This window comes from Streptococcus oralis, from assembly GCF_016028255.1.
GTDB lineage: Bacteria > Bacillota > Bacilli > Lactobacillales > Streptococcaceae > Streptococcus > Streptococcus oralis_AC.
Genome location: NZ_CP065707.1, coordinates 1,844,364 through 1,959,706, shown reverse-complemented (window position 1 = coordinate 1,959,706; position 115,343 = coordinate 1,844,364). Strand labels below are relative to the sequence as shown.

At 42.3% G+C, this 115,343-nt stretch carries 101 protein-coding genes, 2 pseudogenes and 2 riboswitches (2 of these 105 cut by a window edge); of the genes and pseudogenes, 81 read left to right on the top strand and 22 right to left on the bottom strand.

Going from position 1 to position 115,343, the window contains the following annotated elements:
* The 10 genes and pseudogenes from I6G42_RS09585 to pyrE all read left to right on the top strand — a co-directional run.
* A protein-coding gene (locus tag I6G42_RS09585; protein WP_038804444.1) for a galactokinase crosses the window boundary here: on the top strand, nt 1–985 show its 3' portion. It extends 194 nt beyond the left edge of the window; the window shows 985 of its 1,179 coding nt (coding positions 195–1,179); its start codon lies off the left edge, out of view; it ends in the stop codon at nt 983–985.
* Nucleotides 986–996: 11 nt separating this feature from the next.
* Nucleotides 997–1,656 (top strand): HAD family hydrolase, encoded by a 660-nt coding sequence (locus I6G42_RS09580; protein ID WP_038804443.1) that lies wholly within the window; start codon nt 997–999, stop codon nt 1,654–1,656.
* Nucleotides 1,653–3,140, top strand: a complete 1,488-nt coding sequence (locus tag I6G42_RS09575) for a UDP-glucose--hexose-1-phosphate uridylyltransferase (RefSeq protein WP_038804442.1) — start codon at nt 1,653–1,655, stop codon at nt 3,138–3,140. Before I6G42_RS09580 ends, I6G42_RS09575 begins: the two co-directional genes overlap by 4 nt.
* A gap of 69 nt (nt 3,141–3,209) precedes the next feature.
* On the top strand, nt 3,210–3,614 hold the full coding sequence (locus tag I6G42_RS09570; RefSeq protein ID WP_038804441.1) for a PaaI family thioesterase: 405 nt from the start codon (nt 3,210–3,212) through the stop codon (nt 3,612–3,614).
* 70 nt (nt 3,615–3,684) lie between these two features.
* A pseudogene (locus I6G42_RS09565) lies at nt 3,685–3,861 on the top strand (AAA family ATPase); the annotation flags it as partial.
* 103 nt (nt 3,862–3,964) lie between these two features.
* Nucleotides 3,965–5,317: a UDP-N-acetylmuramoyl-L-alanine--D-glutamate ligase gene (murD, locus tag I6G42_RS09560; RefSeq protein ID WP_038804439.1), complete on the top strand. Its 1,353-nt coding sequence runs from the start codon at nt 3,965–3,967 to the stop codon at nt 5,315–5,317.
* A gap of 1 nt (nt 5,318) precedes the next feature.
* Nucleotides 5,319–6,377 carry a UDP-N-acetylglucosamine--N-acetylmuramyl-(pentapeptide) pyrophosphoryl-undecaprenol N-acetylglucosamine transferase gene (locus tag I6G42_RS09555; RefSeq protein WP_038804438.1) on the top strand — a complete coding sequence of 353 codons (1,059 nt, stop codon included), beginning with the start codon at nt 5,319–5,321 and terminating at the stop codon, nt 6,375–6,377.
* Nucleotides 6,378–6,386: 9 nt separating this feature from the next.
* Nucleotides 6,387–7,505, top strand: coding sequence for a cell division protein FtsQ/DivIB (locus tag I6G42_RS09550; protein ID WP_038804437.1), 1,119 nt, complete (start codon nt 6,387–6,389; stop codon nt 7,503–7,505).
* 189 nt (nt 7,506–7,694) lie between these two features.
* The gene (pyrF, locus tag I6G42_RS09545; protein ID WP_038804435.1) at nt 7,695–8,396 is read left to right on the top strand and encodes an orotidine-5'-phosphate decarboxylase; all 702 of its coding nucleotides are present in this window, start codon (nt 7,695–7,697) and stop codon (nt 8,394–8,396) included.
* 42 nt (nt 8,397–8,438) lie between these two features.
* Nucleotides 8,439–9,071 (top strand): orotate phosphoribosyltransferase, encoded by a 633-nt coding sequence (gene pyrE, locus I6G42_RS09540; protein WP_000170978.1) that lies wholly within the window; start codon nt 8,439–8,441, stop codon nt 9,069–9,071.
* Between the two features lie 59 nt (nt 9,072–9,130).
* On the opposite strand, the gene I6G42_RS09535 is transcribed toward pyrE, so the two are convergent.
* From I6G42_RS09535 to I6G42_RS09520, 4 genes are read right to left on the bottom strand one after another with little or no spacing between them, the layout of a single operon-like run.
* A complete protein-coding gene (locus tag I6G42_RS09535; protein ID WP_038804434.1) occupies nt 9,131–9,997 on the bottom strand; it encodes a cysteine ABC transporter substrate-binding protein in 867 nt (288 codons plus the stop codon).
* Between the two features lie 11 nt (nt 9,998–10,008).
* Nucleotides 10,009–10,767, bottom strand: a complete 759-nt coding sequence (locus I6G42_RS09530) for an amino acid ABC transporter ATP-binding protein (RefSeq protein ID WP_038804433.1) — start codon at nt 10,765–10,767, stop codon at nt 10,009–10,011.
* Nucleotides 10,768–11,445 (bottom strand): amino acid ABC transporter permease, encoded by a 678-nt coding sequence (locus tag I6G42_RS09525; RefSeq protein ID WP_038804431.1) that lies wholly within the window; start codon nt 11,443–11,445, stop codon nt 10,768–10,770.
* Complete coding sequence (locus tag I6G42_RS09520) at nt 11,405–12,085, bottom strand: amino acid ABC transporter permease (protein ID WP_038804428.1); 681 nt, start codon at nt 12,083–12,085, stop codon at nt 11,405–11,407. The genes I6G42_RS09525 and I6G42_RS09520 overlap by 41 nt, the downstream gene beginning before the upstream one ends.
* 209 nt (nt 12,086–12,294) lie before the next feature.
* On the opposite strand from I6G42_RS09520, the gene lctO reads away from it, so the two are divergent.
* The 8 genes from lctO (at nt 12,295) to thiE (ending at nt 19,084) form a co-directional block, all read left to right on the top strand.
* On the top strand, nt 12,295–13,431 hold the full coding sequence (gene lctO, locus I6G42_RS09515; protein ID WP_038804426.1) for an L-lactate oxidase: 1,137 nt from the start codon (nt 12,295–12,297) through the stop codon (nt 13,429–13,431).
* A 148-nt stretch (nt 13,432–13,579) separates the two neighbouring features.
* Nucleotides 13,580–13,668: riboswitch (TPP riboswitch) on the top strand.
* A 158-nt stretch (nt 13,669–13,826) separates the two neighbouring features.
* Nucleotides 13,827–14,387 (top strand): ECF transporter S component, encoded by a 561-nt coding sequence (locus I6G42_RS09510; protein ID WP_038804425.1) that lies wholly within the window; start codon nt 13,827–13,829, stop codon nt 14,385–14,387.
* Nucleotides 14,388–15,773: an ATP-binding cassette domain-containing protein gene (locus I6G42_RS09505; protein ID WP_038804424.1), complete on the top strand. Its 1,386-nt coding sequence runs from the start codon at nt 14,388–14,390 to the stop codon at nt 15,771–15,773.
* Nucleotide 15,774: 1 nt separating this feature from the next.
* A complete protein-coding gene (locus I6G42_RS09500; protein WP_038804423.1) occupies nt 15,775–16,425 on the top strand; it encodes an energy-coupling factor transporter transmembrane component T in 651 nt (216 codons plus the stop codon).
* Nucleotides 16,426–16,435: 10 nt separating this feature from the next.
* A complete protein-coding gene (gene tenA, locus I6G42_RS09495; RefSeq protein WP_038804421.1) occupies nt 16,436–17,128 on the top strand; it encodes a thiaminase II in 693 nt (230 codons plus the stop codon).
* A gap of 3 nt (nt 17,129–17,131) precedes the next feature.
* Nucleotides 17,132–17,656: an energy coupling factor transporter S component ThiW gene (thiW, locus tag I6G42_RS09490; RefSeq protein WP_038804420.1), complete on the top strand. Its 525-nt coding sequence runs from the start codon at nt 17,132–17,134 to the stop codon at nt 17,654–17,656.
* Nucleotides 17,656–18,459 carry a hydroxyethylthiazole kinase gene (locus tag I6G42_RS09485; protein WP_038804419.1) on the top strand — a complete coding sequence of 268 codons (804 nt, stop codon included), beginning with the start codon at nt 17,656–17,658 and terminating at the stop codon, nt 18,457–18,459. Before thiW ends, I6G42_RS09485 begins: the two co-directional genes overlap by 1 nt.
* Complete coding sequence (gene thiE, locus I6G42_RS09480; protein WP_038804417.1) at nt 18,452–19,084, top strand: thiamine phosphate synthase; 633 nt, start codon at nt 18,452–18,454, stop codon at nt 19,082–19,084. The genes I6G42_RS09485 and thiE overlap by 8 nt, the downstream gene beginning before the upstream one ends.
* A 46-nt stretch (nt 19,085–19,130) precedes the next feature.
* On the opposite strand, the gene thiD is transcribed toward thiE, so the two are convergent.
* A complete protein-coding gene (thiD, locus tag I6G42_RS09475) occupies nt 19,131–19,922 on the bottom strand; it encodes a bifunctional hydroxymethylpyrimidine kinase/phosphomethylpyrimidine kinase (protein ID WP_000221727.1) in 792 nt (263 codons plus the stop codon).
* An 84-nt stretch (nt 19,923–20,006) separates the two neighbouring features.
* Nucleotides 20,007–20,105, bottom strand: a riboswitch (TPP riboswitch).
* Nucleotides 20,106–20,288: 183 nt separating this feature from the next.
* Here thiD and I6G42_RS09470 point away from each other — a divergent pair.
* The 9 genes from I6G42_RS09470 to manA all read left to right on the top strand — a co-directional run bounded on the left by I6G42_RS09470 (nt 20,289) and on the right by manA (nt 29,606).
* The gene (locus I6G42_RS09470) at nt 20,289–20,684 is read left to right on the top strand and encodes a CopY/TcrY family copper transport repressor (RefSeq protein WP_038804416.1); all 396 of its coding nucleotides are present in this window, start codon (nt 20,289–20,291) and stop codon (nt 20,682–20,684) included.
* 10 nt (nt 20,685–20,694) lie between these two features.
* Nucleotides 20,695–21,066, top strand: coding sequence for a cupredoxin domain-containing protein (locus I6G42_RS09465; RefSeq protein ID WP_038804415.1), 372 nt, complete (start codon nt 20,695–20,697; stop codon nt 21,064–21,066).
* Nucleotides 21,067–21,075: 9 nt separating this feature from the next.
* A complete protein-coding gene (locus tag I6G42_RS09460; protein WP_038804414.1) occupies nt 21,076–23,319 on the top strand; it encodes a heavy metal translocating P-type ATPase in 2,244 nt (747 codons plus the stop codon).
* Nucleotides 23,320–23,532: 213 nt separating this feature from the next.
* On the top strand, nt 23,533–25,308 hold the full coding sequence (gene spxB / locus I6G42_RS09455; protein ID WP_038804413.1) for a pyruvate oxidase: 1,776 nt from the start codon (nt 23,533–23,535) through the stop codon (nt 25,306–25,308).
* Nucleotides 25,309–25,366: 58 nt separating this feature from the next.
* A complete protein-coding gene (locus I6G42_RS09450) occupies nt 25,367–25,714 on the top strand; it encodes a VOC family protein (RefSeq protein WP_038804411.1) in 348 nt (115 codons plus the stop codon).
* A 217-nt stretch (nt 25,715–25,931) separates the two neighbouring features.
* Nucleotides 25,932–26,192, top strand: coding sequence for a SemiSWEET family transporter (locus I6G42_RS09445; protein WP_001291474.1), 261 nt, complete (start codon nt 25,932–25,934; stop codon nt 26,190–26,192).
* Nucleotides 26,193–26,277: 85 nt separating this feature from the next.
* Nucleotides 26,278–26,856, top strand: a complete 579-nt coding sequence (locus I6G42_RS09440) for a DUF3592 domain-containing protein (RefSeq protein ID WP_038804409.1) — start codon at nt 26,278–26,280, stop codon at nt 26,854–26,856.
* A gap of 246 nt (nt 26,857–27,102) precedes the next feature.
* A complete protein-coding gene (locus tag I6G42_RS09435; RefSeq protein ID WP_038804408.1) occupies nt 27,103–28,542 on the top strand; it encodes a 6-phospho-beta-glucosidase in 1,440 nt (479 codons plus the stop codon).
* 119 nt (nt 28,543–28,661) lie between these two features.
* Entirely contained in the window at nt 28,662–29,606 is a 945-nt protein-coding gene (gene manA / locus I6G42_RS09430) for a mannose-6-phosphate isomerase, class I (protein ID WP_038804406.1), read from the top strand.
* A gap of 39 nt (nt 29,607–29,645) precedes the next feature.
* On the opposite strand, the gene I6G42_RS09425 is transcribed toward manA, so the two are convergent.
* The gene (locus I6G42_RS09425; RefSeq protein ID WP_038804467.1) at nt 29,646–30,986 is read right to left on the bottom strand and encodes a sodium-dependent transporter; all 1,341 of its coding nucleotides are present in this window, start codon (nt 30,984–30,986) and stop codon (nt 29,646–29,648) included.
* A gap of 252 nt (nt 30,987–31,238) precedes the next feature.
* Between I6G42_RS09425 and I6G42_RS09420 the strand changes: the two genes are divergently transcribed.
* The 8 genes from I6G42_RS09420 (at nt 31,239) to I6G42_RS09385 (ending at nt 45,293) form a co-directional block, all read left to right on the top strand.
* Nucleotides 31,239–31,979, top strand: coding sequence for a MerR family transcriptional regulator (locus I6G42_RS09420; RefSeq protein ID WP_038804404.1), 741 nt, complete (start codon nt 31,239–31,241; stop codon nt 31,977–31,979).
* A 242-nt stretch (nt 31,980–32,221) separates the two neighbouring features.
* Nucleotides 32,222–32,785, top strand: a complete 564-nt coding sequence (locus I6G42_RS09415; RefSeq protein ID WP_038804403.1) for a TIGR01440 family protein — start codon at nt 32,222–32,224, stop codon at nt 32,783–32,785.
* Between the two features lie 2 nt (nt 32,786–32,787).
* Nucleotides 32,788–38,952, top strand: a complete 6,165-nt coding sequence (locus I6G42_RS09410) for a ZmpA/ZmpB/ZmpC family metallo-endopeptidase (RefSeq protein ID WP_197906200.1) — start codon at nt 32,788–32,790, stop codon at nt 38,950–38,952.
* 66 nt (nt 38,953–39,018) lie between these two features.
* The gene (gene pabB, locus I6G42_RS09405; protein ID WP_038804400.1) at nt 39,019–40,734 is read left to right on the top strand and encodes an aminodeoxychorismate synthase component I; all 1,716 of its coding nucleotides are present in this window, start codon (nt 39,019–39,021) and stop codon (nt 40,732–40,734) included.
* A 118-nt stretch (nt 40,735–40,852) separates the two neighbouring features.
* Nucleotides 40,853–42,787, top strand: coding sequence for an Ltp family lipoprotein (locus I6G42_RS09400; RefSeq protein ID WP_232234400.1), 1,935 nt, complete (start codon nt 40,853–40,855; stop codon nt 42,785–42,787).
* A gap of 127 nt (nt 42,788–42,914) precedes the next feature.
* Entirely contained in the window at nt 42,915–43,874 is a 960-nt protein-coding gene (locus I6G42_RS09395; RefSeq protein ID WP_038804398.1) for an ROK family glucokinase, read from the top strand.
* Nucleotides 43,875–43,967: 93 nt separating this feature from the next.
* A complete protein-coding gene (locus tag I6G42_RS09390) occupies nt 43,968–44,402 on the top strand; it encodes an HD domain-containing protein (RefSeq protein ID WP_080641277.1) in 435 nt (144 codons plus the stop codon).
* Nucleotides 44,403–44,453: 51 nt separating this feature from the next.
* Nucleotides 44,454–45,293: a thymidylate synthase gene (locus I6G42_RS09385; protein WP_038804397.1), complete on the top strand. Its 840-nt coding sequence runs from the start codon at nt 44,454–44,456 to the stop codon at nt 45,291–45,293.
* Between the two features lie 196 nt (nt 45,294–45,489).
* On the opposite strand, the gene I6G42_RS09380 is transcribed toward I6G42_RS09385, so the two are convergent.
* Nucleotides 45,490–45,660 carry a DUF3042 family protein gene (locus tag I6G42_RS09380; RefSeq protein ID WP_001051782.1) on the bottom strand — a complete coding sequence of 57 codons (171 nt, stop codon included), beginning with the start codon at nt 45,658–45,660 and terminating at the stop codon, nt 45,490–45,492.
* 120 nt (nt 45,661–45,780) lie between these two features.
* Here I6G42_RS09380 and miaA point away from each other — a divergent pair, with 120 nt between their 5' ends.
* From miaA to I6G42_RS10350, 20 genes and pseudogenes are all read left to right on the top strand, one after another.
* Nucleotides 45,781–46,665: a tRNA (adenosine(37)-N6)-dimethylallyltransferase MiaA gene (miaA, locus tag I6G42_RS09375; protein WP_038804396.1), complete on the top strand. Its 885-nt coding sequence runs from the start codon at nt 45,781–45,783 to the stop codon at nt 46,663–46,665.
* Entirely contained in the window at nt 46,658–47,896 is a 1,239-nt protein-coding gene (hflX, locus tag I6G42_RS09370) for a GTPase HflX (protein ID WP_038804395.1), read from the top strand. Before miaA ends, hflX begins: the two co-directional genes overlap by 8 nt.
* Entirely contained in the window at nt 47,889–48,512 is a 624-nt protein-coding gene (locus tag I6G42_RS09365) for a cystathionine beta-lyase (protein WP_038804394.1), read from the top strand. The genes hflX and I6G42_RS09365 overlap by 8 nt, the downstream gene beginning before the upstream one ends.
* 14 nt (nt 48,513–48,526) lie before the next feature.
* Complete coding sequence (gene rnz / locus I6G42_RS09360; protein WP_038804393.1) at nt 48,527–49,456, top strand: ribonuclease Z; 930 nt, start codon at nt 48,527–48,529, stop codon at nt 49,454–49,456.
* Between the two features lie 21 nt (nt 49,457–49,477).
* On the top strand, nt 49,478–50,233 hold the full coding sequence (locus tag I6G42_RS09355; protein ID WP_038804392.1) for an SDR family NAD(P)-dependent oxidoreductase: 756 nt from the start codon (nt 49,478–49,480) through the stop codon (nt 50,231–50,233).
* A 249-nt stretch (nt 50,234–50,482) separates the two neighbouring features.
* The gene (gene bgaA / locus I6G42_RS09350; RefSeq protein WP_038804391.1) at nt 50,483–57,724 is read left to right on the top strand and encodes an LPXTG-anchored adhesin/beta-galactosidase BgaA; all 7,242 of its coding nucleotides are present in this window, start codon (nt 50,483–50,485) and stop codon (nt 57,722–57,724) included.
* Between the two features lie 677 nt (nt 57,725–58,401).
* Nucleotides 58,402–59,661: a preprotein translocase subunit SecY gene (locus I6G42_RS09345; RefSeq protein WP_038804390.1), complete on the top strand. Its 1,260-nt coding sequence runs from the start codon at nt 58,402–58,404 to the stop codon at nt 59,659–59,661.
* A 6-nt stretch (nt 59,662–59,667) separates the two neighbouring features.
* Nucleotides 59,668–61,266, top strand: coding sequence for an accessory Sec system protein Asp1 (gene asp1, locus I6G42_RS09340; protein WP_038804389.1), 1,599 nt, complete (start codon nt 59,668–59,670; stop codon nt 61,264–61,266).
* Complete coding sequence (gene asp2 / locus I6G42_RS09335) at nt 61,253–62,833, top strand: accessory Sec system protein Asp2 (protein WP_038804388.1); 1,581 nt, start codon at nt 61,253–61,255, stop codon at nt 62,831–62,833. The genes asp1 and asp2 overlap by 14 nt, the downstream gene beginning before the upstream one ends.
* Nucleotides 62,830–63,864: an accessory Sec system protein Asp3 gene (gene asp3, locus I6G42_RS09330; protein ID WP_038804387.1), complete on the top strand. Its 1,035-nt coding sequence runs from the start codon at nt 62,830–62,832 to the stop codon at nt 63,862–63,864. The genes asp2 and asp3 overlap by 4 nt, the downstream gene beginning before the upstream one ends.
* On the top strand, nt 63,854–66,241 hold the full coding sequence (gene secA2, locus I6G42_RS09325) for an accessory Sec system translocase SecA2 (RefSeq protein ID WP_038804386.1): 2,388 nt from the start codon (nt 63,854–63,856) through the stop codon (nt 66,239–66,241). Before asp3 ends, secA2 begins: the two co-directional genes overlap by 11 nt.
* A 68-nt stretch (nt 66,242–66,309) precedes the next feature.
* Nucleotides 66,310–68,595 (top strand): hypothetical protein, encoded by a 2,286-nt coding sequence (locus I6G42_RS09320; protein WP_197906198.1) that lies wholly within the window; start codon nt 66,310–66,312, stop codon nt 68,593–68,595.
* Between the two features lie 51 nt (nt 68,596–68,646).
* Nucleotides 68,647–69,822 (top strand): family 1 glycosylhydrolase, encoded by a 1,176-nt coding sequence (locus I6G42_RS09315; RefSeq protein ID WP_038804383.1) that lies wholly within the window; start codon nt 68,647–68,649, stop codon nt 69,820–69,822.
* A 256-nt stretch (nt 69,823–70,078) separates the two neighbouring features.
* On the top strand, nt 70,079–70,765 hold the full coding sequence (locus I6G42_RS09310) for a hypothetical protein (protein WP_038804382.1): 687 nt from the start codon (nt 70,079–70,081) through the stop codon (nt 70,763–70,765).
* Nucleotides 70,766–70,779: 14 nt separating this feature from the next.
* The gene (gtfA, locus tag I6G42_RS09305) at nt 70,780–72,309 is read left to right on the top strand and encodes an accessory Sec system glycosyltransferase GtfA (protein ID WP_038804381.1); all 1,530 of its coding nucleotides are present in this window, start codon (nt 70,780–70,782) and stop codon (nt 72,307–72,309) included.
* A 27-nt stretch (nt 72,310–72,336) separates the two neighbouring features.
* The gene (gtfB, locus tag I6G42_RS09300; RefSeq protein ID WP_000562905.1) at nt 72,337–73,665 is read left to right on the top strand and encodes an accessory Sec system glycosylation chaperone GtfB; all 1,329 of its coding nucleotides are present in this window, start codon (nt 72,337–72,339) and stop codon (nt 73,663–73,665) included.
* 68 nt (nt 73,666–73,733) lie between these two features.
* Complete coding sequence (locus I6G42_RS09295; protein WP_000066117.1) at nt 73,734–73,910, top strand: hypothetical protein; 177 nt, start codon at nt 73,734–73,736, stop codon at nt 73,908–73,910.
* Nucleotides 73,911–74,348: 438 nt separating this feature from the next.
* Entirely contained in the window at nt 74,349–75,383 is a 1,035-nt protein-coding gene (locus I6G42_RS09290) for a KxYKxGKxW signal peptide domain-containing protein (protein ID WP_038804380.1), read from the top strand.
* A 1,113-nt stretch (nt 75,384–76,496) separates the two neighbouring features.
* A complete protein-coding gene (locus I6G42_RS10275; protein ID WP_197906197.1) occupies nt 76,497–76,640 on the top strand; it encodes a hypothetical protein in 144 nt (47 codons plus the stop codon).
* Nucleotides 76,637–80,047: pseudogene (locus tag I6G42_RS10350) on the top strand (hypothetical protein); the annotation flags it as partial. The gene I6G42_RS10275 and the pseudogene I6G42_RS10350, both read left to right, overlap by 4 nt.
* 146 nt (nt 80,048–80,193) lie before the next feature.
* Here the strand turns inward: I6G42_RS10350 and I6G42_RS10230 are convergent.
* The 11 genes from I6G42_RS10230 to I6G42_RS10180 form a co-directional block, all read right to left on the bottom strand.
* On the bottom strand, nt 80,194–80,343 hold the full coding sequence (locus I6G42_RS10230) for a hypothetical protein (protein WP_197906194.1): 150 nt from the start codon (nt 80,341–80,343) through the stop codon (nt 80,194–80,196).
* A gap of 117 nt (nt 80,344–80,460) precedes the next feature.
* Nucleotides 80,461–80,610: a hypothetical protein gene (locus tag I6G42_RS10225; RefSeq protein ID WP_197906194.1), complete on the bottom strand. Its 150-nt coding sequence runs from the start codon at nt 80,608–80,610 to the stop codon at nt 80,461–80,463.
* Nucleotides 80,611–80,727: 117 nt separating this feature from the next.
* Complete coding sequence (locus tag I6G42_RS10220; protein ID WP_197906193.1) at nt 80,728–81,426, bottom strand: hypothetical protein; 699 nt, start codon at nt 81,424–81,426, stop codon at nt 80,728–80,730.
* Complete coding sequence (locus I6G42_RS10215; RefSeq protein ID WP_197906192.1) at nt 81,366–81,506, bottom strand: hypothetical protein; 141 nt, start codon at nt 81,504–81,506, stop codon at nt 81,366–81,368. Before I6G42_RS10215 ends, I6G42_RS10220 begins: the two co-directional genes overlap by 61 nt.
* Before the next feature lie 27 nt (nt 81,507–81,533).
* Nucleotides 81,534–82,136 (bottom strand): hypothetical protein, encoded by a 603-nt coding sequence (locus I6G42_RS10210; RefSeq protein ID WP_197906191.1) that lies wholly within the window; start codon nt 82,134–82,136, stop codon nt 81,534–81,536.
* 27 nt (nt 82,137–82,163) lie between these two features.
* Nucleotides 82,164–82,856 (bottom strand): hypothetical protein, encoded by a 693-nt coding sequence (locus tag I6G42_RS10205; protein WP_197906190.1) that lies wholly within the window; start codon nt 82,854–82,856, stop codon nt 82,164–82,166.
* Nucleotides 82,857–82,883: 27 nt separating this feature from the next.
* Nucleotides 82,884–83,114, bottom strand: a complete 231-nt coding sequence (locus I6G42_RS10200; RefSeq protein ID WP_197906189.1) for a hypothetical protein — start codon at nt 83,112–83,114, stop codon at nt 82,884–82,886.
* A gap of 9 nt (nt 83,115–83,123) precedes the next feature.
* Nucleotides 83,124–83,354 (bottom strand): hypothetical protein, encoded by a 231-nt coding sequence (locus I6G42_RS10195; protein ID WP_197906188.1) that lies wholly within the window; start codon nt 83,352–83,354, stop codon nt 83,124–83,126.
* 133 nt (nt 83,355–83,487) lie between these two features.
* On the bottom strand, nt 83,488–83,838 hold the full coding sequence (locus I6G42_RS10190) for a hypothetical protein (RefSeq protein WP_269642810.1): 351 nt from the start codon (nt 83,836–83,838) through the stop codon (nt 83,488–83,490).
* Between the two features lie 795 nt (nt 83,839–84,633).
* Entirely contained in the window at nt 84,634–86,577 is a 1,944-nt protein-coding gene (locus I6G42_RS10185) for a chordopoxvirus G3 family protein (protein WP_197906187.1), read from the bottom strand.
* A gap of 108 nt (nt 86,578–86,685) precedes the next feature.
* Nucleotides 86,686–86,877 carry a hypothetical protein gene (locus tag I6G42_RS10180; protein WP_197906206.1) on the bottom strand — a complete coding sequence of 64 codons (192 nt, stop codon included), beginning with the start codon at nt 86,875–86,877 and terminating at the stop codon, nt 86,686–86,688.
* Nucleotides 86,878–87,202: 325 nt separating this feature from the next.
* On the opposite strand from I6G42_RS10180, the gene I6G42_RS10175 reads away from it, so the two are divergent.
* The 20 genes from I6G42_RS10175 to I6G42_RS09090 all read left to right on the top strand — a co-directional run bounded on the left by I6G42_RS10175 (nt 87,203) and on the right by I6G42_RS09090 (nt 107,991).
* Nucleotides 87,203–87,508 (top strand): LPXTG cell wall anchor domain-containing protein, encoded by a 306-nt coding sequence (locus I6G42_RS10175; RefSeq protein WP_269643438.1) that lies wholly within the window; start codon nt 87,203–87,205, stop codon nt 87,506–87,508.
* 639 nt (nt 87,509–88,147) lie between these two features.
* A complete protein-coding gene (locus tag I6G42_RS09180) occupies nt 88,148–90,106 on the top strand; it encodes a peptide ABC transporter substrate-binding protein (RefSeq protein ID WP_038805609.1) in 1,959 nt (652 codons plus the stop codon).
* A gap of 145 nt (nt 90,107–90,251) precedes the next feature.
* Nucleotides 90,252–91,346, top strand: a complete 1,095-nt coding sequence (locus I6G42_RS09175) for a cystathionine gamma-synthase (protein WP_038805608.1) — start codon at nt 90,252–90,254, stop codon at nt 91,344–91,346.
* A gap of 7 nt (nt 91,347–91,353) precedes the next feature.
* Nucleotides 91,354–92,520, top strand: coding sequence for a MalY/PatB family protein (locus I6G42_RS09170; RefSeq protein WP_038805607.1), 1,167 nt, complete (start codon nt 91,354–91,356; stop codon nt 92,518–92,520).
* 92 nt (nt 92,521–92,612) lie between these two features.
* Nucleotides 92,613–95,708, top strand: coding sequence for a DEAD/DEAH box helicase (locus tag I6G42_RS09165; protein ID WP_038805606.1), 3,096 nt, complete (start codon nt 92,613–92,615; stop codon nt 95,706–95,708).
* Between the two features lie 47 nt (nt 95,709–95,755).
* Nucleotides 95,756–96,367, top strand: a complete 612-nt coding sequence (locus I6G42_RS09160; RefSeq protein WP_038805605.1) for a hypothetical protein — start codon at nt 95,756–95,758, stop codon at nt 96,365–96,367.
* Nucleotides 96,368–96,378: 11 nt separating this feature from the next.
* On the top strand, nt 96,379–97,713 hold the full coding sequence (gene murC, locus I6G42_RS09155) for a UDP-N-acetylmuramate--L-alanine ligase (protein WP_038805604.1): 1,335 nt from the start codon (nt 96,379–96,381) through the stop codon (nt 97,711–97,713).
* A gap of 10 nt (nt 97,714–97,723) precedes the next feature.
* Nucleotides 97,724–98,191 (top strand): GNAT family N-acetyltransferase, encoded by a 468-nt coding sequence (locus I6G42_RS09150; protein ID WP_038805603.1) that lies wholly within the window; start codon nt 97,724–97,726, stop codon nt 98,189–98,191.
* Nucleotides 98,188–98,676 carry a GNAT family N-acetyltransferase gene (locus I6G42_RS09145; protein ID WP_038805602.1) on the top strand — a complete coding sequence of 163 codons (489 nt, stop codon included), beginning with the start codon at nt 98,188–98,190 and terminating at the stop codon, nt 98,674–98,676. Before I6G42_RS09150 ends, I6G42_RS09145 begins: the two co-directional genes overlap by 4 nt.
* Nucleotides 98,677–98,738: 62 nt before the next feature.
* Nucleotides 98,739–100,442 carry an endolytic transglycosylase MltG gene (gene mltG / locus I6G42_RS09140; protein ID WP_068981924.1) on the top strand — a complete coding sequence of 568 codons (1,704 nt, stop codon included), beginning with the start codon at nt 98,739–98,741 and terminating at the stop codon, nt 100,440–100,442.
* Between the two features lie 63 nt (nt 100,443–100,505).
* Nucleotides 100,506–100,988, top strand: coding sequence for a transcription elongation factor GreA (greA, locus tag I6G42_RS09135; protein WP_038805600.1), 483 nt, complete (start codon nt 100,506–100,508; stop codon nt 100,986–100,988).
* A gap of 77 nt (nt 100,989–101,065) precedes the next feature.
* Entirely contained in the window at nt 101,066–102,430 is a 1,365-nt protein-coding gene (locus I6G42_RS09130; RefSeq protein ID WP_038805599.1) for an amino acid permease, read from the top strand.
* A gap of 99 nt (nt 102,431–102,529) precedes the next feature.
* Complete coding sequence (locus tag I6G42_RS09125; RefSeq protein ID WP_068981923.1) at nt 102,530–102,940, top strand: GNAT family N-acetyltransferase; 411 nt, start codon at nt 102,530–102,532, stop codon at nt 102,938–102,940.
* Nucleotides 102,941–102,998: 58 nt separating this feature from the next.
* The gene (locus I6G42_RS09120) at nt 102,999–103,595 is read left to right on the top strand and encodes an HAD family hydrolase (protein WP_038805598.1); all 597 of its coding nucleotides are present in this window, start codon (nt 102,999–103,001) and stop codon (nt 103,593–103,595) included.
* A 147-nt stretch (nt 103,596–103,742) separates the two neighbouring features.
* Nucleotides 103,743–103,952, top strand: a complete 210-nt coding sequence (locus tag I6G42_RS09115) for a helix-turn-helix transcriptional regulator (protein WP_001107495.1) — start codon at nt 103,743–103,745, stop codon at nt 103,950–103,952.
* On the top strand, nt 103,942–104,415 hold the full coding sequence (locus I6G42_RS09110; RefSeq protein ID WP_038805597.1) for a DUF6773 family protein: 474 nt from the start codon (nt 103,942–103,944) through the stop codon (nt 104,413–104,415). The genes I6G42_RS09115 and I6G42_RS09110 overlap by 11 nt, the downstream gene beginning before the upstream one ends.
* Complete coding sequence (locus I6G42_RS09105) at nt 104,405–104,893, top strand: DUF6773 family protein (protein WP_038805596.1); 489 nt, start codon at nt 104,405–104,407, stop codon at nt 104,891–104,893. The genes I6G42_RS09110 and I6G42_RS09105 overlap by 11 nt, the downstream gene beginning before the upstream one ends.
* A 116-nt stretch (nt 104,894–105,009) precedes the next feature.
* A complete protein-coding gene (locus tag I6G42_RS09100; protein WP_038805595.1) occupies nt 105,010–106,470 on the top strand; it encodes a nicotinate phosphoribosyltransferase in 1,461 nt (486 codons plus the stop codon).
* A complete protein-coding gene (gene nadE / locus I6G42_RS09095) occupies nt 106,467–107,291 on the top strand; it encodes an ammonia-dependent NAD(+) synthetase (protein ID WP_038805593.1) in 825 nt (274 codons plus the stop codon). The genes I6G42_RS09100 and nadE overlap by 4 nt, the downstream gene beginning before the upstream one ends.
* A 154-nt stretch (nt 107,292–107,445) precedes the next feature.
* On the top strand, nt 107,446–107,991 hold the full coding sequence (locus I6G42_RS09090; protein ID WP_038805592.1) for a GNAT family N-acetyltransferase: 546 nt from the start codon (nt 107,446–107,448) through the stop codon (nt 107,989–107,991).
* 95 nt (nt 107,992–108,086) lie between these two features.
* Here I6G42_RS09090 and I6G42_RS09085 read toward each other — a convergent pair whose 3' ends face one another.
* The 4 genes from I6G42_RS09085 to I6G42_RS09070 form a co-directional block, all read right to left on the bottom strand.
* Nucleotides 108,087–108,407 (bottom strand): 8-oxo-dGTP diphosphatase, encoded by a 321-nt coding sequence (locus I6G42_RS09085; RefSeq protein WP_227698191.1) that lies wholly within the window; start codon nt 108,405–108,407, stop codon nt 108,087–108,089.
* A gap of 109 nt (nt 108,408–108,516) precedes the next feature.
* Nucleotides 108,517–109,038, bottom strand: coding sequence for a DUF1697 domain-containing protein (locus I6G42_RS09080; RefSeq protein WP_038805591.1), 522 nt, complete (start codon nt 109,036–109,038; stop codon nt 108,517–108,519).
* 13 nt (nt 109,039–109,051) lie between these two features.
* Nucleotides 109,052–110,233 (bottom strand): NAD(P)/FAD-dependent oxidoreductase, encoded by a 1,182-nt coding sequence (locus I6G42_RS09075; protein ID WP_038805672.1) that lies wholly within the window; start codon nt 110,231–110,233, stop codon nt 109,052–109,054.
* 57 nt (nt 110,234–110,290) lie between these two features.
* A complete protein-coding gene (locus tag I6G42_RS09070) occupies nt 110,291–111,136 on the bottom strand; it encodes a DegV family protein (protein WP_038805590.1) in 846 nt (281 codons plus the stop codon).
* Nucleotides 111,137–111,260: 124 nt separating this feature from the next.
* On the opposite strand from I6G42_RS09070, the gene I6G42_RS09065 reads away from it, so the two are divergent.
* The 6 genes from I6G42_RS09065 to I6G42_RS09040 form a co-directional block, all read left to right on the top strand.
* Nucleotides 111,261–111,818: a TetR/AcrR family transcriptional regulator gene (locus I6G42_RS09065; RefSeq protein ID WP_038805589.1), complete on the top strand. Its 558-nt coding sequence runs from the start codon at nt 111,261–111,263 to the stop codon at nt 111,816–111,818.
* An 18-nt stretch (nt 111,819–111,836) separates the two neighbouring features.
* Nucleotides 111,837–112,304: a deoxycytidylate deaminase gene (locus I6G42_RS09060; protein WP_038805588.1), complete on the top strand. Its 468-nt coding sequence runs from the start codon at nt 111,837–111,839 to the stop codon at nt 112,302–112,304.
* Between the two features lie 88 nt (nt 112,305–112,392).
* A complete protein-coding gene (gene upp / locus I6G42_RS09055; RefSeq protein WP_025169005.1) occupies nt 112,393–113,022 on the top strand; it encodes a uracil phosphoribosyltransferase in 630 nt (209 codons plus the stop codon).
* Between the two features lie 180 nt (nt 113,023–113,202).
* Nucleotides 113,203–113,793 (top strand): ATP-dependent Clp protease proteolytic subunit ClpP, encoded by a 591-nt coding sequence (gene clpP / locus I6G42_RS09050; protein WP_000613470.1) that lies wholly within the window; start codon nt 113,203–113,205, stop codon nt 113,791–113,793.
* Nucleotides 113,794–113,871: 78 nt separating this feature from the next.
* Nucleotides 113,872–114,141 (top strand): YlbG family protein, encoded by a 270-nt coding sequence (locus I6G42_RS09045; protein WP_000462107.1) that lies wholly within the window; start codon nt 113,872–113,874, stop codon nt 114,139–114,141.
* Nucleotides 114,142–114,229: 88 nt separating this feature from the next.
* Nucleotides 114,230–115,343, top strand: the 5' portion of a protein-coding gene (locus I6G42_RS09040) for an ABC transporter substrate-binding protein (protein WP_000726138.1). It continues 47 nt past the right edge of the window; 1,114 of the gene's 1,161 nt are visible here — the first part of the coding sequence; the start codon lies at nt 114,230–114,232; its stop codon lies off the right edge, out of view.

Here is a 115,343-nt window from a genome sequence, read left to right as displayed (position 1 = left end):
AGTCTTGCGTTTCTACTCAGCCAATTTTGAAGACAAGGGTATCATCGAAGTGCCTCTTGCTGATCTCAAGTTTGAAAAAGAGCACAGCTGGACCAACTATTCAAAAGGGGTTCTTCATTTCTTGCAAGAAGCTGGGCACGTGATTGACAAAGGGTTTGATTTTTATGTTTATGGGAATATCCCAAATGGAGCTGGCTTGTCATCATCAGCATCTTTGGAACTCTTGACAGGTGTTGTGGCAGAGCATCTCTTTGATTTAAAACTAGACCGTTTAGATTTGGTAAAAATTGGAAAACAAACAGAAAACAGCTTTATCGGAGTCAACTCTGGTATCATGGACCAGTTTGCTATCGGTATGGGTGCTGACCGACGCGCTATTTACCTAGATACCAATACCTTGGAGTATGACTTGGTGCCCCTTGATTTGAAGGACAATGTTGTTGTTATCATGAACACCAACAAACGCCGTGAACTAGCGGACTCTAAATACAATGAACGTCGTGCTGAGTGTGAAAAAGCAGTAGAAGAATTGCAAGCTGCCTTGGATATTCAGACCTTGGGTGAGTTGGACGAATGGACCTTTGACCAATATAGCTATCTAATTAAAGACGAAAATCGTTTGAAACGTGCTCGCCATGCTGTGCTTGAAAACCAACGTACCCTCAAAGCACAAGCAGCCCTTCAAGCAGGAGATTTGGAAACTTTTGGTCGCTTGATGAATGCATCTCACGTTTCTCTAGAACATGACTATGAAGTAACTGGCTTGGAGTTGGATACCCTCGTTCACACAGCTTGGGCTCAAGCAGGTGTTCTCGGTGCTCGTATGACAGGGGCAGGATTTGGCGGCTGTGCCATTGCCTTAGTTCAAAAAGATGCTGTTGAGGCCTTTAAAGCAGCTGTTGGCAAGCGCTATGAAGAAGTCGTTGGATATGCTCCAAGCTTCTATATCGCTGAAGTTGCAGGTGGCAGTCGAGTTTTAGACTAGGAGAGAAGTAAATGGAAGCTGTAATATTTGATTTAGATGGCTTATTAGCTGATACTGAGATCATTTCTCTAAAAGTTTATCAAGAATTGCTTAAAGATTTTGGAATTCCTTTCACAGAAGAAACCTATTCTAGAGAATACAGTGGACATAGGGAAGAGGAGAATGTTCAACGATTTTTGGATACCTATGATTTACCTTGGAACTTTGACCAAACCTTGGAAAAAGTTTATGAACTGGAAGCTCGAATATTAGCCAAAGGTGTAAATTTAAAAAAAGGTGCTAAAAATTTGCTTGCTTTTTTGCAAAGAGAAGGTATTCCAATCGCTTTAGCAACTTCAAGTGTTGAATATAGAGCTAGAATGATTTTGGATAGTAATGGGATACTGTCCTTATTTGACCATCTAGTTTTTGCAAAAGATGTAAAGCGAAGCAAACCTTACTCTGATATTTTTTTAAAAGCCTGTAGTGATTTGAATGTTTTACCAGAGAATTGCTTAGTATTAGAGGATAGTGAAGCAGGGATTGAAGCAGCGTATAGAGCTGGGATACCAGTTATTTGTATTCCAGACTTAAAAATGCCAGCACAGTCTTTCTTAAATAAAACAGAACAAGTTTTTCAGGATTTAGATGCTGTCAGAGACTATTTAGAAAGTAAGAAGGAGAATCAATGAGTCAGGGAGTTCTAGATGCATTTATCACGGAAGTCATTGTTGGAAGTTCATTTGAGGAAATGGATCGAATCTACCTAACCAATCGTGTCTTGGCACGAGTAGGAGATGGTGTTTTGGAAGTTGAGACTGATCTGGATAAATTGATTGACCTCAAGGACCAGTTGGTTGAGGAGGCCGTTCGATTAGAGACGATTGAGGATAGTCAGACTGCGCGTGAAATCCTTGGTGCTGAACTAATGGATTTGGTAACCCCTTGTCCAAGTCAGGTTAATCGTGACTTTTGGACAACCTATGCTCACTCTCCTGAGCAGGCGATAGGGGATTTTTACCAGCTCAGTCAGAAAAATGACTACATCAAACTCAAGGCCATTGCTAAAAATATTGCTTATCGTGTTCCATCTGACTACGGAGAACTTGAGATTACTATCAACCTCTCTAAACCTGAAAAGGATCCAAAGGAGATTGCAGCAGCCAAGTTGGCGCAAGCTAGCAATTATCCCCAGTGTCAACTCTGTCTAGAGAACGAAGGATATTATGGTCGGGTTAACCATCCAGCTCGTAGCAATCACCGCATTATCCGTTTTGAAATGGCGGGTCAGGAGTGGGGCTTCCAGTATTCGCCCTATGCTTATTTTAATGAGCACTGTATCTTCTTAGATGGTCTGCATCGCCCCATGGCTATCAGCCGTCAGAGTTTTGAGCGTCTGCTGGCTATCGTAGAACAGTTTCCAGGCTATTTTGCGGGTTCTAATGCTGATCTGCCGATTGTGGGAGGGTCTATTCTAACTCATGACCACTATCAGGGAGGCCGTCACGTATTTCCTATGGAATTGGCTCCTCTGCAAAAGGCCTTCCGATTTGCTGGTTTTGAGCAGGTCAAGGCTGGGATTGTCAAGTGGCCTATGTCAGTGTTGCGTTTGACTTCGGATTCCAAAGAGGATTTGATCAACTTGGCTGATAAGATTTTGCAGAAATGGCGCCAATATTCAGACCCTGCAGTGCAGATTTTGGCAGAAAGTAATGGGACACCACACCATACCATTACACCCATTGCCCGTAAACGCGATGGACAGTTTGAGTTGGACTTGGTCTTGCGGGACAACCAGACATCGCCAGAGCATCCTGATGGTATCTATCATCCCCACAAGGATGTTCAACATATCAAGAAGGAAAATATTGGTTTAATTGAGGTCATGGGCTTGGCTATCTTACCACCTCGTTTGAAAGCAGAAGTGGAGCAGGTTGCCAGCTATATTGTAGGAGATGATGAAGCAGTTGCATCTTATCATCAGGAATGGGCCGACCAACTCAAAACCCAACATCCAGACCTAGCGGATAAAGAAAAAGCCCTTGAAATCGTCAAGGACTCTGTGGGTGCTATCTTTGCGCGTGTTCTGGAGGATGCAGGAGTTTACAAGCAGACGGAACAAGGACAGGCAGCCTTTATGCGCTTTGTGGAGCAGGTCGGAATTTTGTCAGACTAGGAGCTTTCTCCTTGCACAGTCCTATAAAAAGTAGTATCATAGTGTCGTTTGAAATATCAGGAGGAAACGATGAAAGATTTTCATTTTGACGCTATATCTGCCTTTGAAAATTACGAAATAGAAAAAATGAGAGATGGTCAGGTTGTGGTGACGACAAAAGTAGTGGACTCGTCGCTCAACTACTATGGCAATGCCCATGGTGGCTATCTCTTTACTCTTTGTGACCAGATTAGTGGTTTGGTTGTCATTTCGCTAGGACTTGACGGAGTGACGCTCCAGTCCTCTATCAACTACCTCAAAGCAGGAAAACTCGACGATGTGCTGACCATTAAAGGAGAATGTGTCCACCAAGGACGTACCACTTGTGTAGTGGATGTCGATATCACCAATCAAGAAGGCAGAAATGTCTGTAAGGCAACCTTTACCATGTTTGTCACCGGCCAGCGGTCAGAAGAAAGACAGGTAAGGATATAAAGTACTGAGAGTTGACCTGCACTCTAAGGGTTAGATATTTTTTGTCGAACTTTTGGAGTGCAGGTTAGTTTTGATTCTCGCAGATGAACCAACCGCTTCACTAGACCCCAAAAACTCTGAGGAATTACTTTCTATCCTAGAATCATTAAAAAATCCGAATCGAACGATTATTATTGCGACCCACAATCCTCTTATCTGGGAGCAAGTGGATCAAGTCATTCGAGTTACCGATTTATCTCATCGATGATAAGAGAACATTAAGTTAGAAGAAAGAGTCACAAATACACTTTGTGGCTTTTTTATTTCCGTAAAAATGGTAAAATAGTAGGAGTAGAAATGGAGTTTGAGACATGAAAGTAATCGATCAATTTAAAAATAAGAAAGTACTTGTTTTAGGTTTGGCTAAGTCTGGTGAGTCTGCAGCCCGTTTGCTAGATAAGCTGGGAGCTATTGTGACAGTAAATGACGGCAAGCCTTTTGAGGAAAATCCTGCTGCTCAAAGTTTGCTAGAAGATGGGATCAAGGTTATCACTGGTGGGCATCCTTTGGAGCTCTTGGATGAAGAGTTTGCTCTGATGGTGAAAAATCCAGGGATTCCTTATAGCAATCCCATGATTGAGAAGGCATTGGCAAAGGGTATTCCAGTCTTGACTGAGGTAGAATTGGCTTACTTAATCTCAGATGCACCGATTATCGGTATTACTGGTTCAAATGGGAAAACAACCACAACGACGATGATTGGGGAGGTTTTGACTGCTGCTGGTCAACATGGTCTCTTATCAGGGAATATCGGCTATCCTGCAAGTCAAGTGGCTCAAACTGCAACAGCCAAGGACACGCTTGTCATGGAACTTTCTTCTTTCCAACTGATGGGCGTTCAAGAATTCCATCCAGAGATTGCGGTCATTACCAACCTCATGCCCACTCATATCGACTACCATGGTTCTTTTGAGGAATATGTGGCAGCTAAGTGGAATATCCAGAACAAGATGACAGCAGCTGATTTCCTTGTCTTGAACTTTAACCAAGACTTGGCAAAAGAATTGGCTACTAAAACACAAGCCACTGTTGTTCCATTTTCAACACTTGAAAAGGTTGATGGAGCTTATCTGGAAGAAGGTCAACTCTACTTCCATGGGGAAGTGGTCATGGCAGCGAGTGAAATCGGAGTTCCAGGTAGTCACAATGTGGAAAATGCCCTTGCGACCATTGCAGTAGCTAAGCTCCGAGGTATCGACAACCAAACCATCAAGGAAACTCTATCAGCCTTTGGTGGTGTCAAACACCGTCTCCAATTTGTGGATGAAATTCAGGGTGTCAAATTCTATAATGATAGCAAGTCAACCAATATCTTGGCTACTCAAAAAGCCTTGTCAGGATTTGACAATAGCAAGGTCATCTTGATTGCAGGTGGTTTGGACCGCGGCAATGAGTTTGACGAATTGGTGCCAGATATCACTGGGCTCAAGAAGATGGTTATCCTCGGTCAGTCTGCAGAACGTGTCAAACGGGCAGCAGATAAGGCTGGTGTGGCTTATGTAGATGCGATAGATATTGCAGATGCGACTCGCAAGGCTTATGAGCTAGCGACTCAAGGAGACGTGGTTCTCCTCAGTCCTGCCAATGCCAGCTGGGATATGTATGCTAACTTTGAAGTACGTGGCGACCTCTTTATCGACACAGTAGCGGAGTTAAAGGAATAATATGAAAAAAATTGTCTTTACAGGTGGGGGGACGGTTGGACATGTTACCCTCAACCTTTTGTTAATGCCTAAGTTCATCGAAGACGGCTGGGAAGTTCACTATATCGGGGATAAGCATGGAATCGAACACCAAGAAATCCTCAAGTCAGGCTTGAATGTGACCTTCCATTCCATTTCGACTGGGAAGTTGCGTCGCTATTTCTCTTGGCAAAATATGCTGGATGTCTTTAAGGTTGGTTGGGGAATTGTCCAATCGCTCTTTATCATGTTACGACTGCGTCCACAGGCCCTTTTTTCAAAGGGTGGCTTTGTCTCTGTACCGCCGGTTATCGCAGCGCGTGTGTCAGGAGTGCCTGTCTTTATTCACGAATCGGACCTGTCTATGGGCTTGGCCAATAAAATTGCCTATAAATTCGCAACCAAGATGTACTCGACCTTTGAGCAGGCTGCTAGTCTTGCAAAAGTCGAGCACGTGGGGGCAGTGACCAAGGTAACAGGCCAAGAGACGCCAGGACCAGACGAGTTGGTGGATATCCAAACCCACTTTAATCCAAAATTGCCAACGGTATTGTTTGTTGGTGGTTCTGCAGGAGCTCGTGTCTTTAACCAACTGGTAACAGACTATAAAAAAGAGCTGACAGAGCGCTACAATATCATTAATCTCACTGGAGATTCTAGCCTCAATGAATTGAGTCAAAATCTCTTCCGTATCGGCTATGTGACGAACCTCTATCAACCCTTGATGGAGATGGCAGATGTGGTGGTGACGCGTGGTGGTGCCAACACGATTTTTGAGCTCTTGGCTATGACTAAACTCCATCTCATCGTACCATTGGGTCGTGAAGCAAGTCGAGGAGACCAGATTGAAAATGCAGCCTACTTTGTTAAAAAGGGTTATGCAGCAGAACTCCAAGAGACAGAATTGAACTTGGAAAGTTTGGAGAAAAAACTCAGTCACTTGCTTAGTCACAAGGATCAATACCAAGCTAGTATGAGGGCTTCAACTGAATTGAAATCTCTTGATGATTTTTATGCCCTACTAAGAAAAGACTTATCATAAGGAAAACCAATGTCAAAGGATAAGAAAAAAGAATCAAACCAGAAACAAGAATTGTCTGAATGGCAGAAACGGAACCAAGAATATCTGAAAAAGAAGGCTGAGGAAGAAGCTGCCTTAGCTGCGGAGAAGGAAAAGGAAAAACAAGCTCGGAAGGAGGCCAACTCGAAACTATTGGAGGAGGCCAAAAAATCCTCGAGTGAGACAGACGAGGAAGCTACAAGTCCAAGTAAGGCACCATCCGAAAAAGAAGAAAAACCTCAAAAGGAAGACACCGAAGTTAAAAAAGAGAAAGAGAAGAAGAAAAAAGAAAAGCCAGAAAAACCTGCCAAGCCGAGAATTGCTCCCGTTCATATTTGGAGGGCAGTTAGTATCTTGGTGCCGAGTGTTTTGGTTCTCCTTCTCTCAGTCTATCTGTTGACTCCGCTGTCGACAATCAAAAATATCGAGGTTAAGGGAAATGTCCAGACCCAAGCGGATGATATTAAACAGGTATCTGGGATTCAGGATAGCGACTATACCTTAGCCCTGTTGTTGGATAAGGAAAAGTACGCTGAGCGAATCAAGTCCAACCACTGGATAGAGTCAGCAAAGATTGACTATAAATTTCCAACAAACTTTACGATTGAAGTCAAAGAGTTTGAGATTGTTGGCTACTATGTGACAGGTGAAGACCACTATCCAATCTTGTCTAGTGGAACAATTGATCCAAGCCCTGTCAACCTTTTGAACCTACCTGAGACCTACTTAACAGTTACCTTTAACGATGAGCAGCAGGTGAAGGACCTGATTGTGGGTCTTTCTAGCATCAGTGAGGACATAAAGAGTCAGATCCAGAAGATCGAACTAGCCCCAAGTAAGGCAACTGCCGATCTTCTAAAAATCACCATGCTGGATACAGATGAAATCTTGGTTCCCTTGTCAGAGTTAAGTAAAAAATTGCCTTATTACAGCAAAATCAAGCCACAGTTAGCAGAACCGAGCTTCATCGATATGGAGGCAGGAATTTATAGCACTAGCCTGGCTGATAAACGCTTAGAAGAAGCTGAGGAAAAGGCCAAACAAGAGGCTAAGGAAGCGGAGAAGAAAAAACAGGAAGAAAAAAAAGCTGAAGAAAAGAAACAAGAATAAGAATCTTCAGTTTTTACTTGACAAGTGTCGTTATAAATAATAGAATAGTAGAAAACTTTTAAAGCAGTCCAGAGAGGCAGCTAAGGTTAGACAGTGAAAGGGTGGAGACTACCCGTTTTTCGTGGAACCTAGCTGCTAGCAGGTTCCTTTTTTGAGCAATGGACTGTTAGCAAAGAATAGGAGAAAAGAATGCGAGAGAGTCGCCCGGTCATTGCTCTGGATTTTCCAAGTTTCGAGGAAGCCAAAGAATTTTTAGCCCTTTTTCCAGCAGAGGAAAAACTCTATGTCAAGGTAGGAATGGAAATCTATTATGCAGTAGGTCCAGAGGTTGTTCGTTATTTGAAATCATTGGGACATAGTGTTTTTTTGGATCTCAAGTTGCATGATATTCCAAATACGGTCAAGTCAACAATGAAAATCTTGTCAAGTCTGGGTGTCGATATGACCAATGTTCAGGCTGCAGGTGGGCTTGAAATGATGCAGGCTGCGCGTGAAGGCCTTGGTGATCAAGGGATTCTTATTGCGGTGACCCAATTGACCTCAACATCCGAAGAGCAGATGCAAGACTGTCAAAATATCCAAACTAGTCTGCAGGAATCAGTGATTCACTATGCTAAGAAAACAGCAGAAGCTGGATTGGATGGAGTGGTTTGCTCAGCCCAAGAGGCACAGCTCATCAAGGAGGCGACAAACGAAGACTTTATCTGCTTGACACCAGGTATTCGACCAGCAGGTGCTGAAGCAGGGGATCAAAAACGAGTGGTAACCCCTGGTCAAGCCTATCAAATCGGTAGTGACTACATTGTAATAGGCCGTCCTATCACACAGGCAGCAGACCCTGTAGCAGCCTACCATGCTATCAAGGAAGAATGGACACGCGATTGGGTCTAAAGCGTATTTGATTATAGATTTAAGGATAAGAAGGAGTATACCATGACACTTGCTAGAGACATTGCTAGCCATCTATTGAAAATTCAAGCGGTTTATCTCAAACCAGAAGAGCCTTTCACTTGGGCATCTGGTATCAAGTCACCTATCTATACGGATAATCGTGTGACCCTAGCTTACCCGGAAACTAGAACTTTGATTGAAAATGGTTTTGTGGATGCTATCAAAGCAGCCTTTCCAGAGGTTGAAGTCATCGCTGGTACAGCGACAGCAGGGATTCCTCACGGAGCTATCATCGCGGATAAGATGAATCTACCATTTGCCTATATCCGTAGTAAACCAAAAGACCATGGAGCCGGAAACCAAATCGAAGGCCGTGTAGCCCAGGGGCAAAAAATGGTAATTGTAGAAGACCTGATCTCAACTGGTGGTTCTGTTCTCGAAGCGGTAGCAGCTGCCAAGCGTGAAGGAGCAGATGTTCTCGGTGTAGTAGCCATTTTTAGCTATCAACTAGCAAAAGCAGATAAGAACTTTGCAAACGCAGGCGTGAAACTGGTGACTCTCTCAAACTACAGCGAGCTCATCCACCTAGCTCAGGAAGAAGGCTACATCACACCAGAGGGATTGGATCTCTTAAAACGATTCAAAGAAGACCAAGAAAATTGGCAAAATGCCTAAAATATTGAAAATCAGGTAGTCACTAGGATTACCTGATTTCTTTTTATTTTCGGAAAGTATTAGTCAACTTTTCCACCTTCAACCACTAGATCATCTGCCTTAGCAGCATCACCGTAAGTTGGGTGAAGTGTTTTTTCATAGGCCTTGTGGAAGAAGTTTTCTTTGCCTAATTTTTCAATATCTTTATTGATGAAGTCAAGCAATTCTTGGTTTCCTTTTTGAACTGCTGGCGCAATGGTGTCTGGATCACCGAGGGAAGTAATTCCTACTTCGTACCCTTTATTTTCAAGAGCCCAAGCTAGGACTTCAGTATTGTCAGTAGAGAAGGCATCTCCACGTCCGTCAAGAAGAGCCTGATAAGCATCACTGTATTGGTCGTATTTTTGAAGTTTGACTTCTGGGTGATTTTTCTCAAAGTAGGTTTCAGCAGTGGTTCCTTTTGTGACAATCAAGGTCTTACCTTCCAGCTCTTTAACATCTTTAATGATCTTATCTTTAGGTGAAACAACACCCAGTGAAACCTTCATGTATGGAAGCGCAAAGTCAACTTGTTTCTTACGTTCGTCGGTAACTGTGAAGTTGGCAAGTGTGATATCCACCTTGTTTGAAATCAAATATTCAGCACGGTTGGCAGCATCAACGGAAACGTATTTGACTTTAACACCTAAGTCTTGAGCTAATTGGTTACCCAATTCAATATCGTAGCCTTGGTAGGAACCGTCGTTGTCAACATAACCGAATGGTTTTTTGTCTCCAAATACGGCGATTCGTAACTCACCGCTTTTTTTGATTTCGTCAATAGTGCGGGCTTTGGCAGTTGCTTTTCCTGATGAAGTATCAGAGCTTCCACCTGAGCTACAAGCTGTGACAAAGATAAGCGCAAATGCTAGAGCAAAAACAGTTAGAAGTGGTTTGAGTAGTTTCATAAAAATCTCCTTTATAGATATGAGCCGAACTGGCTAAAGTCAAATACGTTTAAAAATTCCTGTGCTCGTTTGGTTTGTGGATTGGTGAAGAAGTCTTGAGCCGTTCCTTCTTCAGCAATCTTCCCTTGGTCGAGAAAGATAATGCGGTCCGCAATGGCTTGGGCAAACTGCATCTCATGGGTTACCAGTATCATGGTGCGCCCTTCTTGAGCCAAGTCATTGATGAGTTCCAGAACTTCACGCACCATTTCTGGATCCAGCGAAGCCGTCACTTCGTCAAAGAGGATAATTTCTGGATGCATGAGCAGAGCACGGACAATGGCAACCCGTTGCTTTTGTCCACCAGATAATTGGCGAGCGAAACTGTGTTTTTTATCAAGCAGTCCGACACGTTCGAGTAATTGCAGGGCTTCTTCAGTCACCTCTTTCTTGTCCCGTCCTTGTGCCTTGATAGGACCTAGGATGAGGTTTTGCAGGACGTCCAGATGGGGAAAGAGTTCATAACTTTGAAAGACCATGCCAATCTTTTGACGAACCAAGTGAAAGTTTTTCTGGTTTCCAATAATGGATTGGCCATCCAGAAGAATATCTCCACCCTGAATGGTTTCTAAGCCATTGAGACAGCGAAGTAGGGTACTTTTCCCGCAACCAGATGGTCCTAGAATGACGACAACTTCCCCCTTTTTGATATCCATGGAAAGTCCTTGGAGGATGGGATTATCTCCGAAGGATTTTTTTAGATCCTTGATTTCTAATATAGTATCAGACATTTAGTTCCTCCAGTGTTTTTCTAAGTGAGTAGATAGTTTGGAAATAGGAAAGCAAACTGCGAAATACAAGACCAGGATGGTCCCATAAATCCAAAAGGAAGAGGTTGGGATGGTCAAGCGATTGCTATCGATGATTTGTTGTCCAACCTTGGTAACTTCCACAACCCCAATCAAGACAACTAAGGAAGTCGTTTTGATCATCCGAGTGACGAGGTTGATAGCTTGTGGCAGCAGTCTTCTCAAGACCTGTGGAATGATAATGTGATAGTAAAGTTGCAAGTTAGTTAAGCCCAGTGCCTGTCCACTTTCAAACTGATGTTTAGGGAGGGAAGTGATGGCTCCACGTACCAAGTCCCCCATCTCAGCTGTTCCCCAGAGTGTAAAAACGATAACGGCAGAAGTCTCTCCAGAAATGTTGATATTAAAATTTCGAGCCAAACCAAAGTAAACAATGAAGAGCAGAACCAGTTGAGGCATGATACGGATAAATTCTAGATAAAAACGTGTTAAAAAACGAACGACTCTAGAATGGGAGGTCATGATGATTCCCATAACCGTACCGAAAATCATGGATAAGAGGACAGAGAGGATGGAAATCCCAATCGTGACTCCCAATCCTTGTAAAATCCGCAAGAGATTATTTCCCTGAAAGAGTACTTGTATTCCCGAATCCTGCATGGCGGAGCCTCCTTTCTATCCAGCTAAAGACTAGCGAGATGGGTAGCAGCATGATGAGATAAGCAACTACCAACATGGCCAGTGCAATGTCTGTCTCATAATAGAGTCCAATCAAGTCCTTGGCGACGTACATGAGATCGGCTAAGGCTACTGCAGAGAAAACTGAGGTTTCCTTAATCAAGAAAATCACGTTGGCACTGAAGGACGGCAGAGCCACTGCGGTAGCTTGTGGCAAGACTACGTAGCGAAAAACCTGAACGGGTGTCAGACCGATAGCTAAGCCAATCTCATGCTGGGTTTGACTAACTGCTTCTAGTCCGCTTCGGAAGGATTCCGCCATATAGGAGCCTCCTAAAAAGATGAGGCCAAGAGTTGCACAGACTTCTGAAGAAAGAACAATTCCTATTCGGGGAAGCCCGAAATAGAGAAAGAAGAGCTGAATCAAAAGGGGCGTGTTTCGTGACAATTCGATGTAGGCTGTTGCTAACTGTGAAAAGATAGGAACGCGATAATGCCGAATGACACTAACGATTAGACCAACAAGAAAAGAACCCAAAATTCCCCAAACTGCGATATGCAGGGTCAGAAAAAAAGCCTTTTGATATAGTGGTAGATATTGTTCAACAATGGACCAATCCAAAATAGAACCTCCCGTCTAGGAATGATATAGCTATTGTAGCACTAAAGGGCATGTTTGGATAATATGAATTTTTTATCACAATGATAGAAAATATTTATCATGTCTGTGATTTGAAATTTCCAGACAAAATTTTTGAAAGGATTCTGAAAAAGAGGTAAGATAGTTTATGCAAGAAAAAGTAAACGCTTACTTAATAAGGAGGACACTTTATGTCATATAAAACAAGCAATGCAGAAGGACCTGTAGATTTTATTAACACTTATGATTTAGAGCCAATGGCGCAACAAGTCATTCCTAAAGCTGCCTTTGGTTATATCGCTAGTGGAGCAGAGGATACTTTCACTTTACGCGAGAACATCCGTGCCTTTAACCACAAACTCATCGTTCCACATACGCTTTGCAATGTTGAAAATCCAAGTACAGAGATTGAATTTGCAGGTGAAAAATTATCTTCACCAATTATTATGGCGCCTGTTGCAGCTCATAAATTAGCAAATGAGCAGGGGGAAGTAGCTACTGCGCGTGGTGTGCATGAATTTGGTTCTCTCTATACAACTAGTTCCTACTCTACTGTTGACCTTCCAGAAATTACGGAAGCTCTTCAAGGGACACCTCATTGGTTCCAATTTTACTTTAGTAAGGATGACGGCATTAACCGTCATATCATGGACCGTGTGAAGGCTGAAGGCTACAAAGCGATTGTCTTGACGGCAGATGCAACTGTAGGGGGCAATCGTGAGGTCGATAAGCGCAATGGTTTTGTCTTCCCAGTTGGTATGCCGATTGTTGAGGAATACCTGCCAGAAGGTGCTGGAAAATCAATGGACTTTGTTTACAAATCAGCCAAACAACGCTTGTCTCCACGCGATGTCGAATTTATCGCTGAATACTCAGGTCTTCCTGTTTATGTCAAGGGGCCACAATGCCGTGAAGACGTTGAACGTTCGCTTGCCGCAGGTGCTTCTGGTATCTGGGTAACCAACCACGGTGGCCGCCAAATCGACGGTGGGCCAGCGGCCTTTGACTCGCTTCAAGAAGTCGCTGAAGCAGTTGATAAACGTGTACCAATTGTCTTTGACTCTGGTGTTCGTCGTGGTCAGCACGTCTTTAAAGCTTTGGCTTCAGGAGCAGACTTGGTAGCTATTGGCCGCCCTGTGATCTATGGTTTGGCTCTTGGTGGTAGTGTTGGTGTGCGTCAAGTCTTTGAGCACTTGAATGCAGAATTGAAGACAGTCATGCAATTATCTGGAACTCAGACTATTGAGGATGTCAAACACTTCAAACTCCGTCACAACCCATACAACCCAACCTTCCCAGTCGACCCTCGTGACTTAAAGTTGTATTGATAAAGAAGACGGCCTCCACCTGATGTGGAGGTTTTTCTTCGTGTATAGAAAGATTAAATCGTTTTCATAAGCTATATAAATATATTTTCCAGTCAAATATCTTGCTAGGGCTTTCAAATTCTGTTATACTGGTCCAGTAATTAAATAATAAAGACATTTGGGGTGCTTTAGGCTGAGATAATACCCATTGAACCTGATACAGTTAAGACTGGCGAAGGGAAATGTGAAAAGGTTTTTTTCGTATGTCGAAAAGAACTGTCTAATCTGGTAAGGTAAACTCTAATTCTCGTTTGTAATTGGAGTTTTTTTGTTTATCAAAAGAGGATAGGCTTGACGGAAAGCCTTTTGGTAGCTCTTCTTGAATGCCCCACTTTTCTTTAAAAAAGGAGTTTTTTATGTTGAAAAAATGGCAGTTAAAAGATGTTATCTTACTTGCTTTCTTGTCTATCTTTTTTGGTGGCGTTTTTGTGGGTTCAGGATATCTATTTGATATCCTCACCCTGATCTTGGCCCCTCTTGGTTTGCAGGCCTTTGCCAATGAAATCCTCTTTGGTCTCTGGTGTATGGCTGCGCCCATTGCGGCTATCTTTGTTCCAAGAGTCGGAAGCGCGACGATTGGAGAAGTGCTTGCTGCGCTTGCTGAAGTCCTTTATGGTAGCCAATTCGGTCTAGGTGCCCTTTTGTCTGGCTTGGTTCAAGGTTTGGGAAGTGAACTTGGTTTTCTTGTGACCAAGAATCGCTATGAAAGTTGGCTCTCTCTAACTGCCAATAGTATTGGGATTACGCTTGTTAGCTTTGTCTATGAATACATTAAGTTAGGTTACTATGCCTTTTCTCTTCCTTTTGTCCTTTCCTTGCTTGTGGTGCGTTTTATTTCCGTCTTTTTCTTCTGTACCATCTTGGTTCGTGCCATTGTCAAACTCTATCATCAGTTTGCAGCCGGAGGAAAGGCGTAGATGGGGCTGGAACTACGGGGGATTCAGTCCCCAATCTTTTCGGAGCCGATTAATTTTACTTTTCATGCGCAAGCTTTTACCTTGTTAGTTGGGAGCAGCGGTTCAGGAAAATCCAGTCTCTTTCAAATCATTGCTCAAGTCAGTTCTCTTCCCTATAGTGGTCAAGTCCTGATAGATGGAAGCCGAGTCAGTCAGCTTTCTACCGTTGAACGTGTTCAGACGGTTGGTATGCTCTTTCAAAATCCCAATCATCAATTTACCATGGAGAATTTGTTTGAGGAACTGATTTTTACCTTGGAGAATATCGGGCATCCCCTCCAAGAGATTGATGCTAAAATAGCAGAGGTGGTCTGGCAATGTCGCTGCAAGGCGATTTTACACCGTCCCATTCATCACTTATCAGGTGGGGAAAAGCAAAAAGCTGCTTTGGCTGTTCTCTTTGCCATGAATCCTAGGGTCTATCTCTTAGATGAACCCTTCGCTTCCATTGACCGAAAGAGTAGGATAGAGATCCTAGAGATTCTAAAGGAGTTGGTCTCTAATGGGAAGACAGTCATCCTGTGCGACCATGATTTAACGGATTATGGAGCCTACATTGACCATATGGTGGAGCTGAGAGAGGGACAACTAAGAGAAGTGTTTCAAATCCCTACCTCTGAGATGACACAGGTTGCTTCAAAGAAAGTTGCCTCTAGCCCAGAATTATTCCATATGGACCGTGTGACTTGTGAGCTGGGGAATCGCCCCCTCTTTTCGATTGCGGATTTCACATTTTACCAAGGGATTTCCTGTGTCCTGGGTGACAATGGTGTCGGGAAATCAACCCTCTTTCGCTCCATTCTCCAATTTCAAAAGTATAAGGGGCGCATTACTTGGAAGGGATTGGTTCTCAAAAAGAAAAAGAGTTTGTATCGTGACCTGACGGGTGTTGTTCAGGAGGCTGAGAAGCAGTTTATCCGAGTCAGTCTGCGAGAGGAACTGCAATTAGATGGTCCAGACTCCGAAAGAAATCAGCGGATTCTCCAAGCATTACAATTTTTTAATTTGGAGCAGGCACTCGATAAGAGTCCTTATCAATTAAGTGGCGGTCAGCAAAAGATTCTTCAGCTATTGACCATCTTGACTAGCAAGGCTTCTGTGATCTTGCTAGATGAACCTTTTGCAGGTTTGGATGATAGAGCTTGTCATTATTTTTGCCAGTGGATTTTGGAGGACAGAAATCAAGGGAGAAGTTTTTTGATCATTAGCCATCGTTTAGATCCCTTGATCTCTGTGGTTGATTATTGGATCGGGATGACTAGTGAGGGTCTCAGTCATGTGAAAGACATGACAATCAGCAAACCTCTCAGTTTTCTGAGTAGCAATGGTCAAGGGGAGGTGAGGTAGTATGATCAAAGTCGCAACCCAGACACCGATACTCAGTCTTTTCTTGCTAATTTTATCCTTGGAAACATCTTTCCTTCCTTCGATTGCTCTTAATCTTTCGGTAGTCGCATTTTGCATTCTCTTTATGCTCTACTACCGTCGATTTAAGATGTTGACTTGGATGCTTGTGCTCGCCATTTTACCATCTTTTGCCAATTACTGGGCAGTACAGTTACACGGGGATGCTTCGCAGGCAGTGATACTTGGGACGAGAGCTTTTGTGACGGTTTGTATCGGCCTTGTCTTTGTTTCCAGTATTTCCTTAAAAGAGCTTTTATTGTACTTGGCTCAAAAGGGGTTATCACGGTCTTGGGCCTATGCCTTGATTGTGGTATTCAATTCCTTTCCCCTCATTCAGCAAGAAATCAGGTCCCTCAAGGAAGCGTGCTTACTGCGTGGTCAAAAATTGCATTTTTGGTTTCCCTTGATTTACAGCAAGGTTCTGATGACGGTCTTTAGGTGGCGCCATCTCTACCTGAGAGCTCTATCTGCGCATGGATATGACGAGCATGCACAGTTGGAGAATAGTTATCGGACTTTTTATATTTCTCAGAGGACAAAATTGATCTACCTACTTTTCTTTTTATTGCTTCAAACCAGTCTATTTTTATAAAGGAGTTATTATGGAATTTACAGATATTGCGATGGAATTATCCAGGGAAGCTTGGCAGGCTTCCTTTAACCATCCCTTTGTTTTACAGTTACAAGAGGGAAATTTAGAACCTTCTATTTTCCGCTATTACCTGATTCAGGATGCCTACTATCTGAAGTCTTTTTCAGAAGCCTATCACCTCTTGGCTGATAAGACTTCAAACGAGGAGATGAAAAGACTCTTGAAACAAAATGCTCAGAGTCTAGTGGAGGGTGAGTTGTTTATCCGCCAACAATTTTTCAAGGAATTAGGAATCAGCGACCAGGAAATGGACGAACAACCAATTGCTCCAACCTGTTATCATTACATTTCTCATATTTATCGTCAATTTGCAGAGCCAAACTTGGGCATTGCTTTTGCTAGTTTGCTCCCATGTCCTTGGTTATACCATGATTTGGGCAAGGAACTTAATCGAAAACCATCCCCGAATCCTCTTTATCAACAGTGGATTGAAACCTATATCACCGATGAGTTAGAACAGCAGATTAAAGAGGAAGAAGCCCTAGTTAATCAGCTCTATCGCGAAAGTAACGAGACAGACAAACAAAAAATGCTAGAGGCCTTCCACCGAAGTGTCCACATGGAAGCTAAGTTTTGGGAGATGGCTTACCAACATCAAACCTGGACGAGTGATTTGCAGTCCTTAGAAAAAGAGAAGAAATAGAAAATGAGAAACCACCAACTACAAGTTCACAAATTAACCATTTTATCCATGATGATTGCCCTTGACGTAGTTCTTACACCCATTTTTCGAATTGAAGGAATGGCACCAATGTCTAGTGTAGTCAACATTCTTGCAGGGATCTTGATGGGACCTGTTTATGCTTTAGCTATGGCTACAGTCACAGCCTTTATCCGTATGACGACTCAAGGGATTCCACCTTTGGCTCTTACAGGAGCTACTTTTGGAGCCCTCCTTGCAGGTCTCTTTTATAAGTATGGTCGGAAATTTCACTATTCTGCCCTAGGAGAAATCTTGGGAACAGGGATTATCGGTTCTATTGTTTCCTATCCTGTCATGGTTCTCTTTACAGGATCTGCGGCCAAGCTCAGCTGGTTTATCTATACTCCGAGATTTTTCGGAGCGACCTTGATCGGTACAGCCATAGCTTTTCTTGCCTTTCGATTTTTAATCAAGCAGGAATTCTTTAAAAAAGTGCAGGGATATTTCTTTGGAGAAAGGATAGACTGATGCAGGCATTTACAAATCCTTTCCCTCTGGCAACCAGTTCCTTGATTCACTGTATCACCAATGAGATTTCTTGTGAGATGCTGGCAAATGGGATTTTAGCTCTGGGATGCAAACCTGTCATGGCAGATGATCCCCGTGAGGTTCTTGATTTTACCAAACAAAGCCAAGCTCTCTTCATCAATTTGGGGCATTTGTCAGCTGAGAAGGAGAAAGCAATCCGTATGGCAGCTTCTTATGCAAATCAAGCTTCTCTCTCAATGGTAGTAGATGCGGTTGGTGTATCAGCGTCATCCATTCGTAAGGGACTAGTCAGAGATCTTTTAGAATACAAGCCCACGGTCCTTAAAGGAAATATGTCGGAAATCCGAAGTCTTGTTGGTTTAAAGCACCATGGAGTTGGGGTTGATGCGAGTTCTAAAGATCAAGAAACTGAGGATTTGCTTCAAGTCTTGAAAGACTGGTGTCAGCTTTATCCTGGTATGTCATTCTTAGTCACGGGTCCCAAGGACCTCATCGTTTCAGAAAATCAAGTTGCTGTATTGAGGAATGGCTGTGCAGAATTAGACTGGATAACAGGGACGGGAGACTTGGTTGGAGCCTTGACAGCTGTTTTTCTCAGCCAAGGAAAGACTGCCTTTGAAGCTTCTTGCCTAGCGGTTTCTTATCTCAATATTTCTGCCGAGAGAATTCTTGTTCAAGGAATGGGATTGGAAGATTTTCGTTACCAAGTTCTCAATCAACTCTCTCTCCTAAAAAGAGATGAAAACTGGCTAAAAGCAATCAAAGGAGACTTTTATGAATAGAGAAGCACTTAGACTGTATCTGGTAACCAATCGCTACCAAGATTCCTTGGAAAGCTTTCTTGAAAAAGTTGAGACGGCCTGCCGTTCAGGTGTTACCATCATCCAACTACGAGAAAAAAACCTCACCACCAATCAATACTATCAACTGGCAAAACAAGTCAAGGAAATAACAGATGCCTACCAAGTCCCCTTAATTATCGATGATCGGTTGGATATCTGTCTTGCAGTCGATGCTGCAGGTTTGCATATTGGCGACGATGAACTACCAGTTTCGGTTGCCCGCCAAGTCTTGGGTCCTGAAAAAATCCTCGGTGTTACTGCTAAAACAGTAAAAAGGGCTCTTGAGGCGGAAACATCGGGTGCGGATTACTTGGGAACAGGAGCCATTTTCCCGACTACGACCAAAGAAAATGCACCCATCACCCTGATTTCAACCTTGAAAACCATTTGCCAAACGGTCTCCATTCCAGTAGTTGCTATTGGAGGCTTGACGTCAGAGAATATTGACCAGCTTGCTGCAACTGGTATAGCTGGTGTAGCTGTCGTCAGGGATCTGATGCAAGCAGAAGATATAGAGGCAAAAACGCAAGCCTTTTTAACAAAGCTGGATGACATTATTTCCTAATCAAAAACTCTCTAATTCCCTTAAAGCGGGAACTAGAGAGTTTTTCTTAATCTTTAAAACTTGTATGGTTGACTGGACCAGAACCATGACCGAGTTGAGGAGCGTCTTGGATGGCTTTTGTGATAAAGGCCTTGGCCTTATCCACTGCCTGATAAAGACTTCTGCCCTTGGCAAGTTCAGCCGTAATCACAGCAGCAAAGGTACATCCAGTACCATGGGTATGACAGGTTTGAATTCGAGGACTTTCCCAGACAAATTGCTCCTCCTTGGTAAAGAGGAAATCCTTGGCACCGCCTTCGAGATGACCACCTTTGATTACCACAGACTGAGGACCAAATTCTTTTAAAATCAGGCGACCGGCACGTTGCATGTCTTCTGGATTATGAATTGAGAAACCAACAATTTCTTCTGCCTCAGGAAGATTGGGTGTAATAATAGTCGCAAGGGGAAGCAGGTTTGTTTTTAGGTAGCTTCTCGCACTAGTATCTATCAGGGTATCACCGCTTGTTGCGACCATAACAGGGTCCAGCACGTAGGGGCAGTCCAGTTTTTTAAGATAGGGTTGGATAATCTCCATGATTTCAGTAGTTGCTAACATACCAGTTTTTACAGCCTGGGGCTTGATATCCGAAAAGACACTCTCCAATTGAGCTTCCAACATTTGGTTGGAGACGTGCTCGATTAATTGAACGCCTCTGGTATTTTGAGCGACAAGGCTGGTCACAACGGCCATTCCATAAACATCTCTCGCTTGGAATGACTTTAAGTCAGCCATAATGCCAGCACCGCCACTAGGGTCAGTTCCAGCAATGGTCAGAGCAACGGGTAAATAAGTCATCTAAAACCTCCCAACCAACTGAAGTTTGTATTCTTAAGAACAAGTAAGTCTGTTTGAGGAAAGCAATAGAAGACTGGGTAGTCGACATTATCATTTCCACTTCCATCAGCTAGCATTACCTAGATTGAGTCAAAGGGATCTAACAGTCGTTAATCTCAGCTTTACGCACCCCTAGTGGTTGTTTTCTTTTTTCTACAGTATAGCATATTTTTATAGTTTATATAGTAAAATTTGACTGCAAATCTCTCGTTACATGATTAGAATTCTATTTTTCGAAAAAATAATAAAAATTATAGTTGACAAATGTAGATTTTCGGAGTATACTAATAACTGTAATCGACAAATGTAGATTTAGGAGGTGTGATTATGCAGATTTCAGATGCAGAATGGCAGGTTATGAAGATCATTTGGATGCAGGGCGAGCAGACCAGTAGCGATTTGATCAGGGTTTTAGCGGAACGGTTCGACTGGTCCAAGTCGACCATTCAAACTCTTTTGGCTCGTTTGGTTGAGAAAGAGTGTCTGACAAGGAAAAAAGAAGGCAAGTTCTTTGTCTATTCAGCCCTTTTAACTTTGGACCAAAGTCGGGATTTACTTGTCCAAGATATCAAGGACAAGGTTTGTTCTCGTAGGATTAAGAACTTGTTGGCTGATTTGATTGCTGAATGTGATTTTACTCAGGCTGACTTGGAAGATTTGGAAGCTGTGATTTCTAAGAAAAAAGCTAGCGCAGTTGCGGAAGTAAAATGTAATTGTATGTAAAGGAGACGTCATGTTAAATAGTATTGTAACCATTATTTGTATTGCCCTTATCGCGTTTATCTTGTTTTGGTTTTTCAAAAAGCCTGAAAAATCTGAACAAAAGGCCCAGCAAAAAAAGGGCTACCAAGAGATTCGAGTGGAAGTCAAAGGGGGCTATACGCCTGAGTTGATTATTCTTAAGAAATCAGTGCCAGCCCGTATCGTCTTTGACCGCAAGGACCCTTCACCCTGCCTAGATCAGATTGTTTTCCCAGATTTTGGAGTGCATGCGGACTTGCCTATGGGTGAAGAGTATGTAGTGGAAATCACACCTGAACAGGCTGGAGAGTATGGTTTCTCTTGTGGCATGAATATGATGCACGGTAAGATGATTGTAGAATAGGAGAATGATATGACTGAAATCGTAAAAGCAAGTCTTGAAAATGGTGTTCAAAAAATCCGTATCACGGCAGACAAAGGCTACCATCCAGCCCACATTCAACTGCAAAAAGGAGTTCCTGCTGAGATCACCTTTCACCGTGTGACACCTTCAAACTGTTATAAGGAAATTCTGTTTGAAGAAGAAGGCATCTTGGAACCAATCAGCGTAGATGAAGAGAAGACAATTCGTTTTACACCTCAAGAGTTGGGTGAGCATGCATTCTCATGTGGTATGAAGATGCAAAAGGGAAGTTATACCGTAGTTGAGAAGACTCGAAAATCTTTGTCACTTTTGCAACGTTTTTGGATTACTAGTATCTTTACCCTGCCTCTTGTGATTATCATGATTGGGATGTCGACAGGAGGAATTAGTCACCAAGTCATGCGTTGGGGCACCTTTTTAGCCACAACACCCATCATGCTAGTAGCAGGTGGTCCTTATATCCAGAGTGCTTGGGCCAGCTTTAAAAAGCACAATGCCAACATGGATACCCTGGTTGCTCTGGGAACCCTAGTGGCCTATTTCTATAGCTTAGTTGCCCTCTTCGCTGGTCTCCCCGTTTACTTTGAAAGTGCTGCATTTATCTTCTTCTTCGTTCTTTTGGGAGCCGTTTTTGAGGAAAAAATGCGAAAAAATACTTCCCAAGCTGTGGAGAAATTACTTGACTTGCAGGCTAAAACTGCAGAAGTCTTGCGTGATGATAGCTATGTTCAAATCCCCTTGGACCAAGTCAAGGTAGGTGACCTGATTCGAGTGCGTCCCGGTGAAAAGATTGCGGTTGATGGGGTTGTAGTCGAAGGTGTGTCCAGTATTGATGAGTCTATGGTGACAGGTGAGAGCCTGCCGGTAGACAAAACAGTTGGAGATACCGTCATTGGCTCAACCATCAATAATAGCGGAACGCTTGTTTTTAAAGCAGAAAAAGTTGGTTCAGAGACTGTCTTGGCACAGATTGTGGACTTTGTGAAGAAAGCCCAGACCAGCCGAGCACCAATTCAGGATTTGACGGATAAGGTTTCAGGGATTTTTGTACCAGCGGTTGTCATTTTAGGGATTGTGACCTTTTGGGTTTGGTTCGTCTTGCTCAGGGATAGTGTAGTCGTGCTTGGAGCGAGTTTTGTCTCTTCTCTTCTCTATGGAGTGGCTGTTTTGATTATCGCCTGCCCTTGTGCCTTGGGTCTTGCAACACCGACAGCTCTTATGGTGGGGACAGGTCGCAGTGCCAAAATGGGGGTTCTCCTCAAGAATGGAACCGTCTTACAGGAAATCCAGAAAGTTCAAACTATTGTCTTTGATAAGACCGGGACTTTGACGGAAGGGAAACCTGTGGTAACAGATATCATCGGCAACGAAGTAGAAGTGCTTGGATTGGCAGCCTCCTTGGAAGAAGCTTCCCAACACCCACTGGCTGAGGCCATTGTCAAGCGAGCGAGTGAAGCTGGGCTTGAGATTCAAACTGTGGAAAATTTCCAAGCCTTGCACGGAAAAGGTGTTTCAGGGCAAATCAATGGAAAACAAGTTCTGCTTGGAAATGCTAAAATGCTGGATGGCATGAACATTTCTAGCACTTATCAAGAAAAACTAGAAGAATTGGAAAAAGAAGCTAAGACAGTTGTCTACTTGGCTGTTGACAATGAAATCAAAGGCTTGCTTGCCCTGCAAGATATCCCCAAGGAAAATGCCAAGCTAGCCATCAGTCAGCTGAAAAAACGTGGACTTAAAACAGTCATGCTGACAGGGGATAATGCTGGCGTGGCGCGTGCTATTGCCGATCAGATCGGAATCGAAGAGGTCATTGCAGGTGTCTTGCCAGAAGAAAAAGCCCATGAAATCCATAAACTACAATCAGCTGGAAAAGTAGCCTTTGTTGGTGATGGTATCAATGACGCTCCTGCCCTCAGTGTAGCAGATGTGGGGATTGCTATGGGAGCTGGAACAGATATTGCCATCGAGTCAGCAGATTTGGTGTTGACAACTAATAACCTCCTAGGAGTCGTTCGTGCCTTTGACATGAGCAAGAAAACCTTCAATCGAATTCTGCTCAATCTTTTCTGGGCCTTTATCTACAATGTCGCCGGAATTCCGATTGCAGCAGGAGTCTTTTCAGGAATTGGATTAGCCCTCAATCCAGAACTGGCTGGTCTAGCTATGGCCTTTAGTTCTGTATCTGTTTTGACCAGTTCACTCATGCTAAACTTTAGTAAAATAGACTAAAAGCGAGCTTGCTCGCTTTTTTATTATAAAACAGTTTTCTGAAGCGTTTTCAATCTGTGCTGTAATAGAGAATGCAAACTTCTGAGCACATTCTTAGGATACTCAAAGTAAATGTGGTAAATTAGGATTGTAAATTTACTGAATCGCTTTCAAACAACATATAAAAGCGCTTTTTGTAAATGTATGAAATTATTTTGAAGGAGAGTTATCATTATGACTCAAGGGAAAATTACTGCATCTGCAGCAATGCTTAATGTATTGAAAACATGGGGCGTAGACACAATCTACGGTATCCCATCAGGAACACTCAGCTCATTGATGGACGCTTTGGCTGAAGACAAAGATATCCGCTTCTTGCAAGTTCGCCACGAAGAAACAGGTGCTCTTGCAGCGGTTATGCAAGCTAAATTCGGCGGCTCAATTGGGGTTGCAGTTGGTTCAGGTGGTCCAGGTGCGACTCACTTGATTAACGGTGTTTACGATGCAGCTATGGATAACACTCCATTCCTTGCTATCCTTGGATCACGTCCTGTTAACGAACTCAATATGGATGCCTTCCAAGAATTGAACCAAAACCCAATGTACAACGGTATCGCTGTTTACAACAAACGTGTAGCTTACGCTGAGCAATTACCAAAAGTAATCGACGAAGCTTGCCGTGCCGCAGTTTCTAAAAAAGGTCCAGCTGTTGTTGAAATCCCAGTAAACTTCGGTTTCCAAGAAATCGACGAAAACTCATACTATGGATCAGGTTCATACGAGCGTTCATTTATCGCTCCTGCCTTGAACGAAGTTGAAATCGACAAAGCTGTTGAAATCTTGAACAATGCTGAGCGTCCAGTTATTTACGCTGGTTACGGTGGTGTCAAAGCTGGTGAAGTGATTACTGAATTGTCACGTAAAATTAAAGCACCAATCATCACAACTGGTAAAAACTTTGAAGCCTTTGAGTGGAACTATGAAGGTTTGACAGGTTCTGCTTACCGTGTTGGTTGGAAACCAGCCAACGAAGTGGTCTTCGAAGCAGACACAGTTCTTTTCCTTGGTTCAAACTTCCCATTTGCTGAAGTTTACGAAGCCTTCAAGAACACTGAAAAATTCATCCAAGTGGACATCGATCCTTACAAACTTGGTAAACGTCATGCCCTTGATGCTTCTATCCTTGGTGATGCAGGTCAAGCAGCGAAAGCAATCCTTGACAAGGTAAACCCAGTTGAGTCTACTCCATGGTGGCGTGCAAACGTGAAGAACAACCAAAACTGGCGTGATTACATGAACAAACTCGAAGGTAAAACTGAGGGTGAATTGCAATTGTATCAAGTTTACAATGCCATTAACAAACATGCTGACCAAGACGCTATCTACTCAATCGACGTAGGTGACACTACTCAAACATCTACTCGTCACCTTCACATGACACCTAAGAATATGTGGCGTACATCTCCACTCTTTGCGACAATGGGTATTGCCCTTCCTGGTGGTATCGCTGCTAAGAAAGACAATCCAGATCGCCAAGTATGGAACATCATGGGTGACGGTGCATTCAACATGTGTTACCCAGACGTTATCACAAACGTTCAATACGACCTTCCAGTTATCAACGTTGTCTTCTCAAATGGTAAATATGCCTTCATCAAGGACAAATACGAAGACACAAACAAACACTTGTTTGGTTGTGACTTCCCTAACGCGGACTACGCGAAAATCGCTGAAGCTCAAGGAGCTGTTGGATTTACAGTTGATCGTATCGAAGACATCGACGCAGTTGTTGCAGAAGCTGTGAAACTCAATAAAGAAGGTAAAACTGTTGTGATCGATGCTCGCATCACTCAACACCGTCCACTTCCAGTAGAAGTACTTGAATTGGATCCAAAACTTCACTCAGAAGAAGCAATCAAAGCCTTCAAGGAAAAATACGAAGCAGAAGAACTCGTACCATTCCGCCTCTTCTTGGAAGAAGAAGGTTTGCAATCACGCGTAATTAAATAATTCCTTCGTGGAACTTAAAAAGATCGGAGTAATCCGGTCTTTTTATGGAGGATAGTAAATGAATTTAAATCAAATAGATATTATCGTTTCAGATGTTCCCCAAGTCTGTGCTGACTTGGAGCGTATTTTGGATAAAAAAGCTGATTATGTTGATGATAATTTTGCGCAGTTCACGATTGGCAGTCACTGTCTCATGTTGTCCCAAAATCATTTGGTTCCTTTGGAAAACTTTCAGTCAGGAATCATTCTTCATATCGAGGTTGAGGATGTAGATCAGAACTACCAACGGTTGAAAGAGATTGGTGTCGAGATTTTACACGGTCCTTGTGAAACGGATTGGGGAACAGATTCCTTGCTTGTTAAAGGCCCTGCTGATCTAGTGCTTGATTTTTATCGTATGAAATAGGGCGCGTTGTCATTTGACGTTAACCTTAGCTATTTTTAAAACAGAAATTGAGAATGTGAATTATTAAAAGATCGGAGTAATCCGGTCTTTTTCTGTTTCCTCTTTCTTATCACAAGATTGTGATAGTTTACATCTTCATAACAAAAGCTTCAAAGTCTTGATTGTTTTGAAAAAAGATTATAAAATATGATTCATAAAAATGAAAGAGGTTTTGAAAATGTCTGAAAAACAAATGAAAATTTTGGGTTGGGTAGCGACTTTCATGTCCGTTATGATGTATGTCTCTTACTTCCCACAAATCATGAATAACTTGGCTGGTCAAAAAGGAAACTTCATCCAGCCCTTGGTCGCAGCCATCAACTGTAGTCTATGGGTTTACTACGGTCTTTTCAAAAAGGAAAGAGATATTCCACTTGCGGCTGCTAATGCGCCAGGTATCGTTTTTGGCCTAGTAACGGCTATCACAGCTTTGGTTTAAAAAGTTTAAAATAGTTAGTATTCTTGTATCCTTTTTTATATTCTGTTAAAATAGAAGCCTAACGAAAGTTTAGGAGTGAATCAAGATGTCGACGAGTTTCTTTTTATTATTTGGCTGTATGATATTAGCGTTTGCTGCCTTTACGTATTTTATGTTCAATGAGTTGATTTTTAGTAGTTATTTAGATGATAAAAAATGTACTGAAAAAACTGAAGGAAAAATCACAAGATATTCTGCATTTCTTTATAACGATGTTAGTCTCCCAGTTGTAGAATACACTGTTGACGGGAATCAGTATAAGGTAGTGGGACCAAAATTTCTTTCTAGCGTATCAAAAACAGTTGCAACACCACTTAATTCTATCGTTTCTGAAGTAAAGTTGGAAGGTTTCGATAATGGAGAAATTCCACAAGTGTTAAGGTATCAGGTACGGCGAAATAGTTTCATTTCTGTAACAAAATCACCACTTATGGAGCGCTTCCCAATCGGCGGAAAGGTTACTGTTTACTATGATCCGAACAAACCTAAACTTTCTTATGTGGAAAGACCGTTAAAGCTAGGTCGATTTTTATGGCTGACTAAATTATCAGTCTATCTTCTTATTCTAATGATGCTTGTTTCAGCTGTTTACATCATGTTTGTCCTTCCAAATCTTGTCAAATAGAAGTTGATTATTTTGTTCCAAAGCTCAACTTTCCATCATACGGTTCTATGTTTATACATAGAATCGTTTTTTGCTGAAGAAATCTTTGAAGAGGAATTCTTTAAAAAATCGAACCCTGAAAATTTGTCGGATTAAATGGAATCATATAATAGTATCATTATTCCGCAGTATTTCACAAGTAAAGGTCTGGATATTGGGGTATAATATAAGTAAATGAAGCAGTAAAATAAGAAAGTGGATAGAGATATGACTGAAAAACTAACTTTTCCAGAAGGGTTCCTCTGGGGTGGTGCAACGGCAGCTAATCAATGTGAGGGTGCATATAATCAGGACGGTCGAGGTCTTGCTAATGTGGATGTGGTACCGATTGGTCCAGATCGTGAAGCCATAATCATAGGTCAGAAAAAGATGTTTTCATTTGAGGAGGGCTATTTTTACCCAGCAAAAGAAGCCATTGATATGTACCATCATTATAAGGAAGATATTGCGCTTTTTGCAGAAATGGGCTTTAAAACTTATCGGTTTTCCATCGCTTGGACTCGGATTTTTCCTCAAGGTGACGAAGCGGAGCCAAATGAAGCTGGTCTAGCCTTTTATGAGGATCTGTTTAAGGAATGTCACAAGTATGGGATTGAACCTCTGGTGACTATTACGCATTTCGACTGTCCAATGCACCTGATTACTGAGTACGGTGGTTGGCGCGATCGTCGCATATTGGCCTTTTACGCAAATCTTTGTCGCACCCTCTTTACCCGTTACAAGGGCTTGGTCAAGTACTGGCTCACCTTCAACGAAATCAATATGATTCTGCATGCACCTTTTTTAGGAGCTGGGATTTGTTTTGAAGAAGGAGAAAATCAAGAACAGGTCAAATACCAAGCAGCCCACAATGAGCTGGTAGCCTCGGCTATGGCGACTAAAATTGCTCACGAAATTGATCCAGAAAACAAGGTGGGATGTATGTTGGCAGCAGGGCAATATTATCCTAACACTGCCCACCCGGGAGACTACTGGGCAGCCATGGAAGAAGACCGTAAGAGTTACTTTTTCATTGATGTTCAAGCACGCGGGGAATACCCAAACTATGCCAAGAAGCAGTGGGAGCGTGAGGGAATTAAGATTGAAATGACGACAGAAGATTTAGATTTGTTAAAGAATCACACTGTTGACTTTGTTTCCTTCTCTTACTATGCGAGTCGAGTGGCTTCAGGCGATCCAGAAGTGAGGGATCTGACTGCTGGAAATGTCTTTGCCTCTATCAAGAATCCTTATCTGGAATCCTCAGAATGGGGGTGGCAGATTGACCCACTGGGGCTTCGTATCACCCTCAATGCCATCTGGGATCGCTACCAAAAGCCTATGTTCATCGTAGAAAATGGGCTTGGCGCTATAGACACGCCAGATGAAAATGGTTATATAGCGGATGACTATCGGATTGCTTATCTAGAAGCCCACATCAAGACTATGCGGGATGCCATATACCAAGATGGAGTTGACCTGCTTGGTTATACGACTTGGGGTTGTATTGATCTGGTTTCGGCTGGAACAGGCGAAATGAACAAGCGATATGGCTTTATCTATGTGGATCGTGATAATGCAGGTCATGGAAGTCTCAAGCGGAGCAAGAAGAAATCCTTCTACTGGTACAAGGATGTCATTGCCAGCAATGGTGCAAGTATTAAGTAGAGCACATTTGTTCACTATTTTTATAAAATCTTCTCCCTACTTTATAAGATGTGAAAAAGAGTTCAATTAGATCAGGCTTTTTGCTATAATGAGGGAAGAAAAATAGACAGGAGAATAAGATGTCAGAACCATTATTTTTACAATCAGTCATGCATGAAAAAATCTGGGGCGGAACCAAGCTACGTGATGAGTTTGGCTACGACATCCCAAGTGAAAAAATCGGAGAATACTGGGCTATCTCAGCTCACCCAAATGGAGTTTCAAAGGTAGCCAATGGTTGCTACGAGGGAACAGACCTTGCTACTTTGTATGCGGAACACCGAGAATTGTTTGGCAATCGTCCAGAACCTGTATTTCCACTCTTGACCAAAATTCTCGATGCCAACGATTGGCTCAGTGTCCAAGTTCATCCAGACGATGCCTATGGTCTAGAACATGAAGGCGAACTCGGAAAAACAGAGTGCTGGTACATCATCGCTGCGGATGAAGGTTCAGAGATTATCTATGGTCACAATGCCAAATCAAAAGAAGAACTCCGCCAGCAAATCGAGGACAAAAACTGGGATGCACTACTGACAAAAGTGCCGGTTAAGGCTGGAGATTTCTTCTATGTACCAAGCGGTACCATGCACGCTATCGGAGCAGGTATCTTGATTCTTGAAACCCAGCAGTCTAGCGATACCACTTACCGTGTTTATGACTTTGACCGTAAGGACGACAAGGGCAACTTGCGTGAACTTCATCTTGAAAAATCTATCGATGTCTTGAATATTGGAGAGCCTGCCAATAGCCGTCCTGTAACTGTCAAAGCAGATGATTTACGTTCCACTCTCCTTGTATCCAATGATTTCTTCGCCGTTTACAAGTGGGAAATCACTGGAAAAGTTGACTTTGAAAAGACAGCTGACTACAGCTTGTTCAGCGTCTTAGCTGGTCAAGGTCAACTGTCTGTTGATGGGACAAACTATCCAATCCAAAAAGGCAGCCACTTTATCCTACCAAGTGATGTTGAAGCTTGGACTTTGGAAGGACAAGGTTTGGAATTGATTGTTAGCCATCCATAAAAAGAAAGGGCCTGAGTTTACTACTCAAGTCCTTTTTGATTACATAAATTGGGCGATGAAGACCACAATGATGATGATTGGAATGATTAAGCGAAGGAGGAAGAGCCAGACTTGGAAAAGTCCTTGTTTCCATGCTCTTTCATCAAGATGCAGTTCCTCAATGGCAAGGGTCTTCTTAAAGATATAGCCTGTAAAGAGAGAAAGGCAGAGGGCTCCAAATGGCATGAGGAGATTGGAAACCAAGAAGTCCATAGCATCAAAGAAAGTCTTCCCAAAGATGTGAACATCCGCCATAACACCGTAAGAAAGGGCTGAAGGAATTCCAAAGATAAAGGTCAAGATTCCTAAAATGGCACTCCATTTGCCACGCTTGCTGTTGTCCTGATTGGTGATATTGCCCACATTGATCTCCAGCATCACGACAGAAGAAGTAACCGTCGCAAAGAGGAAGAGCAAGAGGAAGAGGATGTAGAAAATAGTTCCAAAAGGCATCTTGTCAAAGAGTTGAGGCAAGACGATAAAGAGCAGGCTTGGTCCCCCTTCAGACTGGATATTGAAGGATGACATGGCTGGGAAAATGGCAAGTCCTGCCATGATGGATACCGAGATGTTCATAGCTACGATGGAAATCCCTGACTGGACTAGATTGGTTTTCTTGTCCAAGTAGGATGCATAGGTCAGCATGGCTGTAACCCCTAGTGAGAGGGCAAAGAAAGATTGTCCCAGAGCATAGAGGAGACCAGCACTGGTCAGTTTTGAAAAGTCTGGTTTGAGGAAGTAGAGAACGCCTTCCATAGCATTTGGCAAGCTGAGAGAGCGTCCAATAATCACAACAAAGATGATAAAGAGCAGGGGCATCATGACTTTTGAAGCTCTTTCAATCCCTTTTTGAACCCCACGTGATACAATAAAGATATTCAATAAGATAAAGGCTGCTTGAGCTCCAAGGACAATGGCTGGATTTGAAATGATTGAAGTAAATAACTGAGCATAATCACCCGTTCCACCAAGGTGGAACAATTTCCCAAACTCAATACCCAGATAGACTAAAATCCAACCTCCGATGACACTGTAAAAGGAGAGAAGGATAAAGAGGGCAAAGGCACCAATCCAACCGATAAAGTTGTACTTGTTATTCTTGCCCAGTTTTCCAAAGGTTTTGATAGCGGAAACGCCAGCACTGCGGCCAAGGGCAAACTCAGCTAGCAGGAGCGGGAAACCGATTAAAATAGTGGAGATGAGAAAGACTAGTAAAAAGCCTCCTCCACCGTTAGCGGCAGTCATATAAGGGAATTTCCAAACGGCTCCAAGTCCGATGGCTGAACCAGCAGATGCTAAGATAAAGCCTAGTTTCGAGCCCCATTGCGATTTTTCTGACATAGTTGAAACTCCAATCTCTTTTTTAAAATAAGAAAAGGCTACTTGAGTTGTCAAATAGCCCTCTCTCAATGGCTCTTTATGAGCCTTCTGTTTGATTGATAGACTTGACTATCCTATCATGTTTTCTAAGGTCTGTCAAGAAAACCATTTTCAAGTTTTCACACCTTTCTCAAAAAGTTAAAAATTTTTCTCAAAAACGCTTGACTCTGACCTAGGGGGAGGGGTTATACTATTTCTTGTAAGGAGGAAATCATGTACCATATAAAAGAAGCTGCGCAGCTTTCAGGTGTCTCTGTCAAGACCCTGCACCACTACGATAAGATAGGGCTCTTGGTTCCCTTAAAGTCGGAAAACGGCTATCGAACTTACAGTCAGGAGGATTTGGAACGCCTTCAGGTTATTCTGTATTACAAATATCTAGGTTTTTCTTTAGAAAAAATAGCAGAGCTATTAAAGGGAGAAACATCAGATTTATTGCCTCATTTGACTAGGCAGTTGGACTATTTGACCCAAGAAAGAGAACATCTGGATACCTTGATTTCCACCTTGCAAAAAACCATTCAAGAACAAAAAGGAGAAAGAAAAATGACGATTGAGGAAAAATTCACTGGATTTAGCTATCAAGACAATCAAAAATACCACCAAGAAGCGGTAGAGAAGTATGGACAGGAAGTCATGGACCAAGCGCTTGAACGCCAAAATGGTAGAGAAGATGAGGCTACTGCCGCTTTTAACCAAGTTTTTCAAGCTTTAGCTCAAAACCTTAAAAATGGACTAGCTGCAACAGCAGCCGAAAACCAAGAGCAAGCTGCCAAACTCTTGCAGGCCATCCGTACTTATGGATTTGACTGCTCTATTGAAGTATTCGGTCATATCGGCAAAGGCTACGTCTACAACCCAGAGTTTAAGGAAAATATTGACAAATTTGGACCTGGAACAGCTCAGTACACATCAGATGTCATTACCCACTATGTTCAAACTCAGATAAAATAAGCATCGCTGGAGATTTGTCCTGCTCCGCTAAAAAAGCTAAATCTTCTGTTTAACTTTTTAGGGAGCAGGTCATTTTAGTTGTTATCTTTTTGGAAAGCATTCTGGCCCCAGACTCTTTACTTTGTTGCTAAAGGGAAATTCATTTTTAAAGTTTTTGTAGTGACAACTCTGAGTGATTAGTTCGCCTTGATAAAATCAGTAAAAAAAGATATGATAGTAGGAGAAAAATGAGGTTAAGAGTGATGGACAAAAGTAGAATTAAAACAGAAACACAGCAGGTAATTGAAGATGTTTTGGAAAAGGCTGGATTGCGTGAAGGAAGCCTCTTTGTCCTAGGTTTATCCTCTAGTGAAGTTTTAGGCGGCCATATAGGCAAGGAATCAAGCCAAGAAATTGGCGAAATCATTGTGAAGACGATTTTAGATGTCCTCGAAGGGAAAGGAATTCATCTAGCTGTTCAAGGTTGTGAGCATGTCAATCGTGCTCTCGTTGTTGAACGTCAGGTGGCAGAGCAATTTGGTCTGGAAATCGTCAGCGTCCTTCCGACTCTTCATGCAGGCGGTTCGGGTCAGCTAGCTGCCTTTAAGTTTATGAAAGACCCTGTTGAGGTGGAGTTCATCAAGGCTCATGCTGGATTGGATATAGGAGATACCGCAATTGGCATGCATGTCAAGCATGTGCAGGTTCCGATTCGACCAGTTTTGCGTGAGATTGGCCATGCCCATGTAACCGCTCTAGCTAGTCGTCCCAAACTCATCGGGGGTGCGCGTGCGCAGTATCCAGAAGATTCTATTAGAAAGATATGAGAATGAAAAAGAAAAAAGAACAGTTTCAAAAAAACCTAAAGTATTCTATTCGTAAATTGACTGTTGGAGTTGGTCCTGTAGCAATCGGGGCCTTTCTTGTTGGTGCTAGTTTTTTATCAGCTGGTAGAGTCCAAGCAGATGAATTAGCTGAAGTGAATTCAGTCCATTATCGATATTTGACGGAGCAAGAATTAACCGAGTCTGAAAAAGCCTTGATTCATCATGAAGTTCCTACAGAATTTCAAGATGAAGATATTATTTATGTCGTTTATCGCAAGAAGGCAACTAACAGTCAACAACTTCCCTATACAGGAAGTAAAGAATTTGCTTTAGCAGGTCTTGGTCTTGCAACAGCATCTTTAGCTGTTTTTTTGGTGTCCAAAAAACAGCGTCGGAAAGTTCTTGGAGTGCTGTTGATTGGTTCTCTTGGTGTCAGCAACTTCATTCCTTTTGCTACTTTTGCCTTTGAGAATAAAGAATTACTTGCTTACAATCAAACGATTTCGGCCTCCTCAAATGAAGAACTAACGAAAGGTGTGATCGATATTGGAGGATATGAGTATATTGGTTATTTTAAAGGAACTGACATAAAAGTAGCTAGTTTTTCTAAAAAAGGGAAATCTCTAGTCCAAGACAATTCCCCAGATTATACTGGGAAACTTGAAAGTAAAGGTACCCAAGAAGAAGGCAAAGAGGGTCAATCGCTTGTCCAAGACAGTTTGCCAGCGTATACTGGAAAACTTGAAAGCAAGGGTACTCAGGAGTCTGGTAAAGAAGGCGAATCCCTCGTTCAAGATAGTTTGCCAGCGTATACTGAAAAACTTGAAAGCAAAGGCACTCAGGAACCCGGTCAAGAGGGTGATTCCCTTGTTCAAGAGCCTCGGGCAGAATATACTGGAAAGGTTGAGGCAAAAGGCACTCAAGAGTCTGGTAAAGAAGGTGACTCCCTTGTTCAAGACAATTCCCCAGCGTATACTGGAAAACTTGAAAGCAAAGGCACTCAGGAACCTGGTAAAGAAGGTCAATCACTTATTCAAGATAGTTTGCCAGCGTATACCGAGAAACTTGAAAGTAAGGGTACTCAGGAATCCGGCAAAGAGGGTGAATCCTTAGTTCAAGAGCCTCGGGCAGAATATACTGGAAAGGTTGAGGCAAAAGGCACTCAAGAGTCTGGTAAAGAAGGCGAATCCCTCGTTCAAGAGCCTCGGGCAGAATATACTGGAAAACTTGAAAGCAAAGGCACTCAGGAACCTGGTAAAGAAGGTCAATCACTTATTCAAGATAGTTTGCCAGCGTATACCGAGAAACTTGAAAGTAAGGGTACTCAGGAATCCGGCAAAGAGGGTGAATCCTTAGTTCAAGAGCCTCGGGCAGAATATACTGGAAAGGTTGAGGCAAAAGGCACTCAAGAGTCTGGTAAAGAAGGCGAATCTCTCGTTCAAGGCAATTCCCCAGCGTATACTGGAAAACTTGAAAGCAAAGGCACTCAGGAAACTGGTAAGGAAGGTCACTCCCTTGTTCAAGAGGACCTTCCAGAATATACAGTAACTGAAGGAACAATTACTAAAGACACAATCGCAGAGATTGACTACCAGACGGAAATCGATGATGATCCTACAAAATACACTGACGAAGAAACAGTGGTTCAAAACGGTGAAAAAGGGATCCAAGTTACCAAAACGACCTATAAAGCTGTCGAAGGTGTTGAGACTGACCAAGTTTTAAATACAACAACCACTGTCATCAAAAAACCAGTCACTAAAAAAATAAGTCGTGGTACGAAACCAATAGAAGGAACTCTTGCAGAAGAAAGTCTTGAAAAAATTCCGTTTAAAGAGATAGTCGAAGAAGACGCGCAATTGAAAAAGGGCGATAAAGTTACGATCCAAGAAGGAAAAGACGGTCAGAAAAAGGTTATCAAAACCTACAAGACCATCAAAGGAATCAAGACGCAGGAAGCGCCTGAAATTCTTGAACAGGTCATCGAGTTAGCCCAAGACCGTATTGTTAAACTAGGTACCAAAAACTTCGAAAAGCCAGTGTTGACTTTTTCAAAGGTTGATATTCAGGATTTGAAACGCTCATCTCAGATTCACTATAATCTGGAAAATCCAAGTAAGGCAGCGATTAAATCGATCACTTTAACCCTGAAAAAAGGCGACGAAGTCGTCAAAACTATGACGGTTTCACCGGATAACTTGACTGCAACTCTAACAGATTTGCAATATTACAAAGATTATAAACTCGAAACAAAAATGGTTTATGATCGTGGCGAAGGAAGCGAGGAAGAAATTCTCAAAGAAGAATCACTGAGAATTGATTTAAAAAAGGTCGAAGTTAAAAATATAAAAGAAACAAGCCTCATAAGTGTTGACGACAATGGCATGGAAACGGATAATAGTTTCTTAACTTCTGTTCCAAGTGATGTAAGGTCTTACTATCTAAAAATTGCTACACGTGATAATAAGATGACGCGTCTTGCGATTGACAAAATTAAAGAAGTGACAGTCGATGGAAAAACGCTTTATAAGGTCACTGCCAAAGCGCCTGACCTCGTTCAGCATACGGATGGTAACCAGCTCAGTGAGGAATACGTCCATTATTTTGCCAAACCAAAAACTCATGAGGAGAATGTATACTACGATTTCAATGAACTTGTAAAAGCTATGCAGGCCAATCCATCTGGTGAATTTAAAATTGGTGCGGACTTGAATGCGGTCAATGTTCCTGCAGCTGGTAAATCATATGTAACGACGAAGTTCCGAGGCAAGTTATCAAGTGTGGACGGTCAACGATATACGATTCATAACTTGGAACGTCCACTATTAGGCGATACTGAAGGCGCCCATATCCATGACCTTAACCTCGGTAAGGTAAACATTCATATGCCATGGGCAAATAGAGTTGCTCCCTTGGCTGCTGTTGTAAAAAACACAACGATCAATAATGTGAAAGTAACGGGTACAGTTGTTGGAAATAATGACGTATCAGGTTTGATCAATAAAATTGATAATAACGGCAGATTAACAAATGTGGCATTCATTGGTAAGCTTCATGCTGGTGGGAATCAAGGCGCCTTTCTTGCTGGAATTGTTGGAGAAAACTGGAAAGGTTCTGTTGAGAAGGCCTATGTTGATGCACAAATAACAGGTAATAAAGCGAAAGTTGCGGGCATTGCCTATTGGTCACAAAATGGTGGGGATAACCATGCAGTTTATCGGGACGGAGCCATAAAAGAATCTGTAGCTAAAGGTACTATCGATGTGAGAGAACCGATTAGCGCGGGTGGTGTTGTAGGCAGTACAAATGCCTTGGGCTCCGTTGAAGATACTGTTTCAATGATGAAAGTTAAGAACGGTGAGATTTTCTATGGCTCATCTGATATTGATGATGATCCTTATTGGACAGGTGACCGCTTAAATCGAAACTTTGTTGTTACTGGTGTGAGTGAAGGAAAATCTTCATATAGATATTCTAAACAACAGCATCGTATTAAGCCTATTTCGCAAGAAGAAGCAGACAAGAAAATTGCTGCTCTGGGAATCACAGCGCATGAGTATGAAATCAATGATCCTGTTGTAGATAAATTAAACCGTTTGACACACCGTGAAGACGAGTACAAGGCTATTCAAGACTACAGAGCTGACCGCGAACTTGCCTATCGCAATATTGAAAAATTACAACCATTCTATAATAGGGAGTGGATTGTCAATCAGGCTAATAAACTAGATGCAAGCTCAAACTTGGTGACCAAAGAAGTCCTTTCTGTTACTGGTTTGAAGAATGGACAGTTTGTAACAGACTTGTCAGCTATTGATCAGATCATGATTCACTATGCTGATGGTACCAAAGAAGAATTGGCCGTTACTGTCAAAGCTGACTCTGATGTAAAACAAGTCAAAGAGTACGAAGTGACCAACCAGAATATTGTTTATACGCCAAATATGCTAGTGAAAGATCGTGCTGGTTTGATTGCAAAGGCAAAAGAAACATTATCCAGTGTAGAATTGATTTCTCCTGAAGTGCGCGCTCTTATGGACAAGCGGAACAAACCGCAAGAAAACACGGATGAACGAAAAAATGGTTACATTCGCGATTTATTCTTAGAAGAAAGTTTTGATGAAGTAAAACAAAATCTTGGAAACTTGGTGAAACAAATTGTTGAAAATGAAGATCATCAACTAAATGATGATGAAGCAGCTCAACGTGCTTTCATTAAGAAAGTTGAAGACAATAAGGCCAACATTATGATGGGGCTTGCTTATTTGAACCAATACTATGGCATTAAATATGATGAATTGTCGATCAAAGATATTATGATGTTTAAACCAGATTTTTATGGTAAGAACGTGAATGTCTTAGATCGCTTGATCACTATCGGCTCAAAAGAGAACAATCTTAAGGGCGACCAATCCCAAGATGCGTATAGTCGAGTGATTGCAGGTGCTACAGGTAAAGGAAGCCTTCATGAGTTTCTAACATATAACATGAAATTGTTTACAAATGAAACCGATATGAATGTTTGGTTTAAAAAGGCAATTGAAAAGAATGCTTATGTGGTAGAACAGCCATCATTGAACCCCGATTTTGCTCATAAGAAGTATCGTCTGTATGAAGGGATTAATAATGGCGTGCATGGTCGGATGATTTTGCCTCTATTAAACTTGAAGAACTCGCATCTCTTCATGATTTCGACCTATAATACCATTTCTTTTAGTGCTTTTGAAAAATATGGTAAAAATACTGAGGAGGCTCGTGAAGCCTTCAAGAGTGAAATCAATAAGAGAGCAAAAGAGCAGGTGAACTACTTAGACTTTTGGTCAAAATTAGCTGCTGATAATGTACGTAATAAGCTCCTCAAGAGTGGAAATAGTGTTCCAACACCTGTTTGGGACAATCATGATGCGCCTGGTATCGGTTGGGCAAACCGATATGGTCACAAGGATGGGAAACCAGATTATGCTCCGATTCGAGAGTTCTTTGGACGGATTCATAAATATCATGGCTATCAGTATGGATATGGTGCTTACGCATATATCTTTGCAGCTCCAAATCAGCAAGATGCTGTCTACTTTGTTATGACAGAGTTGATAAGTGATTTTGGTACATCGGCCTTTACGCATGAAACGACTCATGTGAATGATCGTATGGCTTACTATGGCGGTTGGTATCATCGTGAAGGGACGGACTTAGAGTCCTTTGCGCAAGGTATGCTCCAGTCACCATCGTTGACAAATCCAAATGGTGAATACGGCGCCTTAGGTTTGAACATGGCTTATGAACGTCAGAATGATGGCAATCAAATCTACAATTATGATCCAAATAAGTTAAAGAACCGTGAAGAAATTGATCACTATATGAAGAACTATAACGAGGCTCTGATGATGCTGGACCATCTAGAAGCAGATGCAGTTATTGGAAAACACTTGGACGACAACAGTAAGTGGTTCAAGAAGATGGACCGAGAATGGCGTACGAACGCTGAGCGAAACAATCTGAAAGGCGAGCCACATCAATGGGATAAATTACGTGATTTAACGGATAATGAGAAGAAATTGACGATTACGAGCATTGATCAATTGGTTGATCATAACTTCGTTACAAAACATGGTATGCCAGGGAATGGACGTTATCGTTCGGAAGGTTTTGACAGTGCTTACCAAACCGTAAATATGATGTCGGGTATCTTTGGTGGTAATACTAGCAAGAGTACAGTTGGTTCGATTTCATTCAAACATAATGCTTTCCGTATGTGGGGATACTATGGTTATCTTAACGGATTTATTGGTTACGCTTCAAACAAATATAAGGCGGAAGCTAACAAGGAAAACAAAGGGTTGTTGGGTGATGACTTCATTATCAAGAAAATCTCTAATGGCCAATTTGATACTCTTGAAGCATGGAAGAAACATTGGTATAAAGAAGTCTATGACAAAGCTCAAAACGGCTTCACTACAATCGAAATCAATGACAGATCTATCTCTACTTATGCTGAGTTGAAGTCCTTATTTGATGAAGCTGTTCAAAAAGACCTAGATAGCATGGAAAATCCAAATATAAAGAATCATTATAAAAATACTGAAGATCTTAAATGGAAGGTTTACAAACAGCTCCTTCAAAAATCAGATGGATTCTCTGGAAATTTATTTGCCAAAGCATCGTTATAAAGTCGAAATGACTAAAAAGGTGGATCAGCTTAAGCTGCATCTGCCTTTTTGTGCTATACTTAAGATATGCATAGAAAAACAGTGATTGATTTTAGGGCTTTGGGGGAGAGATACACCTTTACCCAGCCGATCAAAGAGTTAAAAACGAGAGATTTAGCAGAAGTAGCAGACTTGCTAGCACAAGTGGAAAGCTACCAAGAGCAAGGCTATTATGTGGTGGGCTACGTCAGTTACGAGGCTGCACCTGCATTTGAGGAGAAATTAGCAGTTCATAAAGCTCCTTTACTGGCAGAGTATCTGCTATATTTTACTGTTCATGATAGGGTAGAAACATCCCCTATTCCTCTGACTTATGAGGAAGTAGATCTGCCTTCAAAGTGGCAGGAAGTAACGTCAGCAGAGGACTATGAAAAGGCGATTGCCCAGATTCACCATCATTTGCGGCAGGGTGATACCTATCAGGTCAACTACACTGTCCAACTCAAGCAGGACTTAAGTGCCAATCCTTTTGCCATCTACAATCGCATGGTGGTAGAACAGGAGGCGGGCTACAATGCCTATGTTGAACACGATGAGATGGCAGTGATTTCCATGAGTCCAGAGCTCTTTTTTGAGCAAAATGACCGAGAATTAACGACTCGCCCAATGAAGGGAACAACCCAGCGTGGGGGGACTGACGATGAAGATTTGAAAGAGGCAGCTTGGTTGGAGCAAGATCCTAAAAATCGCTCTGAAAATATGATGATTGTGGATCTCTTGCGCAATGACATGAACCGTATTTCTGAAGTGGGCAGTGAACATGTAGAACGTCTGTGTCAAGTGGAGCAGTATTCGACTGTTTGGCAGATGACCTCAACCATCAAGAGTCAGTTGCGAGAGGATGTGGACTTGGTTGCCGTTTTTCGGTCTCTCTTTCCTTGTGGTTCCATAACGGGTGCACCCAAAATTGCGACCATGGAAATCATCAAGGACTTGGAGTCACACCCGCGTGGAGTCTACTGCGGAACGATTGGTCTCTTGCTTCCAAATGGGCGACGAATTTTTAATGTCGCCATTCGGACTATCCAACTGCATCAAGGGAAAGCTATCTATGGGGTTGGCGGAGGGATTACTTGGGATAGCACCTGGGAATCTGAATACCGTGAGGTTCATCAAAAAGCGGCTGTACTCTATCGTAAACAAGCTCGTTTCCAATTGATTACAACTGGGAGAATCAGCCAGAAGAGCTTGTTGTTTGAAGAACAACATTTAGAAAGAATGACAAAGGCGAGTCGATATTTTGCCTATCCTTTTGATCCAAAAAAACTGAGACAAAAGATAGAGGAAGAGTGTCAAGCTTGTGATGTTAATCAAGACTACCGCTTGCGAATTACCCTCAACAAGTCTGGAGAGCTAGAACTCAGTCGCCAAATCTTAACACCCCTCAGTCCAAGTTTCTGCAAAGCCAAACTTTGTCTGCAAGAAGCAGATTTGAATCAAGCGTTTACCTACTTTAAAACAACTCATAGACCACACTTAAGTCTAGGGGAACAAGAGAAGATTTACCACAATAAGTCAGGAGAATTGCTGGAAACCTCTATTGGAAATCTGGTTCTGAAAATCGCTGGGAAGCTCTACACACCGCCTATCAATCTTGGCATCTTGCCAGGAATCTATCGTCAGTATTTGCTGGAAACAGGGCAGGTAGAGGAAAAAGTTCTGACTTTGACAGACTTGAACCACGCGGAGGCTATCTATGGTTGTAATGCGGTCAGAGGCTTGTATGAGTTGGAAGTGATATAACTATGGATTTTTCAATTAAGTTTTAGATTTATTTCTGAATATTTAATATTTGATTTGAAAGCAAAATAAAGTATATGGTATACTATAGGTATAAATCATTAAAATAATGGAGATTTTTATGAAAAAATCAAAAAAAATTTTAGTAACCAGCTTAGCAACTGCAACACTGGGACTTATTTCATTTGCAGATACAACTGAAGCCTTTCCTTTTTCGGCTCAGCATGTTTCTGCTCAAGAAAAGGATGTATCTAAAAACGGTAAGATTGTAAAAGAGAATACAACTTCGGCGCCAAATCAAGCTGAGAAATCGAAAACACCAGCGCCGAAACCAGAACCAAAACCAGCGCCGAAACCAGAACCAAAACCAGCGCCGAAACCAGCGCCGAAACCAGAACCAAAACCCGCGCCGAAACCCGCGCCAAAACCCGCGTCGAAGCCAGCACCAAAACCCGCGCCGAAGCCGGCACCAAAACCTACGCCGAAGCCAGCACCAAAACCCGTACCGAAGCCGGCACCAAAACCCGCGCCGAAGCCGGCACCAAAACCCGCACCGAAGCCGGCACCAAAACCCGCGCCGAAACCCGCGCCGAAACCAGAACCAAAACCCGCGCCGAAACCCGCGCCAAAACCCGCGTCGAAGCCAGCACCAAAACCCGCGCCGAAGCCGGCACCAAAACCTACGCCGAAGCCAGCACCAAAACCCGTACCGAAGCCGGCACCAAAACCCGCGCTGAAGCCGGCACCAAAACCCGCGCCGAAGCCGGCACCAAAACCCGCGCTGAAGCCGGCACCAAAACCGACTGAAAAAGCTAAAGAAACAACTCCTAAACAGGATAAATCACAATCTAAAGTTCAGTCTGGCTGGGTAGGAAATTACTACCTCAAATCAGATGGAAAGAGAGCTAAAAATGAATGGGTAGATGGTGGTCGTTATTATGTTGATTCTGATGGAAAAAAGGTTAAAAGTGACTGGATTTATGATAAAAACTATGGATCCTATTATTATTTAACCGCAGAAGGAAGCTCTGCTCGCAATAAATGGGTAGGAAATTATTACCTCAAATCAGATGGAAAGATGGCCAAGAATGAATGGGTAGATGGTGGCCGTTATTATGTTGAATCAGATGGTAAAATGGCTAGGGATAAATGGGTAGATGGTGGCCGTCACTATGTAGACTACGATGGTGTGCGGCAACCAAAACTAGATGGGAAGCAGTACAATGCTGCTTTAAATAAAGCGAAAAGCTATAATTCGGTTTTACATATGTCAAAAAAAGATCTCTATAACCAATTAACGTGGAATGGTTTTTCAAGTTCAGTAGCGCAGTATGCCATCGATCACTTGAATGCAGATTACAAAGCAAATGCCTTAATTACAGCAAGAGAATACCGAAAGAATAACCATTTATCAAAGACAGAGATTTATGAGTGGCTAACTTCTTCTTATGTTGGAAAATTTACAAAAGAAGAAGCAAACTATGCAATTCAAAAACTTAATCTACCATCAGAAGGCAGCCAAGCTCGCAATAAATGGGTAGGAAATTATTATTTCAAATCAGATGGAAAGATGGCCAAGAATGAATGGGTAGATGGTGGCCGTTATTATGTTGAATCAGACGGTAAAATGGCTAGGGGCAAATGGGTAGATGGTGGCCGTTATTATGTTGAATCAGATGGTAAAATGGCTAGGGATAAATGGGTAGATGGTGGCCGTCACTATGTAGGATACGATGGTGTGCGGCAACCAAAACTAGATGGGAAGCAGTACAATGCTGCTTTAAATAAAGCGAAAAGCTATAATTCGGTTTTACATATGTCAAAAAAAGATCTCTATAACCAATTAACGTGGAATGGTTTTTCAAGTTCAGCAGCGCAGTATGCCATCGATCACTTAAATGCAGATTACAAAGCAAATGCCTTAATTACAGCAAGAGAATACCGAAAGAATAACCATTTATCAAAGACAGAGATTTATGAGTGGCTAACTTCTTCTTATGTTGGAAAATTTACAAAAGAAGAAGCTAATTATGCGATTCAACATCTTGATGACTAATCATTTTGAATAGTGAACTATTTTTAGATGTTGTAATGTTGGCTTTTTAGTACGCAAACCTTTGCACAAAGTTGATGATTTTGTTATACTATATCTGTAAGCATTTTCAATTAAAAAGGAGAAGACGATGAGTCAAAAGATTATTGGGATTGACCTTGGTGGAACATCTATCAAATTTGCAATTTTAACTCAAGAGGGAGAAATCCAAGAAAAATGGTCTATCAAGACCAATATTTTGGACGAGGGAAGCCATATCGTAGATGATATGATTGCGTCTATTCAGCATCGTTTGGACTTGCTTGGATTGTCAGCTAAGGATTTCCGAGGAATTGGTATGGGATCACCTGGTGTGGTTGACCGTGAAAAAGGGACTGTTATCGGTGCATACAATCTCAACTGGAAAACCCTTCAACCAGTTAAAGAAAAGATTGAAAAAGCCTTGGGTATTCCATTCTTTATCGATAATGATGCCAACGTAGCTGCGCTTGGTGAGCGTTGGATGGGTGCTGGTGACAACCAACCAGACGTTGTCTTTATGACACTTGGTACTGGTGTTGGTGGCGGTATCGTGGCAGAAGGCAAATTGCTTCACGGTGTTGCTGGTGCTGCTGGTGAGCTTGGTCACATCACTGTTGACTTTGACCAACCAATCGCATGTACCTGTGGCAAAAAAGGCTGTCTTGAGACAGTTGCTTCAGCAACAGGGATTGTCAACTTGACTCGTCGTTATGCAGATGAATACGAAGGCGATGCTGCCTTGAAACGCTTGATTGACGATGGTGAAGAAGTAACAGCTAAAACTGTCTTTGACCTTGCAAAAGAAGGGGACGACCTTGCCTTGATCGTTTACCGAAACTTCTCACGTTACTTGGGAATCGCTTGTGCTAATATCGGCTCAATCCTCAACCCATCAACGATTGTTATCGGTGGTGGAGTTTCAGCTGCGGGAGAATTCCTTCTACAAGGTGTTCAAAAGGTCTATGATGAAAATACCTTCCCACAAGTACGCACATCCACTAAATTGGCTCTTGCAACTCTAGGAAATGACGCTGGAGTAATCGGAGCAGCATCGCTTGTATTGCAATAAGATAGATTGATAATAGAGCTTGGTGTTTATCAAGCTCTTTTTTAAAAATCGAATAAAACGAAATAGGTTTAAATTTTGGGAAGGAGCCGCTAGATGGATACATCAAAACAACCCATGCTTGAACTAGCATTGCCTATCGCTACGGAAGCTCATAGGGGGCAATTTGATAAGGCAGGGATAGATTATATAGAACATCCAATCTATGTAGCAAGCCAAGTTGATACTGAAGAAGAAAAAGCAGTTGCTTTACTACATGATGTCATTGAGGACAGTCCTTTTACAGCTGAAGAACTATTACTAGCTGGTTTACCAGAAACAGTAGTTACAGCCGTTCAAATTTTGTCAAAGAAAAAGGGGCAAGAGTATCAAACATATCTGGAAAATGTGAAATCTAATTCTCTAGCACGCGTTGTCAAATTAGCAGATTTAAAACATAATTCAGATTTATCTAGACTGAGTTCTGTCACTGACAAGGATTTGGAACGATTAGAAAAATACAAGAATGCGATTGATTATCTGAGTATATAGAAAAGCTTTTTTTATGCTATACTAGTTAGGAAATAAATGAGGTGAGAGTAAATGACAAAAGCAGATACGATTTTTAAAGAAAATATTGAACGAATCCTCAAAAACGGTGTCTTTTCTGAGCAGGCTCGTCCCAAGTACAAGGATGGGACTGTTGCCAACTCCAAGTACGTAACGGGTGCCTTTGCGGAGTATGATTTGTCTAAAGGGGAATTCCCCATCACGACCTTGCGTCCCATTGCGATCAAATCTGCCATCAAGGAAGTGCTCTGGATTTACCAAGACCAGTCTAATAGCCTAGAAGTGCTTAATAACAAGTACAATGTTCACTACTGGAATGACTGGGAAGTGGGAGAAACGGGGACCATCGGTGAGCGCTATGGGGCAGTTGTTAAGAAACACGATATCATCAACAAGATTCTCAAGCAGTTAGAAGCCAACCCTTGGAACCGCCGCAATATCATCTCGCTCTGGGATTACCAAGCTTTTGAGGAGACAGATGGTCTTCTTCCATGCGCCTTTCAGACCATGTTTGATGTCCGTCGGGTTGATGGGGAAATCTATCTGGATGCGACTTTGACCCAGCGTTCGAATGACATGCTGGTGGCTCACCACATTAACGCTATGCAGTACGTAGCTCTTCAAATGATGATTGCTAAACACTTTGGCTGGAAGGTTGGGAAGTTTTTCTATTTTATCAACAACCTTCATATCTACGATAATCAATTTGAACAAGCTCAGGAATTGCTTCGTCGTGAGCCGTCAAACTGCCAACCACGCTTGGTTTTAAATGTTCCTGATGGGACCAATTTCTTTGATATCAAAGCGGAGGACTTTGAGTTAGTTGACTATGATCCGGTTAAGCCACAACTGAAGTTTGATTTGGCTATTTAATACTCTTCGAAAATCTCTTCAAACCACGTCAGCGTCGCATTACCGTAGGTATGGTGACTGACTTCGTCAGTTCTATCCACAACCTCAAAGCAGTGCTTTGAGCAACCTGCGGCTAGCTTCCTAGTTTGCTCTTTGATTTTCATTGACTATAAAAGAAAATAAAAAGAAGTTGAGATTTCTCAACTTCTTTTGTTGCTTAATGTGATACGCGACGGCGAGCTGCTTTTTTACGGTTTTCTTCGATGAAAGCTGCTTTTTGCTCTTCTGGCTCAATCACTTTCTTTTTAATTGCGTATACTGCACCTGCAACGGCAGCGACAGTTCCTGCGACACCTGTTACAAGACCTTTAGCGAATCCTTTAGCCATGAGTCTTCCTCCTTTATCTTTCCGATCAGCCAGGCTCCTTAAGTGGTAGCATTTTTCTGACTTAACTTTTTGTGATATAATAATAGTAACGAAAAAATGGAAATTTTTCAAGGAAAAAAGATGAAAACAAAAATAATTGTGATTGTTGGACCGACTGCTGTTGGGAAAACAGCCCTTGCTATTGAAGTAGCTAAGCGCTTTGGTGGAGAGGTGGTCAGCGGTGACAGTCAGCAAGTATACAGAAGGCTAGATATTGGGACGGCCAAGGCTAGCCCAGAGGAGCAAGCAGCTGTTCCTCATCATTTGATTGATGTCAGAGAGGTGACCGAGTCTTACTCGGCTTTTGATTTTGTTTCAGAAGCTAAGAAGGCTATTGAGGATATTCAAAGTCGTGGCAAGCTAGCCATTATTGCTGGTGGAACCGGGCTTTATGTCCAGAGCTTGCTGGAAGGATACCATCTAGGGGGGGAAACACCTCATGAGGAAATATTAGCCTATCGAGCTAGTTTAGAGTCATATTCAGATAAGGAATTAGCCCATCTTGTGGAGCAAGCAGGTCTTGAAATTCCCCAGTTTAACCGTCGTCGTGCCATGCGTGCCTTGGAGATTGCCCATTTTGGTCAGGATTTGGAAAATCAAGAGACTTTGTATGAACCTCTGATTATCTGCTTAGATGATGAGCGTAGTCAGCTTTATGAACGTATCAACAACCGAGTGGATCTAATGTTTGAGGCTGGGCTTTTGGATGAGGCCAAGTGGCTTTTTGACCATTACCCTGATGCGCAGGCAGCCAAAGGAATTGGCTACAAGGAACTATTTCCATATTTCCGTGGGGAGCAGACTTTAGAGGAAGCTAGTGAGAGTCTCAAACAGGCTACCCGTCGTTTTGCCAAGCGTCAGTTGACCTGGTTCCGTAATCGCATGCAGGTGACCTTTTATCAGATAGGAGAGTCTGGCGTGAAGGAGCGTATTCTAAGCCAGATTGAGGAGTTTTTAAATGATTGAAACGGAGAAAAAAGAAGAACGGGTCCTGCTCATCGGTGTAGAATTGCAGGGAATGGACAATTTTGACCTCTCCATGGAAGAGTTGGCCAGTCTGGCTAAGACTGCTGGAGCAGTCGTTGTAGATAGCTATAGACAAAAACGTGAAAAGTATGACTCCAAGACCTTCGTCGGCTCAGGTAAGTTGGAAGAGATTGCGCGGATGGTGGATGCAGAAGAAATTAGCACTGTCATCGTCAACAACCGTCTGACACCACGGCAAAATGTCAATCTAGAGGAAGTTCTCGGGGTCAAGGTTATTGACCGTATGCAGTTGATTCTAGATATCTTTGCCATGCGGGCTCGAAGCCATGAAGGGAAACTCCAAGTGCATTTGGCCCAGCTTAAGTACCTCTTACCCCGCTTGGTTGGTCAGGGGATTATGCTTAGTCGTCAGGCTGGGGGAATTGGTTCCCGTGGACCTGGTGAAAGCCAGCTAGAGCTGAACCGTCGTAGTGTTCGCAACCAAATCACAGATATCGAGCGCCAGCTCAAAGTGGTTGAGAAAAATCGGGCGACAGTCAGAGAAAAACGCTTGGAGTCGAGTACCTTTAAGATTGGCTTGATAGGCTACACCAACGCTGGGAAATCAACCATCATGAACACCTTGACCAGTAAGACCCAATATGAGGCAGATGAGCTATTTGCGACTCTGGATGCGACAACGAAGAGCATCCATCTTGGGGGCAATCTACAGGTTACCTTGACTGATACTGTTGGGTTTATCCAAGATTTGCCGACAGAGTTGGTGTCCAGTTTCAAGTCAACCTTGGAAGAAAGCAAGCATGTGGACCTTCTGGTTCATGTTATCGATGCCAGCAATCCTTACCACGAGGAGCATGAAAAAACAGTTCTGTCCATCATGAAAGACTTGGATATGGAAGATATTCCTCGCCTGACCCTTTATAATAAAGCGGATTTGGTGGAGGATTTTACGCCGACCCAAACGCCATACGCTCTCATTTCTGCTAAGTCTGAGGATAGTCGTGAGAACTTGCAAGCTTTATTGCTAGATAAGATTAAGGAAATTTTTGAAGCATTTACTCTGCGCGTGCCTTTTTCTAAGTCTTACAAGATTCATGATTTGGAAAGTGTTGCGATTCTGGAAGAGCGCGATTATCAGGATGACGGGGAAGTCATTACAGGCTACATTTCCGAGAAAAATAAATGGAGGTTAGAGGAATTTTATGACTGATATTAAAACGTTGGCTCTAAAATATGGGGGTTATACAAGTCTGGATAAGGTCTATCTGGATCAGTTTCTAGCTGGTAAAACAGAGCAGGAGCAACTAGCTCTCATCACACCTCCACCGAGTGTAGTCAATGCCTACTTTGCTGAACTCTACCAGAAAAAGAGTCCTGAAGCTGCGACGGATTATTTTTTAGAAGTCAGTCATGAACTGAATCTCTACAATGCTGAGCCAAGTTTCACCTTTGAAAATAAGCCTTTTATTCGTCTTAACCTGTCGGGTAAATCTTTTGGATTTTGCTATGAGAGTAAGGACCTAGGTCGAATTTTCTCTGAAAATGAAGAGGTGATTTCGGATGACTTGCTCTTTGAAATTGCGCAAATTTTCCCCCATCAACTAGTCTTTGAAGAGTCTGGCAAGATTTACCTGAAAGCTGTCGGGGATGAGGAAGTTGTTAGTGTGGAAAGTCTCACAGCTTTGACAGATTTGGAAAGTTTAGCAGATGGCCGCAAGCGTCTCAAAGGTTATAGTCAAGAGGATTTACTGCAAGAAGCTGTTGCTTTTTCTGGAAAGCGCTATTTCCGATCGGAAAACCGCACAGCTATGTTATATATTGATTAATTAGAAAGTATCGAATGGATATTCAATTTTTAGGAACGGGGGCTGGTCAGCCCTCCAAAGCCCGCAACGTTTCAAGCCTCGCCCTGAAACTCTTGGACGAGATTAACGAAGTCTGGCTCTTTGACTGTGGCGAAGGAACGCAAAATCGCATTCTGGAAACCACGATTCGACCACGTAAGGTCAGCAAAATCTTTATCACCCACCTGCATGGAGACCACATTTTTGGTTTACCAGGTTTTCTCTCCAGCCGTGCTTTTCAGGCTAATGAAGAGCAAACAGATTTGGAAATTTATGGCCCCCAAGGGATCAAGTCATTTGTCTTAACCAGTCTTCGTGTGTCAGGTTCTCGTCTGCCTTACCGCATTCATTTTCATGAGTTTGACCAAAATTCTCTAGGGAAAATCCTTGAAACCGATAAATTCACTGTGTATGCAGAGGAGTTGGACCACACTATTTTCTGCGTTGGCTATCGTGTCATGCAAAAGGACTTGGAAGGAACGCTGGATGCTGAAAAACTTAAGGCTGCTGGTGTCCCATTTGGCCCGCTTTTTGGAAAAATCAAAAACGGTCAGGATGTTGTTCTGGATGATGGAACTGAAATCAAGGCGGCAGACTATATCTCAGCACCGAGACCTGGCAAGGTAGTTACTATTCTTGGTGACACGCGAAAAACCAATGCCAGCGTGCGTCTAGGCGTCAATGCTGATGTCCTGGTCCATGAGTCCACTTATGGAAAGGGTGATGAGAAAATTGCCCGCAATCACGGTCACTCAACCAATATGCAGGCTGCGCAAGTAGCAGCAGAAGCAGGAGCCAAGCGCCTCTTGCTCAATCATATCAGCGCCCGCTTCCTCTCAAAAGATATCAGCCAGCTCAAGAAGGATGCGGCAACTGTTTTTGAAAATGTCCATGTGGTCAAAGACTTGGAAGAAGTGGAAATCTAACAGTTATTGAAAGGACGAAGCATGTCTACTATTCTCATTACAGGAGCTAGCGGTGGATTGGCCCAAGAAATGGTCAAACTCTTGCCAGATGACCAACTCATCTTACTAGGTAGAAACAAGGAAAAACTAGGACAACTCTACGGAAATCATCCTAATGTGGAATGGATTGAAATCGACATTACTGATGACTCAGCCCTAGAAGCTCTGGTAGCTGACCTCTATCTCCGTTATGGTAAAATTGATGTCTTAATCAACAATGCTGGCTATGGAATTTTTGAAGACTTTGATCAGATTTCTAATCAAGACATTCACCAGATGTTTGAGGTTAATACCTTTGCCCTGATGAATCTGTCTCGTCGTCTTGCAGCTCGTATGAAGGAAAGTCGAAAAGGCCATATCATCAATATTGTCAGTATGGCAGGTCTGATAGCGACTGCTAAGTCCAGTCTTTACTCAGCGACCAAGTTTGCGGCTATTGGATTTTCAAATGCTCTGCGCCTCGAACTCATGCCCTATGGTGTCTATCTAACGACGGTTAATCCAGGACCGATTCGTACTGCCTTTTTTGACCAGGCAGACCCAGATGGGAGCTACCTCAAGTCGGTTGACCGCTTTCTTTTAGAACCAGATGCAGTCGCTAGAAAGATTGTCAAAACCATAGGAAAAAATAAACGGGAACTCAATCTTCCAGTTTTGTTGAATCTAGCCCAAAAGTTTTATACCCTCTTTCCTAAGCTAGCCGATAAGTTGGCGGGGGGAATCTTTAACTATAAGTAAAAAAGTTCCTTACCAAAAGGAACTTTTTTATCATGTTTTACTGAGTGTCAAAAATTGTTTGTTTTTGTTCTAAATTTACATTCACATTTTTTGAATCTTCTACAAATTTTAGAAAAAACAATCAAAAATATGATTTTTTGTGTTTAGGGTATTGAAATTTCCTATATTATTTTATAAAATAAAGGTAAAAGGCTATGAAAAAGTAATACGCTTACAAGAAAATGGAAGCGGTTACTAAAGGAGGATTTTATGGGAAAAGGCCATTGGAATCGTAAAAGAGTCTACAGCATTCGTAAGTTTGCCGTAGGTGCTTGCTCTGTCATGATTGGAACCTGTGCGGTTCTATTTGGAGGAAGTGTCGTTGGAGAATCACCAGTTTTCGCGGATGAAACTCCTATCGCCCACACTGTAGAACAAGCAAAAGAGGAAAGTCCGGCAGTGGAGGAAAAAGAAGATCAAGCTGTAGCAGAACACAAGGATGTTGCAAGTGTTGACCAAAGTCAAGCTACTCCAATTGAAACAAGCAAACCAGAGAAGAAAGAAGACGAACCTGTAGCTCCAAAAGAGGAGAAAGTGTCTCTCAAACCTGAAGAAACAGCTCCAAAGGTAGAATCTCAAGCTTCAAGTCAAGAAAAGCCTGTCAAGGAAGATTTGAAAGCTGCGACAAATGAAGAAGTAAATCAAATGATTGAAGATAGAAAAGTGAATTTTAATCAAAATTGGCACTTTAAACTCAATGCGAATCCTAAAGAAGCTGTGAAACCAGATGCCGATGTATCAACATGGCAAAAATTGGATCTTCCACACGACTGGAGTATCTTTAACGATTTTGACCATCAGTCACCTGCCCAAAACGAAGGTGGCCAGCTCAATGGTGGTGAAGCTTGGTATCGTAAGACCTTTAAACTTGATGAAAAAGATCTCAAGAAAAATGTTCGTGTGACCTTTGATGGTGTCTACATGGACTCTCAAGTCTATGTCAATGGCCAGTTAGTGGGACATTATCCAAATGGTTATAACCAGTTCTCATACGATATCACCAAATACCTCCACAAAGATGGTCGCGAGAATGTGATTGCTGTCCATGCAGTCAATAAACAACCAAGTAGCCGTTGGTACTCAGGTAGCGGTATCTACCGTGATGTGACCTTGCAAGTGACAGATAAGGTTCATGTTGAGAAAAATGGAACAACCATCTTAACGCCAAAACTGGAAGAACAGCAACACGGCAAGGTTGAAACTCATGTAGCCAGCAAAATCGTCAATACAGATGATAAAGACCATGAACTTGTGGCAGAATATCAAATCGTTGAACGTGGTGGTCAGGCTGTAACAGGCGTGGTTCGTACGGCAAGTCGTACCTTGAAAGCACATGAATCAACAAGCCTTGATGCGATTTTAGAAGTTGAACAACCAAAACTCTGGACAGTTTTAAATGACAAACCTGCCTTGTATGAACTGGTTACGCGTGTTTACCGTGACGGTCAATTGGTTGATGCTAAGAAGGATTTGTTTGGTTACCGTTACTATCACTGGACTCCAAATGAAGGTTTCTCTTTGAATGGTGAACGCATTAAATTCCATGGTGTTTCCTTGCACCATGACCACGGAGCGCTTGGAGCAGAAGAAAACTATAAGGCAGAATACCGTCGTCTCAAACAAATGAAGGAGATGGGCGTTAATGCCATCCGTACAACTCATAACCCTGCAAGTCCACAGACCTTGCAAATCGCAGCAGAACTTGGTTTGCTGGTTCAGGAAGAGGCTTTTGATACTTGGTATGGTGGCAAGAAACCTTATGACTACGGGCGTTTCTTTGAAAAAGATGCCACTCACCCAGAAGCCAGAAAAGGTGAAAAATGGTCTGACTACGATCTTCGTACCATGGTCGAAAGAGATAAAAATAACCCAGCTGTCTTCATGTGGTCTATCGGGAATGAAATTGGTGAAGCAGACGGAAAGGCTCACTCTCTTGCAACAGTTAAACGCTTAGTAAAAGTGATTAAAGATGTTGATAAGACTCGTTATGTTACCATGGGAGCAGATAAGTTCCGCTTTGGAGATGGTAGTGGTGGCCATGAGAAGATTGCCGAAGAACTTGATGCGGTTGGTTTCAACTACTCAGAAGATAACTACAAGAAACTTCGTGCGAAACATCCCAAATGGTTGATTTATGGTTCAGAAACATCTTCAGCAACCCGTACACGAGGTAGCTACTATCGTCCTGAACGTGAATTGAAACATAGCAACGGACCTGAACGTCATTACGAACAGTCTGACTATGGCAATGACCGAGTTGGCTGGGGTAAAACGGCAACAGATTCATGGACTTTTGACCGTGACAATGCTGGCTATGCTGGACAGTTTATCTGGACAGGTACGGACTATATTGGTGAGCCTACGCCATGGCACAATCAAAACCAAACTCCCGTTAAGAGCTCTTACTTTGGTATCGTAGATACAGCCGGTATTCCAAAACATGACTTCTATCTCTACCAAAGCCAATGGGTTTCTGCTAAGAAGAAACCAATGGTTCACCTCCTTCCTCACTGGAACTGGGAAAATAGAGAATTGGCATCGAAAGTCGAAGATGCAGACGGAAAAATCCCAGTTCGCGCCTATTCAAACGCTGCAAGCGTAGAATTGTTCTTGAACGGTCAATCTCTTGGAGTTAAGACCTTCAACAAGAAACAAACTAGTGATGGCCGTACCTACCAAGAAGGTGCGAATGCTAAGGAACTCTATCTTGAGTGGAAGGTTGCTTACCAACCAGGTACTTTGGAAGCTGTAGCTCGCGATGAAGCTGGAAAAGAAATTGCACGTGACAAGATTACCACTGCAGGTCAACCAGCAGGTGTTCGTCTTATTAAGGAAGAACACGCAATCGCTGCAGATGGAAAAGACTTGACCTACATCTACTACGAAATCGTTGACAGTCAAGGAAATGTAGTGCCAACTGCCAATAATTTGGTTCGTTTCCAATTGCATGGACAAGGTCAACTGGTCGGTGTTGATAATGGGGAACAAGCCAGCCGTGAACGCTATAAGGCGCAGCCAGATGGTTCTTGGATTCGCAGAGCCTTTAACGGTAAAGGGGTTGCCATTGTTAAATCAACTGAACAAGCAGGTAAATTCACACTAACAGCTCATTCGGATCTCTTGAAATCTGGTCAAGTAACTGTCTTTACTGGTAAGAAGGAAGGACAAGAAAAGACAGTTCTAGGAACAGAGGTACCAAAAGTACGTACTGTTATCGAGAAAGAACCAAAAATGCCGAAGACCGTCGCTTTTGTCTACAGTGATGGCAGTCGTGAAAAACGTCCAGTAACATGGTCTCCTGTAGATGTAAGCCAAGCTGGAGTTGTGACTGTTAAAGGTATGGCAGATGGACGTGAGGTAGAGGCTCGTGTCGAGGTTCTAGCAATTGCCAAAGAACTACCAACTGTTAAACGTGTTGCTCCAGGAACAGACTTGAGTGCTGTTGATAAATACGTTTCTATCGCTGTAACAGATGGAAGCGTTCAAGAATACGAAGTGGATAAGTGGGAGATTGCGGAAGCAGATAAAGCCAAACTGTCAGTTGCTGGATCACGTATTCCAATGACTGGTCAACTGGGAGGCGAAACCGTTCATGCTACCCTTGTGGTAGAAGAAGGCAATCCTGCAGCACCTGTAGTGCCAAATGTAAGTGTTGGTGGTGAAGCCGTTACAGGCCTCACTAGTCAACATCCAATGCAATACCGCACTCTTGCTTATGGTGGCCAATTGCCAGAAGTCGCAGCAAGTGCTGAAAATGCTGATGTTACAGTCCTTCAAGCAAGTGCAGCAAACGGTATGCGTGCAAGCATCTATGTTCAACCAAAAGATGGTGGTCCTCTTCAAACATACGCAATTCAGTTCCTTGAAGAAGCACCGAAAATTGACCACTTGAGCTTACAAGTAGAGCAAGCTGACGGTCTTAAAGAAGACCAAACAGTAAAATTGTCAGTCCGAGCTCACTATCAAGACGGAACACAAGCAGTTTTACCCGCTGATAAAGTAAGTTTCTCAACAAGTGGTGAAGGGGAGGTCGCAGTTCGTAAAGGAATGCTTGAGTTGCATAGACCGGGAGCAGTCACTCTCAAAGCGGAATACGAGGGAGCTAAAGGCCAAGTTGAACTCACTATCCAAGCCAATACTGAGAAGAAGGTTGCGCAATCTATCCGTCCAGTAAACGTAGTAACAGACTTGCATCAGGAACCAAGTCTTCCAACAACAGTAACTGTTGAGTATGACAAAGGTTTCCCTAAAATTCACAAAGTCACATGGCAAGCTATTCCAAAAGAAAAACTAGACCACTATCAAACCTTTGAAGTTCTAGGTAAAGTTGAAGGAGTTGATCTTGAAGCGCGTGCTAAAGTCTCTGTAGAAGGTATCGTTTCAGTTGAAGAAGTCAGTGCGACAACACCAATCGCAGAAGCACCGCAATTACCAGAAAGTGTTCGTACCTACGATTCAAATGGGCACGTTTCATCTGCCAAGGTTACTTGGGATGCGATTCAATCAGACCAATATGCTAAGGAAGGTGTCTTTACAGTCACTGGTCGCCTAGAAGGTACGCAATTAACTACCAAACTCCATGTTCGCGTTTCTGCTAAAACAGAGCAAGGAGCAAATATTTCTGACCAATGGACCGGTTCAGAATTGCCACTTGCCTTTGCTTCAGACTCAAATCCAAGCGACCCTGTTTCAAACGTCAACGATAAATTGATTTCATTTAATGACCGCCCAGCCAACCGTTGGACAAACTGGAACCGTACTAATCCAGAAGCTTCAGTCGGTGTCCTATTCGGAGATTCAGGTATCTTGAGCAAACGTTCAGTTGATAATCTAAGTGTCGGATTCCATGAAGACCACGGAGTTGGTGTACCGAAGTCTTATGTGATTGAGTATTATGTCGGTAAGACCGTTCCAACAGCTCCTAAAAACCCTAGCTTTGTAGGTGAGGAAAACCATGTCTTTAACGATCCTGCAAACTGGAAAGAGGTAAGCAATCTCAAAGCACCAGCTCAATTAAAAGCTGGAGAAATGAATCACTTTAGCTTTGATAAAGTTGAAACCTATGCTGTCCGTATTCGTATGGTTCGACTTGATAGCAAGAAAGGAACATCTATCACAGAGGTACAAATCTTTGCGAAACAAGTTGCAGCAGCCAGACAAGGACAAACAAGAATCCAAGTTGACGGCAAAGATTTAGCAAACTTCAACCCTGATTTGACAGACTACTACCTTGAGTCTGTAGATGGAAAGGTTCCCGCAGTAACAGCAAGTGTTAGCAACAATGGTCTCGCTACCGTCGTTCCAAGCGTTCGTGAAGGTGAGCCGGTTCGTGTCATCGCGAAAGCTGAAAATGGCGACATCCTAGGAGAATACCGTCTACACTTTACAAGCAATAAAGACTTGCTCTCTCGTAAACCAGTTGCTGCGGTCAAACAAGCTCGCTTGTTGCAACTAGGGCAACCACTTGAATTACCAACTAAGGTTCCTGTTTACTTCACAGGTAAAGATGGCTATGAGGCAAAAGACTTGGCAGTTGAATGGGAAAAAGTTCCAGCAGAAAATCTGACAAAAGCAGGTCAATTTACTGTTCGAGGCCGTGTCCTTGGTAGTGACCTCGTTGCGGAGTTCACTGTACGAGTGACGGACAAACTTGGTGAGGCTCTCTCAAACAACCCTAACTATGATGAAAACAGTAACCAAGCCTTTGCTTCAGCAACCAATGATATTGATCCAAGTTCACATGACCGTGTAGACTATATCAATGATGGAGACCACAATGAAAATCGTCGTTGGACAAACTGGTCTCCAACACCATCTTCTAATCCAGAAGTATCAGCAGGTGTAATCTTCCGTGAAAATGGCAAGATTGTTGAACGGACTGTTGCGCAAGCCAAACTTCACTTCTTTGCAGATAGTGGAACGGATGCGCCATCTAAACTCGTTTTGGAACGCTATATTGGCCCAGATTTTGAAGTTCCTACCTACTATTCTAACTACCAAGCCTACGATGCAGGCCATCCATTCAACAATCCAGATAACTGGGAAGCTGTTCCTTATCGTGCGGATAAAGACATTGAAGCTGGAGATGAAATTAACGTAACATTTAAAGCTGTGAAAGCCAAAGCTATGAGATGGCGTATGGAGCGTAAAGCAGACAAGAGCGGTGTTGCGATGATTGAGATGACCTTCCTTGCACCAAGCGAACTGCCTCAAGAAAGCACTCAATCTAAGATTCTAGTAGATGGGAAAGAACTTCCTGACTTCGCTGAAGATCGTCAAGACTACCAAATTACCTATAAAGGTCAACGTCCAAAAGTTTCAGTTGAAGAAACAGACCAAGCAGCTTCAACAGTTGTAGATAGTGGCGATGATAGCCTTCCAGTACTTGTTCGCCTCGTTTCAGAAAGTGGAAAACAAGTCAAGGAATATCGTATCCAACTAGTCAAGGAAAAACCAGTTTCTGAGAAACCAGCCCCTGCTATTCAAGAAGAAAATCCAAGTCTTGAGCTTGTCGAAAAAGAACTTGCCTTCCAGACTGTTGAAAAAGAAGATTCAAGTCTATATGTAGGTGAAAGCCGTGTAGAACAAGAAGGACAAGTTGGTAAGGAACGCATTCTTACATCTGTTAGTCCAGACGGAACTCGTGAAGAGAAACTCCGTGAAGTGCTTCAGGCTCCTGTTAACCGGATTCTTCTCGTTGGAACTAAACGTGGTACGGCTCGACCACTTGATGGTGTCAGAGATTTGGTTCATCACAAACCAGAACTCCTGGTGGAAGAAGAGGCAGTTGATTTCAAAGTTCAAGAACGTAAGACTGACAAACTTTATGTGGGTGAAAGTCGTGTTCTTCAAGAAGGTCAAAAAGGTGTTCGTGTCCACCTAGTAGAAGTCGAAAATGGTAAGCGTACATCAAAAGAAACCTTTGATAAGATAGTTGCGCAAGATCGTATCGTGGAAGTTGGAACTAAACGTGGTACGGCTCAACCACTTGATGGTGTCAGAGATTTGGTTCATCACAAACCAGAACTACTAGTAGAAGAAAAGGCAGTTGATTTCCAAGTTCAAGAACGTAAGAACGATAAACTTCCAGTAGGACAAACTCGTGTGATCCAAGAAGGCCAAAAAGGTGTACGTGTTCATCTCATCGAAGTGGACAATGGGAAACGCACTGTAAAGGAAACCTTTGATAAGCTAGCATCGCAGGATCGCATTGTGGAAGTGGGAACTGCTGTAGCACAAGAAGGACCAAATCCACAAGTTCCTGTCAATCCAGATGCGCACCAACTGACTCAAACAGGAGCACAATCTCAAGAAGAAAAAGTGACACAAACTGAAAAAGGTCACCTTCCAAATACAGGAAGTGAGTCTCAGATGTCAGCTTTAGCAGCAGGATTGGCTCTCTTGGGCTTAGGTGCAGGACTTGCAGCTACTACTCGCAAAAAAGAAGACTAAGTTTAGTTACAAGCTAAATTGAACAGGAAAAGGCCAGAGTGACGCTCTGGTCTTTTTCGTCTGAGTTATAATAGTAAACAAATGTTTAGAATAGTCAATCCTATTCCAAATGGATTTTGCTCAAAATTCATAAAGTGCCCTTCACACTTATAAAAAGAGAGGTCGTGTTTGAAAATAATTGATAAATATGCTACAATAGTAGGCACTGGTAATTTTTATAAATGATTTTTTAATGAGAAAAATCGGATAAAATCCATTCAACTTTAGAAGGATCATGATCAGATGAGAAAGCGTAAAATTCCTTACCTTTCAGAGATTTGGTATGGGAGTGGTTTTTTAGATGTTAATCATGGTGACAGAGTTGATATACTTATAAAAATTTTAAGGATTAACTAAATCCGTTTATGCATTTGATAGTGTTCAAATAGAAGAAATGGAAGAACAGGTGTTCTCACATGAAAATATTCAAGGATAGAAGAGAAGCTCCAAGTAGATTTACACTCATGAGGTGCTCCTGTATTTCGTAGGTGAAATATCATGGTAAGCCAGTTAATCCTATCTTGATTATCAGTGGGATGAGCCTGTTTTCTTGGGTTGTCTTGCTGTTACGATGGTGAATGAACATTGCTAGAAAATGATCGCAAGACTTGCTAAATATAAAGAATAAAGGATGACAGATGAAACATTTCGGTCTTAAGAAACAGAAACGAACAAGTATTTTTTTCCGAAGAGCAATTTTTACAATTTTGATCATTGCGATCTATATACTTGGTCGCCATATTTTACTTCCAGGATACAATGGCAATACAGGTTTTTCACAAATAACTGAGCAAAATCCCTTGGCCTATTTGTATTCCTTAGCAGGAGTAGATGTCTCTAAGATTTCCATGTTTTCACTGGGACTAGGTCCTTGGATTACGACGATGATCGTTTGGCAGGTCATCAACTTGAATAAAAGTTGGAATATCCAGTCCTGGTCATTGAAAAAAGCGGATTTTGTGCAAAAGATTCTCACTTTGATTTTTTCCGTGTTACAGGGGATAGCTGTTATGTACACGGCTCGTTCGGAAAATGGACGCTTTTTGCTTCTTGTAGATGATTGGATTTATAATATGGCTGTACTGGCAACTGTTGTAGCAGGAGGCTTTGTTATTATCTGGTTGGCTAGTTTGAATGTTAGCAAGGGAGTAGGTGGGCAGACAATTATTATTATTTCAGGAATTCTGCTACAATTTGCTAACCAATTAGTGGTATTGATAGGACAATCTGTTTTGTCTAAAGAAGGATTAGCCTTTCTAGTAGGTGCGGCGATCTCATTTTTGATCTTGGGCTATATTGCCGTGGTCTGCGAGAGAGCTGAAATTCGTTTGCCTCTAAATCGAGTCATGTTAAGTAGTCGTTACTATGGCAAATCTTACCTCCCTATCAAATTTCTTCCCTCTGGGGGAATGCCTATTATGTATGCCTCGAGTGTTATTATGTTGCTTCAGTTGGTATTAGACTGGTTTGGACATGGTTTTACAAAAAATTTTGGTAGTTTATTTGACTTTACAAACCCCCTAAGTTTAGCCTTTTACTTGCTTGCTATCTATCTTCTTGCAATTTTATTTGCCTATATCAACTTAGAACCAGAAGAAACAGCGAAACGTTTACAACGTCAAGGAGAATACTTAGATTATATCCAGCCTGGGAAAGCAACTTTAAAAGTTTTGAAACATTACATTTCCTTACAATCTAATGTAGGAGCACTCTACCTGATCGTTTTTATTGGTTTACCCTATTTCATTAATTTCTTCCTACCTCTTCCAAATTTGCTTTTGACTATACCAAGTACATTGATCATTTTAGTCAGTATGCTCTTGCCTTTGCATGAAGAAATACGTATCTTGAGAATTGGGACTTACTACCACAAAGAATTAGAATTTAAAGGAGAATAGAGGGATATGTTTTACTTTGTACCATCTTGGTATAGACAAGATCGGAAATGGTATTCTACCACCCTGCCTTTCTATTACGTGTCTAAAAATATGATGTTTGATGATGCGGTGAATTTGCTGCGAATGTTTCAGCAATCAGGAGAGGCAAATACCACTCTGATTTTGAACTATTCACCACATATTCGAACCTTTCTTTATCAGCAAAGAATATTGCCAGAAACTGTATGGAATCTATTTGATACCATACAAGGTCTGACGGATGTATCTGTACGTAAAATTCGTCTGGAAGATATTAAATGGCCTCAAGGGGTAGAATTCTTCTATACTCCTTTTATGATTGAGGTATATTTAAATCAAGAACACTATGCTAAAATTAACTTTTCACAAACAGGTAATTTCTTTGATATTACTTATTTTGAGGGTGGACAGACAAATCATCAGTTGATTTTTGATGATCGTGGATTTGTTTCAAGCATCATCTATTTTGAAAATAATCAACCTTACTACCAAGATTATTTAAATTTACAAGGTACATGGCAGTTTAGGGAATTTTTGGGCACAGAAAATCATCAAGTACTTATCAACCCTGAGGCGCAGGCTACATTTGCAAAAGAAGTTTACCAAGATATCGAAGAATTGATCAATGAAAAATTAGATCAGTATCTAACTTCTTCGCTAACCAAGGATGATACGATTGTGATTTCGTCAGATGTACAGCACAACCACTTTTTCCAAAAGGTTAAGGAAAACCATCATGTTATCTTGTCTTTTTTTGGAGATCGCTATCCAATCACAAACCAGGAGCAGCTGCTAACGGATTTGACAGACACGCCGTTCTTCGTTGTTGATAGTTTAAATAAAATTGAAACGATAGCAGCTAATATGGATCTAGAACAGTTGCCGGGATTTTATGAGATTCCGCCTTATGATACTCATCTAAACCTAGGGCATAGTCAAAGAAAAAAAGAGTTAATTGTTTACGTCAATTACGACAATCTACCAGCAGATAAAATTCAATATGTGTTTACGACTTTGTTTGAAATGATGTTGAAAAATGAATGGATTGACTTGCTGGTTGGAACACAAAGTCAGGATTTTGGCCGAGAGGCCTATATAAAACAGGTACTAGAAAACTATCGAACTCTTAAGCCAGAATATGAACAAGAATTGATTTTTGTTGATAAAGAGAAAAGAGCGAGAGGTGAGAACCGAGTTCTTGATGATGAAGAGGAGATTGTTCGCGAACGGATTGATATTGAGACCATTCATAGCGACATCGATTTGATTAAAGTTCTGAAGTACGTTCGTATTATACTAGATTTGGGAACTCCAGCTGATGTGTTGACTCAAATCGCTGGCATTAGTGGAGGGATCCCTCAGGTTAACTTGTATAGTTCTTCTTATGTGAAGCATGGAGAAAATGGTTGGATTCTAGATAATATTTCAGATTTTGAAGAGGCACTCTTATATTACCTCACAAACTTAGAACATTGGAATCAATCTCTAGTTCACTCAGTCAAGAAGATTGAACAGTATACAAAGGGTGAGATTGTCGATATGTGGAAAAATACCATAAAGGAATTAAAAGGAAATGAAAAAAATTAGTGTTTTGCAAATTGCTGATGAAAATTGGCAGGAGCAATATGAAATTCCTAGTAATATAAAATGGACATTTGTCAAACCAGAAGACATCGTCTCTTTATTGCCAGAAGATATCGGGATCTTAAATAGAGAAGTTGAGGCGGAAAACGGGAAAAAAAAGAAGAAAAAAGTAGACAAACCGTTTGATGTCGTGTTGGTAGATACTGCTGAATATTTAGAGTATGTCACTATCTTGGATCAGAAAATTCAGGTTTACCGTCTGTTCTATCATGAGCGTTGTCAAATCACTACAAAAACGTTGGAACGATTTCTTTTGCGCAAAAAAGCTGTGAAAACAAATTTTGAAAATCCAGAGCAGATGCTACATATATTTTCACGTGGTTTTTTCTCTAAGCAAAATGGAACGAAACTAAGTGTTAATCATCTAGTCGCTGCACCATCTTTTGAGGGGCAAGTCAGTTATGAAGGGACAAACTACCTTCTTTTGTGTGGCCGATACGGCGAGGATTATCAGACTATTGCGACCTATCAACATAATGTTTTTCTGAGTGGGGAGATGCCCTTAGATCTGTGGCCTGAGTTCAGGGTTTCAGAAGGTTGTTCGATCCGCTACGTTGTCAAAGGTTTTCCAGCTGGAAATTCTCCCATGCAAGAATGGATTTATGATGAAACGAGCTTTGATCGGTCTCTGACGTTAGATGTAAATGATTCGTATTATTTGAGTATCAGCATTCAAGCAAAAGGACAAGGAATTGTAAAACTTGGTCCCTGCCACTATCGAGACTCCCATCTAGGCTATGGAGACTTGTTAGTCGGAGGAAAACGAATTAGCGATAAAAATAGAGAAGAACTGATTTATTTCTTCCATCCAGGAGATTTGAAACCACCGTTGAACATCTATTTTTCAGGGTACCGTCCTGCAGAGGGATTCGAGGGATACTGGATGATGAATAATTTGGGATCGCCATTCTTACTAGTAGGGGATCCGCGTTCAGAAGGGGGCGCATTCTATCTTGGATCGGAGGAGCTGGAACAAAAACTTCTCCAAGTGGTTCATAACTGCTTAGATGAACTTGGTTTTACGAAGGAACAACTGACCTTGTCAGGTTTATCAATGGGGACTTTTGGCGCCCTTTACTATAGTTCTAAGTTGGAACCTCATGCCGTCATTGTCGGAAAACCTCTTGTCAACTTAGGAGATATGGCAGAAAATGAGTCAACTATTCGTCCGGGAGGATTTCCAACGTCACTGGATTTGGTGTACCGCACAATAGGGGAGTTATCAAGTGAAGCTACAGCTCAGCTTAACGAACGTTTCTGGACGGCTTTTGAGTCAGCTGATTTCTCAAGAACAAAATTCATTATCTCCTTTATGTATCAAGATGACTATGATATGTCGGCCTATCCTGATATGCTGGATGAGTTAGGACAGCGAGATTACCGCGTCAGCGTTATCAGTAAGGGATTGACTGGACGACACAACGACGATACACAAGGTATTGTCGAATGGTTCTTTAATCAATATAAAACGCTATTAATGAATAGTTTTGAAAGGGAGTTTAAATCGTGAGATACAAGGAAGAAGTCTATTTTGCTTATTGGGATATCCAAAGCATATCTCAGTATCTATACGGTTCATCTGTCAAACTGTTAGATGGTGGTCATGTTTTGTATGAAAACCAGTTCATGCCTTCGGGGACAGTTATTCATGAATGGCATTCACGGGCAAACTATCAGGCCTTACGCAATACGAGTCAGCTTCCTGAATTGAAACGTGGGCAAAACTATATTTTTGGCAGTCATATAGAAACCATCCCAGAAAATTCAACATACTTAAAAGTTGAATTTATGGATGCTCGAGATGAAGAAATTTCGAATCAAATCATTAAACAGGGCGAGAGAGTGAGCGTATGCGTTCCAGATAATACACAATATTATAAGGTGCAGTTAGTCAGCTCGGGTTGTCATCGCTTCCTGTTTGAAGGGATTTATGTTGCTGAGGAGCAGTTGGCGGATTATACAGTGGATCGCTACTGGATTTCTGATTTGCTTCATCAGGATTCCGAGAAAGAAACGATGTATGTTTGCTTTACTGAACCTGAACTCAATCGAACAGGTTTTATTCCAGAACGTGTTCGTGAACATTTCTCAAATGTATTGATTGTTAATTCGTCTTATGGGGAAGCGCTCCTATACATGGAGGAACGTTTTTACGAAACTTTGCTTGAAACGATTGAAGAATTAGCGCAAGAGCATCTTTTTGAAAAAGTGGCTTTTGTTGGTTATGGAGCGATTTCTAATATTGCGGCCTTGCATTACTCCAAACAATTTGGAAATTCATACGCTCTTGTGACGGATGAGTTTCTAAGTGAACTAGATTATCAACGCTTGCTGGAACGTTACCGTAATCGAGTAAATCCGCCTATTTTTAAAGAATTATTGCTACAGCAATTTAACCCGACAAAAGTTAAGGAATATGCGGACTTGAAGACTAGACCACGTGAACTAGCAAACATTGAATATTTATTAGATAAGTCATTTTTACTTCAAGCGATTGACTTGGAAAAGATTGAAGAGTGGATGAGAGAGAATGAAAACTAAACGATTCAATTTGACCAACTCCTATAAACTAATGCGTTACAAAAAGATTTTGGAGAAGGTTAATAAACTATCTGATAGTTATGCAGCTATGTCAAATGAGAAACTGCAAGCTCAGACAAAATGGTTTAAAGAACGCCTTTCTGGAGGAGAAAGCTTGCAGTCAATCTTGCCAGAAGCATATGCAACCATTCGTGAGGCAGCCAAGCGTGTATTAGGATTATATCCTTATGATGTTCAGGTTTTAGGGGCCTTGGTTATGCAGGACAATCAGATTGCAGAAATGAGAACAGGGGAAGGAAAAACCTTGACAGCTATCCTTCCTTTATACCTAAATGCCTTGACGGAAAAAAGTACGATCTTAGTCACGGCCAATGAATATTTGGCAGCGCGTGATGCTAAACAAATGGCACCCGTTTTTCGATTTTTAGGAATGACAGTTGGGGTTGGTGTCTCGGACGATCCGACAAAAAAGCTTAAAATTCCTCAAAAACAACAAATCTATAAGTGTGATATTGTCTATACAACACATAGTGCGTTAGGGTTTGATTACCTAGAAGAAAACTTGGCGACATCTCAATCAAAGAAGTTTTTGCCAAAATTTTATTTTTGTTTGGTCGATGAAGTAGATGCAGCCTTGCTAGATAGTGCGCAGATGCCCCTAATCATTTCAGGTTCTCCTCGGGTTCAATCCAACCTCTTTCTCTCGTGTGATGAGTTTGTAAAAACTCTAAAAGAAGGGGAAGATTTTAATTTAGACTCTACTCGGACGTCTGTATGGTTGACGAGAAAAGGAGTAAAGGAAGCAGAGGTTTATTTCCGCGTTCAGAATGCCTATGATCCAGATAATTACCAGCTCATTCGCCAAATTAACCTAGCTTTGAGAGCTAACCACTTATTTGAAAAAGATCGTCAGTATACGGTGGATAATGGCGAAGTTAAACTGATGGATGAGGCGACAGGACGTCTCTTGGAAGGAAATAAACTCCAATCAGGACTGCACCAAGCACTAGAAGCCAGAGAACGTGTGAAAATCACATTGGAAACGCGTTCGATGGCCTCTATTACCTATCAAAATTTATTTAGAATGTTTCCAAAATTAGCAGGAATGACGGGTACTGGTAAGGTTTGTGAGGATGAGTTCAGAGACGTTTACGACTTGGGAGTCGTAGTTGTTCCTACACGAAAACCCAATTTACGAATTGATTATCCAGATGAAATCTATCTCACGATTCCTCAAAAGTTATATGCTTCATTGGAGTATATCAAAAAATTACATAAAAAAGGTCAGCCAGTTTTAATTGCGACAGGATCGGTTGGAATGTCTGAGATTTATTCTATGCTCTTACTCCAAGAGGGAATCGCCCATAATGTGTTGAACGCCCATAATGCAGCGAAAGAGGCTGAGATGATCGCACTGGCGGGTAGACGTTCTGCAGTGACGGTAGCAACATCAATGGCAGGTCGTGGAACAGATATTATCTTGGAAGAAGGGGTTGCTGAGTTGGGTGGACTTGCTGTTGTTGGAACAGAGAGAATGTCCAGTGAGCGAGTCGATTTGCAGCTTCGCGGTCGTGCCGGACGACAAGGCGCTCCAGGATTGAGCAAATTCTTTATTTCTCTTGAGGATGATCTTATTTCCAAGTCTGGTAGCAAATGGATTAGTGAGTACTATCACAAAGAAATTGCAAAACCAGAGGAAAAACAAAAGATTCATTTGACCTCTCGTCGTATTAGATATGCGGTTGAAGAAGCTCAGAAGAATAGTGATAACGCGTCAGCGGCTTCCAGACGTTCAACGGAACGATATGATGAAAGTATCCGTATTCAGCGACAGATTATCTACAATAAGCGTAATAAGCTCATCTCCCATCCAGACTTTGATTTGACCTATTTCTTGTCTACCCTATCGGATGCAGTGGACATTTATACAAGTAAAACACCGTTTAAAGAGCGGGCGGATTTGTTTCGCTTTGTTTTGGATAACATTAGTTATTACTGCGAGGATATTCCAGATGATCTAGATGTTACGGATTTACGGCAAGTTAAAAAGTTTTTATCTGACCTCCTTGTTTCAGAATACCAGCAGAAAAAAGATAAAATCAAGGATTCAGAGTTGTTCAATCAATTTCAACGAACTGTTGTTTTGAGAGCGATAGATGACTGTTGGGTTGAGCAGGTTGACTATTTACAGCAATTTCAAGGTTTGGTGTCTAGTCAAGGATACGCCCAAAAAAATCCTGTCTTTGAGTTTCATAAAGAAGCTTTTAAATCATACAAAAGAATGAATGCAGATATAAATCTAAACATTATAAAAAATATGGCATTGAGTTACATTAATATTAAGCCTTCTGGGAAGTTAGAAGTTTTCTTTGGCTAATACTTTGACAGATTCTGTTGTAGACTTTATAATGATGATATAACTGTATTTTTGGAGAAAATCATATTATGAGCAAAAATAATAACAAAGAGCTAAAGGGATTTAAACGTTTGATATCAAAGTTTAAGCAAAAGGGTAGGGAAGATAGTGATTACCGTAGCCTAGATGCAACTAAATCAAAGCCCGTTAGTCGAAAGCTCAAAGAGCAAAAGGAAATTATTCTGAGTGCTAGTGAAGAACTTGAGTTACCAACAGAATCAGTTTCTGTCATGGAAGCCTTAGAAGACTTTCAGGAAAGGAACAGTTTGGGAGTAGCTGACTTGATAAGGAATGTTAGTCAGAGTTTGTCAACTAGCGCTTTAGCTTCCCTCAGCCTTTCTGTCGCAGATTCGTACAGTGAGTCGTTTAGCCAGAGTATATCAGCAAAAGGACTCTCGCTTCGAGAGTCCATGTCTGAGAACTACTCATTAGCGGTCTCTTCTTCAGAATCTGAATTTGAGTCTCTTTCCTTGGTTGATAGTCTCTCTATTTCTGAGCATTTGACAGAGGAGTCCCTTTGTCAGGATACGGACACATTCTCTTTGAGTGAAAGTATTGCATACTCAGAGTCTCTTTCCTTGAGTGAATCAGAGCAAGCGAGTCAAAGTGTCTCCGAGTCCGAGTTCTATAGCCTAAGTCAGAGTGTTTCCGAGTCTGAGTTCTATAGCCTAAGCCAGAGCGAGTGGGAATCCATATCCGAATCCCAAAGCTCTTCAGAATCAGAGTGGTGGAGTTCTTCCGAGTCCGAACAAGCAAGTCAGAGTGTCTCCGAGTCCTATAGCCTGAGCCAGAGTGAGTGGGAATCCGTTTCCGAATCCCAAAGCTCTTCAGAATCAGAGTGGTGGAGTTATTCTGAATCAGAACAAGCGAGTCAGAGTGTCTCCGAGTCCGAGTTCTATAGCCTAAGCCAGAGCGAGTGGGAATCCATATCCGAATCCCAAAGTCACTCAGAATCAGAGTGGTGGAGTTCTTCCGAATCAGAGCAAGCAAGTCAGAGTGTCTCCGAGTCCGAGTTCTATAGCCTAAGCCAGAGTGAGTGGGAATCCGTTTCCGAATCCCAAAGCTCTTCAGAATCAGAGTGGTGGAGTTCTTCTGAATCAGAACAAGCGAGTCAGAGTGTCTCCGAGTCCGAGTTCTATAGCCTAAGCCAGAGTGAGTGGGAATCCGTTTCCGAATCCCAAAGCACTTCAGAATCAGAGTGGTGGAGTTCTTCTGAATCAGAACAAGCGAGTCAGAGTATCTCCGAGTCCGAGTTCTATAGCCTAAGCCAGAGCGTTTCCGAGTCCGAGTTCTATAGCCTGAGTCAGAGTGAGTGGGAATCCATATCCGAATCCCAAAGCTCTTCAGAATCAGAGTGGTGGAGCTACTCCGAATCAGAACAAGCGAGCCAGAGTGTTTCCGAGTCTGAGTTCTATAGTCTGAGTCAGAGTGAATGGGAATCCATATCCGAATCCCAAAGTCACTCAGAATCAGAGTGGTGGAGCTCTTCCGAATCAGAACAAGCGAGCCAGAGTGTCTCCGAGTCTGAGTTCTATAGCCTGAGCCAGAGTGAGTGGGAATCTGTTTCGGAATCTCAAAGTTACTCAGAAACAGAGTGGTGGAGCTACTCCGAATCAGAGCAAGCCAGCCAGAGTGTCTCCGAGTCTGAGTTCTATAGTCTGAGCCAGAGTGAATGGGAATCGCTTTCGATGAGTGAGATGATTTCTCATCTACTTTCTGAGTCCGAGTCGTTAAGTTTGAGTGAAAGTCTCTATATCAGTGAATCCGAATCCTTAAGTCAAAGCCAACAAATATCTGAATCTTTAAGTCAAAGTCAGAGTGTAGCTGATTCGGTGAGTTTAAGGAAAGCATCCCTATCTCAATCCTATAGTATGTTAGAATCAGAATTTGGTTCCTATAGACAGAGTGTGGCGGAGACAGAGGTATTCGCGCATGACTTGCATGCTTCGGAACGTCTGTATAAGAGCCTCTCTGAACTGGATATGAGCCCTCTAACTCACCAGCAAAAAGTGCAAGAAGTGATGACACCTGAAATTTCTGAAGAGGGATTGTCTCAAGCACATATTGCTGAGGAGCAACAGGAGCTTGAAAATAGAGAAGAATCAATAAAGAATGTAGATTTGCAAGACTCTCTGAAACATCTGTCTCACTATTCAGAATCAAATGGAACAAATTTAAGGATGACGGAACGCCAACTCTATCACCTACTCAGACCAGGTTCGCAGCCCCTAGCACGTGACTTAAGAAATGTTGCAAGTGAATTGTCTGGTTTGGCTGCTATTACTCAAAAAAGGGAAGATGAGAAATCCTTCTAAACAGAACTTGCAATCATTAAATAGAAATAATAAAAATCAAAAGGAGCCACTATGATTAGAAATATGATGTCAAATAGTAACAAAGGTTTGGGTACTACAGATGTATTACCAGTTGACCAGTCTCGGATAGAAGTTCTGAATGGAACAGTTGACTACAAAAATGTACCTTTAGGATCTTATGATATCCTAGGGAGATTTGCTTCAGTAGGTCAGAGAGAGTACACGGAAGAGCTGAATTTGATTCAATCAATGGGTTTTAATGCCTATAGAATCTCGATTTCTTGGGCACGCATCTTTCCAAATGGTGAAGAGCTGCAGCCGAGTGAAGAGGGATTGAAATATTATGAAGCAATCATCGATGACGTATTAGAAAAAGATATCGAACCGATTGTGACCTTGAGTCACTTTGACCTTCCGTTGAATCTATACGAAAAATATGGAGCTTGGAAAAGCCGCAAGATGATTGAACTCTTTGAGCGTTATGCAGAAGCTGTCTTTCAGTACTTTAAGGACAAAGTGAAGTATTGGATTACCTTCAATGAGTTCAATGTTTTGCACCATTTGCCGTTTCTTGGTGGGGGATTGTCTTTTGGAGCAGATGACAATCAAGAACAGGTGATTTGGCAAGCAGCTCATTATCAATTAGTTGCTTCTGCACGTGCAATCAAGCTCGGAAAAGCAATCAACCCAGAGTTTCAGTTTGGTGGGATGATGGTTGTTAGTAAAAACTACAGTCAGCAAACTGAAAATGCTATTGATGTAATGGAAGCAGAAGTCAAAGATAGGGAAAATTATTTGTTTACAGACGTGCAAGTGCGTGGATACTACCCAAATCACTTTTTGCGTCGTTTGGAACGTGATCAAATCGCCTTGGATATTGAAAATGACGACCTCTTTGTCCTAAGAGATGGGAAAATTGACTTTGTCAGCTTCAGTTATTATGCATCAAGCAATTCCCAAGAAGTTTTTATCAACAAATATGCAAGTAATGGCCAAAATCAAAATCGCATTGATTCTGTGGGACTTCGTCTCGTGATGAACAATCTCTACGATCGTTACCAAAAACCACTCTTCGTCGTGGAAGATGATGTGGTCTTGGATGATTCAAATAGCGTAGCAACTGAAGAGCTGAAAACAAACATCCAGGAGATTGTGAAAACAGTCGAGTATGATGGTGTGGAATTGCTTGGCTATACACCGCTTACTTGGACGGAACTAAAATTTTAAAATAGGAAGTAATAACTCGAATTCTTTCTGGTTTAAGAGTAGTGTTCATGTTTTTACTTTTAAAAATGTCTGATCTATCAATCAGACATTTTTTTAGAAATGGATGAGCTTTAAGCTAAGTTCGGGTTTTGCTTGATAGCGCTTCAGGATATTTTCCTTATTTGGAGCTTAGAAAAGAATAGCAATTTACGCTATTTTATGCTACAATGAGGAGTAGTGGTGTAAATCAGAATAAGTAAGGAATAGAGGGAGCAAAATGAGACTGAAGAAAACATTGTTCGGTAACTACCGTGCTAAGGAAGTCGAAGATTGTATCGAAGCATTAGAGGAAGGGTTCGATCGTGAAATTCAAAAGAAGAATGAAAAAATCGAATCCCTACGTAAAAAAATCGACTCTATGAAGAATCAAGAAAAAGAGATCGGTGAAGCAGTCATTTATGCCAAATCTCTTGTCATTGAAGCTCACGATAGGGCCGAAAAAGAAGCTAAAGAAGTTTTAGAAAAGGCACAAAAAGACTACTTAGATACGAGAGAATCTATTCTCGAAGAAATCGATACTCTGACCAAAAAACGGGCAGAGGCTGAGAGATTGTATAATTTACAAAAAGAAAAAATTAAAAATATTATTAGTCGAATTGATGATTTTCTAGAACTGGACGATATCGATGGTAAACCAAAAGATATCAAAAAAATTCAAGAATTGCGTAAAGAACTTGATAGACCAGAAGAAGTTGCTAAGGAGAAAGAAGAGGTGGTGCCTGAGAGAGAGAAACTCCATCTCGAACAACCCCTTGCAAAAACAGGAACAGATAGTACCATCTCTGTCAGCTACATCACTTCACGTCGCGCAAAACCTAAAAAGAAAGACGAAGATAAGTTAGATGATGATAAGGGCAAGAGAATCAAACGTCTTTCAAGAATTAAACGAGATAACTTTTTGTAAGAGGATAATCAAATATGACAATTTATAACATCAATTTGGGGATTGGCTGGGCGAGTAGCGGTGTAGAATATGCGCAGATCTACCGTGCAAAATTGCTTCGTAGTGTTGGCTTAGAAGCGAAGTTCATCTTTATGGATTTTATATCTGCTGATAACATTGAACATTTGACAAAGAATATCGGCTTTGAAGATTCTGAGGTTATCTGGCTTTATCAGCATTTTACAGATGTCAAAATTGCACCGACGACCTATACGCTAGCACAGGTCTTAGCGAGTTTTGATAAAGAGCCCCTTGAAATTATCCGCGACACCGATATGAAGACGATCCGACTAGTATTTGGTGATGGTGATTTTGTGACTTGTTATGCCTGTGACATGGACAAAGAGTTGATTGAGCGCGCTGAAATTGTTTCGCGTGGTTGTTTGATTCAAAAAGAGTACTATACTTATACGAAGAATTTTATCGAGTATTTTAGTCCGATGAATGGTCATGCGCAATTATATCAACGTACCTGGCTCAATGAAGATGGTAGTGTGGCCTATGAAGAAATCATCAATGAAGTCGATGGTAGACAGGAAACGCAAGTCTATCGTTTCCCAAATCATGTTTTCTATTCTAAGCAAGAGTTTGTCGCGCATTTTATGAGAAGTTTGTCTCTGACGGACAAAGATTTGTTGATCTTAGACCGAGAGACAGATATTGGTCAAGCTATCTTTGCTAATAGGGGTGCTGCAAAGCTAGTCGTAATCGTTCATGCAGACCACTTTAGTGAAAATCCTGCTGAGAAAGACTATATTTTATGGAATAACTATTATGAGTATCAGTTCGAATATGCTGACGAAGTGGACTATATCATTAACTCGACCGATGCGCAAACGAACCTACTCAAAGAACAATTCGCCCAATATACAACCATCAAACCAAAGGAAATCTTGACTATTCCGGTGGGAAGTTTGGATCAATTGCGTCATCCAGAAGGAGAGCGCAAGCCGTTTGGATTGATTACAGCTTCGCGTCTAGCCAGTGAAAAGCATATCGATTGGTTGATTCACTCCGTAGCGAAGGCGCATGAGCAATTACCTGAAATCACTTTTGATATCTATGGTACGGGTGGCGAAAGAGCCATGTTGGAGCAGTTGATTCATGAGTTAAATGCAGAAGAGTATATCCGTCTGATGGGGCATCACCACATGGCAGATATTTATCAAAATTACTCTGCTTACCTCTCTGCCTCCACAAGTGAAGGATTTGGTTTGACCTTGTTAGAGGCGGTTGGTTCTGGTCTGCCAATTATTGGTTTTGATGTACGTTATGGAAATCCAACCTTTATCCGTGATGGGGAAAATGGCTACTTGATTCCTGAGGCGCGTCCAGATGATCTGGATGCAATGACAACGGAATACGCAGAAAAGATTGTCCAGCTATTTACTCAACATTCCCAAGAAGATCTATCCCGTGTATCCTACGAGGTGGCAGAACCATATCTTGATGAACATATTGCCCAGCGTTGGTATGATCTTGTTCAATCTGCACAGCATCAGTAGGGATTCGAAAAGAAAGGCATAAATACTATGATTTGTTTATTTGAACGCTATGATCAAGCGAGTTTTGATTTACTACGTTCACTTAAGGCAGCTGGGCTAGACTGCCCTGTTGTCGTGATCCGAGACGATGGCTACCTCGCACCTGATGTCGAGTCGCCTTACAGTTACTTTACTGGAGATGTGGCTTCAGAGGACGATCTACCTCTTTATTTTAACCTTGTTCCGAAACCTCATTTGTGGGAAATTCGCTCGAGCAATGTTAATGGTGAAATCTTGGACATGGGTAAGAAACGTGCCAATATCTTTTACCGTCAACCGACACACGAACGTCGCGTGCGTGCAGTCGAGTGGTTGGATGATCAAGGTCGTGTACGCGCTGCTGACATTTACAATCGCAAGGGACGTCTCTTTGCACAGATTACCTATGATGATGCCCAACGTCCAACTCATACACGCTACTTTAATCAGGATAACGTGACGGTGATTATGGAAAATCATTTAACAGAGGATATTGTCTTAACTCTTGATGGAAAACGCCATATTTTCAATTCTAAGCAAGAATTTGTAATCTTTTACTTGCGATATCGTGGGTATGATACAGATCGCATTATCTACAATTCTCTAGCAACACCATTTTTAGTAGCCGTTGGTCTGACTCCGAAAGAAGGACGAGCAGAGGATATTCTTTTCTGGCAGGAGCCAATTGGAGAGGAGTTGCCGGGTAACATGAAAGCGGCGATGCAGTTGCCTCATCGAAACATCCGTATCGCAGTACAGGATAAACAAGTTTATGATAAAATCCTCAAGCTTGCGACACCAAAAGAGAAGAGTTACTTCCGCAATGTCGGTTATCTCTATCAATACCATCGCCTCAATAATATGAATCCAGAAGCTTTGATTCTGACGAATAGTGACCAAATCGAGCAAATTGAACCACTTTTGACTCAATTACCAAATGTTCATTTCCATATTGGAGCGATCACTGAGATGTCAAGTCGTTTAATGGAATTAAATCGCTATCCGAATATTTCCCTCTACCCTAATATTCGTCCAGCTAAGGTGAATGAGCTCTTTGCTCGCTGCGACTTGTATCTGGATATCAATATCAGTGATGAAATTCTCAATGGTAGTCGAACAGCTTTTGAGAATAATATGCTGATTCTCAGTTTTGAGACGACTTGTCACAATCATCGTTTCGTTGCAGAAAGTCATATTTATCCGGTGGAAAATGTATCAGCCATGGTAGGTAAGATTCAGGGAGTTCTCTCTCTTCCGTCTGAAATGGAGGCTGCTCTTGCTAAGCAAAAACAGGCGGCGAATCAGGCTGATCTGGAAGCCTACAAGGCAATTTTATAAGCTAATAAGACAAGGGCTTGCTTTCGATGAAAGCAAGTTCCTTTCTATCAACAGAAAAGGAGGAGCACATGTCTAACAAGGACAATAGCATTTTACAAGAACATATACGAGAACAGCTAGATAATCGAAAGAAACCCCTAAAAAGGGAGAAGCAAGATTTTAGCATGATTGCCGTGCTGGGCGGAGTTCTCTTTCTCGTAACTCTTTTGGTCACACTACTCATGCAGTTGGGACGCTTTTTTTAGGAACTTTTCTGGATGGAGATGGTCTCTAGAAAAGATGAACCTTGATGATTTGCTCGTCAAGGTTTTTTTGTTTCTGTCTAAGTGAACTAGTGTGAAAGGGTGGGGGAAGGAAGAGATTTCGAAAGATAATAAAACGTTTTCAATTATTTGATCCTTGAAAGCGAATTTTAGGTATAAATTAGGCGTTTTCGTTGGTCATTTCGAGTATAAATGCTTGAAAAGGAGGAGCTACTTTGATAGAATGGTAAATGGTATATACTAGTTAAAAGCAACTGGTATATCCCAGATGGAATCTGCTTTTTCTGAGTCAAAGGGATAAAAACTGAGACTGACTGCGGCTTTTATTGGTTTTGGTTTTGAGAGGGTAGCGCAACTACGCTTTGTTAATGATCATGAGGTTAACAAAGGGTCGCATTTTGATGAAAAGAAAGGAAACAAATGTTTCGAAGTAAAAAGTTTAACAAAGATTTCGAGATCGTAGATGAGAAAAAGCGTTATAAGCTTTACAAGTCGGGTAAAAACTGGGTAAAAGCCTCGAACTCTCAATTGGATCTCTTCCGTATTGGTGGGATGGGCGAAGTTGTCTCTAGTACCCTGTCAGACACTGAAGAACTTGATCACGCACACCTTAGTTTTAACACGCTAGCGGGCATAGGGGGAATCCTGGCCGCGGGGGCTGCAGGATTTGTGATGACTCAAGAGCAAACTGTTTATGCGGATGAAACATCTGAGTATACAGAAAAGGATAAAACAGTCATCGCAGCTGAACCAAAAGCAGCTGAAACAACTGAAACAAGTACTAACTCAATCATCGCTCAAGCGCAAACAGAAGTAAAGAAAGCTCAAGCAGAACAAGCATCTGCCTCAGCTTCTGTATCAGTCAGTCAATCTGTTGAGGCTCAAGCGAGTGCGAGTCAGTCAGCTTCAGTCAGTCAATCTGCCTCAGCAAGTCAGTCAGCATCTGCAAGTGCTTCAACATCAGCAAGTCAGTCAACTGCTCCAGCATCTGAGTCAGCGAGCCAATCAACATCAGCTCCTACATCAGCGTCAGCGAGCGCTCAAGCTTCAACTTCACTAGTTGAGAGCACTAGTGCAACGAGTGGATCAGAAGTACAAGCATCTGTCTCAACTTCTACATCAGCATCACTCAATGCCGATACCAAACCTGCAGCTAGCTTAGCATCAAGCAAACTCGGTGATGCTTTGTCTAGTGCAACTCAACTTAGTAGCCAAGCAGCAACAACAAGCAACAACCTTGCAGCTGGTGTTGTAGCAGATAAGAACCAAGCCCAAGGTAAGGATACAACCAAGCAAGCTGAGAAAAACCAAAAGGTTGACAATACTGTAGCGACTGCACCAAAGACAGGGTATTCTGGATTTAGAGCAAATCCGATCGATACTGGTTCAAAAGAGCCATTCTTTCTAATACTGACCCATATAGTATCAATTCTCCAGAAACAAGTGGTCGTTTAAATAGACAACGGGTCTTTCTGGGACGAGCAGGTGTTCCTTTCTCGGTAACATATTATATGCATAAGTCTCAATTTGATGCGGACGAATATCCTTACGGTTCATATAAGGATAGTGAGTTGGCAGGACTTTCTCCAAGACAAACTCTAGAGACTCGAAACTGGCAAGAAGCACAAGAGAAATATAATATTACCTCGGAAACAGGTCGTGTGGAAGTGGCTCCTGGACGTTATATTCCATATGTAACTTTCAAGAGTGATAATCCAAAAGCATTTAGAAGTAGTATCAATCTGGATGTGACCTTTGATGGACGTAGCTTTCCTCAAACCAGCATATTCATGAACCTTACTACTACTCAGTTTAAGGGACCTGCTGTAACGTATGATGCCGAAGGGAAAAAAGAAGCACTGGCTCCTCTTGCAAAATATAAAGTAGGAGATACAGTCAATGAAACCTACTATTTCCATAATGATAAACAGTATAGATATGAGCAAGATGCTAGAAATGCTATTACTTTGTACACTGGTAATGGTGGTTGGACCAAACCGATGGGCTTGAGGTTTGTTCAAGGAGTGGAAAGACGTGCTGATTTTACCTATGTTCCTAAAGTCACTGTTACGGGGACTGTTAAAACTGAAAATCCTAATTATCTTGTCAGACATAATGATGGATTGGGAGGTAAGGATGCTGAATTCTTTACCTATCTAGGCCGTCCAGAAGAAGTTGTAACTGAGGCTGCGCAGGAGTCAATTATCAACAAGAGCAAAGACTCACTAACTCCTTCCCCTGAACCACTAGTTCCTGAGATTGAAGTCGGTAAACGAGTTAATGAAACTTTATATGTTCATGATGGTAATAACAAGGGAGATAAGTCTGTTGGTTCTTGGCAAAGTTCTTACCTTGCAGATCAAGCGGTTGAACTGATTCATGGTAAGAAAGAACTAGAAGCACTTGGATTAACAGTTACTACTAAAACCGTTCCATCAGGGGGTGGTAAAACTGGCTATATCCCATCTATCCAAATTTCTGGGACGCCTACTGGAACAGGAACTGTAACACTTAAATATAAGATTACTGACGAAGCAGGACAGCTTAACTTTAAGGACATTCAAATAAATGTTAAAGAAAGCGGATCCCTTAGCCAATCAGCTTCAGCATCAGTATCAGCAAGCCAAAGCGCTTCAGCATCAGTATCAGCAAGCCAAAGCGCCTCAGCGAGTGCTTCACTTAGCGCAGGTCAATCTCACTCAGCAAGTTTGAGTGCTAGCCAGAGTGCATCACTTAGCGCAAGTCGCTCAGCTTCGGCTTCTGTAAGCTCAAGCCAATCAGCTTCAGCTTCAGTATCTGCAAGTCGCTCAGCTTCAGCTTCTGTAAGTTCGAGCCGTTCGGCCAGTGCGTCAGCTAGCGCATCGCTTAGCTCAAGCCGTTCGGCCAGTGCCTCAGCTTCAGCTTCTGTAAGCTCAAGTCGTTCAGCCAGTGCTTCAGCGAGTGCATCACTTAGCGCAAGTCGCTCAGCTTCGGCTTCTGTAAGCTCAAGCCAATCAGCTTCAGCTTCAGTATCTGCAAGTCGCTCAGCTTCAGCTTCTGTAAGTTCGAGCCGTTCGGCCAGTGCGTCAGCTAGCGCATCGCTTAGCTCAAGCCGTTCGGCCAGTGCCTCAGCTTCAGCTTCTGTAAGCTCAAGTCGTTCAGCCAGTGCTTCAGCGAGTGCATCACTTAGCGCAAGTCGCTCAGCTTCGGCTTCTGTAAGCTCAAGCCAATCAGCTTCAGCTTCAGTATCTGCAAGTCGCTCAGTTTCAGCTTCTGTAAGTTCGAGCCGTTCGGCCAGTGCGTCAGCTAGCGCATCGCTTAGCTCAAGCCGTTCGGCCAGTGCCTCAGCTAGTGCATCGCTCAGCGCGAGTCGTTCAGCAAGCACATCAGTAAGCTCAAGTCGCTCAGCTTCAGCGTCTGTAAGTGCAAGCCAATCAGCTAGCGCATCAGTAAGCTCAAGTCAATCAGCTTCAGCGTCAGTAAGTGCAAGTCAATCAGCTAGCGCATCAGTAAGCTCAAGCCAATCAGCTTCAGCATCAGTAAGCTCAAGTCAATCGGCTTCAGCATCTGTATCAGCAAGCCAAAGTGCTTCAGCATCTGTATCAGCTAGTCAATCAGCTTCAGCGTCTGTAAGTTCAAGCCAATCAGCATCTGTATCAGCTAGTCAATCAGCTTCAGCGTCTGTAAGTTCAAGCCAATCAGCATCTGTATCAGCTAGCCAATCAGCATCAGCATCTGTAAGTGCAAGCGACTCAGCGTCTGTATCAGCTAGCCAATCAGCAAGCGCATCTGTAAGTGCAAGTCAAAGTGCTTCAACATCAGTAAGCGCCAGCCAAAGTGCCTCAGCTTCAGCATCTAACAACCAGAACTCAGCTTCTATCTCAGCAAGCGCGAGCCAGTCTGCGTCAATTAGTGCGAGCCAAAGCGCATCAGCATCAGTATCAGCAAGCATCAGTGCGAGCCAATCAGCATCTGTATCAGCTAGTCAATCAGCTTCAGCGTCTGTAAGTTCAAGCCAATCAGCATCTGTATCAGCTAGTCAATCAGCTTCAGCGTCTGTAAGTTCAAGCCAATCAGCATCTGTATCAGCTAGCCAATCAGCATCAGCATCTGTAAGTGCAAGCGACTCAGCGTCTGTATCAGCTAGCCAATCAGCAAGCGCATCTGTAAGTGCAAGTCAAAGTGCTTCAACATCAGTAAGCGCCAGCCAAAGTGCCTCAGCTTCAGCATCAGTAAGTGCAAGTCACTCAGCATCTGTATCAGCTAGCCAATCAGCAAGCGCCTCTGTATCAGCAAGTCAAAGTGCTTCAACATCAGTAAGCGCGAGCCAAAGTGCCTCAGCTTCAGCATCTAACAACCAGAACTCAGCTTCTATCTCAGCAAGTGCAAGCCACTCAGCATCTGTAAGTGCAAGTCAATCAGCAAGCGCATCAGTATCAGCAAGTCAAAGTACTTCAGCATCTGTAAGTGCTAGCCAAAGTGCCTCAGCTTCAGCATCTAACAACCAGAACTCAGCTTCTATCTCAGCAAGCGCGAGCCAGTCTGCGTCAATTAGTGCGAGCCAAAGCGCATCAGCATCTGTATCAGCAAGCATCAGTGCAAGCCAATCAGCATCAAGCTCAGCAAATGCTAGTCAAAGTGCTTCAGCAAGTGCAAGCCACTCAGCATCTGTAAGTGCAAGTCAATCAGCAAGCGCATCAGTATCAGCAAGTCAAAGTACTTCAGCATCTGTAAGTGCTAGCCAAAGTGCCTCAGCTTCAGCATCTAACAACCAGAACTCAGCTTCTATCTCAGCAAGCGCGAGCCAGTCTGCGTCAATTAGTGCGAGCCAAAGCGCATCAGCATCTGTATCAGCAAGCATCAGTGCAAGCCAATCAGCATCAAGCTCAGCAAATGCTAGTCAAAGTGCTTCAGCAAGTGCAAGCCACTCAGCATCTGTAAGTGCAAGTCAATCAGCAAGCGCATCAGTATCAGCAAGTCAAAGTACTTCAGCATCTGTAAGTGCTAGCCAAAGTGCCTCAGCTTCAGCATCTAACAACCAGAACTCAGCTTCTATCTCAGCAAGCGCGAGCCAGTCTGCGTCAATTAGTGCGAGCCAAAGCGCATCAGCATCTGTATCAGCAAGCATCAGTGCAAGCCAATCAGCATCAAGCTCAGCAAATGCTAGTCAAAGTGCTTCAGCAAGTGCAAGCCACTCAGCATCTGTAAGTGCAAGTCAATCAGCAAGCGCATCAGTATCAGCAAGTCAAAGTACTTCAGCATCTGTAAGTGCTAGCCAAAGTGCCTCAGCTTCAGCATCTAACAACCAGAACTCAGCTTCTATCTCAGCAAGCGCGAGCCAGTCTGCGTCAATTAGTGCGAGCCAAAGCGCATCAGCATCTGTATCAGCAAGCATCAGTGCTAGCCAATCAGCTTCAGCATCTGTAAGTGCAAGTCAAAGTGCTTCAACATCAGTAAGCGCAAGCCAAAGTGCCTCAGCTTCAGCATCTAACAACCAGAACTCAGCTTCTATCTCAGCAAGCGCGAGCCAGTCTGCGTCAATTAGTGCGAGCCAAAGCGCTTCAGCATCTGTAAGTGCAAGCGACTCAGCGTCTGTATCAGCTAGCCAATCAGCTTCAGCATCTGTAAGTGCAAGTCAAAGTGCTTCAACATCAGTAAGCGCAAGCCAAAGTGCCTCAGCTTCAGCATCTAACAACCAGAACTCAGCTTCTATCTCAGCAAGCGCGAGCCAGTCTGCGTCAATTAGTGCAAGCCAAAGCGCATCAGCATCAGTATCAGCAAGCATCAGTGCGAGCCAATCAGCATCTGTATCAGCTAGTCAATCAGCTTCAGCATCTGTAAGTGCAAGCGACTCAGCGTCTGTATCAGCTAGCCAATCAGCTTCAGCATCTGTAAGTGCAAGTCAAAGTGCTTCAACATCAGTAAGCGCAAGCCAAAGTGCCTCAGCTTCAGCATCTAACAACCAGAACTCAGCTTCTATCTCAGCAAGCGCGAGCCAGTCTGCGTCAATTAGTGCAAGCCAAAGCGCATCAGCATCAGTATCAGCAAGCATCAGTGCGAGCCAATCAGCATCTGTAAGTGCAAGTCAAAGTGCTTCAACATCAGTAAGCGCAAGCCAAAGTGCCTCAGCTTCAGCATCTAACAACCAGAACTCAGCTTCTATCTCAGCAAGCGCGAGCCAGTCTGCGTCAATTAGTGCGAGCCAAAGCGCTTCAGCATCTGTAAGTGCAAGCGACTCAGCGTCTGTATCAGCTAGCCAATCAGCTTCAGCATCTGTAAGTGCAAGTCAAAGTGCTTCAACATCAGTAAGCGCAAGCCAAAGTGCCTCAGCTTCAGCATCTAACAACCAGAACTCAGCTTCTATCTCAGCAAGCGCGAGCCAGTCTGCGTCAATTAGTGCAAGCCAAAGCGCATCAGCATCAGTATCAGCAAGCATCAGTGCGAGCCAATCAGCATCTGTATCAGCTAGTCAATCAGCTTCAGCATCTGTAAGTGCAAGCGACTCAGCGTCTGTATCAGCTAGCCAATCAGCTTCAGCATCTGTAAGTGCAAGTCAAAGTGCTTCAACATCAGTAAGCGCAAGCCAAAGTGCCTCAGCTTCAGCATCTAACAACCAGAACTCAGCTTCTATCTCAGCAAGCGCGAGCCAGTCTGCGTCAATTAGTGCAAGCCAAAGCGCATCAGCATCAGTATCAGCAAGCATCAGTGCGAGCCAATCAGCATCTGTAAGTGCAAGTCAATCAGCTTCAGCATCTGTAAGTGCAAGCGACTCAGCGTCTGTATCAGCTAGCCAATCAGCAAGCGCATCTGTAAGTGCAAGTCAAAGTGCTTCAACATCAGTAAGCGCAAGCCAAAGTGCCTCAGCTTCAGCATCAGTATCAGCAAGCCAATCAGCAAGCGCATCAGTAAGCTCAAGTGAATCAGCTTCAGCATCAGTAAGTGCAAGCCAATCAACTAGCGCATCAGTAAGCTCAAGTGAATCAGCTTCAGCGTCAGTATCAGCTAGCCAATCAACTTCAGCATCAGTATCAGCTAGCCAATCAGCAAGCGCATCAGTAAGCTCAAGCGAATCAGCTTCAGCGTCTGTATCTGTAAGTGAATCAACTTCAGCATCAGTATCTGCAAGTGAATCAGCTTCAGCATCAGTATCAGCAAGCCAAAGCGCTTCAGTAAGCTCAAGCGAATCAGCTTCAGCGTCTGTATCTGCAAGTGAATCAACTTCAGCATCAGTATCTGCAAGTGAATCAGCTTCAGCATCAGTATCTGCAAGCCAATCAGCAAGCGCATCAGTAAGCTCAAGTGAATCAGCTTCAGCATCAGTAAGTGCAAGCGAATCAACTAGCGCATCAGTAAGCTCAAGTGAATCAACTTCAGCATCAGTATCAGCAAGCCAATCAGCAAGCGCATCAGTAAGCTCAAGTGAATCAGCTTCAGCATCAGTATCAGCAAGCCAATCAACTAGCGCATCAGTAAGCTCAAGTGAATCAGCTTCAGCGTCAGTATCAGCAAGCCAAAGCACTTCAGCATCAGTAAGCTCAAGTCAATCAACTTCAGCATCTGTAAGTGCAAGTGAATCAGCTTCAGCGTCAGTATCAGCAAGCCAAAGCGCTTCAGCGTCTGTATCAGCTAGCCAATCAGCTTCAGCGTCTGTATCTGCAAGTGAATCAGCTTCAGCATCAGTATCTGCAAGTGAATCAGCTTCAGCGTCAGTATCAGCAAGCCAAAGCACTTCAGCATCTGTAAGCTCAAGTGAATCAACTTCAGCATCTGTAAGTGCAAGCCAATCAGCAAGCGCATCAGTAAGCTCAAGTCAATCAACTTCAGCATCTGTAAGTGCAAGTGAATCAGCTTCAGCGTCAGTATCAGCAAGCCAAAGCACTTCAGCATCAGTAAGCTCAAGTCAATCAACTTCAGCATCTGTAAGTGCAAGCCAATCAGCAAGCGCATCAGTAAGCTCAAGTGAATCAGCTTCAGCATCAGTATCTGCAAGTGAATCAGCTTCAGCGTCAGTATCAGCAAGCCAAAGCACTTCAGCATCAGTAAGCTCAAGTCAATCAACTTCAGCATCTGTAAGTGCAAGTGAATCAGCTTCAGCGTCTGTATCAGCAAGCCAAAGCACTTCAGCATCAGTATCAGCAAGCCAAAGCGCTTCAGCGTCAGTATCAGCAAGCCAAAGCACTTCAGCATCAGTAAGCTCAAGTCAATCAGCTTCAGCGTCAGTATCAGCAAGCCAAAGCGCTTCAGCGTCTGTATCAGCTAGCCAATCAGCTTCAGCGTCTGTATCTGCAAGTCAATCAGCTTCAGCATCTGTATCAGCAAGCCAATCAGCAAGCGCATCAGTAAGCTCAAGTGAATCAACTTCAGCATCAGTATCTGCAAGCCAATCAGCAAGCGCATCAGTAAGCTCAAGTGAATCAGCTTCAGCATCAGTATCTGCAAGTGAATCAGCTTCAGCGTCAGTATCAGCAAGCCAAAGCACTTCAGCATCTGTAAGCTCAAGTGAATCAACTTCAGCATCTGTAAGTGCAAGCCAATCAGCAAGCGCATCAGTAAGCTCAAGTCAATCAACTTCAGCATCTGTAAGTGCAAGTGAATCAGCTTCAGCGTCAGTATCAGCAAGCCAAAGCACTTCAGCATCAGTAAGCTCAAGTCAATCAACTTCAGCATCTGTAAGTGCAAGCCAATCAGCAAGCGCATCAGTAAGCTCAAGTGAATCAGCTTCAGCATCAGTATCTGCAAGTGAATCAGCTTCAGCGTCAGTATCAGCAAGCCAAAGCACTTCAGCATCAGTAAGCTCAAGTCAATCAACTTCAGCATCTGTAAGTGCAAGTGAATCAGCTTCAGCGTCTGTATCAGCAAGCCAAAGCACTTCAGCATCAGTATCAGCAAGCCAAAGCGCTTCAGCGTCAGTATCTGCAAGTGAATCAGCTTCAGCGTCAGTATCAGCAAGCCAAAGCGCTTCAGCGTCTGTATCAGCTAGCCAATCAGCTTCAGCCTCTGTATCTGCAAGTGAATCAGCTTCAGCATCAGTATCTGCAAGTGAATCAGCTTCAGCATCTGTATCAGCAAGCCAATCAGCAAGCGCATCAGTAAGCTCAAGTGAATCAACTTCAGCATCAGTATCTGCAAGCCAATCAGCTTCAGCATCAGTATCTGCAAGCCAATCAGCAAGCGCATCAGTAAGCTCAAGTGAATCAGCTTCAGCATCAGTATCAGCTAGCCAATCAGCAAGCGCATCAGTAAGCTCAAGCGAATCAGCTTCAGCGTCTGTATCTGCAAGTGAATCAACTTCAGCATCAGTATCTGCAAGTGAATCAGCTTCAGCATCAGTATCTGCAAGTGAATCAGCTTCAGCATCTGTATCAGCAAGCCAATCAGCAAGCGCATCAGTAAGCTCAAGTGAATCAACTTCAGCATCAGTATCTGCAAGCCAATCAGCTTCAGCATCTGTATCAGCTAGCCAAAGTGCTTCAGCGTCAGTATCTGCAAGCCAATCAGCTAGCGCATCAGTAAGCTCAAGTGAATCAACTTCAGCGTCAGTATCTGCAAGCCAATCAACTAGCGCATCAGTAAGCTCAAGTCAATCAGCTTCAGCATCAGTATCAGCTAGCCAAAGCGCTTCAGCTTCAGCATCTGTATCAGCTAGCCAAAGTGCTTCAGCGTCTGTATCTGCAAGCCAATCAGCTTCAGCATCAGTATCAGCTAGCCAAAGCGCTTCAGCTTCAGCATCTGTATCAGCAAGTGAATCAACTAGCGCATCAGCAAGCACAAGCTTGAGCAACAGCGTATCTGCCTCAATCAGTGCATCTGAATCAGCAAGCACAAGCTTGAGCAACAGCGTATCTGCTTCAATTAGTGCATCTGAATCAGCAAGCACAAGCTTGAGCAACAGCGTATCTGCTTCAATTAGTGCAAGCCAATCAGCAAGCACATCAGTATCTGCAAGTGAATCAACTTCAGCATCTGTATCAGCTAGCCAATCAGCAAGCGCATCAGTAAGCTCAAGTCAATCAACTTCAGCATCTGTATCAGCTAGCCAATCAGCTTCAGCATCTGTATCAGCAAGTGAATCAACTAGCGCATCAGTATCTGCAAGTCAATCAACTTCAGCATCTGTATCAGCTAGCCAAAGTGCTTCAGCGTCTGTATCTGCAAGCCAATCAGCTTCAGCGTCTGTATCAGCTAGCCAATCAGCTTCAGCATCAGTATCTGCAAGTCAATCAACTTCAGCGTCTGTAAGTGCAAGCCAATCAACTTCAGCATCAGTATCTGCAAGTCAATCAACTAGCGCATCAGTATCTGCAAGCCAATCAGCTTCAGCATCAGTATCAGCTAGCCAAAGCGCTTCAGCGTCTGTAAGTGCAAGCCAATCAGCAAGCGCATCAGTAAGCTCAAGTCAATCAACTTCAGCATCTGTATCAGCTAGCCAATCAGCAAGCGCATCAGTAAGCTCAAGTCAATCAACTTCAGCATCTGTATCAGCTAGCCAAAGTGCTTCAGCGTCTGTAAGTGCAAGCCAATCAGCAAGCGCATCAGTAAGCTCAAGTCAATCAACTTCAGCATCTGTATCAGCTAGCCAATCAGCTTCAGCATCTGTATCAGCTAGCCAAAGTGCTTCAGCGTCAGTATCTGCAAGCCAATCAGCTAGCGCATCAGTAAGCTCAAGTGAATCAACTTCAGCGTCAGTATCTGCAAGCCAATCAACTAGCGCATCAGTAAGCTCAAGTCAATCAGCTTCAGCATCAGTATCAGCTAGCCAAAGCGCTTCAGCTTCAGCATCTGTATCAGCTAGCCAAAGTGCTTCAGCGTCTGTATCTGCAAGCCAATCAGCTTCAGCATCAGTATCAGCTAGCCAAAGCGCTTCAGCTTCAGCATCTGTATCAGCAAGTGAATCAACTAGCGCATCAGCAAGCACAAGCTTGAGCAACAGCGTATCTGCCTCAATCAGTGCATCTGAATCAGCAAGCACAAGCTTGAGCAACAGCGTATCTGCTTCAATTAGTGCATCTGAATCAGCAAGCACAAGCTTGAGCAACAGCGTATCTGCTTCAATTAGTGCTAGCCAATCAGCAAGCACAAGCTTGAGCAACAGCGTATCTGCTTCAATCAGTGCATCTGAATCAGCAAGCACAAGCTTGAGCAACAGCGTGTCTGCTTCAATCAGTGCTAGCCAATCAGCAAGCACAAGCTTGAGCAACAGCGTATCTGCTTCAATCAGTGCATCTGAATCAGCAAGCACAAGCATGAGCAACAGCGTATCTGCCTCAATCAGTGCATCTGAATCAGCAAGCACAAGCTTGAGCAACAGCGTATCTGCTTCAATCAGTGCTAGCCAATCAGCAAGCACAAGCTTGAGCAACAGCGTATCTGCCTCAATCAGTGCATCTGAATCAGCAAGCACAAGCTTGAGCAACAGCGTATCTGCTTCAATTAGTGCTAGCCAATCAGCAAGCACAAGCTTGAGCAACAGCGTATCTGCTTCAATCAGTGCTAGCCAATCAGCAAGCACAAGCTTGAGCAACAGCGTATCTGCCTCAATCAGTGCATCTGAATCAGCAAGCACAAGCTTGAGCAACAGCGTATCTGCCTCAATCAGTGCATCTGAATCAGCAAGCACAAGCTTGAGCAACAGCGTATCTGCTTCAATTAGTGCATCTGAATCAGCAAGCACAAGCTTGAGCAACAGCGTATCTGCTTCAATTAGTGCTAGCCAATCAGCAAGCACAAGCATGAGCAACAGCGTATCTGCTTCAATCAGTGCATCTGAATCAGCAAGCACAAGCTTGAGCAACAGCGTGTCTGCTTCAATCAGTGCTAGCCAATCAGCAAGCACAAGCTTGAGCAACAGCGTATCTGCTTCAATCAGTGCTAGCCAATCAGCAAGCACAAGCTTGAGCAACAGTGTATCTGCTTCAATCAGTGCTTCAGTATCAGCAAGCACAAGCTTGAGTAACAGCGTATCTGCTTCAATCAGTGCATCTGAATCAGCAAGCACAAGCTTGAGCAACAGCGTATCTGCTTCAATCAGTGCTAGCCAATCAGCAAGCACAAGCTTGAGCAACAGCGTATCTGCTTCAATCAGTGCTAGCCAATCAGCAAGCACAAGCTTGAGCAACAGCGTATCTGCTTCAATCAGTGCATCTGAATCAGCAAGCACAAGCATGAGCAACAGCGTGTCTGCTTCAATCAGTGCTAGCCAATCAGCAAGCACAAGCTTGAGCAACAGCGTATCTGCTTCAATCAGTGCTAGCCAATCAGCAAGCACAAGCTTGAGCAACAGCGTATCTGCCTCAATCAGTGCATCTGAATCAGCAAGCACAAGCATGAGCAACAGCGTGTCTGCTTCAATCAGTGCTAGCCAATCAGCAAGCACAAGCTTGAGCAACAGCGTATCTGCTTCAATCAGTGCTAGCCAATCAGCAAGCACAAGCTTGAGCAACAGCGTATCTGCCTCAATCAGTGCATCTGAATCAGCAAGCACAAGCTTGAGCAACAGTGTATCTGCTTCAATCAGTGCATCTGAATCAGCAAGCACAAGCTTGAGCAACAGCGTGTCTGCTTCAATCAGTGCATCTGAATCAGCAAGCAACAACTCAAGTAGTACTTCAGTTTCAACAAGTACTTCAGTAAGCTTGAGTAACAGCGTAAGCACATCTACATCACTTAGCAATAGCGTTTCAAGTAGTTTGAGTACAAGTGCGTCACAACAATCTAACTCATTCAGCTATAGTAAGGGTGAACCAGAAAGCCAGTCTAAACCAGAGTTTAACCTTCCTAGCTACCTTGAATCTGTAAGTGCAAGTGAGTCAGTTTCACTCAGCAAGTCAGTAAGTGTATCATTGAGCGATAGTACTTCAGCCTCAATCAGCGCAAGTGAGTCAGTCTCAACAAGCGCAAGCTTGAGTGACAGCGTGTCTGCATCAATCAGTGCAAGCAACAACTCAGGTAGTGGTTCAGGTTCAACAAGCACAAGCAATGGTTCAGTTAGCCAATCAGCTAGCGCATCAGTATCTGCAAGTCAAAGCACTTCAGCGTCTGTATCAGCTAGCCAATCAGCTTCAGCTTCAATCAGTGCAAGCAACAACTCAGGTAGCGGTTCAGGTTCAACAAGCACAAGCAATGGTTCAGCTAGTCAATCAGCTAGCGCATCAGTATCTGCAAGTCAAAGCACTTCAGCATCTGTATCAGCAAGCCAATCAGCTTCTGCTTCAATCAGCGCAAGCAACAACTCAGGTAGTGGTTCAGGTTCAACAAGTACAAGCAATGGTTCAGGCAATGCCTCAACTTCAGCAAGCTTGAGCAACAGTGTATCTGCTTCAATCAGTGCATCTGAATCAGCAAGCACAAGCTTGAGCAACAGCGCAAGTACCTCAGCTAGCTTGTCTGACAGTGCTTCAATCTCAAGTGCATTGAACCACTCACAAGCTCCTGCACAACAACCTGCTGGACCAGGACGTTCAAACGGTAGAAAACTTCCAAATACAGGAACTGCAAGTAACCAATTTGCTGGTCTTGGATTAGGAGTAGCTGCCTTGGCAACTGCCTCTCTTCTTGGCAAGAAGAAGAAATCAGCAGCTTCTGAAATGGATTTAGAAGACTAAGTCCCAAAAATCGACTAAAATGAAATTGTTGATATCATTTTAGCGATGAAAACAAGAACCCCGGATAGCTCAAGGCTATCTGGGGTTTTTGGCTCTTTGTCAACTGTAGAGAGTGAGATCTAACTAAGCATGAGAGAGAATCAGATTGGTTCTCTCTTTTTTAATATTCAAAGTGACGAGAATTATCACTCTAAATTTTTGAAAATCAAATACTAGACATCTTATATTCTTGCTGATTGCTTCCAACTTAGTATTGAAATGAAGGGATTCAAGGATATTATTGATATAGGATTTAGATTTAAGAAAAGTTTGAAATAGCGTCTGAAAAGGAGTGGATGCCCATCAATTTTATTTTTGATGGATTTCCATTTCTAAACCTTCCAAAGAACTTAATGATGTCTTACTGTTTATTAATCACCGTCAAAAAGAATATTCAAATTACAAGACAGCTTTTAAAGCACTTAGGAATAAGAGGTAAAAATATTACACTACGTATTGCATATACCTAACGAAATAGATAAAATTCTAAAATTTGTAGAGAAAATAATATAATTTCGACCTTTTGTGACAGGAATTACTTGACTAAATAAAACTAAAGCTGTATAATAAGGCAAATATCTAAAACAGGAGGTTCTGGAAATGAAAAAGTCTAAGGCCAAGTATCTGACACTGGCAAGTGTCGTGTTAAGCGCGGGTATCCTACTAAGCGCATGTGGGAACTCAGCAAGTTCATCTAAAACATACAATTATGTTTACTCTAGTGATCCATCTAGTTTGAACTATCTAGCAGAGAACCGTGCAACAACTAATGATATCGTTACCAATCTGGTAGATGGTTTGATGGAAAATGACCAATATGGTAACTATGTTCCATCTTTGGCAGAGGATTGGACCGTTTCCAAGGACGGTTTGACTTATACCTACAAACTTCGTAAAGATGCCAAGTGGTATACATACGAAGGTGAAGAATACGCACCTGTAACTGCTCAAGACTTTGTGACAGGTTTGAAATATGCGGCAGATAAAAAATCTGAAGCCTTGTACTTGGTTCAAGAGTCTGTAGCAGGTTTGGATGACTATATCAACGGTAAAACAACAGACTTTTCAACTGTCGGTGTGAAGGCGATTGATGACCAAACAGTTCAGTATACTTTGACTCGACCAGAACCTTATTGGAATTCTAAAACTACGTCCACTATTCTCTTCCCTGTTAATGCTGATTTCTTGAAATCAAAAGGAGATGACTTTGGTAAGGTGGATCCTTCTAGTATTTTGTACAGTGGACCTTTCTTGATGAAGTCCTTTGTTTCAAAATCTGTTATCGAGTACAAGAAAAATCCGAACTACTGGGATGCTAAAAATGTCTTTGTGGACGATGTGAAATTGACCTACTATGATGGAAGTGACCAAGATGCCCTAGCACGTAACTTTACAGAAGGAGTATACAGCTACGCACGTCTCTATCCAAATAGCTCAAGTTTTGAAGGGATTAAAGAGAAGAATAAGGACAATATCATCTACAGCATGCAAGATGCCACTTCTTTCTACTTGAACTTTAACCTAGATAGAAAATCTTATAATTTCACTTCTAAAACGACTGACATCGAAAAGAAATCTACCCAAGAAGCAGTTCTGAATAAAAACTTCCGCCAAGCTATCAATTTTGCCTACAACCGTACGGCCTATGGGGCACAATCTCAAGGGGAAGACGGAGCAACGAAGATTATTCGTAACCTAGTTGTACCTCCTACATTTGTAAGTATCAACGGAAAAGACTTTGGTGATGTTGTTTCCGAAAAGATGGTCAACTATGGCCAAGAATGGCAAGGAATCAACTTTGCTGATGCTCAGGATCCTTACTACAATCCTGACAAGGCTAAAGCTAAGTTTGCGGAAGCTAAGAAAGAACTAGAAGCCAAGGGTGTTCAGTTCCCAATTCACTTGGATAAGACTGTTGAAATGACCAATAAGACAGAAATTCAAGAAATTAGCTCAATGAAGCAATCCATCGAATCTGTTCTTGGAACTGAGAACGTGGTTATCGATATCCAACAGTTGGCAACAGAGGATTATGATAGCTCTGGTTATTTAGCTCAGACAGCAGCCCAGAAGGATTTTGACCTATACAATGGTGGTTGGAGTGCGGACTACTTGGATCCATCAAGCTATCTTGATATCTTAAATGTCAATAACGGTGGTATGTTGCAAAACCTTGGTCTAGAACCAGGTGAAGTCAATGACAAGGCCAAGGCAGTTGGACTTGATACCTACACTCAAATGTTGGAAGAAGCCAATAAAGAGCAAGATCCAGCAAAACGTTATGAAAAATATGCTGAAGTTCAAGCTTGGCTCGTTGATAGCGCCCTTGCAATTCCAAACGTTTCTAAGGGTGGAACACCTAGCTTGAGAAAGACAGTTCCATTCTCTGCACCATTCTCACAAGCTGGAAATAAGGGTGTCGAATCATACAAGTACCTCAAGTTACAAGATAAGACTGTGACGACTGCTGAGTATGAAAAAGCTAAAGAAAAATGGCTGAAAGAAAAAGAAGAGTCAAATAAAAAAGCCCAAGAAGAATTGGCAAAACACGTTAAATAATCAGTCTATTCAACAGGAAAAGCGATAGTTTCTCAAGGAACTATCGCTTTTATATAGTTTGAAACTATAACTAGCTCTTGAAAAGAAGAAAATGAGTTGGCGAAAATAAGTGGTACAATAGTTACTATAGATTTGGAGGTATTGTATGAGCAAAGAACTACACATCAACACAATTTTGGCCCAGGCGGGAATCAAGTCAGATAAGGCAACAGGTGCCTTGGTAACGCCGCTTCATTTTTCAACAACTTATCAGCATCCTGAGTTCGGTCAGTCTACAGGATTTGACTACACGCGCACTAAAAACCCAACTCGCAGTAAGGCAGAGGAAGTCTTGGCTGCAATCGAATCAGCAGACTATGCCCTAGCGACGAGCTCAGGTATGGCTGCGATTGTACTGGCTTTTAGTGTTTTTCCAGTGGGAAGTAAAGTCTTGGCTGTGCGCGATCTGTATGGGGGTTCTTTCCGTTGGTTCAATCAAGTGGAGAAGGAAGGCCGGTTCCATTTTACCTATGCTAATACTGAAGCAGAGTTGATTGCTGAGCTGGAAAATCATGTGGATGTTCTCTACATCGAAACGCCAACCAATCCGTTGATGTTGGAATTTGATATTGCAAAACTAGCCCAAATAGCTCATGCTAAGGGTGCCAAAGTAGTCGTAGACAATACCTTCTACAGTCCGATTTACCAACGACCGATTGAAGATGGTGCAGATATTGTTCTTCATTCAGCCACCAAATACCTAGCAGGGCACAATGATGTCTTGGCTGGGGTAGTTGTGACTAATAGTTTAGAACTATATGAACAACTGTTTTACAATCTCAATACGACAGGTGCGGTCTTATCACCGTTTGATAGTTATCAGTTGATTCGTGGTCTTAAGACCTTGTCTCTGCGTATGGAACGTTCTACAGCGAATGCCCAAGAAGTGGTTGCCTTTTTGAAGGATTCTCCAGCAGTCAAGGAAGTTCTCTATACTGGTCGTGGGGGAATGATTTCCTTTAAAGTAGTGGATGAGAAACGTATTCCTCATATTTTGAACAGTCTCAAGGTCTTCTCTTTTGCAGAAAGTTTGGGTGGGGTAGAGAGTCTGATCACCTATCCAACGACGCAGACCCATGCGGATATTCCAGCAGAAGTGCGCCATTCTTATGGATTGACAGATGATCTTTTGCGTTTGTCTATTGGGATTGAGGATGCTAGAGATTTGATTGCGGACTTGCGCCAAGCCTTAGAAGGATAAGATAAATATGGGAAAATATGATTTTACAAGCCTGCCCAATCGTTTTGGGCATCATACCTATAAATGGAAAGAAGCGGAAGCTGATCGAGAAGTTCTACCAGCCTGGATAGCAGATATGGACTTTGTGGTTTTGCCTGAAGTTCGACAAGCTGTACAAGCCTACGCAGATCAGTTGGTCTATGGCTATACTTATGCAAGCGACGCTTTGATTCAGTCGGTTCAGGACTGGGAAGAAAACCAGCATAGTTACACTTTCGATAAGGAGGCTCTCGTATTTATCGAAGGAGTGGTACCAGCTATTTCAACAGCCATTCAAGCCTTTACAAAAGAAGGAGAGGCTGTTCTGATTAATACACCGGTCTATCCACCGTTTGCTCGCAGTGTCAAACTGAACAATCGCCGATTGATTACCAATTCTTTGGTGGAAAAGAATGGTCTGTTTGAGATTGACTTTGACCAGCTGGAGAAGGAATTGGTGGAAGAGGATGTGAAGCTTTATATCCTTTGCAATCCTCACAATCCTGGTGGACGTGTTTGGGAAAAGGAAGTGTTAGAAAAGATTGGTCATCTCTGCCAAAAACATGGTGTTTTGTTGGTTTCAGATGAGATCCACCAAGATTTGGCCCTCTTTGGTCACAAACACCAGTCATTCAACACCATTGATCCCGCCTTTAAAGACTTTGCCCTTATCCTGAGCAGTGCCACTAAGACCTTTAATATTGCTGGGACCAAGAATTCCTATGCAGTTATTGAAAATCCAAAGCTTCGTGTGGCTTTCCAAAAACGCCAGTTGGCCAATAACCAACATGAAATCTCAGGCTTGGGGTATTTGGCGACAGAAGCTGCCTACCGTTATGGTAAGGACTGGTTAGGAGAGTTAAAAGAAGTCATCGAGGACCACATTAACTATGTAGTGGATATTTTGGGCAACGAAACCAAGATTAAGGTCATGAAACCACAAGGTACCTACTTGATCTGGCTTGATTTTTCAGCCTATGACCTAACGGATGACCGCTTGCAAGAGCTTTTGAGAAATGAAGCCAAGGTTATCTTGAACCGAGGTTTGGACTTTGGGGAGGAGGGAGCTCTTCATGCCCGCCTCAATGTAGCTATGCCGAAGTCAGTACTGGAAGAGGTTTGCCAACGCATCGTGACCACTTTTGCTACACTTTAAAAATCGAGCCTTCTAGGAGAAAAGTCTTCCTAGAAGGCTATTTTCATAGGGAAAAATGTGGTATAATGAAAAGATAAGATAAAGGGGTAACTATGGCTAAATTGATTCCGGGAAAGTTGCGCATGGAGGGTGTTACTCTCTATGAAACGGGCAACATTGAGATTATCAAGGAAAAAGGGAATCGCCTCTATACTCGTGTGGCGGGAGAAGACTTACGCTACAGTTTAGAGGATGATCTTGTTTTTTGTGCTTGTGATTTTTTCCAAAAAAGAGGTTACTGTGTTCACCTAGCGGCGCTCGAGCATTATCTGAAGAACGACGAAGAAGGCCAGGTGATTTTACAAGCCTTAGAAAAAGGCCATGAAGAGCAAGAAGAGGTCGAAACCAAGGTTAGTTTTGGTGGTAGTTTTTTGGAGCGTATCCGACCTCAGAAGCGAGAGAAAATCTACACTTTGTCGGCTCAAGGCCAGGTAGAAGCTGGAACCAATCGCCTCCTTTGGACTCTCCGAATCGGTTTAGTTGATAGTCAAAAATATTATGTCATTCGTGACATCCCTCTCTTTTTGAAGGTCTTAGTCCATCGAAAACCATATATGATTGGGAAACAGTATGAAAATGACTTGTCTTGGGATGCTTTTGATACAGCTAGTCAAGATGTTCTTACTTTTTTACGGGGCTTGATTGAGGAGGGACTGAGTCAAGACCTCTTTTTCCCTAATCAAGGTCGTCACCTCTTTTTCCCTCTGACTTTTTTTGAGCAGGGGGTGGAGTTGCTGATGAATTTGGAGGATTTTCATTTTGAACACCAGATCGATAGTTATGAAAATCTTCTCTTTCATGATTTAGATCCAGATGCAGAACTTTTCTCTTTTTCTGTGAAGGAGTATCCCGATTATTTTGAGATGGAAATTTCTGAGACTGAGCGAGTCAACGTATTCTATGGGGGAGCGGTTCTCTTTCGTAAGGGGAATCTTTATCTCTTAAACCCTAAACAAATCAGCCTACTAAAGGAAATCAAGGAGCTTCCTCAGGAGGAGAGAGGGAGAAAATGCCTCCAGTTTGATACTGGCGATCGGGATCGATTGGCTTCCTGTCTTCCTTTGTTTGAGCAACTGGGCAAGATTTCTGCTCCAGAACGTTTACAAATACGACCCTTTTCACCGATCTTTTACTTTGACAAGGAGAAGGATGGTCGTATCCGCTTGGATATCGAGTTTGATTATGGAGATATTAAGGTGACTAGTCATCAACAGATGGAAGAATTACCTTTCGCTAGCGATGCTGCCGTAGAAAGCCAGATATTTCAAGTTAGTTTAGGGGCTGGTTTTGAGGCTGATTTTCAGTCTTGGAGACAGGCTTTGAAGCCTGAGGCAGTTTACTCTTTCTTTCATCATACGATTCCTACTTTTGAGAAATTGGGGTTGGTTTTCTTGTCTGATGAGATAAATCAGCTCTACAGCGTCCAAGCTCCTCAGGTTCAGATTGAGTCCAAGGGAGGACTGTTGGAGATTCAGTTTGATTTCCAAGGGATTGCCCAAGAAGAGATTGATCAAGCTCTTAAAGCCTTAACCAGCAATCAGGATTTCTATATCAGTTCTTCTGACCAAGTGTACTTTTTTGATGAGGAAACCAAGCAGATTCGTCAAAATTTGCAAGAACTGGGGGTTGAGCTAAAAGATGGTTCTTTCCAAGCGCGAAAATCCCTAGCTTATAGCCTTTCTCAGCTTTTTGAAGGTCGAGACAGGTTCTACTTCACAGAGGAATTTCAGCATTTAGCTCATGATTTGACCCATCCAGAGGATTTTCCTTTGGGAGATATACGGGTGCAGGCAAGTTTGAGAGACTATCAGGAAAAGGGTGTCCGTTGGCTCCAGATGCTTCATCACTATGGCTTTGGTGGCATCCTAGCCGATGATATGGGACTGGGAAAAACACTGCAAACTATCGCTTTTTTGACTAGTCAGGTGACCGAAGAAAGTCGGGTCTTGATTTTAGCGCCGTCAGGTTTGATCTACAATTGGGCAGATGAATTTAGAAAATTTGCCCCACAGTTGGATTTGGCTGTCGTTCATGGTTTGAAAGCGAATCGAGAAGCGATTCTTTCTGAAAATCACCAAATCTATGTGACTAGCTATGCGACCTTTCGTCAAGACAGCGAGCTTTATCAAGAGATGGCTTTTGATTTTCTCTTCTTAGATGAAGCCCAGGTCATGAAAAATGCCCAAACCAAGATTGCTCAGAGTTTGCGCCAGTTTGTGGTGCCAGCAGTTTTTGCTTTGTCAGGTACGCCCATTGAAAATCATTTAGGAGAGTTGTGGTCTATCTTTCAAATTGTGCTTCCAGGGCTCTTGCCAAGTAAAAAGGAGTTTATGAAATTGCCAGCTGACCGAGTCGCGCAGTTTATCAAGCCCTTCGTCATGAGGCGTAAGAAAGAAGAAGTCCTAACAGAACTACCTGACTTAATCGAAGTCGTCTATAAAAATGAACTGGAAGACCAACAGAAGGCTATCTATCTGGCCCAGCTGCAACAGATGCGAGACCGCCTAGCGCAAGTGACAGATCAAGAATTCCAGAGAAGTCGGGTAGAAATCTTATCTGGTCTCATGCGATTGCGCCAGATCTGCGATACGCCAGCTCTCTTCATGGACGATTACCAAGGAGCTAGTGGTAAACTCGATAGTCTCCGAGATTTATTGCTACAAGTGGCTGATGGTGGGCATCGGGTCTTGATTTTCTCCCAGTTCAAAGGAATGTTGGAAAAAATCGAGCAAGAACTCCCAGACTTGGGCTTGACTTCCTTCAAAATTACGGGCTCAACTCCTGCTCATGACAGACAGGAGATGACCAAGGCCTTTAACCAAGGAGAGAGAGATGCCTTTCTCATCTCTCTGAAGGCGGGTGGTGTTGGTCTTAATCTAACGGGAGCTGATACGGTTATTTTGGTTGACCTCTGGTGGAATCCTGCTGTCGAAGCCCAGGCTATCGGACGCGCTCACCGAATGGGGCAGGAGCAGATGGTCGAGGTTTATCGTTTGATTACCAAGGGGACTATTGAAGAAAAAATTCAAGAACTTCAAGAGCAGAAAAAACATTTGGTTTCCCAAGTTTTAGATGGTACGGAGTCGCGTGCGAGTCTCAGTCTGGCAGAAATTCGAGAAATTTTGGGGATTTCTGAAGCCAACACTTGAAAAATCAAGACAATACGCTATAATGAAGAGTTGAAAGGAAATACAAAATGAAACAAGATCGATTTCCATTGGTGTCAGATGACGAGATCATGCTGACCGAAATGCCAGTCATGGACTTGTATGATGAGTCTGACTTTATCAGCAATATCAAAGGCGATTACCGAGATAAAAACTATTTAGAATGGTCTCCTATTGTTGAGAAAGCTAGTGTAGTTGCTCCTGTGGTTAGCAAAAAGCCAGAACCAGCTCCAGAAGTAAAAAAAGTTGAAAAGACTTATGCTGAGATGGCTCGAGAAGAAGCGCGTGCGGATCTAAAAAAGAAACGTTCAGCCAGGTATTTGACTCAGGATGTTAGTCATACCAGACGACACAATGGTTCTACACTTGTTCGTCAAGGAAACCAACCAACAGCACCATTTCAAAAGGAAAATCCAGGTGAGTTTGCCAAATTTAGTAAAAACTTGAGCCAGTCTCACTATATCTTAGCTGAGGATGTTGGCCAAGTGGCGAATCCAACTCCGAAAAACCAAACGGAAAAAGCTAAAAAGAACAACTACGATTTTCTAAAGAAGAGTCAAATCTATAATAAAAAGAATAAGCAAACAGAACAGGAACGTCAGGTTGCCCAAGAGTTGAATCTGACAAGAATTACTGAGTAGGGGAGAAAAGCATGTCAAAAACATATCATTTTATTGGAATCAAGGGGTCAGGTATGAGTGCCCTAGCCTTGATGTTGCACCAAATGGGACACAAGGTTCAAGGTTCAGACGTTGAAAAATATTACTTTACTCAACGTGGACTAGAGCAGGCAGGGATTGCGATTCTTCCTTTTGATGAAAAGAACTTACAAGGTGATGTGGAGATTATCGCTGGAAATGCCTTTCGTCCCGATAACAACGTTGAAATCGCCTATGCCGACAAAAATGGTATCAGCTACAAACGTTACCATGAATTCCTAGGTAGCTTTATGCGCGACTTTGTCAGCATGGGAGTGGCAGGAGCACATGGAAAAACTTCAACAACAGGTATGTTGTCACATGTCTTGTCTCACATTACTGACACCAGCTTCTTGATTGGTGACGGGACAGGTCGTGGTTCAGCTAATGCCAAATATTTTGTCTTTGAATCAGACGAATATGAGCGCCATTTCATGCCTTACCACCCAGAATATTCTATCATCACCAACATTGACTTTGACCATCCAGACTACTTTACAAGTCTAGAGGATGTTTTCAATGCCTTTAACGACTATGCCAAACAAATTACCAAAGGTTTATTCGTCTACGGTGAGGATGCTGAGTTGCGTAAGATTACAGCCAATGCTCCAATCTATTACTATGGTTTTGAAGCTGAGGGCAATGACTTTGTAGCTAGCGATCTCCTACGTTCTACGACTGGATCAAACTTTACAGTTCACTTCCGTGGACAAGAATTGGGTCAATTCCACATTCCAACCTTTGGTCGTCACAATATTATGAATGCGACAGCTGTTATCGGATTGCTTTACACAGCTGGATTTGATTTGAACTTGGTCCGTGAACACTTGAAAACTTTTGCAGGTGTTAAGCGTCGTTTCACTGAAAAAATCGTCAATGATACAGTGATCATTGATGACTTTGCCCACCATCCAACAGAAATCATTGCAACCTTGGATGCGGCTCGTCAGAAATATCCAAGCAAGGAAATCGTGGCAATCTTCCAACCGCATACCTTTACTAGAACCATCGCCTTGTTGGATGAATTTGCTCACGCTTTGAATCAAGCAGACGCCGTCTACCTAGCGCAAATCTATGGATCAGCTCGTGAAGTGGACCATGGTGATGTCAAAGTAGAAGACCTAGCCAATAAAATTAACAAGAAACACCAGGTTATCACTGTTGAAAATGTTTCTCCACTCCTAGACCATGACAATGCTGTTTACGTCTTTATGGGTGCTGGAGACATCCAAACCTATGAATATTCATTTGAACGTCTTTTGTCTAACTTGACAAGCAACGTCCAATAAGGAAAACCAAATGGAAATTCCAATCACTATAAGGCAAGCTACCCTATCAGATTTAGAAGAAGTGTTGGCGATTGAAGAAGCCACTCTTTCGTTAGAAGAGGCACTTAGCCGCCAATCCTTAGAAGAGAGTATCCGCAAGACTGCGGGTACCTTTCTTGTAGCTGGGGATGAAAATCAGCTCGTGGGCTATGTTTTGGGAGAAGATCAGTCTATTCATCCCAAATGGATAGAAATAAAATCATTGATCATTCATCCTGACCATTGGGGACAGGGGCTGGGAACTCTTCTTCTTGCAGCCTTGAAACAGGTGACAGTCGAACTAGATTATCAAGGTATTCTTTTGCAGAGTCCTGATGAGCTACTATCATATTTTGAAATGAATGGCTTTGTTGAGGAAGAAGTGACAGAGAGCCAATATGACAGTGGTTCTTGTTGGTATCTGACTTGGGTTAATCCTTTTTATCAGGAGGAAATATGAAAATCAGACAAGCAAGATTTTCGGATTTAGATCGTATTTTAGAGATAGAGCTTGAGAATTTCTCCCTTGAGGAAGCCATTCCTCGTTCCGTCTTTGAGGCGCATTTACGTGAAATTCAGACCAGCTTTCTCGTCGCTGAAAAGGAGGGACGTATCCTTGGCTACATTGAAGGTCCGGTCGTCCCACATCGTCATCTACAAGATCAGTCCTTTACAGAAGAAATAAAAGACTATAGCCATAAACCTGGAGGTTATATTTCTGTGACCTGTCTCTCCATAGCTAAGGAAGCGCAAGCTTTGGGAGTGGGGAAAAAACTGTTAAGTGCTCTGAAAGAAGTCGCTTTAGAACATGAACGAGAAGGAATTAACCTGACGTGTCATGATTATCTTATCGCCTATTACGAAAAACATGGATTTGTTAATGAAGGACTATCCCAATCTACCTATGCAGGTGAGACTTGGTATAACATGGTTTGGAAGCCTTGAAAACAAGAAATATAGTTGGAGAAAGGTATCTTTTGTTGCTTTTCTGCGACTTTTAAGATATAATGTTATGGATTGCCAACAAGGAGGTAAAGCTTTTGAGCGAGAAATCAAGAGAAGAAGAAACATTAAGCTTTAAAGAACAGATTTTACGCGATTTAGAGAGAGTCAGAGAGAGAGAAAGAAGAGGAAAAGAGGATGAAAGTCCAACCACCCCAACTCCATCTTCTCAAGTAACTCCACCCGCTCCTTCTGAACAAGAATCCAATCTTGCCACAGAAGATTTAATGGCAGATTCTCTGTCAACTGTGGATGAAATCCTAAAAAATGCCCCAAGTGTGCCACCACGCCCAAGTTTTGAATCAAGCGAAGTGACAGCACCAGCACCAGAACCAGAAGAGTCAAAACTAGAAGAGCCTGCACCAGCCAAGATTGATGCTGTAGAGCCTAAAAAGGAAGAGAAAGAGTTTAATACTACTCCAACTAAAGTGGCTGTTTCCTATAAAACGGATGACAATAAAGAAGAATCAGTCCCTCCTGTTGTGGAGAATGTAGTACCTGCTCCAGTTGAGCAAGTTGATGATCTAGCGAATGCTCCACTACGCAGTCGTCGCGAAGGAACAAAGCCAGCTAAGAAAAAGAAGAAATCAAAAGCGAAAGGCTGCTTGCTAACTTTCTTAGTTTTCCTAGTGCTCGTAGGTATTGGTGGCTTCTTTGGTTATGGTTACGTTCAAGATTCCTTGAAACCAGTTGATGCGAGCTCTAAGGATTATGTAAAGGTTCAAATCCCAGAAGGTTCAAATATTCAAGAAATTGGGAGCACTTTGGAAAAATCTGGTTTGGTAAAACATGGACTCATCTTTAGTTTGTATGCTAAATATAAGAGTGCAGACTTAAAATCAGGTTATTACAACTTGAAGAAGAGCATGAGTACAGATGAATTGATCCAAGAATTGCAAAAGGGTGGAACTCCTGAACCTCAAGAACCAGCTCTTGCAAGCCTGACAATTCCAGAAGGATATACATTAGAGCAAATCGCTCAAACAGTAGGGCAACTTCAAGGTGAATTTAAAGAGCCGCTTACTGCGGATGCTTTCTTGGCAAAAGCTCAAGATGAGACCTTTATCTCACAATTAGTAGCCAAGTATCCAAACCTTCTTGGAAGTCTCCCAACAAAAGACAGTGGCGTTCGTTATCGCCTAGAAGGTTACCTTTTCCCAGCAACTTATACCATCAAAGAAAGCACTACAGTTGAAAGTTTGATTGATGAGATGTTAGCTGCTATGGATAAAGCCTTGTCACCATATTACGCTACGATCAAAGAAAAGAATCTGACTGTCAATGAATTGCTCAGTATCGCTTCTCTTGTCGAAAAAGAAGGGGCTAAAACTGAAGACCGCAAGAAGATTGCTGGTGTCTTCTACAACCGCCTAAATCTCGGTATGCCACTTCAAAGTAATATCGCTATCCTGTATGCCCAAGGCAAGCTTGGTCAAAAGATTAGTCTAGCGGATGATGCTGGAATTGATACAACGATTGATTCACCATACAATGTTTACACACACCTTGGCCTCATGCCTGGACCGGTTGATAGTCCAAGTTTGGATGCGATTGAAGCAAGTGTAAATCAAACAAAGAGTGAGTACTTGTACTTTGTAGCCAATGTCGAAGATGGTAAAGTATACTTTGCAACGACCAAAGAAGAACATGATCAAAACGTTGCAGAACATATCAATAGCAAACTAACCCAATCAAGTAGTTCAAACTAAAATTATGTGGTTTTCCACATAATTTTGTTTTAAAAACAAATTAAGAAAAGAAAGTTGAGAAAAATGGCAGAAAAAACTTACCCAATGACCCTTGAAGAAAAGGAAAAACTAGAAAAAGAATTAGAGGAGTTGAAACTCGTTCGTCGTCCTGAAGTGGTAGAACGTATCAAAATTGCTCGTTCATATGGAGACCTTTCAGAGAACAGCGAGTACGAAGCAGCCAAGGATGAGCAAGCTTTTGTTGAAGGACAAATTTCAAGTCTAGAAACTAAAATTCGCTATGCTGAAATCGTTAATAGCGATGCAGTTGCCCAAGATGAGGTAGCTATCGGTAAGACTGTAACAATCCAAGAAGTCGGTGAAGATGACGAAGAAGTCTATATCATCGTCGGTTCTGCAGGTGCAGATGCTTTTGCTGGTAAGGTTTCAAATGAGAGCCCGATTGGACAAGCCTTGATCGGTAAAAAGACTGGTGATACAGCGACCATCGAAACACCAGTTGGTAGCTATGATGTAAAAATCTTAAAGGTTGAAAAAACAGCCTGAATAGAATGAAAAAGGAGTAGTAGAGGCTTTGACTTGCTCAACTCCTTTTTGGTTTTTTGAATAAAATAGGAGACTATATGAGTGAAAATAAGAAAAAAAATAAGATGGAACGTGGTCTAACCAATCGTCATGTTCAGGTGATGGCTATTGCGGGAACAATCGGAACAGGTCTTTTCCTAGGTGCCGGTCGCTCCATCAGCCTGACAGGCCCTTCTATCATCCTGATTTATATGATTACAGGAGCCTTTATGTTTTTGATGATGAGGGCTGTTGGAGAGATGCTCTACCAGGATCCAGAACAACATACCTTTATCAATTTTATCACTCGTCATTTGGGTAAAGGTTGGGGATATTTCTCGGTCTGGTCTTATTGGTTGTCTGTCGTCTTTATCGGTATGGCAGAAATCACTGCGATCTCGCATTACGTTCAGTTTTGGTTTCCTAGCTGGCCTAGTTGGCTGATTCAGATTGTCTTTTTAACGATTTTGGCCTTGGTCAATCTGATTGCGGTTAAGCTCTTTGGAGAAGTCGAGTTTTGGTTTGCTATGGTTAAAATTGTGGCTATTTTAGCTATGATTGCAACAGGGGTCTTTATGGTCTTAACTGGATTTGAGACACCGCATGGTGCTGCAAGTTTGGCAAATATCAGCAATCAGTTCTCTCTTTTCCCAAACGGTGTTATGAACTTTGTCATGGCCTTTCAAATGGTATTTTTTGCCTATCTGATGATTGAGTTTATCGGAGTGACAACCTCTGAAACCAAGAATCCTCGTCAGGTTTTGCCAAAAGCAGTTAAAGAGATTCCCCTCCGAATTGTATTCTTCTATGGTGGAGCCCTATTAGCCATTATGTCTATCATTCCCTGGAGAGAACTTGCTTCTTCAGATTCACCATTTGTAACGGTCTTTGAGCTAGCAGGTATCAAGTGGGCGGCAGCTCTGATTAACTTCGTTGTTTTGACGTCGGCAGCATCTGCTCTTAATTCAACCCTCTATTCAACAGGGCGACACCTCTACCAGATTGCCCATGATTCACCCAATCGCTTCTTAAAAGCAATCAAGGCAGATACTCTTTCTCGTCACAATGTTCCGCAAAATGCCATTATTGCCTCAGCAATCTTGATTGCTCTGGCTGCCTTTATCAACGTTTTGCCAGGCGTTTCAGATGCTTTTGCTTTGATTACGGCGTCCTCATCAGGTGTTTACATCGCGATTTATATCTTGATCATGGTGGCTCATCTTAAATACCGCAAGTCACAAGACTTCATGGCGGATGGCTACCTCATGCCACATTACCGTTTTCTAAATCCTTTAACCATGCTCTTCTTTATCTTTGTCTTTGTAACCCTCTTTTTACAAGAATCTACCTTTATGGGAGCAGTTGGTTCTGCTATCTGGATTATCGGTTTCGGAATTTATAGCCAGTGGAAATTTAGAAAATAAATCATGAACTCATCAACTCTGCTTGGTGAGTTCTTTTTAGTTTGACAGTCTATTGAGATAGGATTATAATCAAGCTGTAGCAGTTCTAAGGAGGTTTGGATGTACGTTAGATTGGAAAATAAGGAATCTCATAAAGCGCAAGAAATAGGGGATTTGATTCGTGCTTATAACCGTTCCAAAAGAGAAGAGGCTGAAAGCGAGCCACTGAATCTTTATGTCGAAGACGAAAAGGGCAATCTTATGGCAGGTTTAGTAGCAGAGACTTTCGGAAATTGGCTGGAAATCGAATATTTGTTTGTGAAAGAGGAATTGCGTGGACAAGGAATCGGTTCGAAACTATTGCAGCAAGCTGAAAATGAAGCTAAGCATCGAAACTGTCGTTTTGCTTTCGTGAATACTTACCAGTTTCAAGCGCCAGATTTTTATAAAAGGCATGGCTACAAGGAAGTCTTTACCTTGCAAGACTATCCCTACACAGGGCAAAGATACTATTACCAAAAGGATTTGTAAGATAAATATGAAGGTATAAAGCAAAGAGGATTTTTCACATCACTATGGAGGTGGGCTAATGGACATAATACTAGATATGGGCAACGTCTTGTTAGAATGGAACAAGGATAAGATTTTGCAAGGCGTTTCGGATACGAAGAAGGATTATCTGATTTTAGATAAGACTATATTTCAGTCGGGACTTTGGGAAAAATTAGACTTTGGTACTATGACGAGAGAAGAATTAGTGCTAGAAGTTGTGTCGATGATTGGAAATACCTATCAAAAGAAGGTTGAAGAGGTTATCTGGAATTGGCCTAGCTACATTGATATCTATACGGAAGTCTTTCCTGTCTTGTCAGAACTAAAGAAAAAGGGTCATCGGATCTTTGTCTTGTCCAATACCTCAAAGGTATTTTATGACTTGCTGGATGAGCAATTATCTCCCTTAAAGGAGGTTTTGGATGGTTTTGTCCTATCCTGTGATATAAAAGCTATAAAGCCTGATTTGGCAATGTTTAAGGAGATTCTCGATAAATATCAGTTAGATCCTACACACTGTGTCTTTCTAGACGATATTGAGGACAATACAAGCGCAGCTGAAAAATTGGGCATCAAGGCCTATCAGGTTAAGAAAAGAAGCGATGTCGTTGATATTTTGAAATCCTATATTTAAAGACAAAACTCTCTATTTTTTACGATAGAGAGTTTTTTGTTAATAAAACATTACAAAATGACATTTATATATTGCATTAAGTTAGATATATGGTATAATGTTTTTAAAAAGAAGTGTAACTTTTTAAAAATTTGAAGGAGGACGCTAGTGGCTAAAAATTTAAAATTAAAATTAGCTCGGGTGGAGCTTGATTTAACACAAGGCGATTTGGCAGAGGCTGTCGGGGTTACGCGACAGACTATTGGCCTGATTGAAGCTGGGAAATACAATCCCAGTCTTTCGCTCTGTCAGTCCATTTGCAGATGCTTAGGCAAAACTTTAGATCAATTATTTTGGGAGGAAGAAGATGAAAAATAGAAAAAAACTTGTGATCAAAGATGAACGTACGGAAAAATTGGATGGAAAGATTTCAGGAGAAATTCTTTTGGGAATGTGCCTATTTTTGGCACTGGAAATTTTTGCCAAAGTTTATATTTTCAATTTAACACTTCTGTCCTATTTGCCAGAATTACTTTTATTGTTCGGAGTTGGCTTGTATGCCATTATTCGCCGCATGTATGTTGGAATTGACATTCGAGATATTGTTGAGAATACTGGAAAAGAAAGAATTTTATCTGCTTTGGTATTTTCTATAGTGGTTTTATTGATTGATATCGTAGGCAATCGCGAGGAACTAGTCAATCTATTGACTTGGAAGTACTCCCTAAAAGTGGTTCTAGCAGTTATCATCTATCTCGTTGGGAGTTATTCTATGGATAGAGTTATCCTATACTTGAATCGCAGAAATCAGCAAGTTTGGGAGGAAGAAGATGAAAAATAGATTTTTTTATTATCAATTACTAGACGAAAGAGAAGAACAACTGATGAATAAAGCGGGAGCTGAAAGTTTCTATATCTCTATAGCTTTCTTGCTTTTATCTTATATGATTACAGTATTAGCACCAAGTCTTTTTAATCCGAGAATGATTCTCATTATTATCATTATTGGAACTTCTTACTTTTTCGGCCGTGCTCGAGATTTGGGTGTGAACTACTATAGTCGTTTTCATTTTACAATTATAGGGTGTTTGCTGATAACTCTCGCTATTACGACTCTTTTGATGTTGCAGAATTATCAATTCAATATCGAAATTTATCAGCACAATCCTTTGAACGTTAAATATTTGTCTGCTTGGGTCATTACTTATCTGATTTACCTTCCTTGGGTTTTTATCGGCAATCTCGGCCTTAAAAGTTATGGCGAATGGGCTCAAAAAAAGTTTGAGCAAGATATGGATGAACTGGAGAACGGAGAATAGCTTGTTATCTTTTTATCAATCTCGGTAAAATGTGTTATAATAGTACTAATTTATCGGATGGTGTGAAAGTGGTAGAATACGTTCATACCTTTGTAAAGTAGGAAGAAGGAAAACAGATGTATCCAGATGATAGTTTGACATTGCACACGGACTTGTACCAGATCAATATGATGCAAGTTTACTTTGACCAAGGGATTCACAATAAAAAGGCGGTCTTTGAAGTTTATTTCCGCCAGCAACCTTTTCAGAACGGTTATGCAGTTTTCGCTGGTTTGGAAAGAATTGTACATTATCTTAAAGACTTGCGCTTTTCAGATAGTGATATCGACTACTTAGAGTCGCTTGGCTATCATGGGGCGTTCTTAGATTACCTCCGCAATTTCAAGTTGGAGTTGACGGTTCGTTCTGCTCAGGAAGGGGATTTGGTTTTTGCCAATGAACCAATTGTGCAGGTAGAAGGTCCACTGGCTCAGTGTCAGCTGGTTGAAACGGCCCTTTTGAACATCGTTAACTTTCAAACCTTGATAGCGACCAAGGCAGCACGTATTCGTTCGGTCATTGAGGATGAACCCTTGATGGAGTTTGGGACACGTCGTGCGCAAGAAATGGATGCAGCTATCTGGGGAACACGCGCAGCCGTGATTGGTGGCGCCAATGGAACCAGCAACGTGCGAGCAGGGAAACTCTTTGGAATTCCCGTCCTAGGAACCCACGCCCATGCCTTGGTACAGGTTTATGGAAACGATTATGAAGCCTTCAAGGCTTATGCGTCAACCCATCGTGACTGTGTCTTTTTAGTAGATACTTACGATACACTTCGTATCGGTGTGCCAGCTGCCATTCAGGTAGCGCGTGAGTTGGGTGATCAGATTAACTTTATGGGTGTGCGGATTGACTCTGGGGATATTGCCTACATTTCCAAGATAGTCCGTCAGCAACTGGACGAGGCTGGATTTACAGAGGCTAAGATTTATGCTTCTAATGACCTAGATGAAAATACTATCCTCAACCTCAAGATGCAAAAGGCTAAGATTGATGTCTGGGGTGTGGGAACCAAGCTGATTACTGCCTATGACCAGCCTGCTCTTGGTGCAGTTTATAAGATTGTAGCTATCGAAGATGAGAATGGTCAGATGCGCAATACCATCAAACTGTCTAATAATGCGGAAAAAGTGTCAACGCCAGGTAAGAAGCAGGTATGGCGCATTACCAGTCGTGAAAAAGGCAAGTCAGAAGGCGACTACATCACTTATGATGGTGTGGATGTGAGTGGCATGACAGAAATCAAGATGTTCCATCCAACTTATACCTACATCAAAAAGACCGTTCGTAATTTTGATGCCGTTCCTCTCTTGGTGGATATTTTCAAAGAAGGAACATTAGTTTACAACTTGCCTAGTTTGACTGACATTCAGGATTATGCCCGTAAGGAATTTGACAAGCTTTGGGACGAGTACAAACGTGTTCTCAATCCGCAACATTACCCAGTAGATTTGGCGCGTGATATTTGGCAGGACAAAATGGACTTGATTGACAAGATGCGCAAAGAAGCCCTTGGTGAAGGAGAAGAAGAATGAGTTTGCAAGAGACCATTATCCAGCAATTGGGCGTCAAACCAGTGATTGATGCCCAGGAAGAAATTCGTCTTTCGATTGATTTCTTAAAAAGATACTTGAAAAAACACCCCTTCCTTAAAACCTTTGTACTAGGGATTTCTGGAGGACAAGACTCAACCTTGGCAGGGCGCTTGGCGCAATTAGCGATGGAAGAAATGCGAGCAGAGACAGGAGATGACAGCTACCAATTTATCGCTGTTCGCCTGCCATATGGAGTGCAGGCTGATGAAGCAGATGCTCAAAAAGCCCTCGCTTTCATCCAGCCGGATGTCAGCTTGGTTGTGAATATCAAGGAATCAGCTGATGCTATGACAGCTGCAGTCGAAGCGACAGGAAGTCCTGTTTCAGACTTCAACAAGGGGAATATTAAAGCTCGTAGTCGTATGATTGCCCAATATGCCCTTGCGGGTGCCCATAGCGGAGCGGTCATTGGAACAGACCATGCTGCGGAAAATATCACAGGTTTCTTTACCAAGTTTGGTGACGGTGGTGCAGATATTCTCCCTCTTTATCGCCTCAATAAACGTCAAGGGAAACAACTCTTGAAGGAACTTGGTGCAGACCCAGCCCTTTATGAAAAAATCCCAACAGCAGATTTGGAAGAAGACAAACCAGGTATTGCAGACGAAGTAGCCTTGGGAGTCACTTACAATGAAATTGATGACTACCTTGAAGGCAAAACAATCAGTCCAGAAGCCCAAGCGACTATCGAAAACTGGTGGCATAAAGGCCAACACAAACGCCACCTACCAATCACTGTATTTGATGACTTTTGGGAGTAAAAACCTCCAGTGGAGGTTTTTACCCCGAGTCTAGAAACAGGAAAACGAGGAGGCCCAGTGGATATTTTTAGCTTGAGCATTGAGATTCGAAAGCAAAAACAAGTTTCAATGGAGATTTGACAGAGAACCATATATCAGAAAGCGAGATGGCGCCATGAAAGCAATCGGTACGCAAATGTTACAGACAGAACGTTTGATTTTGAGAAGATTTGTGGAGAGTGATGCAGAAGCCATGTTTCAAAATTGGGCTTCATCTGCTGAGAATTTGACCTATGTCACCTGGGATCCCCATCCGAATCTTGAGGTGACTCGAAACTCGATTCGAAATTGGGTTGCATCCTATACCAATCCCAACTATTACAAATGGGCCATTTGTCTCAAAGAAAACCCAGAGCAAGTGATAGGAGATATCAGCATCGTTGCAACGCACGAGGAAGATTTAAGTTGTGAAATTGGGTATATTTTAGGAAAAAATTATTGGGGTCGTGGTACGATGACGGAGGCCTTGAAAGCTGTGTTAGACTTTTGTTTTACTCAAGCAGGCTTTCAAAAAGTCAGAGCTCGTTACGCCAGTCTCAACCCAGCTTCAGGCCGTGTCATGGAAAAAGCGGGAATGTCTTATCTAAAAACCATTACCAATGGTGTGGAGAGAAAAGACTACGTTGCGGATCTTATTTATTATCAGATTAAAAAGGACTAAGAAATGACCTGAGCTTCAAAAGTTAACTTTTGAAGCTTAGGTCATTTTTTTCTGTTCTTTTATTTTAACTCATAAAGCCAGTCGTCACCGTCTTTCTAGTAAAAGAATTCACTTAAATCGTCTTCTAAAAAAACACGCAGCATGTCTGACATATCCTCAGTTGCAAGTTTCAGATGAGAAAGATTTTCATATTCTTCCCACCAAACAGTACCTTCGTCTGAAGACTGGAGTTCACCAGTAAAGTGTTCTGTCTTGTAAAAGAGGACGACATAGCGGTAATCCTCGTCATCGTACCAGTCTTTGATACCACAAAGTTGAGGTTTGGATATGGTTAGTCCAGTTTCTTCCTTGACTTCTCTGATAACTGCATCGGTAAAAGATTCTCCACGCTCTACATGACCACCAGGAAAAGTGATGCCGGGTCAGTCGGGATTAACTCGATCTTGAACTAGAACTTTGTTTCCGTTTTTAATCATGCACATGTTGACAAATTCGACTAATTCTTGTCTGTTCATATTGTTTTTCCTATTTTGTTAGTAACTTTTCCACGACGTTTAACTTTCGCATGGTCAAATCCACGCCAAACAATTTTTCAAGATAGTTGGTATTGAGCTTTTTTCGTTTTGCAGTTCTAGGGAGATAGAGGTAGAGACAGTGATCGTCTACACAAATTTCTTCCTCACCGTAGTCAGCTTTCAATTTTTCTAATGGCAGACTTTGGATAACTCCCTGATAAAGAATCACATGTACACGATCATGAAGATAGTCTTCTCTAAATGGGTTCTCTTGAACAATCTTTTCAAAATCGTTCTTATTCTTGATAACCATTTTTAAGTCAGCTCCAATTTTTTCCTTTATCAGAGTATGAATGCGTTCTCGTATTTCTTCTAAATCTAAGTCACTTTCAAGAATGATATTCCCACTTTGAATATAGGTTCGAACGTGTTGAAACCCAGCTTCTGTCAAAATATCTGCCAAATAAGACATTTTCGGGATAGCATTTTTTCCATTAGGAGTAACGCCTCTTAGTAAAATAATATGTTCCAAAGGACTTCCTTTCTTATTTGGTATTTATTGGATTTGAGCCTGCCACCCAGCCGGTACAGAGGGCAGAAGTGATGTTAAAGCCACCCGTGTGGGCATTGATATCCAGTACCTCGCCGGCAAAGTGGAGGCCAGGAACTAGCTTACTTTCAAGGGTTTTAGGATTGATTTCCTTAAGACTGACGCCTCCTTTGGTGACAAAGGACTTGGCAAGGGACATTTTTCCAATCACAGGGATTTTGAGGGCTTTGATAGAATGGAGAAGTTGTTCCCGTTCTTTTTCAGTTAGCTGTTTGACTTTTTCAGGATAATCTTGAACAAAAAATTCTGCCAAGCGTTCTGGGAGTAAGGTTCTTAAGGCATTTTTCAAGGATTTTTCCCGATTTTCTTCTAGAAAAGCCACCAAATCGCTCTCAGAAAGTTGAGGCAAAACATCCAGTGAAATAACCTCCCCACCTTTGACAAAACTAGACATGCGCAGGGCAGCAGGGCCAGATAAACCAAAGTGGGTAAAGAGCAAATCATGAGTGATGACATGCTTGCCATAACTTAAAGTCACATCGTCCAGCGAAATCCCCTGAAGCGCTTTGTGAGGAAAATCTGTCAACAATGGACTTTCAGCGGCTTCAAGCTCGGTAATGGTATGTTTAAAATGACGGGCAATATCGTGGCCAAATCCAGTCGATCCAGTGGAAGGATAGGATTTACCACCTGTTGTGACAATCAGTTTATCACAAGTGAAAGTTTGGTCTGCGGACTTAAGGACAAACTGGTTATCCACTTTTTTAACTGAAACAACCTCCGTTTGAGTAGCAACTTGACCACCAAGTTCAGTGATTTTTTTCTCCAAAGCTTCAATAATGGTTCGAGACTTGTCGCTAGCAGGAAAGACGCGGCCGTGGTCCTCGACCTTAAGTTTAACTCCATTTTCCGTAAAAAAGTTGATGATATCATGGTTATCAAACTGAGAGAAGACACTGTAAAGAAAGCGCCCATTCCCAGGGATGCCAGCCAGTAGGTCGTCTAAACTCCCGTTGTTGGTTACGTTACAACGACCACCGCCTGTTCCAGCTAATTTTTTACCAAGTTTGCGATTTTTTTCGATGAGAAGAGTTTTCTGACCATAAAAGCTACTGGAAATCGTAGCCATCATGCCAGCAGGACCTCCACCGATGACAATAGTATCAAAATGTTTCATAGCTCTATTGTACCACAAAAAACAAGAGATGCTTGGCATCTCTTGTTGCTCATAATCTTAGTTAATTTCATATCCCATCAACAAACCGCCATCTTCTGCATAAAAACTGCAGAGACCAGAAGTTGGGAGGATTTTGATATTGGCTTGTGGGAATGTTTCCAGCAAGCGGTCTGACAATTGCTGACAGAATTTTTCATTGCTGCGATGAGCCATGACGATACGACCACCAGCATAGCCAGCCTTGATGAGTTCTTCATAGGCTGCTTGAAGGGACTTTTTAGCACCACGAGCCTTTTGAAGAAGCTCTAGGGTTCCAGTTTCACTTGCTTCCCCAACCATACGGATGTTGAGAAGGCCAACGACCGTACCGATAATCTTACTTAAACGGCCATTTTTGACCAAGTTATCAACTTTAGCAAGAACAAAGAGTAACTTCGTTTTTTCTTGGTAAGCTGTAATAGCTTCAACAACTTCCTCATGAGAAAGTCCTTGGTCAATCAAGTCGTTTAATTTTTCTACGAGCAAGTCAACTTCCCCACCTGCAGATAAACTATCAATCACATGAATCTGAGTGTCAGGGTGTTCTTCGAGGTAGATATTTTTAGCGAGCTGTGCGCTATTATGGCTGCCTGAAAGAGTACCAGTGATGGTAACGACAAAGATATGTTTAGCACCTTCAAAAGCACGCAAGTAATCATCAGGGCTAGGACAAGCTGATTTTGAAGCCTCAGAAGTCGCATACATGGTTTTCATCATGTAGTCAATGTCGAGATTAGCATCATCAATAAAGACCTGATCAGCTACTTGAATGGTTAAAGGAACACTGATAAATTCAGTATCGATAGCGGGAGTTACCAATTGACGATAATCACAACCAGAGTCAGCTACAATCTTCCAAGTCATAGAAATTCTCCATCTTTGTCACTTATACATTGACAAAGGTTCTGTCTTTTTTTACAATTATATCATGAAAGCCCTTGAAACAAAAGTACCACCTCTCTGTTGTCACAAGTAGAAAGAAATTGTTATGTCTGAACGTAAAATATCTGAAAAATCTCTTGAAAATCTCAGAAAATCAAATCAAGAATCCAATTTTTTGACCAGAGAAGCAATCGAGACAGCGCTTTTGCAACTTCTGGAGAAAAAAGACTTGGCTAAGATCAGTATTTCAGAGTTGGTCAAGCGGGCGGGTGTCTCACGCGCTGCCTTCTATCGCAATTATGATTCTAAAGAAGCAATTTTAGAAAGTGTTTTTAAACGCAGTGTTCATAATATAATGGAACAGTTGAGCCACTACGATGTCAGAACAGACCTTTATCTAGTCTGGGTTCACCTTTTCAGAGCAGCCAAGAAAGAAGCCAAGATTATCCAACTTGCTCTGGACTACCACTTGGAAAAGATTTTTGTCCAAGCCATGCAGGAATTTCTGGAAAAATACCATGGAAAATCAAAGGGCGTCAGCATCTACCTTCATTCGTTTTGGAGCTCTGCCATCGTATCGGTTCTGCTCAAATGGATCAAGGATGGCATGAAGGTTCCAGCTGAAAAGATTGCAGATTTACGCTTGCCATTTTTCAAAAAATAGAGAACAAGGAGAAGATTTATGACAGAAAAAAGACTGGCTTGGGATGAGTACTTTGCAGCCCAGGCTTTACTGATTGCTAATCGTTCGACCTGTAAACGTGCCAAGGTGGGAGCTGTCCTAGTCAAGGATAATAAGGTCATTTCAACTGGCTATAATGGTTCCGTATCAGGAACGGAGCACTGTATTGACCACGAATGTCTGGTCATAGAAGATCACTGTGTCCGAACCCTTCACGCCGAGGTCAATGCCATCTTGCAAGGAGCCGAACGAGGGGTTCCAAAGGGATTTACAGCCTATGTGACCCATTTTCCGTGTCTGAACTGCACCAAACAACTGCTACAGGTTGGTTGCAAGCGCGTGGTTTATATCAACCAGTACCGAATGGATGACTATGCCCAGTACCTTTATCACGAAAAAGGTACCGAGTTGACCCATTTACCATTAGAGACTGTTCAGACAGCTCTTCAAGAGGCAGATTTGATTTAAAAATTAATAAAAATAAATGGTTTAGAAAGCTTTTTAAACCGTTTTTTGATATAATAAGAAGAATAAATTGAAAGAAGGAATTCAGAAAATGGGAAAAATTGAAGTCATTAATCATCCACTCATTCAACATAAATTGTCAATCTTGCGTCGTACAGACACTTCTACAAAGGCCTTTCGCGAATTAGTAGATGAGATTGCAATGTTGATGGGGTATGAAGTACTTCGTGATCTTCCACTTGAAGACGTGGAAATCGAAACACCTATCACAAAGACCGTTCAAAAACAATTGGCTGGTAAAAAATTGGCGATTGTCCCAATCTTGCGTGCAGGTATCGGAATGGTAGATGGGCTCTTGAGCTTGGTTCCAGCAGCAAAAGTTGGACACATCGGTATGTACCGTGATGAAGAAACCCTTCAGCCAGTTGAATACTTGGTGAAATTGCCTGAGGATATTGACCAACGTCAAATCTTTGTCGTTGATCCAATGCTTGCAACAGGTGGATCAGCAATCTTGGCTGTTGACTCCCTTAAAAAACGTGGGGCATCAAACATCAAGTTTGTCTGTCTGGTAGCTGCTCCAGAAGGAGTGAAAGCTCTTCAAGCAGCTCACCCGGATGTAGAAATCTTTACAGCAGCCTTGGACGAACACTTGAATGAACATGGCTATATTGTTCCAGGTCTCGGAGATGCTGGAGACCGCTTGTTCGGTACCAAATAAAATTCCAAAGTAAACATTGAGACTGAGGGTTAGTTTCAGTTTTGAAAGGAGGTTGAGTTTTTGTTTCTGTTTAGAGAATAGAGCAAAAATTTGACCTTTTTTGACCAAAAAGATATAATAGTTCTGTATTGAGTCGTAAGACTAAGAAAATTCAACATTAAAAATTAAAAGGAGAAATGAATGATTCCTGTAGTTATTGAACAAACAAGCCGTGGAGAACGTTCCTATGACATTTACTCTCGCCTTCTGAAAGACCGCATCATCATGCTAACAGGTCCAGTTGAAGACAACATGGCCAACTCCGTTATCGCCCAGTTGCTCTTCTTGGATGCCCAAGACAGCACAAAAGATATTTACCTTTATGTCAATACACCTGGAGGATCTGTTTCAGCTGGTTTGGCAATCGTTGATACCATGAACTTTATCAAGGCAGATGTCCAAACTATCGTTATGGGAATGGCTGCATCCATGGGGACTGTCATAGCATCAAGTGGAGCAAAAGGCAAACGCTTCATGCTTCCAAATGCAGAGTACATGATTCACCAACCAATGGGTGGTACAGGTGGTGGTACCCAACAGACAGATATGGCAATCGCTGCAGAGCACTTGCTCAAAACTCGTAAGACTTTGGAGCAAATCCTTGCGACTAACTCAGGTAAATCAGTTGAGCAAATTCATGCAGATGCAGAACGTGATTACTGGATGAGTGCCCAAGAAACGCTCGAATATGGCTTCATTGATGAAATCATGGCTAACAATTCTTTGAGCTAAGCAACCTAGAAAGCAAACTCGACGGAGTTTGCTTTTTTTGGTATAATAGGGGAAGATTTCTTAGAAAGAGGATCCCTCATGTTTGAAAAAACAAATCGATCAGGATTAATCATCTATCTTTACTATAATCGAGATGCAAAAAAACTTCAGGAATACGGTGACATCTGTTACCATTCTAAGAAGCATCGTTACTTGCAGCTCTATGTTCCAACTGAGGAGCTAGATGACTTAGTTGAGAGATTAGGTAAGGAAAGATTTATCAAAAAAATAAGACGTTGCCACATTCAAGAGTTAGAAACTCCCTTTGTTGGCAATCTCTATCGCACTGAGGAAAACGTTATCATTTAAAAAAATGAGATAAATGTGTTGACAATTTTCTGATAATTCGGTATATTCTTAACATACTATTTTTGAAACAACTATAAGGAGATTAAAAATGAAGAAAAAATTTGCCCTATCTTTTGTGGCTCTTGCTAGCGTAGCTCTTCTCGCTGCCTGTGGAGAGGTCAAGTCAGGAGCGTCAAATACAACTGGTAACCCAGTAGACGAAAAGACTATCAAAATCGGTTTTAACTTTGAAGAAACAGGTGCTGTAGCTGCCTATGGTACTTCTGAACAAAAAGGTGCCCAACTTGCTGTTGATGAAATCAATGCTGCAGGTGGTATCGATGGAAAACAAATCGAAGTTGTGGATAAAGATAACAAATCTGAAACTGCTGAGGCTGCCTCTGTTACAACTAACCTAGTTACCCAATCAAAAGTTACAGCTATCGTAGGACCTGCGACATCTGGTGCAACTGCTGCAGCTGTAGCCAACGCTACTCAAGCAGGAGTGCCATTGATCTCACCAAGTGCGACTCAAGATGGATTGACCAAAGGTCAAGAATATCTATTTATCGGAACTTTCCAAGATAGCTTCCAAGGGAAGATTATTTCAAACTATGTGACAAACAAATTGAACGCTAAGAAGGTTGTTCTTTATACGGACAATGCTAGTGACTATGCTAAAGGTATTGCTAAATCTTTCCGCGAAGCCTACAAGGGTGAGATTGTAGCAGATGAAACGTTTGTGGCAGGTGATACAGACTTCCAAGCAGCCCTTACTAAAATGAAAGGGAAAGAGTTTGACGCTATCGTTGTTCCAGGTTACTACACAGAAGCAGGTAAAATCGTAAACCAAGCACGTGGTATGGGAATTGATAAACCAATCGTTGGTGGTGACGGCTTTAACGGTGAAGAATTTGTTCAACAAGCAACTGCTGAAAGAGCATCAAACATTTACTTCATCTCAGGATTCTCAACTACAGTTGATGTTTCTGCAAAAGCTAAAGCTTTCCTTGAAGCATACCGTGCAAAATACAACGAAGAACCTTCAACATTCTCAGCTTTGGCCTATGACTCAGTTTATCTAGTAGCCAATGCTGCAAAAGGTGCTAAAAACTCAGGTGAAATCAAGGACAACCTTGCTAAAACCAAAGACTTTGATGGTGTAACTGGTCAAACGAGCTTTGATGCAGATCACAACACAGTGAAAACGGCTTACATGATGA

Excerpts from the sequence above, each read along its gene's own strand:
- I6G42_RS09580 (WP_038804443.1), top strand. The coding sequence starts at position 997 with ATGGAAGCTGTAATATTTGATTTAGATGGCTTATTAGCTGATACTGAG.
- I6G42_RS09575 (WP_038804442.1), top strand. The coding sequence starts at position 1,653 with ATGAGTCAGGGAGTTCTAGATGCATTTATCACGGAAGTCATTGTTGGA.
- I6G42_RS09570 (WP_038804441.1), top strand. The coding sequence starts at position 3,210 with ATGAAAGATTTTCATTTTGACGCTATATCTGCCTTTGAAAATTACGAA.
- murD (WP_038804439.1), top strand. The coding sequence starts at position 3,965 with ATGAAAGTAATCGATCAATTTAAAAATAAGAAAGTACTTGTTTTAGGT.
- I6G42_RS09555 (WP_038804438.1), top strand. The coding sequence starts at position 5,319 with ATGAAAAAAATTGTCTTTACAGGTGGGGGGACGGTTGGACATGTTACC.
- I6G42_RS09550 (WP_038804437.1), top strand. The coding sequence starts at position 6,387 with ATGTCAAAGGATAAGAAAAAAGAATCAAACCAGAAACAAGAATTGTCT.
- pyrF (WP_038804435.1), top strand. The coding sequence starts at position 7,695 with ATGCGAGAGAGTCGCCCGGTCATTGCTCTGGATTTTCCAAGTTTCGAG.
- pyrE (WP_000170978.1), top strand. The coding sequence starts at position 8,439 with ATGACACTTGCTAGAGACATTGCTAGCCATCTATTGAAAATTCAAGCG.
- I6G42_RS09535 (WP_038804434.1), bottom strand. The coding sequence starts at position 9,997 with ATGAAACTACTCAAACCACTTCTAACTGTTTTTGCTCTAGCATTTGCG.
- I6G42_RS09530 (WP_038804433.1), bottom strand. The coding sequence starts at position 10,767 with ATGTCTGATACTATATTAGAAATCAAGGATCTAAAAAAATCCTTCGGA.
- I6G42_RS09525 (WP_038804431.1), bottom strand. The coding sequence starts at position 11,445 with ATGCAGGATTCGGGAATACAAGTACTCTTTCAGGGAAATAATCTCTTG.
- lctO (WP_038804426.1), top strand. The coding sequence starts at position 12,295 with ATGTCATATAAAACAAGCAATGCAGAAGGACCTGTAGATTTTATTAAC.
- I6G42_RS09510 (WP_038804425.1), top strand. The coding sequence starts at position 13,827 with ATGTTGAAAAAATGGCAGTTAAAAGATGTTATCTTACTTGCTTTCTTG.
- I6G42_RS09505 (WP_038804424.1), top strand. The coding sequence starts at position 14,388 with ATGGGGCTGGAACTACGGGGGATTCAGTCCCCAATCTTTTCGGAGCCG.
- I6G42_RS09500 (WP_038804423.1), top strand. The coding sequence starts at position 15,775 with ATGATCAAAGTCGCAACCCAGACACCGATACTCAGTCTTTTCTTGCTA.
- tenA (WP_038804421.1), top strand. The coding sequence starts at position 16,436 with ATGGAATTTACAGATATTGCGATGGAATTATCCAGGGAAGCTTGGCAG.
- thiW (WP_038804420.1), top strand. The coding sequence starts at position 17,132 with ATGAGAAACCACCAACTACAAGTTCACAAATTAACCATTTTATCCATG.
- I6G42_RS09485 (WP_038804419.1), top strand. The coding sequence starts at position 17,656 with ATGCAGGCATTTACAAATCCTTTCCCTCTGGCAACCAGTTCCTTGATT.
- thiE (WP_038804417.1), top strand. The coding sequence starts at position 18,452 with ATGAATAGAGAAGCACTTAGACTGTATCTGGTAACCAATCGCTACCAA.
- thiD (WP_000221727.1), bottom strand. The coding sequence starts at position 19,922 with ATGACTTATTTACCCGTTGCTCTGACCATTGCTGGAACTGACCCTAGT.
- I6G42_RS09470 (WP_038804416.1), top strand. The coding sequence starts at position 20,289 with ATGCAGATTTCAGATGCAGAATGGCAGGTTATGAAGATCATTTGGATG.
- I6G42_RS09465 (WP_038804415.1), top strand. The coding sequence starts at position 20,695 with ATGTTAAATAGTATTGTAACCATTATTTGTATTGCCCTTATCGCGTTT.
- I6G42_RS09460 (WP_038804414.1), top strand. The coding sequence starts at position 21,076 with ATGACTGAAATCGTAAAAGCAAGTCTTGAAAATGGTGTTCAAAAAATC.
- spxB (WP_038804413.1), top strand. The coding sequence starts at position 23,533 with ATGACTCAAGGGAAAATTACTGCATCTGCAGCAATGCTTAATGTATTG.
- I6G42_RS09450 (WP_038804411.1), top strand. The coding sequence starts at position 25,367 with ATGAATTTAAATCAAATAGATATTATCGTTTCAGATGTTCCCCAAGTC.
- I6G42_RS09445 (WP_001291474.1), top strand. The coding sequence starts at position 25,932 with ATGTCTGAAAAACAAATGAAAATTTTGGGTTGGGTAGCGACTTTCATG.
- I6G42_RS09440 (WP_038804409.1), top strand. The coding sequence starts at position 26,278 with ATGTCGACGAGTTTCTTTTTATTATTTGGCTGTATGATATTAGCGTTT.
- I6G42_RS09435 (WP_038804408.1), top strand. The coding sequence starts at position 27,103 with ATGACTGAAAAACTAACTTTTCCAGAAGGGTTCCTCTGGGGTGGTGCA.
- manA (WP_038804406.1), top strand. The coding sequence starts at position 28,662 with ATGTCAGAACCATTATTTTTACAATCAGTCATGCATGAAAAAATCTGG.
- I6G42_RS09425 (WP_038804467.1), bottom strand. The coding sequence starts at position 30,986 with ATGTCAGAAAAATCGCAATGGGGCTCGAAACTAGGCTTTATCTTAGCA.
- I6G42_RS09420 (WP_038804404.1), top strand. The coding sequence starts at position 31,239 with ATGTACCATATAAAAGAAGCTGCGCAGCTTTCAGGTGTCTCTGTCAAG.
- I6G42_RS09415 (WP_038804403.1), top strand. The coding sequence starts at position 32,222 with ATGGACAAAAGTAGAATTAAAACAGAAACACAGCAGGTAATTGAAGAT.
- I6G42_RS09410 (WP_197906200.1), top strand. The coding sequence starts at position 32,788 with ATGAAAAAGAAAAAAGAACAGTTTCAAAAAAACCTAAAGTATTCTATT.
- pabB (WP_038804400.1), top strand. The coding sequence starts at position 39,019 with ATGCATAGAAAAACAGTGATTGATTTTAGGGCTTTGGGGGAGAGATAC.
- I6G42_RS09400 (WP_232234400.1), top strand. The coding sequence starts at position 40,853 with ATGAAAAAATCAAAAAAAATTTTAGTAACCAGCTTAGCAACTGCAACA.
- I6G42_RS09395 (WP_038804398.1), top strand. The coding sequence starts at position 42,915 with ATGAGTCAAAAGATTATTGGGATTGACCTTGGTGGAACATCTATCAAA.
- I6G42_RS09390 (WP_080641277.1), top strand. The coding sequence starts at position 43,968 with ATGGATACATCAAAACAACCCATGCTTGAACTAGCATTGCCTATCGCT.
- I6G42_RS09385 (WP_038804397.1), top strand. The coding sequence starts at position 44,454 with ATGACAAAAGCAGATACGATTTTTAAAGAAAATATTGAACGAATCCTC.
- I6G42_RS09380 (WP_001051782.1), bottom strand. The coding sequence starts at position 45,660 with ATGGCTAAAGGATTCGCTAAAGGTCTTGTAACAGGTGTCGCAGGAACT.
- miaA (WP_038804396.1), top strand. The coding sequence starts at position 45,781 with ATGAAAACAAAAATAATTGTGATTGTTGGACCGACTGCTGTTGGGAAA.
- hflX (WP_038804395.1), top strand. The coding sequence starts at position 46,658 with ATGATTGAAACGGAGAAAAAAGAAGAACGGGTCCTGCTCATCGGTGTA.
- I6G42_RS09365 (WP_038804394.1), top strand. The coding sequence starts at position 47,889 with ATGACTGATATTAAAACGTTGGCTCTAAAATATGGGGGTTATACAAGT.
- rnz (WP_038804393.1), top strand. The coding sequence starts at position 48,527 with ATGGATATTCAATTTTTAGGAACGGGGGCTGGTCAGCCCTCCAAAGCC.
- I6G42_RS09355 (WP_038804392.1), top strand. The coding sequence starts at position 49,478 with ATGTCTACTATTCTCATTACAGGAGCTAGCGGTGGATTGGCCCAAGAA.
- bgaA (WP_038804391.1), top strand. The coding sequence starts at position 50,483 with ATGGGAAAAGGCCATTGGAATCGTAAAAGAGTCTACAGCATTCGTAAG.
- I6G42_RS09345 (WP_038804390.1), top strand. The coding sequence starts at position 58,402 with ATGAAACATTTCGGTCTTAAGAAACAGAAACGAACAAGTATTTTTTTC.
- asp1 (WP_038804389.1), top strand. The coding sequence starts at position 59,668 with ATGTTTTACTTTGTACCATCTTGGTATAGACAAGATCGGAAATGGTAT.
- asp2 (WP_038804388.1), top strand. The coding sequence starts at position 61,253 with ATGAAAAAAATTAGTGTTTTGCAAATTGCTGATGAAAATTGGCAGGAG.
- secA2 (WP_038804386.1), top strand. The coding sequence starts at position 63,854 with ATGAAAACTAAACGATTCAATTTGACCAACTCCTATAAACTAATGCGT.
- I6G42_RS09320 (WP_197906198.1), top strand. The coding sequence starts at position 66,310 with ATGAGCAAAAATAATAACAAAGAGCTAAAGGGATTTAAACGTTTGATA.
- I6G42_RS09315 (WP_038804383.1), top strand. The coding sequence starts at position 68,647 with ATGATTAGAAATATGATGTCAAATAGTAACAAAGGTTTGGGTACTACA.
- I6G42_RS09310 (WP_038804382.1), top strand. The coding sequence starts at position 70,079 with ATGAGACTGAAGAAAACATTGTTCGGTAACTACCGTGCTAAGGAAGTC.
- gtfA (WP_038804381.1), top strand. The coding sequence starts at position 70,780 with ATGACAATTTATAACATCAATTTGGGGATTGGCTGGGCGAGTAGCGGT.
- gtfB (WP_000562905.1), top strand. The coding sequence starts at position 72,337 with ATGATTTGTTTATTTGAACGCTATGATCAAGCGAGTTTTGATTTACTA.
- I6G42_RS09295 (WP_000066117.1), top strand. The coding sequence starts at position 73,734 with ATGTCTAACAAGGACAATAGCATTTTACAAGAACATATACGAGAACAG.
- I6G42_RS09290 (WP_038804380.1), top strand. The coding sequence starts at position 74,349 with ATGTTTCGAAGTAAAAAGTTTAACAAAGATTTCGAGATCGTAGATGAG.
- I6G42_RS10275 (WP_197906197.1), top strand. The coding sequence starts at position 76,497 with ATGTTAAAGAAAGCGGATCCCTTAGCCAATCAGCTTCAGCATCAGTAT.
- I6G42_RS10230 (WP_197906194.1), bottom strand. The coding sequence starts at position 80,343 with ATGCTTGCTGATACTGATGCTGATGCGCTTTGGCTTGCACTAATTGAC.
- I6G42_RS10225 (WP_197906194.1), bottom strand. The coding sequence starts at position 80,610 with ATGCTTGCTGATACTGATGCTGATGCGCTTTGGCTTGCACTAATTGAC.
- I6G42_RS10200 (WP_197906189.1), bottom strand. The coding sequence starts at position 83,114 with ATGCTGAAGCTGATTCACTTGAGCTTACTGATGCGCTTGCTGATTGGC.
- I6G42_RS10195 (WP_197906188.1), bottom strand. The coding sequence starts at position 83,354 with ATGCTGAAGCTGATTGGCTTGCAGATACTGATGCTGAAGTTGATTCAC.
- I6G42_RS09180 (WP_038805609.1), top strand. The coding sequence starts at position 88,148 with ATGAAAAAGTCTAAGGCCAAGTATCTGACACTGGCAAGTGTCGTGTTA.
- I6G42_RS09175 (WP_038805608.1), top strand. The coding sequence starts at position 90,252 with ATGAGCAAAGAACTACACATCAACACAATTTTGGCCCAGGCGGGAATC.
- I6G42_RS09170 (WP_038805607.1), top strand. The coding sequence starts at position 91,354 with ATGGGAAAATATGATTTTACAAGCCTGCCCAATCGTTTTGGGCATCAT.
- I6G42_RS09165 (WP_038805606.1), top strand. The coding sequence starts at position 92,613 with ATGGCTAAATTGATTCCGGGAAAGTTGCGCATGGAGGGTGTTACTCTC.
- I6G42_RS09160 (WP_038805605.1), top strand. The coding sequence starts at position 95,756 with ATGAAACAAGATCGATTTCCATTGGTGTCAGATGACGAGATCATGCTG.
- murC (WP_038805604.1), top strand. The coding sequence starts at position 96,379 with ATGTCAAAAACATATCATTTTATTGGAATCAAGGGGTCAGGTATGAGT.
- I6G42_RS09150 (WP_038805603.1), top strand. The coding sequence starts at position 97,724 with ATGGAAATTCCAATCACTATAAGGCAAGCTACCCTATCAGATTTAGAA.
- I6G42_RS09145 (WP_038805602.1), top strand. The coding sequence starts at position 98,188 with ATGAAAATCAGACAAGCAAGATTTTCGGATTTAGATCGTATTTTAGAG.
- mltG (WP_068981924.1), top strand. The coding sequence starts at position 98,739 with ATGTTATGGATTGCCAACAAGGAGGTAAAGCTTTTGAGCGAGAAATCA.
- greA (WP_038805600.1), top strand. The coding sequence starts at position 100,506 with ATGGCAGAAAAAACTTACCCAATGACCCTTGAAGAAAAGGAAAAACTA.
- I6G42_RS09130 (WP_038805599.1), top strand. The coding sequence starts at position 101,066 with ATGAGTGAAAATAAGAAAAAAAATAAGATGGAACGTGGTCTAACCAAT.
- I6G42_RS09125 (WP_068981923.1), top strand. The coding sequence starts at position 102,530 with ATGTACGTTAGATTGGAAAATAAGGAATCTCATAAAGCGCAAGAAATA.
- I6G42_RS09120 (WP_038805598.1), top strand. The coding sequence starts at position 102,999 with ATGGACATAATACTAGATATGGGCAACGTCTTGTTAGAATGGAACAAG.
- I6G42_RS09110 (WP_038805597.1), top strand. The coding sequence starts at position 103,942 with ATGAAAAATAGAAAAAAACTTGTGATCAAAGATGAACGTACGGAAAAA.
- I6G42_RS09105 (WP_038805596.1), top strand. The coding sequence starts at position 104,405 with ATGAAAAATAGATTTTTTTATTATCAATTACTAGACGAAAGAGAAGAA.
- I6G42_RS09100 (WP_038805595.1), top strand. The coding sequence starts at position 105,010 with ATGTATCCAGATGATAGTTTGACATTGCACACGGACTTGTACCAGATC.
- nadE (WP_038805593.1), top strand. The coding sequence starts at position 106,467 with ATGAGTTTGCAAGAGACCATTATCCAGCAATTGGGCGTCAAACCAGTG.
- I6G42_RS09090 (WP_038805592.1), top strand. The coding sequence starts at position 107,446 with ATGAAAGCAATCGGTACGCAAATGTTACAGACAGAACGTTTGATTTTG.
- I6G42_RS09075 (WP_038805672.1), bottom strand. The coding sequence starts at position 110,233 with ATGAAACATTTTGATACTATTGTCATCGGTGGAGGTCCTGCTGGCATG.
- I6G42_RS09070 (WP_038805590.1), bottom strand. The coding sequence starts at position 111,136 with ATGACTTGGAAGATTGTAGCTGACTCTGGTTGTGATTATCGTCAATTG.
- I6G42_RS09065 (WP_038805589.1), top strand. The coding sequence starts at position 111,261 with ATGTCTGAACGTAAAATATCTGAAAAATCTCTTGAAAATCTCAGAAAA.
- I6G42_RS09060 (WP_038805588.1), top strand. The coding sequence starts at position 111,837 with ATGACAGAAAAAAGACTGGCTTGGGATGAGTACTTTGCAGCCCAGGCT.
- upp (WP_025169005.1), top strand. The coding sequence starts at position 112,393 with ATGGGAAAAATTGAAGTCATTAATCATCCACTCATTCAACATAAATTG.
- clpP (WP_000613470.1), top strand. The coding sequence starts at position 113,203 with ATGATTCCTGTAGTTATTGAACAAACAAGCCGTGGAGAACGTTCCTAT.
- I6G42_RS09045 (WP_000462107.1), top strand. The coding sequence starts at position 113,872 with ATGTTTGAAAAAACAAATCGATCAGGATTAATCATCTATCTTTACTAT.